This window comes from Streptomyces achromogenes (assembly GCF_030816715.1).
Taxonomy (GTDB): Bacteria; Actinomycetota; Actinomycetes; order Streptomycetales; family Streptomycetaceae; genus Streptomyces; species Streptomyces achromogenes_A.
This window is the reverse complement of sequence record NZ_JAUSYH010000001.1, coordinates 8,880,837-8,996,179: the sequence shown is the minus strand read 5'-3', so window position 1 is coordinate 8,996,179 and position 115,343 is coordinate 8,880,837. Positions and strand designations below refer to the sequence as shown.

Sequence of the window (115,343 nt, the reverse complement as noted above, 5' to 3'; positions counted from 1 at the left end):
TGAGGAGATCATGAATGGATGCCGTCGACCGAACCAGCAGCCCGCGAACTTCAGGACCGCGCCGTTCTCTGGAGCATGGGCGAGATCCGTGCAACCGACGTCGTCACCGCTGCCTGTGATGCACTCGTTGCCGGCCTCGACAGTCCTGCCCTGCGGATCCTGGCCGCGTGCACACGTTCGGAGGCGGACTACGACGTCCCCGACCTGCTTCCGCCGGCACTCGACGAAGTGGGCCTCACCTTCCACCCGGCGGACAGCGTTGCCGGACAGGAAGCCGCCGCGCGAGCACTTGCCGCCCGGATGCTGGCCGGTGAGCTGACACCACGCGAGCTGGCCTTCCGGATCCACCACCGTTTCGGCCACGAGCTCCCCTTGGTCGAACGACTCGCCAACCTGGACGACGACTACGACGTCCTTGAATACGGCGGCAGAACACAGGCTCAGGTCGACGCCGATGTCACGGCCGAAGCTCGTCGGCTTGCACAGCATCCTCGTGTTTCAACCGAACCCACGGATGCACCGACCTGAAGCAGACCGATGGACCCGTGGGTTCAGGCTGAAGTGCCTTCGGTCTCCGTGAACCCACGGGGATCATGGCCCTGTTCTCCCGAAGCTGCCGCGAAGCGACAAGTAACTCAGCGTGCCGTTAGGGCATTGGTTTCTGTGCGGGGGTCAGGTACTTCGCCGCCGGCGAGGGCGGCGAAGTCGGCGTGCGCCTGCTCGACGGCCTCGGGATACGCATGCTCGGCGAAGGCCCGGTAGACGCTCGCCACCGAGGGGTTCTGTCCCTTGCGCTTGCTGGTGGGGATGATGAGGTCCGGCTGGATCTGCTCGACGACTTCAGCAACAGCGCGAACCCCAACCGGTTCGCCCCCGACTTGTCCCGCAGCCGCTCCTGGTCCTCCTCCAACAGCGTCCAGACCTCGATCAGGTCCTCCGGCTCCCGCTCCTGCCGCACCCCGAGCTCCTTCCGGTCGTCATGACCGGACCAACGTCGCTGAGCGCGGCCCTCGATTAGCCCAGAAGATCGAAAACGCCGGCCGCGCGGGCGGCGAGCGTGCTTCTGGGCCGGCGCCTGGCCGACGATGCACAGCTGTCGTCTGAAACCCCTGCGCACGTGGTAGCCCTGCCCGGCTCCGGCTGGCATGCTCATGCAAGGGCTTGCAGTCGGGACGGTCGGATCGGCACACGGGGGGGCTCGGATGCAGCGTATGGCACGTGTCGCACGATTAGTGATGCCGGTCGGTGTCGCGCTGAGCCTGGTCGCGGCATGCGGAGGCGGCTCCGGTGACGACCACGGCCGCACCGAGAAGGGCCGGGCGACCAAGAGCAGCAGCCCCGCGCCGAAGGCCGATTCGTACGACCCGCCCCTCAAGTTCGTGAGCCAGGGCTCGACCGTCGTCCCGGGCGGCACCGGAGACGGGCCCTGGTCCTTCCGGCTCGAGGGGGTCGCGGTGTACGCGGTCTCGGACGCCGAGGTCAAGGCCGTCAGCGCGCTCGACGGCACGAGGCTGTGGAGTGTGAAGCCGCAGGGTGAGCCGACCGAGCACGTCACCTACTCCCATGGCGACAAGCCGGGGCAGCCGACTCTCGTCACACTCGACGGACGGTCCGCCGTCCTCGCCGCGTTTCCGGTGACCGTACCCGGCGCCGGCACCACACCCGACCGAAACGTCATCGAGCTCACCGCTCTGGCCGCCGACTCCGGGAAGCGGCTGTGGACGACTACGGTCGAACGGCCCGAGAGGCAGCAGGAGGGCAACGTGATCCTCGTCGGCTCCGACGGCACGACCGCTGCTCTCAAGATCGGCAAGGACACCGATGCCTTGACCCTCGGCGATCCCGTGACCCTCGGTATCGCGCTGGACACCCACAAGACCGTTTGGACGGCCAGTGGTTTCGCCGCGAAATTCATCGACGACGGCGTGGTCGTCGGGCTCGGCGACAGCAACCCGGACACGTCCGGCGACCTCAGCGTCCAGGGCCTCGGACTGGCCGACGGCAAGAAGGCCTGGACCCATGAGGCGCCGAAGCTGAACACCGCGAGGCTGGATCACGCGGGAAGCGGACTGTTCACGGCGGAGATGAACTTGGGCACTGTCAACGACGACGACAGCGCGGTGCTGCTGTCCACCGCGACAGGACGCGTCCCGGACGGTGCCGCCAGCGTTGAGCTGAAGGGATCCCTTCCCCACCTCTCCTGCTGGCTCGACGCACAAGCCACGATCATCTGCGACGCCTGGCCAGGGCTCGAAGGAGGCAGGCGCCACGTGTTCGCGCTCGACGCCAGGACCTTCAAGGAACTGTGGTCGATCGAGGAGGGTGACAGCTCACGGCTGCTGCCCAGCATCTCGAGTGCCTGGCACGGAGCCGTCTACGGCAGCACCACCAACGGCCCGGTCATTCTTGACGCCCGCACCGGTAAGGACAAGGCCACGGACCCCGGCATCACGCCTTCCCAGGTCAACGCCCACGCAGGTCTTGTGGAGGGCAGGACGGGCGTTGAGGTGTACCGCGCGACCGCCTGAGCACGTGCGGTGTACATAGGGGCGCCGGTGAGTTCAACCTTTCGCCGCGAACCTCGCGAAGTCGGACCAGACGCCGCTGCCGGGGCGAACTGAGCTCGGTCCCAGTCGTTGGAGCCGCGGACGTGGACGGTGGATTCGGGCTAACGAGCTGGTGCGTGATAGCGGATGAGGCATCGTGCCTGGCTGGTGGCGTGATCCGGCTGTGGTGATCACGGTTCATCGGGCGGTGCTGGCGCATCGGCTGTTCACGGGGATCTCTCGGCGCCATCTCGCGTTTCTGATCGACGAGTTGGCGGTGCCGTGGCAGGCCGGGGTGGAGGGGCGCCGTCATGCTGCGCGAGGTGGAGCCCGCAAGCGGGCCGCGGGTGCCGGTACCCGCCACCAGTTGGTGTTCGTCGACCGGCTGGTCGCCACGCTGATCCATCTGCGGCACGACCTGCCGCACGCAGCGCTGGGGCTGCTGTTCGGTGTCGACCGCTCCACCATCACCCGCGCGATCGCAGAAGTACGCGGGCTCCTGGCCGAGCGGGGTCTGCGGTCCCCGACCCCGACCGCCCCGGCCTGCGGCTTCGGACCCTGGCCGATGTGTTCGCCCATGCCCAGGCGGAGGGGATCGAACTACGGCCGGACGCCACCGAGGTTCAGGGCCACAGGCCGCCTGCCGGCCGCGGCGGCCGGCAGGCGTTCGTGTCCGGCAAGAAGAAGCAGAACACGATGAAGGCCACGGTCACCGCCGACCACCAGGGACGCACGCTGTGTCCTGATGCCATGCGACCAGGGCGAATGCACGAGGCGACCGCCGCACGCAACGAAGGCATCGCCGTGTTCTTCCGGCACTTCCCCGACGTGGAAGTGCTCCTGGACGACGGCTACCTCCCTCAGGCGCGACCACCCCGGCCAGGCGGTCACGCCACCAAGAAAAGCGAACCAAATCAGCCCACCCGAGGTCCACGAAGCCCGCTTACGAGCCCGCCACCAGCACTCATCCCGACGCATCAGCGTCGAACACGCCCTCGTCCGACCACAAACGCTGGAAGCAGCTGACCCGAATGGACCCACCGGCGCGAGACCCTCCCCGCCACCTACCGGGCCATCGCCGGCCTCGTCTCCGACCGCATCGCCAATGCCTGACCGCGACCCCGACCAGGAAAGAACGCCTCATCCGCTATCACGCACCAGCTCGTAACTGATCGTTTCAAAATGAGGTTCGGAGTCGTCTCTAGTGCTGTGACCGGGATGGTTCACCGTGATCGGAAGGCGGCTCGTGGGACGAGCGCACGCGTAACGGCTGGTATTACTGGGGCATGCAGGAAGAGACCGCACGCTCCGCGATCGACACGTTCATCTCCGCGTTCAACGCCTCGGACGACAGCTATGTGACTGCCCTGCTCTCCCAGGCCCTGACCTCAGACGTGGTCTTCTGGGGACCGTTGGGTCGCAGCGAAGGAATCGCGGCGGTCGAGCGGTTCATGCTGGACATCCGACGCCACCCGGCGGGGACCGGCACGATGGTGCGCTGTTCAGCGGTGGACATGCCTGACGAATGGGCCCGGTACCAGTGGGTCTTCACCACGCCTGATGGAGGCCCCCGCCTGGCAGGAACGGACGTCGTCCATCTGCGACGGAGCCTCATCGACCAGGTCATTGTCTTCGCGGGGGAGATCGAGCCGTTCGCCTCCTGAGTCATCCTTCTGTCGCTGTCCTTCTCCTGAACTTGCCCCGTCGGCGTTCGGTGGCTGCTGTTCGCGGTTGGTCAGGCTGCGGTGTTGAGGGGGCGTCCGCCCCAGCGGATGCCCTATTCGCTGCGGATGCGGGCACGTTCCTTGCGTTGGGCGGCGAGTACGTCGGAGTGGCGGGCGTTGGTGTTGCGCCAGCGCAGATAGCGGTGCAGTGCCTGGGTATGCGCGGGGTGGCTGCGGTGGTGGGAGTTGGCCAGAGTGAACTGCCGCAGCGGGCCGAAGTGGGCCTCGATCGGGTTGGCCCAGGAGGCGTAGGTCGGGGTGAAGCACAGCTCGACCTTGTTCTTCTTCGCCCAGCGGCGGATGTCCGCGCCGGTGTGAGCGGAGAGGTTGCCCAGGATGATGTAGATCGGGGCGCCGTCGGGTCGGGCGGCGCGGATCGACTTGAGCGCGGCCAGGGTGTCGGCGGTGCCCTTGCGGCGGCGGTTGACGCCCCACACGCGGTCGTCGCCCACGGAGTAGCAGCCATGGAAGTAGGTGACGCCGTGGGTGCGGCGGTAGGTCGCCGGCATCCGGTTTGGCTCGCCCTGCTTCGCCCAGCAGGAGCCTGCGGTGGGCCGGATCCCCAGGGGCCCGAACTCGTCGAAGGCGAAGACCCGGTCCGGGAAGCGTTCCAGCACGTGCTCGATCCGGTCGAGCTAGCGTCGCGATCAGGGTCGGGTGACTCCTTCCAGGTCTTGGTGCGCTGGAAGGTGATGCCGCGGCGCCGGAGCAGGCACCGTAAGGCTTCACGGCCGATGCGGATGACGCGTCCGTGCACTTTCCGCAGGTAGGCGGCGAGCTTGCGGATCGACCAGCGGGTGAAGGGCTGGCCGAGCTTGCTGGGGCGAGTGGTGGCCGTCCGGATGACGAAGTCCTCGTCGTCACGACTGAGTAGGCGGGGACGGCCTCCCGCCCGCTCAGGGTCCAGGCAGGCCAGGCCGATCTCGTTGAAGCGGTGGATCACATCGCGCACGGTGTCCTCGTCGGCCTGGACCAGCTGGGCGATCACCGGCACCCGGTTCCCACCCGCCGAGGCGAGCAGCATCATCGCGCGCCGGTAGCGCACCGAACTCGTGCTAACCCGGCGCACGAGCTGCTGCAGCTTCTGCCCCTCCTGGTCGGTCAGTCTGCGTACCCGGACAGGCGCAGCCACCGCGCCTCCAGCGATCGGATCGGACGTCACCGCCATCCAACCGTCGCGACCACCAACCCGGCGAACCTTCCCGGTCAGAGCACTAGGGTCCGTCTTCAAAGATCATCATGTGATGGATCATGGTGGGGTGATACGCCGCCATGAACTCACCGATCAGGAGTGGGAGTTACTCGCTCCACTCATACCGCGGGCCGCGACAGGTCGTCCGCGGGTGTCGGACCGGCAGGTCATCAACGGGATGGTCTACAAGATCCGGACCGGGATCTCCTGGCGTGACCTGCCGGAACGCTATGGGCCGTGGCAGACGGTCTACACCCGCTTCCGCCGCTGCGCCCTGGACAGCGTGTTCACCCGGGCTCTCCAACAGATCCAAGCGTGCGCTGACGCGGCCGGCGACATCGACTGGCTCGCCCAGATCGACTCCACCATCGTCCGGGCCCACCAGCACGCCGCCGCCACCGGCCAAAAAGGGGGATCCACAGCCCGGACGAGCCGGACGATCACGCCCTCGGCCGGTCCCGAGGCGGACTGACCACCAAAATCCACCTCGCCTGCGACGGCCGCGGCCGTCCCCTCGCCGTTCTGCTGACCCCAGGCCAACGCCGCGACAGCATCTGCGCACGCCCCCTCCTGGAACGCATCCGCGAACCGGCCAGGGCCGGCCCCGCTGCAGACCCGACCAGATCGTCGCCGATAAGGCCTGCAGTTCCCGCGGCTTCCGCGCCTACCTGCGCAAACGCGGCATCACGTGCACCATCCCGGAGAAGAACGACCAGCGGCGACACCGCCACAACCGCGGCCGTCACGGAGGCAGGCCACCGGCATTCGACCGGCAGATCTACCGCCGACGCAACGTCGTCGAACGCTGCTTCAACCAGCTCAAAGGCTTCCGTGGCATCGCCACCAGATACGACAAGACCGCCACCTCCTACGAAGCAGCGGTCAGTCTCGCGTCATTCCCGCTCTGGGCAAGATCCGTTTGAAGACGGACCCTAGCAGATGATGCTGCAGGCGAGTTGGCGCAGTCCGATGTGGAGGTCGGCACGTATCTCGTAGCGGATCCGGAGTCGCTTGAACTGGTGGAGCCAGGTGGAGGTCCGCTCGACAACCCAGCGGGTCTTCGCCGCTGGGGAGCGGGGCGTACATCGCCCCACCGCCGGCATCGAGCAGCCCCAGCTGCGCTGTCCAGGCATGCTGACGCGCTGTCCTGCGAACGGGGCGTTCCGCTGGATGCTTCTGCCGCCACCTTCGCAAGACGGCAAGCCCCTTGGTGGGCCTGCGGTGGCCTTCAGGCGTGCAGCGTGAGGAGGTTGAGCCCGGTGCTGGTGGCGGTGTGTACCGCGCTGTTGCGGTGCCGGAGGGTAGTGACCAGTCCGGCCTGTCGTAGGACGGTTGCGTGTTGGCTTGCGCCGGACGCGCCGATGCCGAGAACGCCGGCGAGTTCGGCCGTGTTGCATCCGGGATGGGTGGCGATGGCATGGAGGACTGCGGCGCGGGTCCGGCCCAGCAGCGCGGTCAGAGCCGCGGGTGCGCCTCCGGCCGTGGACCCGGTGGAGAAGGGGGTCAGGGGGGTGAGGGCCGCACCGGAGTTGGCGGGGTAGGTCAGGAACGGCTGGGGCTCGGCATCGGGGTCGATGACCGGTGACTCCGACCCGAACAGTGAAGGCATCAGCAACAGCCCCCGGCCCTCCAGCCGCAGGTCGCCTTGCATGCCGGAAGCCATGGCGACTTCCAGCGTCGGCGGTGTCCACCGGATGCGCGGCGGGTACAACCCGGTCAGCAGACGCTCGACACCACCGTGGAGCAGCTCGCGTATTCGGACGGCACGGTCGGCGGCAAGGCTGGTCACCACGTGGGGCCAGTACGGTGCCATGACTGTCGTGTGGAGGAGATGCATGCTGTCGGCCAGTTGCTGCAGCACGAGTGGGTCATCGTCCAGCCGCCGGGTCCAGGACGGCAGCGGCTGGTGTTCCGCGAGGGCTGCCAGGGTCTGACGGATCTCTTTCGGAGAGGTCGAACGGATCTGTTCCAGCAGATCCTGGGGGCTGCCCGGTTGCACGCGGGCCAGGAAGTCCGGCGTCCATCCGCGCAACGGGATCAGATCGAGGGCCAGGCGCGCTGCCGGCGGTAACCGGGCAAAGGACCGCCGTCGCCATACGTCGTAGCGGACCGGCTGATTCCGGTCCTGCAGAACCCGTACCGCATTGGCCAGTTCCAGCATCGGCCGCGGCGATTCGGCCACCCGGGTCCGGGCCAGATCCTCGGCGGTGAAATGGATCCGGTAGACCACTGCTTCCCCCATGCTCCAGTCACGCCTGGCGATCGCCAGTGATTGTGTCAGCAGGCCGTGATTCAAGCCAGGTTGAAACACCTCGGCCCTTCCTGCCCGAGTGCGACAGGCTCATCGGACAGGCACAAGGCGGGCCTGCGGAGCCCCGACGTCCAGCCTGAAAAGCGACGGCAGCGTTGAGGCCCTATGGCCCTCCCGCTCCAGATTCTCACGTCCGCGACCAAGGGGAATTCATGCGCAGGATGCTCCGAATTGTGACCGCAACGCTCGGTGCTACGGTCTCGACCGTGAGTTTGATGCTGATGCCGACCGCAGCCGTGGCGGCCCCGGCATGCACACACCCGAGCCACAACGTGAACAGCGCCGGGTACGGTTACGTGATCGGTGACGCTCTTGCTCGCCGCAGCGGCCCCTCCACATCCTGTGGCATCTACGGCTACGCGAGCCACAACGCGAAGATCTACTACCACTGCTACGTCTATGGCGAGGAAATCAACCGTGATCCCTACTGGGTGTGGGGACGGATCGCCGACACCCAGCAGGAGGGCTGGTTCAGCATGGAGTTCCTCACCGGCAGGGACACCTTCCCCTCCCACTGCTAGGGCGCGTATCGAGTCGTGATCAATGGGTGGTCCGGGCGAGGTCTTTGCGTTCAATGAGAAGGGCTTGGCCTGCCTGGACCCCCGGTGGGCGGGAGGCCGTCCCCGCCAACTCAAGCATGACGACGAAAACTTCGTCATCGCGACGGCCACTACCGCCCGGTCAAGCTCGGCCAGCCGTTCACCCTCTGGTCGCTGCGCAAGCTGGTCGCCTACCTGCGCAAAAGTGCACGGCCGGGTGATCCGCATTTGCCGTGAGGCGTTACGGTGCCTGCTCGCCCGCCGCGGCGTCACCTTCCAGCGCACCCAGACCTGGAAGGAGTCCCCGGACCCCGAACGGGAGACGAAGTTGGACCGTATCGAGCACGTCTTGGACCGCTTCCCCGACCGGGCTTTCGCCTTCGACGAGTTCGGCCCGCTCGGGATCCGGCCCACCGCGGGCGCGGGCTGGACCGAGCACGGCGTCCCGACCGGCTGCCGGCCACCTACCACCGCACCCACGGAGTCCGGTACTTCCACGGCTGCTACTCGGTGGGCGACGATCGCCTGTGGGGCGAGAATCGGCGCCAGAAGGGAGCCGTGAACACGCTGGCCGCGCTGAAATCGATCCGCGCCGCCCGCCCGGACGGTGCACCGTTCTACGTGATCCTGGACAACCTGTCCGCCCACACGGGCGCCGACATCCGTCGCTGGGCGAAGAAACACAAGGTCGAGCTGTGCTTGACTCCGACCTACGCCTCGTGGGCGAACCCGATCGAAGCGCACTTCGGACCGCTGCGGCAGTTCACGATCGCCAACTCGAACCACCCCAACCGCACCGTGCAGACCTGGGCCCTGCACGCCTACTTGCGCTGGCGCAACGCCAACGCCCGCCACCGCGACGTCCTGGCCGCCGAACGCAAGGAACGCGCCCGCATCCGCGGCGAGAAAGCCATCCGCTGGGGCGGCCGACCCGCTCTCGCCCCATGATCAGGCAACCTGGCGAAGGTTCCAGGTCACGGCACCACCTCCGCCGCGGATCTGTCTGGGCTACTTGACCAGCCGGAAGGCGGGGTGTCCAACCCAGGCCCGCAGGAACTCCGCCGTTCCGAGCGCCATCCAGTCGTCGTCCGCGATCCCCAACACCCCCGGAAGGCCGGCGACGACCGACGCCTGTCCGTCCAGCAGCTCGGCTTTGGCCACGCCTCCGATGACGTCCATGACAGCGGCGGTCAGCAGGGCCGTGGTCACGTGGTCGATCTCGCGATTGCAGCCGGCGCTGACATTGACGGCATGGGTGGGTCTGAAGCCGAGGAGGGCCTCCACCTCGGGCTCGTCCGCGTGCTCAGCCTCGAAGGTGCTCTCGTCGCCGACACCCGGCCCCATCAAGTAGACCAGGAAGGGCCGACGCCAGTCCTCGCGCTGCGGATTGAATCCCACCAGGGCTGTGAGCTCCTCGTCCGCGATGGTGTTGCCGAGGAGTGGAAGCGGGAACGGCTTTCGCCAGTCCTTCTCTCGCCTGTCCTCGACGCCCAGTCGCTCTGCGGGCACGTTGACGTCGAAGAACCCGGGCCGCTTCTCGTCGAAGTGGGAGGAGAGCCCCACCATCAACGCGCGGAACTCCCGCAGCGCAGCCGGGGAGAGCGGCTCCGCCAACTCGATCACCAACGTCGGACCAGACATGCTGGGAGCCTATGGTGGTACAGGCCCACGACGTCGACGACCTTGGCGACGAACTGCGGATCGGTGGACAGCTTGAAGGAGTCCTGCAGGTGGGGCTTGAGGTCGAACCGCTTCCAGATTCGCCCGATCGTCGATTTCGACAGTCCCGTGCGCTGGGCCATCGAGGCCCGTGACCCGTGCGTGTCCTGGCCCGGGACCGACTACAGGGTGGCCACGACGACCTCCTCGACCTGGTCGAGGGGGATCGAGGGCGGCCGGCCCGAGCGTGGCTCGTCCTGCAGACCATCGAGGCGTTTCGCGATGAACCGGGCCCGCCAGCGGCCACGGTCGACCTGTCGATGCCGAGGTCGGCCGCGGCCTGCTGGTTCGTCCCGCCCTCAGCGCAGCGCAGCACGATCTTGGCTCGCAACGCGAGGAACTGGGCGGTCCTGGCCTGCCGCGCCCACTGCTGCAGCTGCCTGCGCTCAGCATCGCCGAGGATCAGGTCGGCCTTCGGCCGGCCGATCCAACCGGCGTCCTCAAGCCCAGCCATCCGCTCTGCGGCGAAAGCCCGACGCCACTTGCCGACCGTCTTGGCCTGGACACCGACGATCCGTGCGACACCGGGCGTTTGACATGCCGTCAGCACACGACAGGATGATGCGGGCCTTCTCGGCCGAGCGCCGGTGCGGCATTTTCGTTCGGCGCACCAACTCGGCGCGCTCGGCCTCGGACAGCATGATCGCTACAACAGAAGGCCCCGAATGCGACATGACAACAGGGTACTTACTAATCCTCAGGATTTCTGGCGCAGCACACTAGTCTTCTGAGTCAGGAATTCTGTTCAGATAACTGGCGAGGCGTTCGAGGATCTATGAATGGCTTTGCGGGGCTTGGCAGTGGGGTGTTGTGTCGGCAGGATCTGTTGGGTGCCTGCTGATCTTGTGCCCCTGACCTGTGGGAGCGTGTGGCCCCGCTGTTGCCGGCTCGTCCGCCCAGGCGGCATCGGTATCCCGGGCGGTTGCCTGCGGATGACCGGGCTGCGCTGCGTGGCATCGTCTACGTTCTGTGCAAGAGCGCGAGATGGCGGGACGTTCCCGCGGAACAGGTCGGCTGCAGCGGCGTGACGGCCTGGCGGCGTCTGCGGGACTGGACCGAAGCGGGCGTCTGGGCGCAGCTGCACGAGGTGCTACTGGCAGAGCTGCGGACTGCGGGCCTGTTGGACATGGACGACGCCGCGATCGACGGCTAGCACGTCCGGGCGCTGAAAGGGGGCTCACACCGGGCCTTCGCCGGTCGACCGGGCCCGGCCCGGGAGCAAGCACCACTTGATCGTCGACAGGCATGGCACTCCCTTGGCCGTCTCGCTGACCAGCGGGAATCGTCACGATGTCACTCAACTGATGCCCCCGCTGGACGCGGTACCCCGCATCCGCGGGGTGCGCGGGCGGCCACGTCACCGGCCAGGCCGGCTGTTCGCCGACCGCGGCTACGACTACGACAAGTACCGTCGTCTTCTCCGGGCCGCGGCATCACGCCGAAGTTCGCCCGGAAAGGCACCGCACACGGCTCCGGACTGGGGAAGACCCGCTGGGTCGTCGAGCGGACCCTCGCCTGGCTCCACCAGTTCAAACGACTCCGGATCCGCTACGAGATACGCGCCGACCTCCACCTCGCACTGCTCCAACTCGCCTGCAGCATCATCTGCTTGAGACGACTCCGAACCTCATTCTGAAACGCTCAGTAAGAGGTCGTTTTCATCTGTCTTGCCTGTTTATAGACGGATTCCCGATGGGTGAGGATGCGATGCGAAGGAGGCAGCCGGTGTGGCTGGGGTCGATGAGTCCTGAGGTGTGGCTGTTGGGGCGGAGTGCTGCTTGTTCCTGTCTCATCCCAGGATGCCCGGCTTCCCAGGCTGCGTGCTTCCGTCGTCATTGCTGTGCGCCTGGGCGCACTCGTTGAGCGGCGGTACGCCGGAGGCATGCCAAGCCGACGTCCTTATCCAAGTGATCTGTCCGATGCCCGCTGGGAGTTGGTCGAGCCGGTCCTGGCGGCCTGGCGCTTCGAGCGCCGTGGCAGGGCCCTGGACTTCGGCCGGCCGCCGGAACACGACCTGCGCGACATCATGGACGCGATCTTGTATGTGGACCGCACCGGCGTCCAGTGGCGCTACCTCCCGCACGACTTCCCGCACTGGAACACGGTCTACGGCTACTTCGCCAGGTGGCAGCAGGAAGGCGTATTCGCCCAGCTCAACGGCCTGCTCAGGCAACTCTTACGACAGAAGGAAGGCCGGGAGGCCGAACCGTCGGCCTGCGTGATCGACGCGCAGAGCGTGAAAACCTCCACCAGCGTGCTCGCCACCAGCCAGGGCATCGATGCCGGCAAGAAGATCGTCGGACGGAAACGGAGCATCGTCACCGACACCATCGGCCTTGTGCTTGCCGTGCTGGTCACCGCGGCAAGGGTGCAGGACTCCATCGCCGGCACCCAGCTCCTGGACCAGGTCGCCGCCGCACATCCCAGCATCCGCAAAGCGTGGGGCGACGGCGGCTACCGCCAGCACCTCGTCGAGCACGCAGCCACCCTCGGCATCGACATGGAAATCACTCAACGCAAGCCCGGCACCAAGGGGTTCGTCCCGATCTCGAAGCGGTGGGTGGTCGAGCGGACCTACGGCTGGCTCATGCTCCACCGCCGACTGGCCCGCGACTACGAAACCCACCCGCACCGATCCGAAGCCATGATCCACATCGCCATGACCGACCTCATGGCCCGCCGCCTCACCAGCGAGAACACCATCTCCTGGCGCGACCCGGAACCGCAGACCAAACAGCAGATTCCGGGATGAAACAACGGGAGAAAACGACCTCTGAGCCGATCGGTAACCTGACCTGCTAGTATCCGCTGCGGTGGTAGTAGCCAGCGCGCCAGCCGCCGCGTCTTAGGTTTACGGCCGCGGTGCCGGACGGCCGTCGGCCCGAGGCCCGTCTACTTTGCAAGGCCGTACCGCCTCCATCGCGAGCCGCACGGCTGACCCGGACGCAACGCCAGGCCGCGCTCAAGGGGGCCCGGCCGCAAGCGCGGTATCGACGCGGAGGCCGTACAGCGCGAAGTCTTCCGCGCCGAGTGGGCCTACCAGCCGCCGCTGGTCGAGGACGCGCTCGGCAGCAGATGCTCGCCTTCCTCATCCAGATAGAAGCCGCCTCATGAATGCCGCCCGGCGATATCGCGGAAGGCCGGCATGCCAAGGTCCACGGGGCTGCCGCGGCGGTCCTGCTCTGCCTCGAGTTGCGCAAGTTTGTCTTGGGTCCCGGCGCGGCTGACTTCGAGTCCTTCGAACTCGCCCAGCCAGCCCTCGCGTTCGGCCTCGGTGATGCGGACGAGGAGGTTGTCGCGGATCTCGGTCAGACGAGTGCGCTGGGCGGGGTCAGTCCGTTCGTCTCATGGCAGGGAGGAGGGCTACGACCTCCCAGCCGTGGTTCTCGCGTGGGCCGGCGTGCAGTGTGCCGCCGAGGGCGGTGACGCGTTCGGTGAGGCCGACGATGCCGAAGCCTCCGCCGCGGGCGGCGTAGGGCATCGGGGCGCCTCCGCAGCCGTTGTCGCGCACCCTCACGTGCAAAGTGTCGTCGGCGTGCGCGAGGGCGACGGTGACTTCGGTGGCATCGGCGGCGTGGCGGCGTACGTTCGTGAGGGCTTCCTGAACGACGCGGTAGGCGGCAGCTTGCACTTCGTGGGGCAGGTTCCGGGGCACTGAGGCGTCGCGGTGCACTTCGGCCTTCGGACCCGCCGGACCACCGAACCCGTCGACAAGTTCCGCAAGGGTTGTCAGGTCGCCCACCTGGCGGTTCTCGCCCGGCTCGAGGCGGGCCGTCTCCTGTGGGCCACCGACGCGCAGGATGCCGACGGTCACGCGCAAGGAGTCGAGGGCTTGGGTCGCGGCCTGCTCGATTCCCGCCAGGACGGGGTCCAGGCGGTCGGGTTCGGTGGCGGCCATCATGCGGGCCATCTGTGTCTGGACCAGGATGCCGGTGACGTGGTGAGCGACGAAGTCGTGCAGGTCGGCCGCCATGGCGAGGCGTTCCGAGCGGCGGGTTTCGGCGACCGCGACGCCGCGCCTGTGGTCCAGGGAGCGCAGGTAGCCGGCGACGCCGGCGGTGACGCCAGACAGCAGCCCAACTGCCAGTGCAAACCCCAGGATCAGGACGTCGTCCTGGGTGCCGGTCGCGTAGAAGCGCAGCGGCACCGCGATGGCTGCCCCGCCGGTGAGGACGGCGCACGGCAACGCCCATCGCGGTGGGCAGGTACGGACGGCGATCATCAGCAGGCAGAGCAGGACCGCCACCTCACCGGGGCCGAGTGTACGCACGCGCTCGGTCGCCGTGGCCACGGCGGTCAGGGCCAGGGAAACGCCCGCTGGTACGGCGATCCGCAGTGGGGGTGTGAGCCACGCGGGCCGATGGGCGCAGGGCCAGAGAACGGCCGCGAGGCCGAGCGACAGGAGCAGGAGCACTGGCCAGAGGGTCTTGCCGTTGGCGACGGCGATGGACACGTCCGTGGCGGCCAGCAGGAGCAGCGTGGTGACCCCCACCGTGCGCAGGCAGCCTTGTCGGCGGGTCTGCGTCGTGGTGGAGACGTCTGTCGCAGGCAGGAGGTTCACATCGGTCACTGTAGGGAGGACGGTCAACTGTGCCTCGGCATGTCGGCAGGGGCGACGGCAGGCGCGGGAACCGCTTCGTCGGCGGTTCCCGCACCTGGTCATGGCACCGTGGGAGCTTTCAGTTGATCCGGGCGATCTTCCAGAGCTGGTCGTCGAGGTCGGCGCTGCCCCACTGGACGACGGCTGCCCCGTCGGCGGTGGAGGACTGGGCGACGCCGGCGACGAGGGTGCTGTTCACGTTCCGGAGCTTGTAGTACCCGCCGCCCGCGTCGGTGAGAGTCCACTTCTGGGAGCTGGCGCTGGAGGCGGTGTTCTGGACGAGGGCAGCGCCCGCGGTGCTGGAGGAGCCTTGGATGTCGAGGTTGAGGTTGCTCTTGGCGTTCTTGATGGTCCAGGCGCCGCTGCCCGCGGACTGGAAGGTGAAGAGCTGGCAGGTGCAGGCCGTGTTCTGCCACTGGCCGACGGCGGTGCCGGCGGTGGTGGAGCCGTTCGGGATGTCGAGGTACTTGCCGCTGTGCTTGTTGACGAGCGTGTACTGACCTGTGCCGAGGGGCGGCAGGTCGGTCTGGGTGAGGTTCCAGCGCTGGCAGGCGCAGCTGGTGGTGTCCCACTGCCCGGCGGTGGTGCCGACGGTGGTGGAGGCGTTCGGGATCTCCAGGTACTTGCCGGTCAGCCGGTTGGTGAGGGAGAAGCCGCCCGCGGGGTGCGGGGAAACCGCCCACTCGTGGTCAGAGGTGCCGTTGTCGTCCCACTGGAGGACCTTGGCGCCGTTGGCGGTGGACTGGTTCTCCACGCCCAAGACCTTGCCGCTGGCCACGTTGAAGATCTTGAAGTAGCCGGACGGCTGCTGGGCGAACCGCCACTTCTGGTCGCCCGCGTTGTCGGCGTTCTGCTGGGTGGCGTAGGTGCCGTTGGTGGTGGAGCCGCCCGTGATGGTGAGCAGCTGACTGCTGTTTGCGTTGGTGACGGTGTAGGTGGCGCCGTCGGAGATGCCGCCACCCAGGTCGATCGTGCTGTAGGTGACGGGGTTGGAGAGGTTGCTGCCACCGCGTCCGGCGCTGAGGATCAGCAGGCTGTGCCCGTCGGGGAGCGAGGTCATGCCGCGGCTGTAGCCGCCGGCCACGTTGGCGTTGATGCGCGTCCAGGTGTTCGCGGCGCCGTTCTGTGTGTTGATGAACAGGTCGTCGGCGCTGTTGGCGCTGACGGCGAGGGTGCCGTTGGGGCCGCCGGTGGGCAGCCAGGTCAGGTAGGGAGCGCTCTGGGGTACCACGCCGTCGGTCGTGCGCAACGGGATGCCGGTGACCGATCCGAACGCCTCGGGGTCGGAGGAGGTCTTGTAGTAGACGGAGAAGTTGCCCTCGGGAGCGCCGCCGTACTCGTACGACAGGACGTACTTGCCGTTCGGCAGCTTCGCGACGGTCGGCATGCCCGGGCGGTCGCCGGCCGTGGGCATCGCCACGTCGTCGACGACAGGGCCCCAGGTGCGGGCGTCCGTGGACACCTGGTGCACGATCTTCTGGCCGTGGGCGGGGTCGCGCTGATCCGAGTAGTAGACGATGAGCTTGTTCCCGGAGACCAGGAAGAACGGCTCCCAGACGGGAGTGTTGCCGTTCGTGTCGTGGGCGGCGCCGCCGGTGGCGATGTTTGTGACGAAGCTCCAGGTCTGCCCGCGGTCGGTGCTGGCGTACAGGTCGATCTTGGTGGCCGACCGGTCGGAGGGCACGGAGTCGCCGGCGGCCAGGATGGTCCCGGCGGGGAAGCCGCCGATCGCGGTGGGCAGCTCGAACAGCTCGGGCTGCCAGCGCATGCCCCAGCTGTTCTGGGTGTCGGCGATGTCGGAGATCTTGCTCCAGGAGTTGCCCTCGTCGGTGCTGCGGTAGATCGGGAAGACGGGTGTGCCGGACGTGTACTGCTCGAACGTGGCGAGCAGGGTGCCGTTGGCCGAGCCGTTGTGCTGCAGACGCAGCGCCCGCGGGTACAGCGAACCGGGCGAAGGCGCACCAGAAGGCGGGGTGTACATCGTCTGTGAGGGACGGGAGAGGGCCTGCGCCCGATTCGCGGCGGGCAGCGTCATCGTCGCCGCGGCGACGATGAGTGCCAGGAACAGGAACAGGACGGTGGTGGGGCGTGGACGCCGAGCGGCGTCGGGTCCGACGCCCAAGGGTGCAGGGGACATGTGCGGCTCCCGGGACAGGGAAGGGACGGGTGTTTCGGTGCCCGCCGCCCCCGGACGGCTCCGGGGTGGGGTGGCGGCGAGCCCGCAGGGCGCTCCACCGCGCGGGCAAGGCTGCGGTGGCGCGGATCGGGACCGGCCGGCCTCTCGGTGAGGCGGCCGGTGGGTGGCGCGACGATGTCCGGGCGGGCGGGGCGTGCGCCCGCTGCCGCCCGGGGGTTCTCAGGTGGTGCGCCTGCCCGCTGTGTCGGGGTGGGACGGCGGAGGCGCGGTCGAACCGCGGACGACGAGTTCGACCGGTGGGTCGCTCGCGGGCGGCAGTTCGGTGTCGGGCCGCTCGATCGCGTGCACGAGGAGGCTGATGCCTTCCCGGGCTGCGGCCTCGAAGGGCTGACGCACGGTGGTCAGGGGAGGGGAGATGTAGGCGAAGACCGGATTGCCGTCGAAGCCGACGACACTGACGTCCTCCGGTACGCGGCGCCCCGCCTCCCGCAGGGCGTGGATGAGGCCGACGGCCATCTCGTCGCCCGCCGCGAAGACGGCGGTCACGGAACGGTCCGAGGCCAGCGCCTGGCCCACGGCATGACCGGAGGCCGCCGACCAGTCCCCGTTCAGCAGCGGCGGCTCGTGCGCGCCCCGCGCCGCGAGCGCCGCCCGCCACCCCTCGATGCGGTCCTTGGTGGCGTACCACCGACGAGGGCCGGCGAGATGGTGAACGGTCGCGTGGCCCAGCTCGAGCAGATGCTCGGTCGCCGCCCGGGCGAGTGCGTGGGCGCCCACGCCCATGGTCACCGTGCGGGCGGCGACGAAGGCCGGCGGCGCCCCCAGGAAGAGGACGGGCACGTCGACGCGGACGCCGACGTCGCCCTCCACGATGGGTTCGGAGACGACGACGCCGTCCACGCCCTGCTCGAGCAGCGATTCCACGGCGCCGGCGATCCCCGCGGGGTCGCCGTCGGGGGTGTTGACCACGCGGAGCGCGTATCCCGCGTCGCGCACGGCCCGCTCGATGTGCACGAGCAGGGACGCGGTTCCGTACCCGGCGGTGCCCAGGGCGACCACGCCGATGGAGCCGGTGCGCCCGGAGGCCAGTGTCCTGGCCGCCTGGTTCAGCCGGTACCCGAGTTCCTCGGCGGCTGCGAGCACCTTGGCGCGGGCGTCCTCGGAGACGTACGGCTCGTTGTTCAGGACACGGGAGACCGTCTTGCGCGACACCCCGGCCAGCCGGGCCACGTCCGCGCTACGCGGCACAGGGGAACCCTCGCTCCGTCCCACCACTGATGCCATGAAGTCTCCTGAAGACCCGTACGTCTACGTCGATTGAGGTCACTCGGTGACCACGCGGTCTGACCGCGTGGTCTGACCGCGTGGTCATGTCTACGGAGCCAGGGGCTGTACGTCAAGGGTTTCCACGGCAACGATTCGGCGGACGGCAGTGGACCCGGCGGCGGGGCGGCTGTCCGGCCGGGGCGTCGTGACCGCCGCGACGGGACCCTTCCGGCGGAGGTATAACTGCTGATCAAGAGGCAGAAGCCGACGCCGTGGCGGGCTCGCGTGCAGGAGCTGCCGGTCTCCTCCGGCGGCACGCCGTCCGACCGGGCGGAGGGTGTGGCCGGCTCCGGGCTCTGGCCGGAGGGGGCTTGACAGTGGCTCCTCGGAGCGTTCAGTCTTCCTCGCAGTCACCGGTCGCATTTGTTCGATCGTGTTGAATCTTGGTCGCGTGGACCATCGCACCTCCGCCCCACCTCTCGGATCGACGTGCCGCCTGGCCGCGATCACCCTGTCAGGAGCCGAAATGCACTCTTCCTCCCTCGGCCGGCCCATGCCCGCGCCCAGCCGCCGCAGCGTCCTGCGCGGAATCGGCGGCGCGGCCGTCCTCGGCGCCGGCATCCCACTGCTCAGCGCCTGCGGCGGCAGCGGTACGGCTGTCGACCCGAAGACGGTCAGCCTCGGTTCGAACGCGTCGGACGCGGTGCCGAAGAAGGCGTTCGCCGAGATCTACGCCGCGTTCCAGAAGCAGTCCGGGATCACGGTCGACGTGAACACCAAGGACCACAACACGTTCCAGGAGCAGATCAACTCCTACCTCCAGGGCACCCCGGACGACGTGTTCAGCTGGTTCGCCGGCTACCGCATGCAGTTCTTCGCCGCGAAGAAGCTCGCCACGCCCATCGACGACGTGTGGCAGAAGATCGGCGGCAACTTCCCCGACGCCATGAAGGCGCTCAGCAAGGGTGAGGACGGCAAGTTCTACTTCGTGCCGATCTCCACGTCCCTCTGGGGGGTCTTCTACCGCAGAAGCGTCTTCAAGCAGTACGGCTACGAGGTCCCCACCACCTGGGACCAACTCGTCGCCCTGTGCAAGCAGATGAAGAAGGACGGCCTGGTCCCGCTCGCCTTCGGCGACAAGGACGCCTGGCCCGCGCTCGGCACCTTCGACCAGATCAACTTCCGCACCAACGGCTACGACTTCCATGTCGAGCTGATGGCCGGCAAGGCGTCGTGGACGGACGCGAAGGTCCGCAAGACCTTCGACAACTGGACCGAGATCCTCCCCTACCACCAGGACGGCGCCGTCGGCCGCACCTGGCAGGACGCCGCCCAGGCCCTGATCGCGAAGAAGGCGGGCATGTACCTGTTCGGCAGCTTCGTGGCGCAGCAGTTCACGAACAAGGCCGACCTGGACGACCTCGACTTCTTCCCCTTCCCGGAGATCGACCCCGCGTACGGCCAGGACACCGTCGAGGCCCCCACCGACGGCTTCATGCTCTCCAAGGCCCCGAAGAACACGTCCGGCGCGCACAAGCTGCTGGAGTTCCTCGGCACGCCGGAGGCCGAGCAGATCTACCTGAAGTCCGACACGAGTCTGGTCGCCGCCTCCAACAAGGCCGACACCTCGTCCTACACAGCACTGCAGAAGAAGGCGTACGCGACGATCTCCGGCGCCAAGCACCTCACACAGTTCATGGACCGCGACAGCCGGCCCGACTTCACCTCCACGGTGATGCAGCCCGCGCTGCAGAAGTTCGTTCGCGACCCCAAGGGCGTCGACAGCCTGCTGGCGTCGATCGAACGCCAGAAGAAGACGATCTTCGCGTCCGCATGACCGCTCCGACGAACGCCGGTGTCGGGACCGGTATCACCAGCACCCCGGGGGCGGCAGCCGTCCCGCCCCCGGGCTCCCCGAACGACATGACGACCCATCAGAAGAAGCGGCCGCGAGTGCCCTCGGGCCACCGACGACTGCTCACCCGGCGGGACCGCGTCACGCTCGGCCTGATGGCCGGCGTGCCGACGATCCTGCACGTGGCCCTCGTGTGGCTGACGGCCCTCGCGTCGGTCGCCCTGGCCTTCACCACCTGGGACGGCATCGGCTTCGACTCCATCAAGTGGGTCGGGCTCCACAACTTCTCGGAACTGTTCTCCAGCAACCCGCAGTTCTGGCCCGCCGTCGAGCACAACGTCATCTGGTTCGTCGTGCTCATCCTCGTCCCGACGCCCATGGGCCTGTTCCTGGCCGTGCAGCTGGACAAGAAGATCCGGTTCAGCCGGGTCTACCAGACCGCGTTCTTCCTGCCGGTCGTCGTGTCGATGGCCGTCATCGGCTTCGTCTGGCAGCTGGTCTACAACCCCGACACGGGCCTGATCAACAGCCTGATCGGCGCCAACGAGCCCGGCCACTACATCGACTGGATCGGCGACCCCGACCTCAACCTCTGGGCGATCCTCGTCGCCGCGTCCTGGCGCCACACCGGCTACATGATGATCCTCTACCTGGCCGGCCTCAAGGGCGTCGACCCGTCCCTGCGGGAAGCCACCGCGCTGGACGGCGCCAACGAGTGGCAGACGTTCCGGCACGTCATCTTCCCCACCCTGCGCCCGACCAACACCGTCGTCCTCGTCGTCACCATCATCGAGGCACTGCGCGCCTTCGACCTGGTCTTCGTCTTCAACAAGGGCGCCCAGGGCACGGAACTGCTGTCGATCCTCGTCACCAACAACATCATCGGCGAGTCCAGCCGGATCGGGTACGGCTCGGCGATCGCCGTCGTCCTCCTGGTGATCTCGCTCGCCGTGATCATCCCGTACCTGATCGCGACCTTTCGGAAGGAGCGGCGAGCATGAGCACCGTGAGCGCGCTCGGAAAGCAGCACACCCCGCTCCGGCCCGCCCGGATCCTGCTGCACACCTTCCTCACCGTCACCGCCCTCGCCTGGCTGGCCCCGCTGCTGTGGGCTCTGTTCGCCGCGCTGCGCCCGTACGCCGAGACGAGCGACAAGGGCTACGTCTCCTGGCCCGACAAGCTGAGCCTGGACAATTTCACCGACGCGTTCGAGCAGTCGGACATGCTGCACTACTTCGGCAACACGCTGATCATCGCGGTCCCGGCCGTGCTGCTCACGCTGTTCCTGTCGTCGTGCGTGGCGTTCTACCTCAGCCGCTTCGACTTCCGGGTCAACCTGTTCCTGCTGCTGGTCTTCACCGCCGGCAACCTGCTGCCCCAGCAGGTCATCATCACCCCGCTGTACCGCATGTACCTGCTCATCGACCTGCCCGGCATCACCATGAGCGGCAAGCTGTACGACTCGGCGCTGGGTCTGGTGCTGATCCATGTGGCGTTCCAGTCGGGGTTCTGCGCGTTCGTGCTGAGCAACTACATGCGTTCGCTGCCGCACGAGCTCACCGAGGCCGCGCTGGTCGACGGGGCGTCGGTGTGGCGTCTGTACTGGCAGATCGTGCTGCCCCTGTGCAAGCCCGCGATGGCCGCCCTGGCGACGCTGCTGTCCATCTGGATCTACAACGACTTCTTCTGGGCGATCGTGCTGATCTCCACCGGCGAGAACATGCCGATCACCTCCGCCTTGAACAACCTCTCCGGCCAGTACTTCACCGACCCCAACCTGGTCGCCGCCGGCGCCCTGCTCACCGCGATCCCCACCCTGATCGTGTACTTCGTGCTCCAGCGGCAGTTCGTCAGCGGACTGACCCTCGGCGCCAACAAGGGCTGAACGCCCACCTGAAATCACCCCTTCAGAAAGTTGTGAGCACCTTGCCCTCCCCGCTCTCCACGTACGTGTCGGACACCGCACCGTGGCGGGGCGCCCTGCGTCCGGCCCGCTCCTGGCTGCACTCCGACGTCCCCTCCCAGTCGCTGAACGGCCCCTGGCAGTTCCGTCTGTCGCCCACGGCGGCGGTCGCCGAGGACTTCGCCGCCGAGGACTTCGACGACCAGGGCTGGGACAGCATCCCGGTGCCCGCGCACTGGGTGCTGGAAGGCGACGGCGCCTACGGCCGGCCGATCTACACGAACGTCCAGTACCCGTTCCCCATCGACCCGCCGCACGTCCCCGACGAGAACCCCACCGGCGACTACCGCCGCCGCTTCGACCTCCCCGAGGACTGGTCGGACGCCGAGCGGCTCCTGCTGCGGTTCGACGGAGTGGAGTCGCTGTTCAGGGTCTGGGTGAACGGCGACGAGATCGGCAGCGCCAGTGGCAGCAGGCTGGCCCACGAGTTCGACGTGACGTCCGCGGTGCGACCGGGCGACAACGTCGTCGCCGTACGGGTGCACCAGTGGTCGGCCGCCAGCTACCTGGAGGACCAGGACCAGTGGTGGCTGCCGGGCATCTTCCGGGACGTCACCCTGCTCGCCCGCCCGGCCGGGGGCGTCGAGGACGTCTGGCTGCGCACCGGCTACGACCACGGAAACGGCCGTATCGACCCGGAGGTCACAGCCGACGCGGCCGCGTTCCCCGTCACCCTGCGCATCCCCGAACTCGGCGTCGAGCGGGTCTGGGCCACCCCGGCCGACGTGGCGCCCCTCGACATCGCGGGCGTGGAGCCGTGGTCGGCCGAGCAGCCCCGCCTGTACGACGCCACCGTGTCCTCGGCCGCGGAGAGCATCACCCTGCGGGTCGGCTTCCGCACCGTGGAGATCCGCGGCGACCGCTTCCTGGTCAACGGCCGCCGAGTCGTCTTCCACGGGATGAACCGGCACGAGGCCCACCCCGAGCGCGGCCGGGTCTTCGACGAAAAGCACGCCCGCGCGGACCTGGCCCGCATGAAGCGGTTCAACGTGAACGCCATCCGCACCAGCCACTACCCCCCGCACCCCCGGCTGCTCGACCTCGCCGACGAACTCGGCTTCTGGATCGTCCTCGAATGCGATCTGGAGACCCACGGCTTCGAGAACGTCGACTGGGCCGACAACCCGAGCGACGACCCGGCCTGGCGCGCGGCCTACCTGGACCGTGTCGAGCGCACCGTCGAGCGGGACAAGAACCATCCCGGCGTCGTGATCTGGTCACTCGGCAACGAGGCCGGAACCGGCGCCAACCTCGCCGCCATGTCGGCCTGGGTCCACGCCCGCGACCCCGAGCGTCCCGTGCACTACGAAGGTGACTACACCGGCGAGTACACCGACGTCTATTCGCGCATGTACGCGACGGTCCCGGAGATCGAGCAGATCGGCACGGACGGTTCCGGCGCGCCACTGCTCGGCTGCACGCCCGCGCAGGGCGCCCGGCAGCGCACCAAGCCGTTCCTGCTCTGCGAGTACGCCCACGCGATGGGCAACGGGCCGGGTGCCCTCGACCAGTACGAGGAACTGGCCCACCGGTTCCCGCGGCTGCACGGCGGCTTCGTCTGGGAGTGGCGCGACCACGGCATCCTGACCACGGCCCCGGACGGGACGCCGTACCACGCCTACGGCGGTGACTTCGGGGAGGTCGTGCACGACGGCAACTTCGTGATGGACGGGATGGTGCTCAGCGACGACGTGCCGACGCCGAGCCTGCACGAGTTCAAGGCGGTCACGCAGCCGATCCGCTTCGCCTTCGACGGCGACACGCTCGAGATCACCAACCTGCGGCACTCGGCCGACACGTCCGACCTGCGTTTCCGCTGGCGCGTCGAGCACGACGGAAACCCCGTGGACTCCGGGGAATGGGATGCCCCGCTCCTCGCGGCAGGCGAGTCGGGGCAGGTGCCGTTGCCGCCGGTCGCGGTGGCCCCGCACGGCGAGACCTGGCTGACGGTCGAGGCGGTACTGGCGGCGGCGACCGCCTGGGCGCCGCAGGGGCATGAGATCGCCACCGCCCAACTCGACCGCTCGGTACGGCGGCCGGTGCCCGCCGCCCGGCCCCGGCGCGACTGGCGACCCGGCGAGGGAACGCTCACGCTCGGCATCGCCGAATTCACCGACGGCTCCCTCACCCGCCTCGCCGGGCGCCCCGTGACCGGCCCACGCCTGGAGCTGTTCCGCGCACCCACCGACAACGACGAGAGCCGGGCCGACCGGCTGGAGGGCAGCGACAACAGCGTCCTCGGGGTGTCCAGCGCCGACACGTGGCGCCGCGACGGCCTGGACCGGCTGACCACGCGGCGCCTCGGCGTCGAGCAGGCCGCGGACGCCCTGCGCACCGTCGACCGGGTCTCCGCCGCGGACTTGGCCCTCTCGGTGACCGTGGAGTCCATCTGGTCGATCGAGGACGACGAACTCGAACTGCGCGTGGAGATCGAGCCCTCGCGCGGCTGGCGGTCGGTGTGGCCGCGGATCGGGGTGCGCTTCGAACTGCCCGACGGGACGGAACCCGTCGACGGCGCGGACTGGTTCGGCCTGGGCCCGCTGGAGTCCTACCCCGACAGTCGCCGCGCGGCCCGCACCGGCCGCTTCTCCTCCGGTGTCGGGGACCTCGCGGTCGCCTACGCGCGCCCCCAGGAGACCGGCCACCGCTCCCACCTGCGCCGCCTCACGTTGACCAGCGGCGGCACCGAGGTACTGCGGCTCGTGGCCCTCCCCGACACCCGCGGCCGGCGCCCCGGCTTCACCCTCGGCCGCCACACCCCCCAGCAGATCGCCCGGGCCGCACACCCCTTCGAGCTGCCGGAGTCGACCACGAGCCACCTGATCATCGACGCCGTCCAGCACGGACTCGGCTCCCGGTCCTGCGGACCGGACGTGTGGCCGGAGTTCGTGCTGCGCCCCGAAGCCCGCACCATCAGGCTGCGCATCACACGGGGCGCCTGAGCGACAGAGCCCCCCAGCGACGGTGCAGCCCGCCGAGGAGGACAGCGGGCCGACCGGGCGCTGCACCGGTCCGGCGAGAGCGCGGGCGCCTGCGGTTCCGGACAGTGGTTCTGGACCGCGGGCTGCCCTCGACGATGCCGAGGCCGACGCGGGGGCCTGTGCCGGACTCTCAGCGGCAACCCGCAGATCCACCGGCACCGAACGCGACGTGGACCGCTTCTTCACCGCCCTGCTCGGCGGACGCCTGCTGCCTCCCGCCCAGCTCGCGGAGATGCGCAGGACCGTGTCCGTCAGCGAGAACTTTCAAGTGGGGTTCCCCGGCCTGCGGTACGGCCTGGGACTGATGCAGCAGCCGCTGACCTGCGGCGGCGATACCTGGGGCCACGGAGGGGACCTGGAGGGATTCACGGTGCGCACCAGCTTCACCGCAGACGGGCGCCGCTCAGTCGTCGTAGTCGCCAACGGCACCGGCGGCGGCTAGCAGCTGCTCGCCGCCGAGCGGGCCGTCCGCGGGCTTGTGGACCGGGCCCTGTGCGCCAGTGCCGAATGACTCGGCCCCAGGCACGCGGTGCCCTGCCACGCCGGCCGCAGCCTGCGGGCCCGCCGCCGTCCTGACGGCACGGTGCCGCCGTCCCACACCCCGGACACCTCCGTTGCAACGGGAATCCGGGACGATCCACCGGTCCGGCGCGATCGGCGTCACCGCCGTGCTGGACACCCCGTCCGGCACCGCCGCCGCCCGCAGCGGCACAGCCGACCCGCACACCGGCCAGGCAGCAACCGACAACCTGAGCCGGCGCAAGAAAACCGAATCCGCCAGCACTGGCCGATGCGGGCGTGCTGCTGGCCGGGGTGCAGGAACTCCTCGACGCCGGCCCGGAGGAGTTCGCCGACGGTGTCCAGGAGATCGACAAGGATCTGCGCGCCGAGATCCGGCGGCTGCAGAGCACCCGCCGCCGGAGAGCACCTGGCGCTTCCGCAGGGCGTCGTGGGCTACCTCGACCGGTTGCGCGGTCTCCGCGTCGGGGAGCGGTACATGGAGCTGGAGCGGGATGCCTGGATCATGATTTCCGCGCAGGTGCCGGACCTGATCGACTCCGGATCGCCAAGAAGCACGAGGAGTTGGACGACGCCGACATGGTGAGGCTCTACAGCTACTTCACCGGGGAGCCCGACTGGCCGACAGGCGATCCACGGATCGTCGAGGTCGCCGACATCTTGGAGCGCCTGATGATTCGCGCCGTGGAGGCCGGCGAGGCTGGTGCCGACGGCTTCGACGATCAGTTCGTCGCCCTGATGGACTCAACCATGCTCGAGTCCGCACCGGGCGCCGAACTGGTGCTGGCGATTCTGAAGGAGCGCGGCTGGAGCGGCTGGACCCGCATCGAACGAGTACCTGCACACGTGACGCCACCCGCTCGCCCAGGTCAGCAGCACGGATTGACAAAGTTGATTCCGCAGAACGTCCGTTCGAGGGATACACACGCTGCGGGTTCAGAGGCCAGGGCCAATGCTGGTGGCCTTGGCTTGCAGGGTCTGCTGCGTTTGGGTAATCGTGGCCTTACCGTCGGCGAGCTTCTCCAGTTCGCTGTCGATCAGGTCGGCGATCTGCTGCCAGGTGGTGATGGCCGGCGGGGCGCCAGTGGCCTGCAGCTGGGTGTGGAAGGGTGCCAACCTGGGGTCGTCACCCTGCTCCGCCTCGTACCAGGCGCTGGCTACGGCGGGCAGGTTGCCGGAGGCGTCTGCGTAGGCGGTGATGTTGTCGACATCGATGAGGTACCTGACGAACTTCCCCGCTGCGTCCGGGTTCCGGGCGTCCTTGAAGACCGCGAGGTCGCTCCCCGTTGCCAGGCCGGCGGCCTGCTCGCCCTTCGGCAGGGGCATGGTCTGCCACTTGCTGTCCAGCGCGGGGGCGTTGAGGTGGAAGTTGCCGCCAGTGCTGGCGCCCTGCTGCACGGTGCCGATCAGCCCGTTCTGGAATTTCTGCCCGGAGTCCGTCCCGTCATCAGGCGACAGACCGCCCTTGAAAATTGCGCTGTAGTACTCCAGCGCCTTGGTCACCGCAGGTGAGTCGAAGGTGAACTTCCTGGCGGTGGCGTCGTAGATGTTCCCGCCCTGCTGCCACACCATCGGCAGCCAGAGCAGCCATGAGTCGCGGCCGGTCTGCAGCTGGGTGGCATGGCGCAGCTTGGCATTCTGCTTGCCCGCGGTGGCCTGGATGGCCTTCAGGTCCTTCAGGTAACCGGCCCAGTCCCTGGCCGGGGCTCCCTTGATGCCGGCCTTCGCCGTGATGTCGGTGCGGTAGTAGATCACCGAGGTGTCGGCGATGAACGGGACCCCGTAGGAAGTGTTCTTGTACGTCGTGGTGTCCCACGATCCTGGGAAGAACATCCACGGCCTGATCGAGGCCGGAGTGGCCCGCAAGCCGTTCGTTGCGGCCAGCTCCGTCACCCAACTCGAGTCGACCAGGGACAAGTCGGGTGTGTCGCCGTCGGCGATCGCGGTGATCAGCTTCTCGTGCGCGGCGTCCCACGGCACCGTGGTGATCCGCACCGTCACACCGGGGTTCTGCTGCTCGAACTCCTTCGCCAGGCTCTCAAGGTCCTTGTCGGCCTTGTCACCCACGTACCACATGACCAGCTTGCCCTCCCCGCTGTCGGTGGTGCTTTTCGCCGGGGCGTTGGCGTTCGTGGAGTCGTCGCTCTGGCTGCAGCTGGCGACCAGCAGAGCCACGGCGATGGGGGCGCAGGCTATCTGCAGGGTTCTGGGGGTGCGCACGGGCGGGGGCTCCTTGCTGAACGGACTGTGAGGAACGAGAGGGGGCGGAAAGCGAAAGGGGTGGGAGCGTCGGTGGTCGAGGCCGTTCTGTGGCTGCCCGTGCCTTGCTGGGAGCGGTCCTCAGCGGTCGGCTGCCACCGGCTGCGGGCGGCACCCGCCATCGACAGCGAAGGCGACCGCCGGAAGCGGTCAGGTGTGGGGAGAACCAGGTGAGCCGGTCGCCGACAGTTCTCGCGGGAACACGGGCGATCACCTGTCGCTCGCCGCATTGGGCTGTCCTGGGTGGTGACCAAGTTCGCGAACCATCCCGGATGCGGCTGGCCGCCGGGCAGGGCGTCGGTCCAGTGCGGTGACTCGTTCGCGGTCAGGGCACCACCGCGTCGGCCGCAGGCTGAAGATCGGCGGGCACTCGCGGGCGCGGACGCTGCGGTCGGACACCGAACCCTCGGCATCCCCCTCGGCCGGAGAGCCCGGATGCCACCAGCCGAGGGGGACGTTCGGGCCGGCCCGGTCTGCCCTGACTTACAGACCGGGCCAGCGGTCACGAGGATCGCGGGTCGGTTGGATCCGCGCTTGCCCTGTTCACGAGTCGCATTGCGTCGCGTCGCCTGCCGGGTGCCTGGTGGGCACCTGCAGTGACGTGCCGGGCTTGACCTTGCGTACGTCATCGCTGCCGATGCCGACCCGCACGGGAAGCGGCTTACCGGAGCGCAGGGTCAGCTTGGTCGTCTTCTGGCCGACGGACAGGTCGAATGTGCGCCCCCGCCATTTCACCCGGGTGACGTTGACGCCCGGCAGCTGCGGCGGCAGGAAGGGATCGATGGTGACGGCGTCGGTTCCCCAGCGCATCCCGGTGAACCCGTAGAGGAATTCCTGCAGGTAGCCGCCTTGGCCGGTGGTGAAGTTGAACGCTCCGCCGTTGCGGGTCTCGTACCACTGGTTGAACGGTGCGGCCTGGTATGGCTCCGCGCTGTTGCGCATGTAGTCGTAGACCTGGCAGCCCGGCGAGCCGAGGGCCGCGCCGTTGATGGCGGCGATCGCGTCCGTCATGGACGGGCCGCCCGGGTCGGTGCGCTCCTTGTAGTAGTCGAGGTCGTTCTGGGCCAGGCTCGGTGACATCGGTACAGCCCAGGGGTACTGCAGCAGGGTGACGTCGGCCTGCTTGACGGTCCGCCCGTCGTAGCCGTCGAACTCGGCGTGGATGTCGTTCTTGGTGTCGACCGGGATCTTCAGGCCGTCGGCGACCTTCTTCCACGCCGGGTCGGCGGTTCGGCCCACGAGTTGCGCGGTGCGGATGGCGATGCGCAGTGACGCCTGCGCTCCGGCGTTGGTGGTCGCGCCGTTGTCGACAGGGTAGTTGTACTCGTCCGGGCCCATGACGTCGTTGATGTCGTAGCCGCCGGAGGAATTGGGTACGGCGCGGGTGGCCCAGTAGTCGGCGATGCCCTTCAGCACCGGCCATGCCTTGTCCCGCAGCCACTCCTTGTCGCCGCTCGCCTGGTAGTACTGCCACTGCGCCAGGGCGATGTCGGAGTTGATGTGGACCTCGTACGTGCCCCAGGGGTCGGGGGCGGTCTCCTTGCCGGTCAGTGCGCTCTCCCAGGCGAACTTGGCGCCCTTGATCGGCTGGCTGGGCGTGGACAGCTTGGCGGCGTTCGCCTCGGCGGCGGACAACAGCTTCTGCCGGTAGGTGTTCGCCCCGTTGGCGATGTCGGGGTACTGGGCGAGCAGCGCCGGGTACATCCAGGTCTCCATGTCCCAGAACACGTGACCGCTGTAGCCGTCCGAGGACAGCCCGCCCGGGCTGGTGCTCCAGGTGACACCGGGGCGCATGCTCGCGAGCAGGTAGAACATGGACGCGTGAATCTGCGCGGTCATGGCGCTGTCACCGGGGATCGAGATGCTCGACTGCCACAGTCGCGACCATTCCTTGTCGTTGCGGGTGAGCAGCTGCTGGTAGCCGGCCTTGGCGGCGCGGGCCGCGGTACTCGCTGCGGCCTGCTGCGGGGTCGCGGCCTTGAGCGAACGGTCGGTGTCGACGCTGGCAGCGATGCCCACGTACTTGGTGATCCGGTACGTCTGACCGGCACGGACCGGGAATGCGGCGCTCTGTGCGGCGCTGCCGTCGGGTACGTCCATCGCCTTGGTCGGCACGGCCTTGTCGTTGACACGCAGTACCGAGTTGAGCCCGGCGGTGGCGAGCCTTCCGTCGGTGACGACCGTCTGTGAGAGGGTCGCGTTCTTGCTGTCCACCCGCGGGCTGGTGGTGGAGGCGCGGTGCAGGCCACGCCCGTCGAACTCGTCCACCACGGTGGCCGTTCCGCTCCAGTGCGGTACGGCCCGGACGCTCACCGTGCCCAGGTGGCCCTCCGCGCGGTTGGCGTTGACCTCGTAGGCGAAGCTGGTCGCGTCGCCCGCGGGCGAAGTCCAGTCGAACGACGTGCTCAGCACGCCGGTGCGCAGGTCCAGCGACTGCCGGTACTTGCTGGTGGTGCCGACCGTCCGGGGGGCGATCTCCGTGGGTGGCTGTGAGCCTTCCGGATACGCCACGAGGTAGTCGACGTTCACCCGCGCTGTGTCACCCTCCTTGACGGTGATCTCGAGTGTGTTCGCTCCTGCGGCCAGCGTCACCGGGACGGTCAGCACCGACCAGTCGTCCCAACCGCCCGTGCCGGGCAGGGTCAGTTGCTGAAGCGTGCCGTTGACGCCGAGGTGGACGGTCTGCGGGTCGCCGCTCCCGTTCGCGTACCGGATGGCAAGCGTGGCCTTGCCGGCCGACGCGTCGCGGATCGGAACGACGCCGGTGCCGCCGACCGTCGAGTTGCCTCCATTGTTCAGGCCGGCCAGGTAGCCGCCCACGATCCCGCCCGGATGGGAGTTCTCGACGAACGCGCCGCCGGAGATCTTCCCGTACGCGGCCGGGCACAGCCGGCCGAAGGCGCAGGACCAGCTCCCGATGCCATAGACACCGCCGCTGCCACTGCCGCCGAACCCGAGCGTGGTCCAGCTCGGCAGGCTGGCTCGTTCCTCGGTCCCGGGCGAGGGAGCGCCGTAGAAGCCGGCCAGCTGGGACTGGGTAACGAGGGGCGTGCTGCTGTAGCCGTGGCCCGCCTCGGGCACCCGCGTGGCGAGGTAGCCGTTGCCGACGAAGGTCGGGGCGTAGCTCTTCGAGGTGTCGGTCGTGCTCAGCACCCAACCGTCGTCCCCGCCCGTCTTACCCGGTTCGGGCGCGGCCGAGGCGGGCACCATCGCGGTGCCCAGGAGCAGGCCGGCCAGGGCCAGCCCGATGGACGCCGTCCTCCTGGTGGTGCGTGCGCGGGCACGTGGGCGGACGGTCGCCGACGGCATCGTGGACTGCGCGGTCCGGAAGCGGACCGGGGCGCCGGCTCTGGCACGGTCACCCGGACTGCTCACCACGGATACCGCTGACACGACGGATGTCACCGCGCTCGTGAAACGGGCCCAGGCCGACCTGCGGCGCGAAGTACCGAGCCTCATTCCTATGTCGCCTACGGTCTCGCCGTATTCCTGTTCCTTCATCGAAAGGCCACCTCCTCGGGGTGGTCTGCGTGGCTGGGTCACCAGGGCCTGCCGATGCGGCTCGCAGAGCGGTGTCGCGGTGTATGACCCAGACCACGAGGGGGAGTTGTGGGGGGTGAGGTTCGGGTTCAGGCCGGACGCGTGATGAAGATCGCGGCGGCGCCAACGGGTAGGCGGTAGCTGTACGTCGTGCTGCCCCACGGGACGTCGAACGTGGCGGTGCTCGGGCCTGAGTTGTAGACGGCCGTCAGCCTGGTGCCATCGGGCAGTGCCGCGCTCTTGCGCTGGACACCTTTGGTTGCGCTCGCGCTTGAGGTGGCCTGGCCGTCGGGGGTGAGGACGGAGACGTCGTGCATGGACCACCAACTGCCGGAGCTGGCCTTGTTGACCACCCGGACGTAGCGGGCTGTGGTGGTGGGCAGCTGAATGCGGGTCACGGTTCTGCCCGGTCCGGTCGCGATCGGCTTGCCCCAGGTGGTGCCGTCGCCGGAGGTGTACACCTCGTACTGGCGGACGAAGTCGCCGGACGAGGCGGTGCTGTCCAGGACGACCTGGTCGAAGGTCTGCTGCGAGCCGAGATCGAGCTGGAACCAGTCGCCGGGCTGCATGCCGTGGCCCAGGCTCCAGCGGGTGGCCGCGTCACCGTCGATGGCGTTGGAAGGCGGGGCGTCCGAGCTGCTCGCGGAGGCCGTTGCCTGCCAGCCGTCGCGGGGCAGGGCCGCCTCGCCGGTGGGCGGGGTGAGTGAGGCTCCGGTGGGCAGGGTGTAGCCGAGCCACTGGTCGCCGACGCGGACCTGGGGCTGCTGGGCGAGCAGGCCGCCGTCGTAGCTGATCAGTGCCTGGCTGCCGTCGGCGTTGCGGAAGGGGACGTCGACAGAGCCGATGGCGGCCGGATCGGTGCTGCCGTGCTGGGTGCCGGTCCAGGTGAAGGTGGCGGCCGCTCCGGCGGCGAGGGTGTAGGTGAAGGTGCGGTCGCCCCAGCGGACGGTGAAGGCGCGCTCGGTGGTGCTGGAGTTGTAGGCGATCAGCGCGGTGGAGCCGTCGGGGTTGGTGAAGGCGACGTCCTCGAGGTCGCCCTTGCCGAAGCTGTTGGAGGCGACTCGGCGGGCGCCGGGCTGGACGAACTTGCTGGCCTGGGCGAGGCCCCAGTAGTCGGCCGTCGGCTTGTACGAGTAGGTGCCGTCGGCGTTCTGGGAGACGGTCACCACCGGGCGGCAGCCCTGGCAGCCGTTGTTGGTGGGGCCGCCGGAGCCGTCGAGGGCGATGTTCCAGCGGATGATGCTCTTCGCCCAGTTCCGCGGGCCGTTGACGATGTTGTCCATCGTTCCGGCGAAGGTGGCGCCCGCGTCCGTGCCCTCCCAGCTGCCGCCTGAGCACTCGCTCTGGAAGGCGGGCTTGTTCGGGTAGTCGTTGTGGACGACGGACTGCGCCGAGACGTCGCCGGCGTAGCAGTGCCAGGCCGTACCGGCGACGTTCTTCGCGCTCGCCGCGTCCGTGTACAGGGACTCGGGGTAGCTGGTGACGTCCCAGTTGTGGTCGTAGCCCAGGATGCCGGTGGACAGGTGCTGCTTGCGCAGGGTCGGGGCGAGATAGTCGTTGATGAAGGTCTTGGCCTGGCCGGCCGTCAGGCTCGTGCTCGGGTAGGCGGACGTGTCGTGCAACGGCTCGTTCTGCGGGGTGACGTAGCGGACCGGGACCCCCGCCGCCTGGTACGCCTTGAGGAACTTCGCGAAGTAGTCGGCGAGGTGCTGGTAGGCGGCAGGCTTGATCTGGCCGCCGTTCATCGTGTCGCCGGTCTTCATCCACCCGGGCGGGCTCCATGGGGTGGCCATGAGGGTCAGCTGTGGGTTGAGCTTCCGGGCCTGCTTCAGCAGCGGGATGGTGTACGACCGGTCGTGGTCGATGGAGAAGTTGGCGAGCGTGGGGTCGCTTTCGCCGGCCGGCATGTCGTCGTAGGAGTAGTTGCCCTTGACGGTGAAGTCGGTGGCGCCCATGGGCTGGCGCAGGAAGCTCAGGCCGATGCCGTCGCTGCGGCTGAACAGGTCGCGCATCAGGGCGTTGCGCTGCTTGGCGGTGAGCTTGGTGCCGACCAGCCAGGCGGAGGAGTCGGTGAAGGAGGCCCCGAAGCCGGTCATCTGCTGGTACTTGCGGGTGGTGTCGACCGTGATGGTCGAGGGCCCCGAGGAGGCCGAGCCGGTCTTCCAGGTCACCGGCGCCTGCTTGGACAGGTAGGTGCCGGTGGAGGGGTTGGTCAGCCACACCGATGCCTTGCCGAAGGCGGTACTGGCGGAGGCCGGAGCGGCGGCCGGGAGCGCCGGGAGGGTCGCGAGCAGGGCGGCGGCGACGGTGGTGGTCCGGGCTGTCCGGCGCCGTTGCCGGGTGGTGGTTCGCATGGTGCGGCTCCTTGCGTGCATGACGGCCATGCACGGCGGCGCGCGTGCATGACAGGGGTGGTGCGAAACCGGCGCGTGGGGCCCTGGTAAGGGCGCCGGGGCTGGGGTCACTTCAGACCGGTGGTGGCGATACCGGCCACGAAGTGGCGCTGGAACAGAAGGAAGACGATCGTCACCGGCAGCAGGACGACCACGGCGCCGGCGAGCAGGACGCCGAAGCGGGTGAAGTCCTGTCCGCTGCTGGCCAGGGCGAGGCCGACGGGCAGGGTGTACTGGCTCTCGTTCTGGGCCACGACCAGCGGCCACAGGAAGTTGTTCCACGAGCCGAGGAAGGTGATGATCCCCAGCGTGGCGAGGGCCGGCCTGGTCAGCGGCAGGATGATCTTCCAGAAGATGGCCAGCTCGCGGCAGCCGTCGACACGAGCGGCGTCGATGAGTTCGTCGGGGAGGGTGGAGATGAACTGCCGCATCAGGAACACCCCGAACGGGGTGGCCAGGAACGGCAGGATCAGCCCGAGCAGGGAGCCGGTCAGCTTCATGTTGGCCACCAGCACGTACAGCGGTACGAAGGTGACCAGGCCCGGCACCATCAGCGTCGCCATGACCAGGCCGAACACCGTGCGCTGGCCGCGGAATTCGAGCTTGGCCAGGGCGTAGCCCAGCATCGAGCAGAAGATCAGGTTCCCGGCGGTGACGGCCAAAGCCACGATCACCGAGTTGGCGAACATCCTCGTGAAGTCGAGGCTGCTGAACAGCTCGCGGTAGTTCGCGAGCGTGGGGCTGGTGGGAATCAGGTCCGGCGGGATCCTGCGGATATCGCCCTCGGACTTGAACGCGCTCGACAACATCCACAGGAACGGCGTGACCATGAGCAGCAGTAGGCCGGTGAGCGGCAGGTAGAGCCAGGGGCGGCCCCACTCCTGGCGGATGCGACGGCGCCGTAGCACCTTGGCCGTGTCAATCGTGGTCGTGGTCACGGGGCATCAGTCCTTGTCCCGCAGCACGCGGAACTGCAGCACGGTCAGGGCGATGATCAGGACGAAGACGACGTAGCCGGCGGCCGAGGCGACGCCGTAGTTGCCGTTGCCGAACTGCTTGTAGGCGTACAACGTGGCGGACAGCGTGGAGTCCAGTGGGCCGCCGTCGGTCATGACGAACGGCTCGTCGAAGAACTGCAGGTAGCCGATGCCGGTAGTGACGGCGGTGAGCAGCAGGGCCGGGCGCAGGAGCGGGAAGGTGACCCGCCAGAACCGCTGCCAGGCTCCGGCGCCGTCGAGTTCGGCTGCCTCCATCAGGGACTGGGGCACCGACTGCAGACCCGCCAGCATGATGATCATGACCGTGCCGAGGTTGCGCCACACCGCCATCAGGATCATGACGGGCAGGGCGAAGCGGGTATCGGCCAGCCAGGCCGGACCGTCGATCCCGAACCAGGCGAGGACGGTGTTCACCAGGCCGGCGTGGGGTTCGAGGAGGGTCTTCCACACCACGGCGACGGCCACGATGCTGGTGATCACCGGCAGGTAGAAGCCGACCCGGAAGACGGCGCGGAAGCGTCGGATGCCGCTGTCGAGGGCGACCGCCGCGGCCAGCCCGGCGGCCAGCGTCAGGGGCAGGGCCACCAGGACGAACACCCCGGTGTTGCGTAGGGCGGTGAAGAACTGCGGGTCCTGGAAGAGCCGTACGTAGTTGTCGAAGCCGGTGAACGACACGTTCAGCGGCGTGCGCAGGTCGGCACTCTGGGTGTCGGTCAGGCTCATCAGCGTCGACCAGACGACCGGCAGCAACATGAAGGCGAGGAACAGGGCGAGGAAAGGGGCGGCGAGGACCCAGGCGGCGCGGGACTGGCGGCCTCGCGCGGTGCTGCGCCGCCGCGAAGGAGTGGCCGCCGGCCGCTTACCGGCGGTGTCTCCCTCTTGGGTGCTCTGCCCCGCGAGAGTGGTCGTGGGCATAGTGGTCATCCGTCCGTACGAGGGATGCGGGCGGCGGCGATCAGCGGCCGGTGCCGATGCTGGTGGCCTTGGACTGCAGGGCCTTCTGTACGTCGGCAACGGTGGCCTTGCCGTAGGCGAGCTTCTCCAGCTCGGAGTCGATGGCGTCGGCGACCTGCTGCCAGGTGGTGATGGCCGGCGGCGCCTTGGTGACCTTCAGCTGGGTCTCGAAGGCGGCCATCTTGGTGTTCTGGCTCAGCTCGCCCTCCGACCAGGACCCCACGGCGGCGGGCAGGTTGCCGGACGCCTCCCCGTACGCGGCCAGGTTCTCCGGCTCGGTTAGGAATTTCACGAACTTCCAGGCCGCGTCGGCGTTCTTGGCGTCCTTGAAGACCGCCAGATCGCTGCCGCCGGCCAGACCGGCCGCCTGCGTGGCTTTCGGCAGCGGCATGGTCTGCCACTTGCTGTCCAGCTCGGGGGCGTTCTTGTGGAGGTCGCCGCCGGTGCTGGCACCCTGCTGCACGGTGCCGATCAGCCCGTTCTGGATGTTCTGGCGGGCGTCGGTCTTGTCGTTCGGCGTCAGCTTGTCCTTGAAGATGCCGCTGTAGTACTCCAGGGCCTCGGCGACCGCGGGCGTGTCGAAGGTGAACTTCTTCGCGTCGGCGTCGTAGATGTCACCGCCCTGCTGCCACACCATCGGCAGCCAGAACAGCCATGAGTTGAAGCCGACCTGGAGCTGGGTGGCGTTGCGCAGCTTGGCGTTCTGCTTGCCCGCGGTGGCCTGGATGGCTTTGAGGTCCTTCAGGTAGCCGGCCCAGTCGTCGGCCGGGGCGCCCTTGATGCCGGCCTTCTCGGTGATGTCGCTGCGGTAGTAGATCACCGAGGTGTCGGCGATGAAGGGGACGCCGTAGGCGGTGTCCTTGTACTTCGTGGTGTCCCACTGGCCCGGGAAGAACGCCGACGACTTGAAGGATGCGGGAGTAGCCTGGAAGCCGTTCATCGCGGCCATCTCGGCCATCCAAGTGGAGCCGATCAGGGACAGGTCCGGGGTGTTGCCGCCGGCGATCGAGGTGGTCAGCTTCTCGTGCGCGGCATCCCACGGCACCGCGGTGATCTGAACGGTGACGTCCGGGTTCTGCTGCTCGAACTTCTTCGCCAGGCCCTGCAGGTCCTTGTCGGCCTTGTCGCCCATGGACCACATGACCAGCTTGCCCTTCGCCTTGCCGCTGCTGATCTTCGCCGGGTCCTTGTCGGCGGCCGCGGTGTCGTCGCTGCGCCCACAGCCGGTGGCCAGCAGGGCCGCCGCGACGGTCGCGCAGGCTATCTGGAGGGTTCTGGCAGTGGGACGGAGGGTGCTCATGGTTGCGGCTCCTTGCGGTCGTACTGATGAGGGTGGGGCAAAAGGGACGAGCAACCCGGGATCGCTCAGACTGCGGGGTGCAGGCGGCTGTCGTGGACGGTCACCTCGGCGGTGAGATGCGGATCACGGCTGGAGCGTCCGACGTGCAGGCGGTAGCGGCCGGGCGGAGTGCGCCACGCGCTCGCCTCGACATCCCAGATCCGGAAGGCGCGGGCGGGCACGTGCACCTCGGCGGTGACGCGTGCGCCAGGTTCCGCCTGGACCGTGGCGAAGCCGGCGAGCAGGCGCACCGGCCGGTCGACGCCGTCCCGCGGCGGCTCCAGGTACACCTGGACGACCTCACGGCCGGCCCGGGGCCCGGTGTTGGTCAGCGCCACGGTCAGATTGAGCCCGTCTCCGCCTGCGGGGCTGGTCAGGGAGGCGGCGGAGACGGGAGTCGGGGAGAGGTTGACGGACTCGTACGTCCATCGGGTCCAGCCCAGGCCGTGACCGAAAGGAAAGGCCGGGACGAGTCCGGCCCGATCCCAGGCCCGGTGACCGACGTGGACGCCCTCGGCGTAATCCACGATGCCGTCGCGGGGGCGCGCGTCGGGGACGGGGACGTCCTCGGCGCGGGCGGGCAGCGTCCAGGGCAGCCGGCCCGACGGCTCGGTACGACCCAGCAGCACATCGGCGAGCGCGTGCCCAGCCTCCTGGCCCGGCAACCATGACCACAGCACGGCGGGGACTTCGTCGGCCCAGGGCAGCAGCACCGGGGCTCCGGCGTTGACGACCACGATGGTGCGCGGGTTCGCGGCGATCACCTTGCGGACCAGGTCGTTCTGATGGCCGGGCAGGTCGAGGCCGGTGCGGTCCCAGCCCTCGGACTCGACCTCCTCGTTAGTGCCGACCACGACAACGGCCACATCGGCCGCCTGGGCCGCGGCGGCGGCTTCGGCGATCTCCTCGTACGGCGTCGGGCCGGGCGGCGCGTGCCGGATCTGAGCCGTGACGAAGCGGCCGTAGCCGCCTGCGTCCACGACGGTGAGGTCGAGGGCGAGGGCGAGCGTGCGCCCTTCCGGCCCCACCTCGACGTCGATCCCCCGCTGCGGAGGGTGGCTGTGGCTGGACTCCAGCACCAGCTCGACACCCCGGTCGTCGCCTCCGGCCAGCCTCTCCTCGCCGTCCACGCTCACGCTGAAACGCCCCGCGCAGCCGAACTCAAGGTGGTGCGTGCCGGGCTTGGTGAGGGTCAACCGCGTGCGGAACAGGACGCGTTGGGTATCCGGTGCGAAGGTGTCGTACATGGTCCAGTCGCCGGTGACGTCCACTTTGCCGCCGATGCGGTTGCCGTCGGCGTCCAGGTGGTCTGCCCGTATGCCCGTCGCGCCGGTGTCGGGGTCGGTGAGCAGTTCGGCGGAGGCATACGGCAGACGCAGGCGGGCGTCACCGCCCCGGTGCACGTTCAGCCGGACACCGTCGGGAAGGGCGGCGCGCAGTCCTTCCTCGTAAGACACGGTACGTATGGCGGGGACGTAGGCGCTGCCGCCGCCCTGGAGGTACGGCGCGACGGCGTTGGGGCCGATCAACGCGACGCTGCGGAGGCCGGTCGGCGAGAGCGGCAGCAGGTCTTCCTGGTTGCGGAGCAGCACGGTGCCCCGGGCGGCGACGTCACGCAGCAACCGAAACTCCTCCGGTGCGGGCTCTGCCGGGACGGGGGCCGCCCCCGGCTGGTCGAGCCGGCCGACATGCCGGGCCAGGCGCAGCAGCCGCAGCACCTTGTCGTCGACGAGCTCCTCGTCGACCTCGCCCGCGCGCACGGCCTCCACGAGCGGCCGGCCCCACAGGGGCTCGGGACCGGGCATCGCCAGATCCAGACCGCCGACGGCCGAGGCCACGGTGGACCGGGTCGCGGCCCAGTCACTGACCACGGGCCCGGCATACCCCCACTCCCCCTTCAGCACCTCGCGCAGCAGCCGCACGTTCTCGGTCATCGGAGCCGACTCGACCCCGTCATCCACACCCGAGTACGCGGCCATCACACTCCACGGCTCGGCCTCGGCGAGGACCTGCTCGAAGGGGGCCAGGTAGACCTCCCGCAGCGTGCGCCCGTCGAGCCGGGCGCGGTACTCGGTGCGGTCGGTCTCGGAGTCGTTGGCCACGAAGTGCTTCAGGCAGGCGCCCACACCCCGGCCCTGCAACCCGCGTACGACAGCGGCGGCCAGGGTGCCGGTGAGCAGCGGGTCCTCGGAGAAGTACTCGAAGTGCCGCCCGGCGACCGGGGTGCGCTGGAGGTTCACCAGCGGAGCCAGCACCACGTCGACGCCCTTGCGGCGGGCCTCGACGGCGAACAGCACACCCAGGCGCTCGGCGAGGTCGCTGTCCCAGGTCGCCGCCAGCGCGCTCGGTGCGGGGGCCAACAGGCCGGTCTCGTCGGGGTCGTCACCGGTACCCCGTACGCCCTGCGGGCCGTCGGACATCGTCACCGCCGACAGGCCGAGCCGGGGCTCGGCCGGAAATCTCCACAGCTCGGCGCCGGTCAGCAGGCGGATCTTGGAGTCCAGGTCCAGACCACGGATGCGGTCACGGAGCTCGGAGTCATCGGGGATGGCAGGCCGGCTCATGCTCGTCCTTCCAGGCCGCAGTGCGGCACGAAGCGGGCGGAACGTGGAGCAGAAAAGCACACTCACTAAGTACTTAGTAAGTCCTTGTGCTCAAGTTCTTTCTCAGGTTTGATCGGGACGTGACCACTGATCGACAGGCCCGTAGACTCCGCACGATGAGCGAGAGCACGCCGAACGGGGAGCGGCAGCCCCGCACAGGAAAGAGCCTCAAGGCCCAGCAGCGGCGGCAGGAAATCCTGCAGATCGCCATGGACACCTTCGCCGCCCGCGGCTACAACAACGCCTCGCTCCAGGAGATCGCCGACCGGGCCGGAATCACCCAGGCCGGCGTCCTGCACTACTTCCGCTCCAAGCCCCAACTGCTCACCAGCGTCCTGGCACTACGCGACGAAACCGACATCGAACAGCTGGGCCCGGAACGCCCCCGCGGCCTCGCATTCCTGCATCACCTCGTCGACACCGTCCGCCGCAATACCGAACGCGAAGGCATCGTCCGGCTCTACGCCGTCCTCTCGGCGGAAAGCGTCACCGAAGGCCACCCCGCCCAGAACTACTTCCGCGACCGCTACACAGGCCTGCGCACCTTCGTCACCGATGCCCTCGCCGAAGCATGCGAACTCGGCGAGACACGGCCCGACCTCAACCTCGAAGACGCGGCCAACGCGATCATCGCCGTCATGGACGGCCTCCAGATCCAGTGGCTGCTCGCCCCCGACTCCGTCGACATGGCAGCTTCCACCAACCGCGTCATCACCGCGCTCCTGGCAGACATCACCGCCAATACCAGCTGACACACCGTCCTTCGACCCGTCCTTCGACGCGAGCACGACGAAGACCAAGGTCCTGGACAGCGGCACCACTTCGCAGATCCCGTCCTACGCCGACGACTACACCTTGCGACCCACGCCCTGCTCACTTAAGTGGGAGCCAGCAACGTTCATCGGCGGTTTCGGATAGCGCTCGGGGACCGCGGATCCCGAACATGTGACTCTGTTCCCGGGCGATGGAAACACCAGCAGTCCCGCCGTCGCGCGGCCCTACAGCGGCTTCGCCGCGTTCCGGCGACAACTGGCGCAGGCTGAGGGGATACCCGTGCCCACGGGTAACAGGGAACTTCACCTTGCTCACCCTCGTCCTGCGTGTCGCCGGGCGCGGAGGGACACTGGAAGCCTCATCCGATCTTCGCTGGAGGGATGATGAGTCTTCAAGGAGAAGTCTCCGATGCCGTAAAGCAGGCATATGAGCAGAACAGGGCCGATTATGTGGATCTGAACGAGCGGCTGCAGGTCCTCCAGGAGACAGCGGCTGCGCGTTTGACACAAGCTGGCGAAGACCTGTCGCTCCATTTCTTCCCGTGCCTCCTGTGCGAGTGCCACGGCTACTCACGAGATCCCGCGATCCCCTCGACCGGTTGCATCTGCAACGATCCAGCCCACGCCCATCGCCAGATATGACGGAGCCGTGCCACGAGGCAGTACCGGGAGGCATACGTCACGTCGCTACGCCCAGGCCCACCGTGACGAAGTTTGGTGTACGCCGAGGGGTTCGCCTTCACCCATGCCGGGCTCGGGCACGGTCACGTCGGCTGACCGGTGGAATGATCTTCTGGTTGATCGTGCTGGAGGGGGCTGTCTGTAGGGGGCCGTGTCGCCGTCGCATAAGGGGCACCGGTACCCGGTCGAGGTCATCTCCCACTGTGTGGCTGTACTTCCGCTTCCCGCTGTCGTTGCGCGAGGTCGAGGAGCTGATGCTCGAGCGCGGGATGGTCGTCTCCTACGAGACGATCCGCCGCTGGTGCGGCAAGTTCGGGGAGGCCTACGGCAACGCGCTGCGCCGCCGGCAGCCCCGGCCCGGTGACAAGTGGCACCTGAACGAAGTCTTCATCAAGATCAACGGCGTGCAGCGGTACCTGTGGCGGGCCGTCGACCAGGACGGCAACGTCCTCGACATCCTCGTACAGAACCGCCGGGACAAGGCCGCGGCCAGGCGCTTCTTCCGCAGGCTGATGAAGAAGACCCGCACCGTGCCACGGGTGATCGTCACCGACAAGCTCCGCTCCTACGGCGCCGCCCACCGCGAGGTCATGCCCTCCGTCGAGCACCGCCAGTCGAAATACCTCAACAACCGGGCCGAGAACAGCCACCAGCCAACCAGGCAGCGCGAGCGCGCGATGAAAAAGGCTTCCGCTCCGTGGGCGGGGCCCAGCGGTTCCTGTCCGCGTTCAGCGGTATCTCGCCCCACTTCCGGCCCCGCCGCCACCTGATGCCTGCACACGACTACCGCGCCGAGATGACCGTCCGCTTCGCAATCTGGGAGCAGATCACCGGAGTCGCCGACCTCGCCACCGCGGCCTGAGCACAGCCCGGAACCGGGCTTCACCACGCCACGACGCACCATCAGACACCTACCCACCCAACAACACGACAGCGCCCCCAGCGGTCATGGAACAGATCGCTCGGGTATCGGCGACGTTCAGGCATGATCCGGGACTACCCTACAGACCCGGGTGCTCGTGCCGGCGCGCGAAGAGCATGGACGGTCGGCAGGACCCATTCGCCGGCCGCGCCCTGGTCAACGCCCTTCTCGGAGATCTGCACCTTGCGACCTCTTCGCCTGAACGAAGGAACCCACTCCTTGCTCCCCATACGCGCCGCCCGGCGACGCCTTGCCGCGGCCGTCACCGTCGTCCTCGCCCTCACCGCCACCGGTGCCGCGCTCCCCTCCCCCGCGACGGCCGCGCCCGCCGCCAGCCTCGCGGCCACCGCGGCCGAGGGCCAGTCGGTCGTCGCCTTTCCCAAGGGGGACGTCATCACCGGGGTCACCTCCTCGGGCTACCTGACCCACAACCCGGCCACCGGCCGAAGCTGGCTTCCCGCCGCGGGCGGCTCCCCGACGAAATGGCCTTCGAGCTCCACAGTCCTGGGTACCGGGTCCGGCGACCTCGTCGCCACGTACGCCGCCCCCGCCAACACCACCGGCATGATCACGGACATGGCGACCGGATCGGTCGTCTACTCCTACTACCCCGGCCCCTCCACCACCGGGATCACCTTCGCAGGCGCCGCCGGCGTCAGCCTCTTCACCACGCTGGACAACCCCGCGGGCGGCAAGACGCTCCGGATGCACACCAAGGACATGCCGCAGCGCACGGTGACCGGCCTGCCGGACACCGCCGCCGAGGTGAAGGTCGTGCCCGCCACCAACACCCACGCCCAGGTGACCTACGCCACCGGCGCCGGCACGGACACACGGCGTTTCCTCGGTCTCCTCGACCTCGCCGTCGGCGGCGTGACCGAGACCTACGAGCTGCCGGCCGCCGACGTGGGCACCGGCCTAGCTGTCTCGGCTAAGTACGTGGCGTGGGTCGAGTACAACCCCTCGCCGGACGCGAGACTTGACGCGGCGGTGGCCGTCACCGACCGTTCCACGGGAACGCGGCAGAACATCCCGGTGGGCAAGGTGCGGTCCAAGGGCGTGAAGCTCGGCCTGCGGGACAACTGGGTGGTCTACGGCGACACCGGCGCCCTGAACGCCGACGACAGCTACTCCTCGGACGCGCTGACCGCGTACGACCTGACGAGCGGCGCCACCCGCAAGCTCCTCGACCACCTCACCTCCGCCGCCACCGCCCCCGACGGCACCCTGTTCGCGCGCGGCGGCACGGTCGCCGGCAACGAGGGCGTGTACCGGATCGCGCCCGGCCAGGACGGCCTGCCGGCCGCGACCCTGGTCGCCGGCACGGGCGAGTCCACCCGGGTCACGCTGACCGGCTCCGACGTCCCCGCCGTGATCGACCTCGATCCGAGCGGCGGAGATGCGGCGATGGCGTGGAAGCTGTCCCGGAAGAACGTCGTCGTGACGCTCGCAGTGCGGCACGTCCGCACGGGCAAGACCGTCACCGCGTACTTCACGCGTCCCCTGCAGTCGTCCGTCACCTTCAACTGGGACGGCGAACTGGGGTGGCCGGAGCGAGGCAACGCGTACAACGGCGCCTACACCTGGACGCTCGTCGCCAAGCCCCTCAACGGCATCGGGCCCGACCTCACTTCTTCAGGCGCGTTCACGGTCGTGCGCACCGCCAAGCCGCATGACTTCGACGACAACGGCGCGCCGAACGTGCTCGCACGAGACAGCGCCGGGCGTCTGTGGAGCAGCGACACCTACTACGACCCCTACAACCCTGGGCAGTTGGCGGAGCACGAGACCAGACTCATCGGCCCGGGCTGGAGCATCTACAACCAGATCGAGGCCGTCGGCAATGTGGGCGGCTCCCAGCACGCCGATCTGGTCGCCCGTGATGCCAGCGGTGCGCTGTGGCTGTACCTCGGCACCGGCATCGGCGGCTTCTCGAGCCGCACAAGAATCAGCGGCGGCTGGCAGATCTACAACAAGATCACCGGCGGCACCGACTACACCGGGGACGGCCGGGCCGACCTGCTCGCCACCGACGCTTCCGGAGTGCTCTGGCTCTACCGGGGCACCGGCAACCACGCCGCTCCGTTCGCGACCCGGACGAAGGTCGGCGGCGGCTGGGGCGTCTACAACAAGATCACCGCTGTGGGGAACATAGGCGGCACCGCCGCGGGCGACCTCGTCACCCGGGACGGCAGCGGTGTGCTGTGGCTGTACCTCGGACACGGCAACGGCACCTTCGCCTCACGCGTCAGGATCGGCAGCGGCTGGAACGCCTACAGCGACCTCGTAGGCATCGGCGACGCCGACCACGACGGCCGACCCGATCTGCTCGCGTACGACAAGAGCCGGAACACGACGTACCTCTACCGCGGCACCGGCAACTCTTCGGCACCTTTCACGACGCGGATGTACTACTCCCCCAACAACCCCACCGTCGCGTACAACCACCTGGCATGACACATTCGTGATCGAAAGGTCCTCCTGACCGGCGATCGCCACGAACGGCTGGCACCCGTACGTGCAGCCGGGGGACCGGCCGGCGAGTTCGCTGCCTCGGGGTGTTCACCGATTCGCGTCCTGCGCCGCACGAGGCGAGGGCGGCAGGCTACCCCGCACACGGGCTACCTCACGCGCGGGTGTACAGCATCGGCGGTCACCCGGTGTGCCCGGGATGCCCCTTGGTCAGCAGTGTGCTCCAGGCCAGTGCAAAGACGGGAAAACCGAGTTCGGCGAGGCGCAGACGGGCCGTTTTGGCCTTCACGTTGCCGACGCCCGTGACCGTTTCGACGAGATCTACCACGTAGTAGAGGTGGGTGCCGACGAGGGTGTACCAGCTCCGGTTGGGCGCTGCTTTCGAGCATGGCGGGGGAACGGTCGCAGCAGCCGTTCCCCCTACGCGGGGTCGGTCAGCGCACGCCAAGCGGCGGCTTACCGTGCCGGGCTGTGAGCTGTTCTCGTCGGCTGACCCGCGGCGCCGGAGCTGGTGGTGTCTGCTTTCCAGACGGCGCGAAGACGACGGCGTACGCCTCGTACCAGTTGCTGTTCTCGTCTTGCTTCGAATCGGCCTCGAACCGGTCGCGCGAGTCGGCCCGTCCCTGGGCCCACACCTGCACGTCGTAGGTACGGGATGGATCGAGAGCGACGCATGCGTCACCCGGCTCAGACAGCCGACCGAAGGCGTCGATCGGTGCCTCGGCCGGTTTAGACCGTGTCCTACATGGTCAGTTTCCGGAGCCGTTTGTAGCAGCAGAGCGCTGCGGCCAGGCCGAGAAAGGCCAGGTAGTTGCCTGGTTTCCGCTCGTAGCGGTGGTTGAGTCGGCGGTAGCCGGTCAGCCAGGACATGGTGCGTTCGATGACCCACCTTCGGCGGCCGAGTCGCTCGCTGGACTCGACTCCTTTGCGGGCGATGCGGACGCCGAAGCGCTTACCCCATAGCCATCGCCGCAGGTGAGGCACGCCGTACGCCTTGTCCGCATGAAGGCGTTGAGGCTTGGAATCGGTCGCGTGGGATTCGTGTCCCATGTGGAAATGGGACAGCATCGGCTTCAGGGCCTGGCTGTCGTGGGTGTTGGCGGCGGAGACTCCGACGCGTAGAGGCAGTCCGTTCGCGTCGGACAGAACATGCATCTTGGAACCTGGCTTACCCCGGTCCACGGGGCTCGGACCTGCAAGTTCGCCCCCTTTTTAGCCCGCACGTGGGCAGAGTCAAGGACCGCACGGGACAGATCGACCAGGTCCCGCTCGTCCAGAGGCCGGAGAATCTTCTGATGCAGCCGTCCCCAGACCCCGGCTCGCGACCAGATGACGAACCGGCGATGGACGGTCGACTTCGACGCCCCGAAGCACGGTGGCAACGCCCGCCAAGCGCAACCGCTGACCAGCACATAGATGATCGCGGCGAAGACCGCCTCATCATTGATGTTCGCGACCCCGCCCCCTTGCGGACGCACCCGGGCCGGCGGCAACAACGGCCTCGCTATTTCCCACAGTCCGTCCGGAACGATCCATCCCCACCGTCCACTCCCCATGCCCAGGACAACTGTCAACTGACCATGTAGGACACGGTCTAAGGCCTGTCCCGTAAATGATCTTTGACTCGTTGGGGACGTAGTCGGTGGCCTGTCCAGCCGCTCGTCCATCCGGTGAGGTTGAGATTGTGCAGGCGGGCGATGCCGAGCATGGCGTGGTGGACGCCGTCGCCCTTGAGGCGGCAGTCGCGGAGGATCTTCCAGGTCTTCATGCGGGCGCAGACGTGCTCGACGCGGGCGCGGACCTGTTTATGGGAATTGTTGTGGGCGTGTTTCCAGTCGGGCAGGTCTTCGCCTTTGCGACGACGGTGGGGCATCACGAGCCCGGTGCCTGGATAGCCGCCGTCGGCGATCGTCATGGATTTGCCGACGGCGGCCTTCGCGCCCGACTCCTCCCACGCCTTGCAGTCGTTGCGGTTGCCGGGCAGGGGCCGGCCGACCACCACGACGAGCCGGTGTCGGCGTCGATGACGACCTGGTGGTTGGTGGAGTACCTGTAGTTCTTAGATTGTTCGGCGATGCTGTGGTCGCGAGTGGGAACCAGGGTGCCATCCACGATGAGCACCGTGCCCTTGCGGAAACGCTGTCGCTGCTTGAGCGCGAGCAGTGGGCCGGTGCGGGCGACGATCCAGTCGGCCGCGGACTTCGAGATGCCGAACAGCGGGGCGAGCTGCCGCAGCGTCAGGTTGGTGCGCCAGTAAGCGGCGACGAGCAACACCCGGTCCTCCATCGGTAGCGACCATGGGCGTCCCGGCCGCAGCGCTTCAGCTCCCTCGTGGCGCAGCATCGTGATCAGCTTGTGGAAAGCGCGCGGGTTCAGCCCGGTGAACGGGGCTATCCAAGACGGCTCCGACGCCGTGATCACTACTGCCACATCAAGATCATCCCATCATCCCGGAGCTGGACTCACGGAGATCCCTACGCGCCGGAATTTCACTGGGCGGTCTCGTCATCGGGCGGTACCGTGCGAAGCAGAACCAAGGGGGGATGAGCTGGTGCGCCCAGTGCTGTTGGTGGATGTGGACGGACCGCTCAATCCGTATGCCGCCAAAGCCGCACCGCCGGCCCGAGGGCTATCAGACGCACCGCCTGCTGACGCCTCGTTGGGAGGCCGCCGAGCGGCGCCGGCTGACTGAGTGGGGGCTGCCGAGCAAGCCCGTGAAGCCCCTGCGAGTGTGGCTTAACCCGGATCACGGCCCGGCGCTGGATGCCCTTCCCTTCGACCTTGTGTGGGCGACCACCTGGGAGGAAGAAGCCAACGCTTTCATCGCGCCAGTCCTGGGACTGCCCGAGCTGCCCTTCATTCCCTGGTCCTCGCCGCGGGCCCAGCCCGGCGGCGGTGTGTTCTGGAAGACGCCGGAGATCGTCGCGTGGGCGAAAGGCCGTGCGTTCGCTTGGATCGACGACGAGATCACAGAGGCCGATCGCGCCTGGCTGGAGGAACACCACGACGGTTCCGCCCTACTGCACCGAATCGACCCCCGATGCGGCCTCGCCATCGACGACTTCGCCGCGCTGACGTCATGGGCGACCGGCCTGGACTGACTTCACCATCGCTCGACAACCGACCATGACGCCGTTCCGAACGCACATTGCGGGACAGCTCTTGGCCGGGCTCCACATCGCCGGCATCTTCCTCTGGTCCGCCCGGTGATCCAAACGAAAGTGCCTAGCGCTGCGTTCCGACGTTCAGCGATCCCAACAAGGCGGGTCCAACTGTTCCCAGTGGGAGGGGCGTTCGGGGCCTTGAGCGATGTTGACGAGGGAAGTGGCCTCGGCCGGGGCTTTGCGTGGGGCTGCCTAATCGACTACAGGGGGTGAGCCGTGTGGGGTGACCGAAGAGACGGAATGCGCCTCAGACCCGTCTCGCCCCAGGAAGTCCGCTGCATGGCCCGGTAGTGACGAAGGGTCACCGCCGCCTCCAGCGCCAGCGGACCGGAGCCGATGTGTGTCTCCTGTCTTCGCGTTGCGACTCGTGCCAGCGACGACGTTCCCGGCGGAGTCGGCGCCGCGATCGGTTTCGGCTGATCCGCTTGCCGCATTCGGTTCCTGCACCGAGGATCAGCAGCGACGTGAGAAGTGCAGCCAAGACGGCCTGAGACGCGTAGGCTACCGGCAGATCAGCCCACGACAAGCCGTAACTGGTCAGCGCCAAGGAAGCCGACCCCACGCTCAGCACCAGGAAGAATCGACTTGTCTCACCTGGAACCGGCCCTCCCTTGGCCGCCCACTTCTTCATGCCTTCGACGAACCAGAAGGCGACGAGTGCGGCCACTTCGAGCCCTGACAACAGGAACGCCAGGCCAAGGTCCAGAACCCACTTCAGCATGTTCATCATGCTGAGGCGGATGGAGGGCTACACGCCTGAGTACGGCTACTCAGATGAAGCGGCCATCACGCGCGACTTCACCATGTGGACGTCACAAGTTTGCAGCAGGCGCGGTGTCCGACTAGGCAGCCTGGTTGTGCTTCCAACGCCGGGAAACACACCTGGGACGCAGCCGCCATCCCGGAGTTATTGTCAAGATCTGTGAATCGGGCCGGGCTGAGGCGGCTCGGTGGACATTCTGATCTTGATGTCGTTCTCGCCGTGCCGGGTGACTTCGTGCAGGCCGAGTCGCCGGTAGAGGGCCTGGGCCCGCTGGTTGACGACGAGAACGTCCAACGTGAGGTCCTGGCCCTGCTGGCGGGCCTGGTGCAGGAGGCTGCGGATGAGCTGGCTGCCGATGCCGCGTCCCTGGTGGTCGGGGTGGAGCTCGATCCGCGCCAGGTAGATATCCGTCGGCCGGTGCTCGACGTCGAGCATGCCGACCTCCGTGCCGTGGGCGGTGATGATCTGCCATCGGTCCGGGGTGAACGCGCGGGCGTGGAAGTCGCGTTGGATCTGTTCGTCCCAGCCCCAGATGGCCGTGATGTAAGCGCCCATGGCGGCTTTGTGCAGTTGGAAGCAGTACTCGCTGTCCGCGGAGGTGGTCGGCCGCAGGTCGATGGCGGTCATGCGGCCTGCTCCTGGGGCCGCTCGACGAGCAGGCCGCGTTCGAAGGGGGCTCCGGCGCGGACGAGGGCGGCGAGGTGAGGTGCGTTGACCGCCCGCCACCGCCGCTGGGCGGACTCGACGAGTTTGAAGACCATAGCCAGGGCGGCGGTGCGGGAGCCGGCGCCGCGGGTGACCTTGGTCCGCAGCCTCACGGTGGAGAACGTGGACTCGATGGGGTTTGTGGTGCGTAGGTCAATCCAGTGCTCGGCGGGGAAGTCGTAGAACGCCATCAATTGGTCCTGGTCGTCGGTGATCTTCTTTACGGCCTTGGGGAACTTCGCGCCGTAGAGCTTGGCGAACGTTTTGATCGCCGCCTCGGCGTGGTCGCGGTCTTCGGCTTTGTAGATGTCCTGGATCGCCTTCTTCGCGCCGGGCTGCGCGGACTTCGGCATGGAGTCGAGGACGACCGCGAGCACCGGGGCGCGCATGAACCTGTCCTCACCTTATGTGCGTGCACTCAAGGAGTTCAAAAGAGCGGCCCCGTGTTCGGCGTCGTCCACGCTCACGGCGAAATCCTTGCCCTTGGCCGTGCGAATGACCAGGCACTCGCCGCCGCGCAGCATCACCGTGGTCCCCAGACCACTCAGCCGGTATCCCCAGCCGCCGACCTGAGCGGGCGTGCGGTTCTCGGTGCGGGCCGACTCGATGTCCTCAAGAACCCAGCGGCGGCTGGGCCAGCCCAGGGGGCCGAAGGACACGTCCAAGCCGCGTTCCGTCACGCGCGCCTGAACCGAAGAGCAGGCCAGGACCAGCACACAGGCGAGCGCGAACGGCGGCGCGGCCAGCGCCACCGGGGGGTCCGCCAGACCTGCCAGCGCTCCCACCACAACCGCGATCGCGAGCAGCCCGGTCACGGCGGAGACTGCCTGAAGCCAGGGAATCGACGTACGCGCGAGCCATGCGAGCCGCTGCCCGGCGGGCAGCTCCAGCGCCGGGTCGTCAGCCGCCGACGGCACCTGCGCCGGCGCCCGCTGCGCGGCCAGGGAACCGATCACGCCGACCGTGGCCGCGACGACGAGAGTGCCCACGACCCAGCTCGTCACCGAGTCGGCGTCACGCCAGTCCGCGTGGTCGAGGTTGGCCCGCACGATCGACGCCTGCCCGCCGAGCAACATCACACCGCCGAACCCGAGGCCCGCGAGGGCCCATCCCGGTATCGCGCCGTTGTCGGTCCCCGCCCGGCGCAGCGCCAGCGCGGCGACGGCGGTCAGCACCGCCCGGACGAGCGCGGGGAAGAGCGCGCGGCCCACAGCGGCATGGAATCGTCGGGCCTGCCCGAGCCGCCGTTCCAGTGCGTCGCGAGCCGCTCGGGCAGTCGACTGCTCGCAACCGGCGGCAACGCCGCCAATAACACCAGCACACCCACGCACCAGCCGACGGTTCCCCACGCAGTCGTGCTCCTGCGTCCACGGTCGGTCACGGAATCTCCCTGATCATCTCGATGACGTCGCTCTTGCCGACGAGATCTCGGAGAGGTTCACTGATCTGTACCCCGACGTGTCGGTGCCGAAGAACGCGGGGCGCTGGATTGGCGCGGTGCAACACCGTATGGCTCAGGCTGGAGAGCATCGCGCCTCCGCTGTGGACCTCGTCATCGCCGCCACCGCGGCCCATCACGGTCTGGCTGTCCTCCATGATGACGCCGACTACCGGGCCGTTGCCCGGCACGCATCCGACTTGACCGAGCACGACATCCATGACGTGGCTTGAGGCGCTTTGGCCTGCGCATACGTAGCCTCCCACACCGTTGGGAGGGGCGGTACGGGGACCTGATCGGTCCGTTGTGGCGCTGCACCTGCACGGTGCGCTCGGCCGGTCACGCGGCTTCCGACCTGGTCATACGCATTCTTGTGCCGACTTCATCATGGGTGGCCTCGGTGGGAGTTACGGCAGAGGCAGGCCCTGGTGGACGCGTTGAAGGATGTGGTCCAAGGGGCACGTCGACTCCGCAGGCGCGGGCGAGGCCGCCGAGACCGTTCGTCCAGCCCTGGCCGAGGGCGCGCGCAGCAACCTGTACCTGTGGGCCCGCCGACCAGGTAGTCGGTGCCGGTGCGTTCGGCGAGCCGAGGCAGGACATCGTCGGGCAGGGTGTGCATGAGACGTGCGGTGCTCGCGTCCTGTGGTGAGGTCGTGGGGAAAGCGATGCCGGTGAACACGGGGCCGTCCGCGGAAGGCAGTGGTGGCGTGACGGCGGCGATGAGGCCTGTCTGCCGCCGGAACGTCCCGCATGGTCGGCCCTCCGTGACTGGTGTTCCTGGCGCAGGTCGGGTGGGCGGGCCGGGTGATCCCGGCCCGCCCCTTGTGGAGAAAGGATTCTCCTGGAGGGTCGTGTGCCGTCAGGAGAGCTTGAGCAGGGTGTAGTCGTCGCAGTAGCCGGCCGACGTACCCGTGTCCTTGTAGCAGTAGACCCCGGCCGACGTGTTGGTGCTGCCGGTGGTGAAGAAGACGGGCTGCTGGGCGTAGGCGGTGCTGGAGGTGCGCAGGTAGGTCTCGGTGCCGCCGAAGCTCTTCACACCGACGGCGACCTGCTCACTCGCGTTCGCGACCTTGGCCCAGCCGGCCAGCAGGTAGGTGCTGCCGGCGGTGAGGCCGGTGGCGGACTGCTCGACACCGCTGGTGGCGGCGCCGGTCTGCAGGGAGTAGGTGCCGGTGCGGGCGTTGGAGGCGACCACGTTGGACTGGGCGCCGCTGCCGCTGCGGGCCCAGGGGCTCAGGGAGCCGGTCTCGAAGCCCGCGTTGGTCAGCACGTTGGAGGGGGTGGAGATCCGTTCCACCGCGAGGTCGTCGCAGTTGCCGGTGCCCGTGCCGCCGACGTTCTTCCAGCAGTAGACCAGGGCCGAGGTGTTGGAGCTGCCCGTGGTGAACAGCACCGCGGCCTGGGAGTACGACGTCGTGGCCACGTTGGTGAACGTCTCCGTGCCGCCGTAGTTCTTGACGCCGATGGCGAGGGTCTCCCCGGCGTTCGCCACCTTGGCCCAACCCGTGAGCAGGTAGGTGGTGTTGGGGGTGAGGCCGGTGATGTTCTGGTTGGCGCCGCTGCCGTTGGCCTGGGTCGTGAGCGCGTAGCCGCCGGTGCGGGCGCCCGAGGAGGTGACGGAGGGGGCGGCACCGCTGTTGGTCCACGGGCTCATTGCGCCGGTCTCGAAACCGGCGTTGGAGACGAGGTTGCCGCCGGTGCCGTTGTCCGCGCCGATGTTGGGCGCGGCCGTGGCGGAGACCGGGTTGCCGAAGGCGTCCTTGCCGCCGTTGTTGCTGATGACCATTCCGGCCCGGATCACGGGAGAGGAGGCGTGGACCTGGTAGGCGTCGGTGCCGGTGTACGGGGAGGAGGTGGCCGCGTTGCCGGGGTTGCGGAACTGGGGGTCGGTCACGACCTTCGCCGCGTCGGCCGGTTCGGAGGAGGGGTGGTTGCCGTAGAAGAGGTTGTTGTTGAAGGTGGAGTTGACGCTGGCGAAGTAGCCGCCGGTGCCGTAGTTGAACACCGCGTTGTTACGGAAGGACAGGTTGCCGGTGATGCTGGTGCCCTTGCGCGAGTACAGGATCGGGGTGTTCAGGCCACTCTGGTTGATGTAGATGCTGTTGTTGTAGAACCGTGGGACGGCGACCGGACTACCGCTTCGGTTGGGGACGTTGCCGACGAAGTGGAAGACGCCGGAACCGTGAGACGGGGTTCCGGCGGCGGGGCAGCCGGCGTTGGTGCCGTCGTTCTCGCTGATGTTGTAGCGGATGACGGTGCCGTCGCTGGCGACGGTCGACGTCGGCTCGTTGGCGATCGAGAAGGGCGGCATCACCAGCATGAAGCCACCGAGGTTTTGGTGGCTGTAGTTGTACTGGAACGTGGTGTTGTGGTTGCCCCAGTCGACGTCGTAGCCGGTGCCGTCGGCGCCGTTGACGTGGCAGTACACCTCGTTGTTCTGGACCACGGTGTCGTTGCTGCCGGACATCCAGATGCCGGCCGAGGCGCCGTTGCAGTACTGGCCGGAGGGCGGGCAGTTGGCCTTCGCGCCGCCGTAGCCGGCCTTGTTGCCCTCGATGAGGGCACCGTCGTTCTTGACGACGAGGACATCGTCGGCGCCGTCGTAGGTCATGGTGTTGTTGCGGATGACCGTGCCCGTGGTCTGACCGGTGCCCTGGCCGTCCCCGTCCGGGGTGACGGCGACGGCGATGCGGTCCACGTGGTCGAAGGTGTTGTTCTCGATCACCACGTCGTCCCAGGTGGAGACGGGTGTGGTGTGGTCGGTCTGGACGCCGACGCCCGCGTTGGTGGAGTACCAGCCGCCCGAGTAGCCGCTGATGTGGTGGATGCTCATGTCGTGCACCCGGATGTGGTGCAGGGCGCCGCCCGAGCTGTTCTCGGCGAGGACGCCGGAGCGGTAGGCGGGGGAGGAAGCCGCGTTGGTAAGTTCCAGGCCGCCGATCTCCCAGTACTGCTGGTTGAGCAGGTGGATGACGGGGCCGGTGGCACCCTTCGCATCGATGATCGGCTTGGCTCCGGTGCCGTAGGAGCCCATGGTGACGGGGCTGCCGGAGGCGCCCGAGCCGCCCGGGGTGAGCTGGCCGGTGCAGGTGGTGCCGGCGGCGAAGAGGAGGCTGTCGCCGGCGCCGAAGGTGGCGCTGTTGACGCTGCTGACGGAGTTCCAGGGGCTGGCCTGGGTGCCGCTGCCGTTGGTCGCGGCCGAGCAGTTGACATAGAAGGTGCCGCCGGCCGCCATGGCGGCGGGGGCCGGGAGGAGGAGAGCGCCCGCCAGCGTGGCGAGCAGGGTGAGGACGCGGGACGCCCTGAGACCTGGGCGGTCCGATCTGCGACGCTTCATTGCGACGCTCCTTGTTTGGTGAATGTCTTCTCCGCGCCGCGGGATGCGACGTGGGGCTTCCTGCACCGGGCGGGTCGGCCGAAGCGGGCACGTCCGGAATCTGTGGCTGGGGCGGAGGCGGGGGGCAGGGGGCTTCAGCGCGGCGGGAGCGAGGCCGGGAGCGGCGTTTCGAGTACGGAGGCGTGGCGCATGCCCGGCGGCAGCGCCAGGGAGACGGGCTCCCAGTCCACGCCGTCCTTGCTGCGAGCCGCCCCGTATCGCCCTTCGAGGTAGTGATCGAAGATCATGACCAGCTCGCCTCCGCGCCGGAAGATCGACGGCCCCTCCACCACCGAGGGGGTGACCGGTCCGCTGCCGGCGGTGTACGGACCGCCGGGGGTCTCGAAGGCGGTGAGGTGGATGTCCTTGTGTGCGGTGGCGAGGTCGTTGGTGCCTCGCTCGTCCTTGAAGGCCATGAGGAACCCGCCGTCGTCCAGCTGCCGCACGGTGGCGTCGATGACCGAGTGACCGGGGTCGAAGAAGACGGTGGGGGCCGAGAACGTGCTGAAGTCCTCGGTGGTGCAGTGCCAGATGCGGTGGTCCTGGCCGACATGTTCGTAGTCGCGGCCCTCGGCCGTGCTCCCGGACTCGACGACCGACGACCAGATGAGGTGGTACAGCCCGGTCCCGCGGTCCAGGAAGAACTCCGGGGCCCAGGCGTTGTGGGCTCCGTCCACGTCGGCCATGACCGGGACGAGTTCCTGGTTCGACCAGGTGAGCAGGTCGGCCGAGGCGGCGTGGACGATGCAGGGGCTCGTCCAGCCGTCGGTGGCCAGCAGATGGAACAGGCCGTCGGGGCCCACCCCGATGAACGGATCCCGCAGTCTGCCGGTGCCGACCGTGCCCCGCAGGACGGGCCGGCCGCCGTTCACCACCGAGAACTCCTCGCCGTCGTGGCTGTAGGCGAGGTGGAGCGCCTCATCGGTGTCGGTGAAGTATGAGACCACGTACATCGGTGGATGGTCCTTCCGGGATGTTCGGGACGGCGGGGGTGCCGGGTGTCGGGGCATGGGGGTGCCTTGAACGGTGAGGTGTTCGTGTTTCAGGCCTCGGCGGCCGGGCCCGGCTCTACGACTTGACGGCGCCGGCCGACATCCCGGCGACCACGTGCCGCTGCAGGAAGACGAAGATCAGCAGCAGCGGGAGCACGCCGAGCAGGGCTGCCGGGAACAGGGTCGTCGGCTGCACGGTGTGCGGGTCGATGAAGGAGTAGGCGTTCACCATGACGGTGCGCTTGTCGGGGTCCTGCAGGAAGACCAGCGGAACCAGCAGGTCGTTCCAGACCTGGAGGGCGACGAAGGTCAGCAGCGTGCTGGTGATCGGGCGCAGCAGCGGCAGGATGATGGTGAAGAAGGTGCGGAACGCTCCGCAGCCGTCCAGGGCGGCGGCCTCCTCCAGGTCCACGGGGATCGAGCGGACGAAACTGGTGTAGAAGAACACGGCGACCGGGAGGTTGATGGCCGTGTAGATGATGACCACTCCCGCGTAGCTGTCGAGCAGGTCCAGGTCCCGCATCAGCAGGTACAGCGGCGCCACCACCACGAAGATCGGTACGGAGGTGCCCAGGATGAACAGCCGGTACACCCAGGTCGACCAGTTCTGGGTGAGGCGGGCCAGCGGGTAGCTGGCCAGGGAGCCGACGACGGTGATGCTGAGACACGACAGACCCGTGATCAGCAGTGTGTTCAACGCGCTGCGCCCGTAGTGGATCTGCCCGAAGGCCTCGGTGAAGTTGTGCAGGGTCAGGGAGTGCGGGAAGCCCAGCGGGGACCTCGCCACATCCGCCGCGGTACGCAGCGAGGTGACGACGGTGAAGAGGAACGGCAAGACGAACGTCAGCGTGCCGAGACACAGCAGCACGGTGCCGAGATTGCCGGAGGTCCGGCGCCAGAGGGTGGAGATCATGGTTGCCGTCCGTCAGATTCGTCGCTCGCGAAGCCGGAGCAGGGAGGAGGTGGCGCTGGACAGAACGACCACGGTCACGAGGAGCAGTACCGAGACGGCGATACCGAAGGCGAACTTCCCGCCGCCGAAGACATTGCGGTAGACGAGCATGGTCAGGGTGTCGGTGGCACCGGCCGGGCCGCCGTTGGTGAGCACGAGAGGAAACTCGAAGACCTTGAGCGAGCCGATGAGGCTGAGCGTGACGTTCACGGTCAGCGCGGGAGCCAGCATCGGCCACTCCACGCTGCGGAACCGCTGCCAGCCGCTCGCGCCGTCCACCGCGGCCGCGTCGAGCAGTTCGGTGGGCACGCTCATGTAGCCGGCGAGGAAGATGGCGCAGGAGTAGCCCGCGAACATCCACACGTTGACGGCGGCGACCGCGTACAGGGCGGTGGAGGTGTCCCCGAGCCAGACGTGCTGCAGCGAGTCGAGGCCGAGCACGCCGAGCAGCGCGTTGATGCCGCCTTCCGGGGCGAACAGGTACGACCAGATGAAGGCCGCCATCACCGGGGAGACGAGCGTGGGGGTCAGCAGCACCACGCTGAGCGCCTTGCGCACCTTGGGCCGGCGGAAGAGCAGGCTCGCGAAGAGCAGACCGAGGGCGTTCTGCGCGACCACGACGACTGCCGCGTACAGCACGGTGTGCCACAGGGCCGCGGTGACGGCCGGGTCGTCGGCCATGGCACGGTACTGCTCCGGGCCGACGAAGTTGGCGATGGGGCCGCCGAGGCTGTCGGTCATGCTCAGATAGACGCCGCGGGCCAGCGGATACAGCATGAACACGCCGTATATGACGATCGCTGGAAGCAGGAAGGCGGCCATGGTGGCACGCCGTCGGTGGAACACGGGGGGTCCTCCTCTTGCCCGGACGGGCCGTGGCGGGGGCGGGGCGGTGAGCCTCCGGCCACGCCCCCAGCACGGCTGACCAGGGGTGGCCGGGTTACTTGGCGGACGCCGCAGTCTGGATGTCCTTCAGGGTCTGCGCGGCAGACGCCTTGCCCAGCAGGTAGGCCTGGATCTTGGAGCCGATCGCGGTCTCGGCGGTCGCGCCGTACCAGGAGTTGGACGGGAGGATCCGGTAACGACCGTCCTTGAAGGCCGTGGTGAAGGCCGTCGTCTCGGTGGCTTCCGGCGTGGTGCCGTCCGTGAACGGGGACTCCGCGTTCTCGGCCGCCAGGTACTTGGCGAGGTTCTCGTTCTGCGACCAGAACTTGACGTACTCGCGTGCCGCGTCACCCTGCTGCGACTGGGAGTTGACGCCCCACATCGTGCCGGAGAAGAGCATTCCGTTCGGCTTGGTGTCCTCGGCGCCGCCCGGCCAGGGAGCGAAGGAGACCGGGAAGCCGGCCTTCTTGATGTTGGAGACCTGCCAGGCGCCCTGATACCAGAAGGCGCTCTTGCCGGCGCTGAAGTCCTGCGGGCCCTGCGACCACTCGTCGGTGCCGATCTCGTTCTTCCAGTTGACGTACCCCTTGTCCTCCAGGGTCTTCAACTGCTCCAGCGACGTCTTCCAGTCGGGGTTGAACGACGCCTTGCCGTCGAGGAAGTCGGCGTCCCACTGCTTGTTCTTCTGGTAGACGGTGGTCGAACCGCTCGCCTGGAAGACGGAACTGCCGGTCCAGCCGCTCTTGTCGGGCAGCGCGATGGGGTCGATGCCGGCCTTCTTGACCTTGGCAAGGTCCGCGAGGAACGCCGGCCAGTCGGCGGGGACTTCGGTGATGCCCGCCTTCTTCAGCAGGTCCATGTTGGCGTACAGGCCGATGCCGATCAGCTCCATCGGCATCGCGAGGGTCTTGCCGTCGGCCTGCGCGAACGGCTTGGCGTCCGGGGCTATTTTGCTCGCCCACGACTCCCCGGACAGGTCGGCGAGGTAGCCGGAGGCGCCCCACTTCTTCATCTTGTCCGTGTCGACCATGATCACGTCGCCGGCCTTGCCACCGAGCAGCTCGGGCTGGAGCTTCTGCACGTAGGTGTCGTTCGCGGTGATGTACTCGAAGTCGACCTTGATGTTCGGGTGGGCTTTCTCGAACGCCTTGTTGATCTCGGCAACGTTGGCGGGTTCCGCGCCGCCGCCCTTCCACGCCTGTACGTGGATGGTCACCTTGCCGTCCTTGGAGGCACCGGACGACCCGCCTCCGCACGCGGCCAGCGACATCGCCATGGCGGCGACCGTGGTGGCGACCGCGAGACGTCTCCCAGAGCGCTTCATTGCACACCTCACCCATCGTCGGTACGGACCGACTTGTCATCTCTGAAGGGGTTTGAACGGGCTGGTCGGTTTCCGCGTCGGGAAGTGCTGACACATATGGAAACGGACCGGTCGACCCGATTTTGCGGCGATCGTTCATGCCGATTGCGGGGACTGTAACGCAAAACTTAACCGACATCTATACGTAACTTTCTGTGGTTGATTGGCTCGATCAGCGTGGTCGTGATTCATGGAAGGGCAGACTAAATGCTCCGTTTTGTCTGCCTTTTCCATGCTTGAACCGTGCAGGGAGAGGCGGTTTCGTTGACGCGCCTACTGCCTTATCGTTACAGTTTCCCGCGTGTGTTCATGAGGGGAGCGCATGCGCGGCCCCCTGGCTCCGCCTGGCGGGCTTCGCACCGCGGGGCGCGGCACCGAAGGAGTGGCGTTCCGCCGGGGGATTCGACGAACGGACCCGGTTCGACCGAAGTCGGCAGACAGAAGGAGTTCGGGTGGCAGGGCGGGCGACCATCGCGCAGGTTGCGGAGGAGGCGGGCGTCTCCGCGATGACCGTGTCCAACGTCATCAACGGCAAGCCGGGTGCCTCCGAGGAGACCCGACGCCGGGTCATGGAGGTGGCCGCGCGACTCGGCTACCGGCCGAACGTCTCGGCCCGCAACCTCAAGGCCGGCCGTAGTGGGCTCATCGGCCTCATAGCGCTGGACCTGACCAGTCAGTACGGACTGGAGATCCTGCGCGGCGTCGCCGACGAACTCGCCAGTGCCGAGCAGGAACTGCTCGTCAACGCCACCTACCACGACGCGGTGCGGGAAAAGGACCGGATCGAGTTCCTGGCACGTGGCCTCGTCGACGGCGTACTCATGATCGCGCCCGTCCTGGAAGACGAGACGGTCGAACTGCTGCGCCGGCAGAAACTGCCCTGCGTCATCATCGACCCCCGGCGCCTGGATGTACCGCTGCCCCGGCTGAGCGTCGACAACTACCACGGCATGCGCCAGGGCACGCAGCACCTCATCGACCTGGGCCACACCCGGATCGCCTACCTCCGCGGTGAGGAGGATCTGGAAAGCACCTCCATCCGCTTCCAGGGCTTCGAGGACGCGATGCGGCTCGCCGGACTGGAGGTCGACGAGCGACTGGTCGCCTCGTGCGACTTCTCCTACGCCTGCGGCTTCCGCACCACTGCTCGTCTGATCGACGATCACAGTCCGACGGCGATCGTCGCCGGTGCCGACCTGATGGCGCTCGGCGCCGTCGACGCTGCCCGGGCGCGCGGCCTCAACGTGCCCACCGACTTCTCCGTCGTCGGCTTCGACGACCTCCCGCAGGCGGCGCAGAGCTTCCCCGGCCTGACCACCGTGCGTCAGCCGCTGCACGACATGGGCCAGAAGGCGGCCCGCGCGCTGCTGTCCCTCATCGAGGGACAACGGTTGCTCATGGAGCACATGGAGGTGGGCACCGAACTCGTGGTACGCAACTCGACCGCCCCGCCGCCCCGCGACGGCGCGGCGTGACCAGCGCCATGCCGCACCGACTCTTTTTCCGGCACGCCACGGGGCGCGGGACAAGTGTCCGGGCAGCAGCGAGGGCGGCTGCCCGGGAGTCGTCGAGCTGAGCGCGTCGTGCCGCCAGGGCAGGGTCGAGGAGGGAGTGACCAACTCGGTTCCGACGAAGGTGACGTCGTCGACGGCATAGGGCCCATGGGTGCTCAGCTGGTGCGGACCATGCGCTGCGCGCGCCCTCGATCCGCAGCAGGTCGACGACGTCGCAGTAGACATGCGCCGCGGCCAGTGAGCCGTTCGCCGTGGGCCCCGTGATCGGCTTTAGCGCGAACGTCCCTTCGGTGGCCGTCGTCAGGCCGCCGAACATCTCGCCGATCACGAGCGCGACGGTGGACCTCATGGTCGACCCCTCTCCTTCGGCGAGTCCTCCCTGCTGCGCCTCCATACTCACCATCGAGATCCAGTCACCTCAACGTAACCAATGGAATGACGTGATGACATCACGCGCCGTTCCGGTGTTGCCGACGCGCCGCGAGTCCGCCACTCAGGAGCAGACGCCAGCGGGGACGCGTCATGACGGCGCCAGGAGTCTGCCGCTGCGCCCGTACGGGGGACCACCGCGTCGTCCCGGACGGGCGGCGCGTAGCGGCGGTTCTGGTGCCGCCCGCGCCCGACCATCCAGAGGTGCCTCCACAAGGGCCCCAGCCATCCGATTCACCCGATGTATCGAGCTTTCCATATCCTGCACCCGGCGACTTGATCACGCGGTTCGAGTGCTCCATCAGCTGTGATCGCGAAGTTTCTGTCGACCCCCTAGACAGACTCAGCACTCAAGCCCGTTAATAGATCCGATGTCACTCCGGCGAGCCACACCGTTCAGGTGGGCTCTTTGCAGCTCGCCGTTCCGAGGGTGACTGGTCACTCCGTTCAGCCCGGTTGCCGAGCCGCAGCACGGTGTGTTGTCCCGGGGAAGTCAGGAGATCGCATTGTCAGAGCGGATCAGCCGCAGAAGGGGCACTCGCCGGCACGACGGTCCGCCGAGGGCGGGCTTCGCCCTCCGTCTGTGCCCTCTTCGTGCAGGAGTTGCTGATGGCCGGCGCGCCGCACTGCTCGTGCCGGCCGCCTTCCCGTGTGTGCTCTCACTACTCGTCACCGGATCGCGCGCGCTGCCGCTCCGTGACCGTGACCAACGCATCCCGGTTCCACCGACACCGCCGACCAAACCTGGCCATGCAGCTTCCGGCCCGTCCCAGAGCGGTACCTCGTCCCGCGACGCGCCCCTCTTGAAGGCGACGTCGGCACGACGGCCCCAGGGGCACCGAGCAGCACCGACCTGCACGTTCACCGCTCAACGCCGAGCCGATTGAGCCGCCCCACGACAGCCGGTCGCCAACCTCGGGTGGTCACCTTCCGCTTCGCATCCGCCTGGCCTGCAGGTTTCAGCGGAGCTCCGTTCCACAGCCACTTCGTCATCCGTCCGTGCCCCGGCGCCCAGGCCGTCGACTGCCACCTGGGACGTCGTCACCGCAACCATTGCCATCGATTCACCGCAACCATTGCCATCGATCCACAGGAGTGGGCCATGTCCTCACGAAGAATGACTCGTCGTACGTTTCTCGGCGCTGCGGGTGTGGCTAGCGCCGCGACCGCCCTGCCGATCGTCCCCGGCTTCTCCGGCTTTCTGTCGCAGGCGGCCGCCGCGGAAACACAGACCAACCTGACCAACATGGTCGACATGCGGTTCGGCATGTTCAACCACTTCAGCCTGGGCACGTTCACTAACCAGGAGTGGGCCGAACCCAACCAGAGCCCCACCCTTTTCGCTCCCCCGAGCGTCAACTGCGCACAGTGGGCCGACGCGGCGGCCGCCGCGAAGATGAGCTACGGCATCCTGACCACCAAGCACCATGACGGCTTCGCCCTGTGGCCGAGCGCCCACGGCACCCAGAACGTCGCGAACAGCTCCTACAAGCAGGATGTGGTGCGGGCGTACTGCGACGCATTCCGGGCGAAGGGGCTGAAGGTCGGGTTCTACTATTCGATCTGGGACCGCACCTTCGGCGTCGAGGCATGGGAGAGCCGGCACAACGTGACCGGGCTCGAAATCACCGATGCCATCCAGCCCGGCGACATGACCTTCATCCTCGGTCAGATCACCGAGTTGCTCACCAACTACGGCACCATCGACATGTTCATGACCGACGGTTACGCCTGGCAGATGGGGCAGCAGGCCGTCTCCTACCAGAGGATCCGTTCGCTGGTGAAGCAACTGCAGCCGGACTGCGTCATGATCGACATCGGTGGGCTGTCGGAGCCTTTCCTCAGCGACGCGATCTTCTTCGAGGAGCCGCTCGGGGTCACGGCGCCGGCCGGCAACACCTACGCCGGAATGCAGGGGCAGACCATCAGCAACGGCTGGTTCTGGCACCCCTCCACCCCGACCGAGGGGCTCATGAGCAAAGCCGCGGTCCTGTCGCACCTGGCCGACCTCGAACCGAAGTACACCTCGTTCATCCTCAACTGCCCGCCCAATCGCAACGGCCTGCTGGACACCAACATCGTCAACCGGCTCGCCGAAGTGGGTGCCGCCTGGAGCCCGGACACCTCCAGGCCACCGCTGCCCACCCAGCCGCTGCGCGCCGAGCACCCCCTCACCCCGGTCGCCGCGTACGCGACCGCCTTCCGCACCGGCGAGGGACCGCTCAACGCCATCGACGGACTGAGCGACGTCCGCTACGAAACCTGCTGGTCGACCTGGGGGCTCTCCTCTCCCCTGCCCAACGCCCTCACGATCGACCTGGGTGGTGTGTGGAGCAATGTCTCCACCCTGGAGTACCTGCCCAAGCAGTGGAACCGCAACGACTCCACCGACGGCGACATCACCTCGTACACCATCCACACCAGCACCGACGGCACGAACTTCACCCAGGTCGCCACCGGCACCTGGGCCGGGAATCGCAAGACCAAGGTGGTCGAGTGGCCCGCCCGAAACGTGGGCTTCGTGCGGATCCAGGCGAACGCGGCCACCGGCGGCTACGCCAACGTCGGCGGCATCCGGATCGGGGGCCGGACGGCCAAGCCCGCCCTCGTCTCCAAGGTCCTGCCGGGCGACGGCACCGTCTACCGACTGGTCAACCGCAACAGCGGCAAGGTCGCCGACGTCAGCGGGAACGGAACCGCCAACGGCACCAACATCCTCCAGTGGCCCTGGCTGAACCGCAACAACCAGAAGTGGACCTTCGCCTCCACCGGCGACGGCTACTACGAGATCAAGGGCGTCAGCAGCGCCAAGCTCATGGAAGTGGCCGGGCTCTCCCGCGACGACGGCGGCAACGTGGCCATCTACGCGGACTCCGACGTGCCCCAGCAGCACTGGGCCGTCACGCCCACCGGTGACGGGTACTACTTCCTCATCAACCGCTACAGCGGGCTCTGCCTCGGCGTGGACGAGGGCAGCACCGCCGACGGAGCCAACATCGAGCAGCAGCCGTACACGTCACAAACGCGGCAGCAATGGCAGATCGTTCCGTCCTGACCTGAAAGACCGCGGAACCCCGCGAACCACGGATCGGCGACCCACCGGACTCTGCACAGGCCCGAGTCGTGCGGGTGCCTGACCCGGCTCTCCTGCCGTGGCCCCGGCACCCGTGCGCCGGGGCCATGGCAACAGGTGCCCGACCTCGGCGCCGGCCGCATCAGCGCCCTTGTGATGTCGGCCCGCCGGCTCGAACCGCTGCTGCACGACACGATCAGCGGCAGCTCCCCGCGGAACGGCCGGAGAGAGTGGTCACATTGGGACGGCGGCGAGCGACGGGGATTGCCGCAGACCGGCCGAAAACATAGGTTGACCCGGCGAAATGAAAGCCCTTGCCCTGCGCAAGGCCCGCAGCGGGACGCCGCAGCGCCATGACAGCTCCCGCACCGCACACCCCGACCCACGCCCCCGGCACCTCACGCACTCAGGTTCCCGCATGCCCAGACGCACCCTCGCCCCTGTCCTCCTCCTACTCGGCTCGTTCGCCCTGACGGCCGCGTGCTCCACCGGCTCGCCACCGGCGGACTCCGTGCCCTCCCCGGGCGGCCCGTCCCGGACCGGAGGGAACGACACCGGCACCCAGGTCGACCTGACCAAGCTCCAGGGCGTGAACATCGTCAGCGACAGCAGCACCGATCCCTCCTGCCCCTGGGCCACGAGTTACCCGGACGTGCCCGGCGCCGACGCGATGACGGCCGCGATGAAGAAGCAAGTGGAGGGACGTCTCGCGGGCTTCCTCGGCGAGGACATCGGCGGCCCGCCGAGCTGTGGTGGCGCGGACGGGCCGGAGGGGCCCGAGCTGAACGTCAGCTTCTCGTTCCTTGTGGCCTCCGGCGACGTGCTGGGCGTCCGGCTGGCGACGGTGGACCGTACGTCGAACGCGGACGGCCTGGACACCAGGGCGTACTGGTACGACGGTGCCGCCAAGAAATACCGGCCGTCCCGCGGCCTCATCGCGGACAGCTCCCGGGACGCCTTCGTCGCGGCCCTGACGAAGCGCCTGGAGAAGCGGGAGGGGGTCACCCCCGACACCGTCGAGGCGGCGCTCGGCGACCAGGAAGGCCGCGACGCCTACCTGGACGACATGGCCTTCACCGCCGACGGCGATCTGAAGGTGGACTTCGACCGGGGCACGGTCGGCTTCCCCCCGGCCGGCCGCATCTCCGTCACCCTCCCCGGAGCGACGGTCACCCCGTGGCTGTCCGGCTTCGGCAGCCGCGCCCAGAAGCAGACCACCGCCCCGGACGACAAGCTCGACCTAGGTGCCGTACAGACACCCGCCCCGTCCGTCTCCGCGCAGCCGGACCCGGGCGAGGACAGCACGGACTGCTCCAGGATCAAGTGCATCGCCCTGACCTTCGACGACGGGCCCGCCGCCCCCGAGACGGGAACGCTGCTCAAGTACCTCGCCCAGTACAAGGCGCGGGCCACCTTCTTCGTGGTCGGCCAGAACGTCGCCGCCCACCCGGACATCGTGCGCGCCGAGATGAAGTCAGGCCACGAGGTCGCCAACCACTCCTGGAACCACCCGGTCCTCACCAACCTCACCCCCGCCCAGATCCGCTCCCAGTTGGAGCGCACAAGCGCGGCGATCAAGGCCGCCACGGGCAAGGAGCCGACGCTCTTCCGCCCGCCGTACGGCGCGATCGACGGCAACGTCCGGGCGGCCACCAGCCTCTCCCCCGTCCTGTGGGACAGGGACACCCTCGACTGGAAGACCCACGACCCGGCCGAGGTCACCAAGACAGTCATCTCCCAGGCCGAACGCAACGACGTCGTCCTGATCCACGACATCCACCCCACCTCGGTCGCCGCCGTCCCCGAGATCCTGCGCACCCTCACCGCCCGCGGCTACCACTTCGTGACGATCAGCCACTTGCGCGCGACCCTCTGAGCGGCCCGTGGGGCAGCCTCACGTTTCCGGCAGACGTACCTCGTCGACTGCCTCACAGGTCGGACAGTTTGCGAACGAGCTTCGTGTCCTCCGGGACGGGGACCGAATCGGCCCAGGTCGCCATTGCGTCGAGAACGTCGCGCAACCCCTCGCCGAGGGGGGTGAGCTGATACTCGACGCGCGGGGGGATCTCCGCGTACGTGGTGCGAGTGACGATGCCGTAGGTCTCGAACTGGCGCAGTCGGCTGGTCAGGGTGTGCGGGCTGATGCCGGGCAGGGCCTCGCGCAGCTGGTTGAACCGGTGGGAGCCATGCAGCAGTTCGCGCACGATCAGAGTGGCCCACGGCCCGTTGAGCAGCGTGAGGAACCGGGCGACACCGCACTCGGGCAGACAGGGATCAGTCACAGTTTTGACCGTACCCCATTAGTGCAGTTGATGTAACTGGTGCATCACATGCACTAATGGCGTCATGACCTACGTGATTCATGGCGCCACCGGCGCCCAGGGTGCCCCCGTCGTCGCCGCTCTCGCCGCCGCAGGCAGGACCGTCACCGCTCTGACCCGCAACCCCGACGCCGTCGTGCCCGGCGCGCAGCACGTCGTGGCCGCCGGCTACTCCTCCGCCGCCGACCTGACCGACGCCTACCGAGGTGCCGAGGGGATCTTCGTCCACCTGCCGGTGGCCCCGGAGGAGGACCGCCAGACCTACGCGCACAACATTCTCACCGCTGTCCGCGAGGCCCGGCCGGACCGCGTCGTGTTCTCCACCAGCGGCTTCCCCATCGATCCCGCCATCGGCGGTGCCGCCGCGACCCTGGCCGCCGGCCTGGCCGACAGCGGTGTATCCCACGCGGTCATCGCACCCGAGCTCTACCTCGAGAACCTGCTCATGCCGCACGTCATCGGCTCGGTCCGCGAGCGCGGCGTACTGCCCTACCCGATCCGGGCCGACTTCCCCGTCTCCTGGGCCTCCCACCTGGACATCGCCGACGCCGCTGTCGCCCTGCTCGACCGCACGGACGTCACCGGCGTGGTCTCCGTCGGCCAGTACCCGGCGATCACGGGGCCGGACCTGGCCGAAGCATTCGGCACCCGGCTCGCACGGGACGTGGCCTTCGACCAGATCACCGCCGAGGAGTTCCGTACCTCGATCGCTCCCCTGATCGGGGAGAGCGCCGCCGCGGACATCGCAGGGGCATACCGAGCGATGAGCTCCATGCCTGGCCGCTCGATCGCACCGGAGACCTCCGCCCAGAAACTGCTGGGAGTCACCCCCCGGACCACAAGCCAGTGGCTGGCCGACATCGGCCTCTGACCACAACCGCTGTAGATCCGGCCGACTTCGCCAAGGCTTGGCAGACCGCCGTGTTCGGCGGGCGGCCCTGCCAAGCCTTCAATCACCGCCGCCCGCCCGGGCCAGGACCGCCCCGACGACCAGCTCGGCGGCACTGGGGCTCCGTGGTCCCACGGAGCCACCCCGCGGGCGCGGGGAGCAACCGGAACTGCGGTCGATTCGCGAGTTGGCCGTGGGACCATCCCCGAGCGCGGGGATGGTCCCGCCACGGTGATCGAGCGGGCGACACCTCCGACTGCCCGCCGTCGCTGATGTCGGGAGTCTCACCAGGTCGTGCGCGGGGCGGCACAGCATCAACTCGCCGATCCCGTGCGCGCTGGCGGCGAGACCGTCGAGGACGCGGCGCAGCGCCGCGAGCGCGGGATCCGCCGGCGCCGGAGACGGGACGGTACGGACGTCGCGGACGGCCTGATGGACCACCGCGCGCACCGTCGGCACGTGCCGGTCCCGCGTGGGGTTGCGGATCCTGCGCGGGTCAAGGGCTGCTCGAGATCCCTGTGATGGAGGAGATGATCCGGTCCTGAGATGTGGTCGGTACATCGAAGAAACCGTTGTTGTAGCCGAGCCGCAGCACCGCGGCCCGGTCCGCGACGGCCTTGACGTCTCCCAAGTTGTGACTGATGAGGATCACCCCGATCCCCTGTTCGCGGAGCTTGTCGACCAGGTCGAGGACATGGCCTGCCTGCTGTTTGCCGAGTGCCGCGGTGGGCTCGTCGAGTAGGACGGCCTTCGGTTTGCCCAGGAGCGCCCGAGAGATCGCGACCGTCTGCCGCTGGCCTGCCGACAGCGTGGCGACGGGGGTGCGCATGTCGGGGACGCGAATGCCCAGTGCGTCCAGCTGCCGACGCGCCTCTACGCGCATGCTGCTCTTGTCCATGTGCCGGAAGAGGCGGCCCAGGGCACCGGGGCTTCTCCGCTCCCGGCCGAGAAAAAGGTTCTCGGCCACATCGAGGCCGTCGCACAGCGCCAGGTTCTGATACACGGTCGCGATGCCGAGGTGTTGGGCGACCTGAGGGGTCCTGATCTGCACCGGCCGGCCCTCCCACTCGATGGCGCCGGTATCGGCCGGTGCGACGCCCGCGATGACCCTGACGAGGGTGGACTTGCCAGCGCCGTTGTCCCCCAGAAGGGCGACGACCTCGCCCGGGTGGACTTCCAGCTCGACGTCCTTCAGGGCCTGCACGGCACCGAACCGCTTGGAGATGCCACGCAGTGCGAGCAGCGGCGAACCGGTCACGCGTACCTCGCCTCCTCCGTGCGTGCAAGGTCTCGGCGGAAATCCGCCCTGTGGTAACGGTAGGTCAAAGCTCGCTTACGTTATCTTTCGGAATAGTCTCGGCACATGAGGCAGAAGTGGGGATCGTGGGGCGTTGCGCCGGCCAGAGGAGGGCGACCATGACACACGACCCTCCGAGCCGCGAGCGCGCATGTCAGTGGCGTTGCCGACGGGGAGCGGCGCTCCTCATGGTGGGTGGCCTTCTGCTCGGGGCCGCCGGATGCGGCGAGGGGCATAGCGACAGCGGTGGCACGGGGTCGGGGAAGGTCAAGATCGGCCTCGTGACCAAGACCGAGACCAATCCGTACTTCGTGACTCTGCGCGAGGCCGCCGTGGCGGCGGCGACGGAGAACGACGCCAAGCTCATCGCCCTGGCCGGTCGGTTCGACGGGGACAACGAGGGCCAGGTCGCCGCGATGGAGAGTCTCATCTCCAGCGGTGTGAAGGGCATCCTCATCACCCCGTCGAACGGCACGGGGCTCCTGAGCACCATCGCGGAGGCCCGCCGACAGGGCATTGCGGTGATCGCGCTGGACTCCACCACCGAGCCGCCGAGCGCGACCGACGCCACCTACGCGACGGACAACGTCAAGGCGGGACGCCTCCAGGGTTCCTACCTCAGGGCTGCTCTCGCCGGCCGACCGCCCAAGGTGATCATGCTCGACGGCACGGACGACTCCACCGTCAGCAAGCAGCGTCGCGAGGGGTTCCTCAAGGGCTTCGGCATCACGAACGACTCCCCGGCGATTCGCGGACAGGCGAACACCAATGGAGAACGCAATCCGGCACAGGCTGCGACGGAGAACCTTCTGGAGCGCACGAGCGACATCAACACGGTCTACACGATCAACGAGCCGGTGGCGAGCGGCGCCTCCGCGGCCATGGCGGCTCGCGGTCTCACCCAGAAGGTGACCATCGGCTCCATCGACGGTGGGTGCGACGGCGTCCGCGACGTCCGGTCCGGCAAGTACGCGGCCACCGTCATGCAGTTCCCGGTCAGGATGGCCACGCGAGGCGTCGACTCGGTCGTCGAGTACGCCAAGAACGGGAAGAAGCCGCACGGACTGTCGGACACGGGCACCGTACTCATCACCGACAAGCCGGTGGACGGCCTGGCGTCTCAGGATACGGACTGGGGACTGAAGCATTGCTGGGGATGACGTACCGACGGCGAGCGGTCGAAGGGGACCAGGCTGACCGATGAGAACATCTGTCACCGGCCACGCCGTCGGCAGTGAACGGCACGCCCGGCTCCGGGAGAGACTCCGGTACGCCCTGCGCACGCCGGCCATCGGCCCTCTCACTGCTCTGTTCATTGCCGTGGTGGTCTTCTGGATCACCACGGATACGTTCCTGACGCCGCAGAACCTCTCGCTGGTGCTCCAGCAGTCCATCGTGATCGGCACTCTGGCACTGGGCCAGTCCCTGATCATCCTCACCGCCGGCATCGACCTCTCGAACGGCGCCATCGCGGTCCTCGGCACGATCGTCATGGCCAAACTTGCCTTCGAAGGTGGCAACCCCGGGGTGGCTCTGCTTCTCGGCTTGGCCGTGGCGACGTTCCTGGGACTGGTGAACGGCCTGCTCGTCGCCCGGCTGGGCCTGCCCCCCTTCATCGTGACCCTGGGTGCCCTGACCGTCGTTTTCGCGGTGAGCAGCCTCTACTCCGATTCGCGTAGCTATCAGGTGACCTCCGATCTGCTCCTGTTCTGGGGGTACGGCATCCAGCTCGGAGCGATGCGCCTCACCTGGGGGACATTCCTGCTCGTGGGCCTCTACGGGTTATTTTGGTACGTACTTGTCAACACCGCCTGGGGCCGGCACGTCTACGCCGTCGGCGACGCACCCGAGTCCGCCCGCCTGATCGGCATCAAGGTGTGGAGCACAGTCCTCTCGGTCTACGTCACCGCCGGATTCCTCTACGGCATCGCCGCCTGGCAGGCCCTCGGCCGGATCGCCAACGCCGACCCGAACGCCTACCAGACAGCCAACCTGGAGAGCATCACAGCCGTCGTGCTCGGGGGCACCAGCTTGTTCGGCGGCCGGGGCAGCATCATCGGCACGCTCATCGGGGCCCTCATCGTCAACGTGCTCCGCTCCGGTCTCACTCAGGCGGGCATCGACAGTCTCTACCAAGATGTCGCGACCGGGACCCTCGTCGTCGTCGCGGTCGGCGTCGACCAGGTCTTGCGGCGAAGCGGCTCACGCTGATGCCAGGGTCCAGGCCGTGCCTGCCGTGGCTCCCCGTGTCCTTCTCAGCAAGATTCGGCCGCGCCCTGGTGCCGTCACCCGAGACGGCATGCCCCCTCCGGCGCGTAGACGGTGAAGCGGACGGTCATCTCGGCTCGGTGGCGGGAAGCGGTCATCAGGTGCCGGTGGGGTCGGAAGCGGGGTGAGATGCCGCTGAACGCGGACAGGAGCCGCTGGGCTGCGCCGGTACTGCGGAAGCCTTTCATCGCGCGTTCGCGCTGTCTGGTGGGCTGGTGGCTGTTCTCGGCCCGGTTGTTCAGGCCCTTGCGGGAGCGGTGTTCGACGGAGGGCACGACCTCGCGGTGAGCGGCGCCGTATGAGCGCAGCTTGTCCGTGACGATCACCCGCGGCACCGCGCCTGCCGTCTTGAGGAGTCGGCGGAAGAAGCGCCTGGCCGCGATCTTGTCCCGCCGGTTCTGCACCAGGAGGTCCAGCACCATGCCGTCCTCGTCGACAGCCCGCCAGAGGTACGTCTGCTCGCCGTTGATCTTGATGAAGACCTCGTCCAGGTGCCACTTGTCACCAGGCCGGGGCTGGCGGCGGCGCAGCCAATTGGCGTACTGCTGCCCCGAACTTCATGCACCAGCGGCGGATGGTCTCGTAGGAGACGATGACGCCGCGCTCAAGCATCAACTCCTCGACCTCACGGAAGCTGAGCGGGAACCGGAAGTACAGCCACACGCACTGGGAGATCACCTCGACCGGATACCGGTGACCCCTGTACGACGGCGACGCGCTCCCCACGGACGATCCCCCTCCACCATGATCAACACAAAGATCATCCCGCACGCTCAGCCAACGTGACAGCGCCCTCGCCGCCGTCGCCGTCAGCGCGAAGCCCGTCCGGAACACCGACCCGAACCGTTCAGAGCGCAGCAGCGACCTGATCGACCTGACCGTCCCGGAGATCCGCCACCGCATCGCACTGGACTAGCTGCGGAGATGTGTCGTCTCCAGAGTCGCTCGGGCTGCCGTCAGCGCCGGGTGGGTCTGTTGCGCGACGCGGTGGAAGGTTTCCTGGGCGGGGCGGGCGGGCCAGGACGGGGGAAGGTGGCGGGCCGGGAGTCTCGGGTCCGTGCGGATGGTCCGGAGCCAGTCGCTCACCAGGCGGAGCCGGGTGGCGATCGGGTCGTGGTCGGTGCCGTTTCCCAGGTGGGCGCTCCAGCGCTTGTCGAAGGCGACATAGCGGGCGGCGATGGACTCCAGGTCCCAGGTGTCGCAGATCATCTGCTCGATGTCGGTCACCTCGGCGGCCTGGGCGTGGAAGATCTTGACGTGGGCCGTGAGACCGAGGTCGGTGACCACCCTGGAGACGTCCACGTGCCCGGGGGCGATCCACAGGCCGCTGTACAGCGCGCCGAATCCGGACCAGGTGAGCCGTGAGCGCAGGTCGTGGCGCTGGCGTTTCCAAGAGTCGGGCAGGGAGAAGCCGAGCAGGGTCCAGGAGCCGTCCCAGTCGTCGTTGACGGCGCCCTGCTTCCAGATGCGGGTGCGGCCGTCGATCAGGACGCGGCCGGCCTGCGGGGTCAGGCCGAAGAACATCTTGCGGCCCTCGCGCTGACGCTGGAGCAGGCCTCGGTTGACCATGCGGGTGAGGGTGGAGCGTACGGCCTGTTCGCCCACGCCCACGCGGCCCAGGACGTCGATGATGCTGCCCGAGTAGACGCCCAGGTCCCCCTCCTCCAGGACGTGGTTGCCGAAGAAGGTGAGCATGAGCGACTGCGGGCGCGGCTGAGGCCCCTCCGCGGTGTCCAGGATGTCGTCGTCCTCCACGGGGGCAAGGGTACGACCGCCCGCCGACCGTGCGGCAGGCGGTCGTACGAGGTCACCGGCGGTCGGCGGGGTGGGCAAGGTCGTAGGGGCGGAGGTAGGGGGTGGGACGGTACGTGATGTAACGGGTGGGGGTGGTGGGGTCGGCCTCGGTGGCGCGGGAGTTAAGGGACGCCGGGTCGGCGCCCTGCCAGCTGCCGGTGGTCAGGCGGTCCTCCAGGGTGTGGAGGGCGGCCAGTTGTTCGGCGGGGCTGAAGGTGCAGTGGCCGGCGTTGTCGACGTACGCCCGGCGGAGGAGGGCGGCGGCGCCGGCGGCCGTCACCGCTCGTCGCAGGGCGCTTTCCGTCTGGACGGGGACCAGAGGGTCGCCGATGGTGTGGATGGAGAGCTGGGGCTTGGCCAGCTTGCCGGTGAAGCTGCTGGTGGTGCCCATCCAGGCCACGGCGGCCGGGTCCGCGGTGACGCGCGGGGCCCGGTTGAGGGCGGCGAGGTCCTTGGTCAGGGAGAGGCCGGCCTTCTTGTACAGCGCGGTGACCTCCTTGCGGACGGAGGACTTCCCGAGCAGCCGTGCGTAGTCGACGCCGGTGTTCCAGGACATGTTGCCGCCCGCCCGCACCTCGGCCTCTTGGCGGCGGTTGAAGGCGGCGATCTTCAGCAGGCCCTTGACGGCGTCGTACTGGTTGGCCTGCTGGGCGTCCCAGTCGTTCGCGGCGGGGCGGGTCTGGGTGGGCGCGTTCCAGACCGGGATGTTGTGCAGGGCCGTGGCGAGGGCGATACGGGCCCGGCCCTCGGCCGTGGACTGGGCGGAGTCGACCTTGGCGGTGAGGGTGTTCGCCGCGTCGGTGGCCGCCTCCTGGCTGGGGAGGTTCACCAGCGGGACGTCGGAGCCCAGGAGCGTCTTGAGGGCGAACACCGGGTCGAGGGTGTTGTTCCAGTTGGCCACGCCACCATGGACCAGGCCGCACATGGAGAGCGAGCCGTCGATCTCGTCTGGGGCGCGCTCCGCTATCGCGGTGGTGACCAGGCCTCCGTACGACCGTCCCCACGCGATGGTGCGGGAGGCCTGGCCGAAGCGGATGGTGAAGGCCTTCAGGGTGGCCAGCTGGTCGGGGACCGCGTCGGTGACCGCCCAGCCGGTGCTGGCGTACGAGGAGCCGATGAGAGCGTAACCCTGCTGGAGGAGAAGAGCCTTGGTGGGGGCGTCCGGGGCGTCCTGGGCGGGGTTGGCGGGGCCGGCGTTGTAGCCGTGGCTGAAGAGAAGGACGGTGCCGTTCCAGGTGGTCGGGACGTCCATCATGTACGTGGCCCCGGAGGGGAGCCTGCCGTCCACGTGGGTGGGGTCCGCGTCCGCCGCCATGGCCGCGGGTGCGGTGGTGAGGGAGAGCAAGAGGGCTGCCGTGCAAGCGATGCGGGTGCCGTGCCTCATGCGGTGATCTCCTCGGTGTGGTGGGGGGTGGTGGGGAGTTCGGGGGTGGGCTCGTCGCCGAGTGAGGTACGGCTCGTCTCGCGGACGAACCACACCGTCAGCGCGGTGATCAGCGAGCCGCCGCACAGCAGGAGGGCGACGGGGGTGCCGTTGCCGCTGCTCGCGACCAGGCTGCCGGCGATCAACGGGGAGAATCCGGCACCCACGAGGGTCGCGCCCTGGTAGCCGAGGGAGGCGCCGGTGTAGCGGACCCGGGTGCCGAACATCTCGCTGAACAGGGCTCCCAGCGGGCCGTACATCAGCGACTGGGAGATGCCATGGCCGATGACGACGGCCAGGATCAGGGCTCCCGACGACCTGGAGTCGACCAGCGCGAGGACGGGGAAGGCGGTGGCCGCGGACAGAATCGCGCCGGATAGGACGACCGGGCGGCGGCCGACCCGGTCGGAGAGCGCGGACGCGCAGGGCAGGACCACCAGGGCGACCGCGGCCGAGACGGTGAGCGCGGTGAGCACCTGCGGGCGGGTATAGCCGATGCCGGTGGCGTACGCGATCAGGTAACTGGTCAGCAGGGACTGGGCGGTGAAGGCGCCAATGCCGACGCAGCAGGCCAGCAGCACGGGCTTCGGGCGGCGCAGGACGTCGAGGATGGGGAGCCTCGACTCGGCGCGGTCCTTCTTCACCTCGGCGAACAGCGGACTCTCGACCACCTTGAGGCGGACGAACAGGCCGACGCCGAGCAGCAACACGCTCAGCAGGAACGGCACGCGCCAGCCCCAGGCCGCGAACTGGTCCTTGGGGAGGGTGGAGACCAGGGCGACCACGGAGGCGGAGATCAGGGAGCCGAGCGGGGCTCCCATCTGGGTGAAGCTCGACCACAGGCCGCGGCGGCGCTCGCCCGCGTGCTCCACGACCATCAGGGTCGCGCCGCCCCACTCACCGCCGATGGCGATGCCCTGCACCACGCGCAGGGTGATCAGCAGGACCGGGGCCCAGACACCGGCGGTGTCGTATGTGGGCAGTACGCCGATGAGGAAGCTGGCACCGCCCATCAGGCCCATCGTGAGCAGCAGCATGTTCTTGCGGCCGAGGCGGTCGCCGAAGTGGCCGAAGACGATGCCGCCGATCGGGCGGGCCACGTATCCGGCGGCGAAGGTGCCGAACGCGGCGATCGTGCCCACGGCGGGGTCGGCGCCGGGGAAGAACAGTTCGCCGAACACGAGTGCCGCGACTGTGCCGTAGACGAGGAAGTCGTAGAACTCGACGGCGGTGCCGAGCATGCCGGAGAGGGCGACTCGGCGGAGTTGGAGGGTGCGTTCTGACGCGGTGGGGGCCGGAGGCATCGCGCTCTCCCTTGAGCGGGGGAAGGACACCATGAAATTAGGCTGCCTGCTGACTACCGTCAAGAAAGTGCACAACATTAGCGGGGGCATGCGGGGAGAATTTGATGCGCCACTGGAACTCACTGATCCTCAAAGGCAGTTGCGAGCGTGACCACAGATGTGCGAACCCGGATACGCGCCAGGGATCCGGACGCCCTTCGCGGAGCTCTACGACGAGTGCGCTCGCTCGGTGTGCAACCACGCCTTTCCAGCTGACCGACGGCGGTTCGCTGCGGCCCTGGCTGCTCGGCATCGCCATGAACCTCTCGCTCCCACGAGCGCGGCAACCGCCGGTACCGGGCTGGGAGGGGTCGTCCGTGGGGAGTGCGTCGCTGTCGTACAAGGGGCACCGGTACCCGGTCGAGGTCATCTCCCACTGTGTGTGGCTGTATCACCGTTTCCCGCTGTCGTTCCGCGAGGTCGAGGGGTTCCGCGAGGTCGAGGGGTTCCGCGAGGTCGAGGGGTTCCGCGAGGTCGAGGGGTTCCGCGAGGTCGAGGGGTTCCGCGAGGTCGAGGGGTTCCGCGAGGTCGAGGGGTTCCGCGAGGTCGAGGGGTTCCGCGAGGTCGAGGGGTTCCGCGAGGTCGAGGGGTTCCGCGAGGTCGAGGGGTTCCGCGAGGTCGAGGGGTTCCGCGAGGTCGAGGGGTTCCGCGAGGTCGAGGAGCTCATGCTCGAGCGCGGGATCGTCGTCTCCTACGAGACGATCCGCCGCTGGTGCGTCAAGTTCGGGCAGCAGTACTCGAGCGCGCTGCGCCGGCGGCAGCCCCGGCCGGGTGACGAGTGGCATCTGGACGAGGTCTTCATCAAGATCAATGGAGACCAGAAGTACCTGTGGCGTGCCGTCGACCAGAACGGCGACGTCCTGGACGTCCTCGTGCAGAACCGCCGGGACAAGGCCGCGGCCAGGCGCTTCTTGCGCCGCCTGCTGGAGAAGACCGGTGCGGTGCCGCGGGTGATCGTCACCGACAAACTCCGCTCCTACGGCGCCGCCCACCGCGACGTCATGCCCTCCGTCGAGCACCGCCAGTCGAAGTACCTCAACAACCGGGCCGAGAACAGCAACCAGCCCACAAGGAAGCGCGAACGGGCGATGAAGGGCTTCCGCTCAATAGGCGGGGCCCAGCGGTTCCTGTCCGCATTCAGCGGCATCTCGCCCCACTTCCGGCCCCACCGCCATCTGTGGCCCGCACACCACTAGCGCGCCGAGAGGACCGTCCGCTTCGCCATCTGGGAGCAGATCACCGGCGTCACCGGCCTCGCCACCGCGGCCTGAGCACAGCCCGGAACCGGACTCCACCACACCACGACGCACCATCAGACACCTACCCACCCAACAACGTGACAGCGCCCTCGTCTCAGGTCACGCGGCGCACGGGTACGCGTGCACAGCACCGCCGAAGAGGGGTTCTCAAGCAGTCGAGCCGTCAGCGCCCGCTCTGGTGCCCACCTGCGCCGGGAGGTCCTCCTCCGCCCAGATGATCTTTCCGGACCGGGTGTAACGCGTACCCCAGCGGCGGGTCAGCTGAGCAACCAGGAACAACCCCCGACCGCCCTCGTCGGTGGTCCGCGCATGGCCCATCCGGGGCGAGGTGTTGCTGGCGTCGGACACCTCACAGATCAACTTGTCATGCCGGATCATCCGTAGCCTGACGGGTCCGGTGCCGTGCCGGATGGCATTGGTGACCAACTCGCTGACCACCAGTTCCGTGGTCATCACCAGGTCGTCCAGCCGCCATCCGAGCAGCTGGCGGACAGCCAGCTCCCTGGCGCTCGCGACGATCGCCGGATCCGTCGGCAGGTCCCACGAGGCGACCCGGTCGGCGCCCAGCGCATGCGGCCGGGCCAGGAGCAGGGCGACGTCGTCGGTCTGCGGGCCGGTCAGCAGGTTGTTCACGACCGCCGAGCACAGCTCCTCCGGCGGCAGGCCGGACTGCGCGAGCACATCGCTGAGGCGGGACAGCCCGACGTCGATGTCCTGGTCACTGCTCTCGATGAGGCCGTCGGTGTAGAGGGCGATCAGGCTTCCCTCGGGGAGGGAGATCTCGGCGGATTCGAAGGGCAACGAGCCGAGGCCCAGCGGAGGGCCCGCCGGAAGGTCAGGGAAGACGACCTTGCCGCCGGGGGTGACCACGGCGGGCGGCGGATGCCCGGCCCGGGCCATGGTGCACAGCTGGGTGACCGGGTCGTAGACGGCGTAGAGGCAGGTGGCGCCCAGTACCGCGGTGGCGATGGGCTCGTCGTCGCCGCCATTCTCCTCCGTCAGGCGGATCACCAGGTCGTCCAGGTGGGCCAGCAGCTCATCGGGCGGCAGATCCATGTCAGCCAGCGTCTGTACGGCGGTACGCAGCCTGCCCATGGTCGCCGCGGCGTTGAGGCCATGCCCGACGACGTCACCGACGACCAGGGCGACCCGGGCGCCGGACAGCTGGATCACGTCGAACCAGTCGCCGCTCACTCCTTCCCGGGCACCGGCCGGCAGGTAGCGCGAAGCCACCTTCATGGCGGTTCCGCCGTTCAGCGCCTGGGGGAGCAGACTGCGCTGCAGGGCCAGCGCCGCGGCGTGCTCACGGGTGTAGCGGCGGGCGTTCTCCACCCACACCGCGGCCCGGCTGACAAGCTCCTCGGCCAGCAGCAGATCGTCCTCCTCGAACGGATGCGGATGCTCCGTACGGATGAAGGTGGCCACTCCCAGCACGGTGCCGCGCGCGACCAGCGGCACCCACATCGCCGAGGGCGTCCCGAACTCCTTGATGCTCTCGGCCCGGGCCGGGTCCTCGGCGACCCACGGAGTCGTGTCGGAGTCCAGGCACGGTTCCAGCATCGAGGTGCCGGTGACCATGCTCTGGATGTACGGCGAGGACATGGGGGCGGCGATCGGGTCGCCGGTGGCGATCACCGACTCCGGACAGCCCTCGTGGATGGACTGCTGACCGGCACGCCGCGCCGGATACGTGCCGTCGGGCGGCCGCGAATCGGGTTCCTCACCGTGCAGCACCGCTTCCAGTAGATCGACGGTCACGAAGTCGGCGAGCCTCGGCACCGAGAAGTCGGCCAGCTCCTGGGCGGTCCGCATCACGTTCAGCGTGCCCCCGATGCAGGCGCTGGCCTCGCTGAGCAGGGCGAGGCGCTCCCGGGCCCGCCACCTGTCGGTGACGTCCATGCCCATGTAGCACACGCCCAGCGGGCGGCCGTCCGGGTCGTCGAGCCTAAAGAAGGACGTGGAGTAGGCGTGTTCCTGGTGCGGATCCGCCCAGGTCCAGCCCCGGTACTCGTAGTCGATGACCGGCACGCCGGTCTCCAGCACCCGCCGCATCTGTGCTTCGAGCGCCTCGGTGTTCAGGCCCGGCAACGAGTCCGACATCCGGCGCCCGAGCCGTTCCTCGCGCGGCACACCGCCGTAGCGCTCCAGGGTGTCGTTCATCCACACGTACCGCAGGTCCGGGCTGAGGACGGCCATGCCGAGCGGTGAGCGGGTGAGAAAGGCTTCCAGCACCTCCACGCTGACCGCCCAGGTCGGGGCCTTCGACACGTCGATCGCCGTTACCAGCCAGGCCTTGCGGTCGGCCGTGTCGGACATCGCCGTCACCCGCAGCCCGACTTCGAGGCGACGGCCGTCACGGTGCCGGGCGCCCACCAGGCCGACCCAGCTCTCCCGGGCCCCGCACTCCTCGGCGACCTCGGCCGCCCGTGACGCGTCTTCGGGTTGCGCCAGCAGGGTGGCGGCGGAGCGGTCGAGGAGCTCCGCCGCGCCGTATCCCAGGAGCCGCTCAGCGGCCCCCGTCCAGCCGACGACCGTGCCCTTCGCGTCGATCACCGCGGCGGCCACATTCGCCATCTCGAACGGTCCATGCGTTCCGTCCGGTGTTACCCCCTTGGGGAACATCATGGCAGCCGTCCCATCTGACGGATGGCATATCGGTCATTCTAAGAGTTATCCACCGGTGCTGCTCCCCGTAGGACCGTTTCTGGGCCTCGCTCTACTCCTGGCCCTCGCCGGTGATGAGCCGGGCGATCATCAGCGCCACCAGGATGATCGCGCCGTAGATGGCCTGGATCCAGAACGACGACACCTGTGCCAGGGTGAGCAGGTTCTCCAGCATGCCCAGCAGCAGGACCCCGAGCAACGCCCCGGCCAGGGACCCCTTGCCGCCGTTCAAGCTGATGCCGCCGATGACGGCGGCCGCGAACACGGTGAAGATCAGGCCCTGTCCCTGATTTGCGTTGATCGCCCCGACCCGTCCGGCGATCACCAGACCGGCCAGCGCGGCCAGGGTCCCGCCGATGACCAGAACTCCCCAGGCCACCCGGTCGACCCGGATACCCGCCGCCCGCGCCGCGGGGGCGTTGCCGCCCACCGCGTACACCGCGCGTCCCAGCCGGTGGTAGCGCAGCGCCCCATCCGGCGACAGCGAAACAGGCGCCAGTCACCCACACGGAGACGGGGACGCCGAGCCAGGTGTCGGACCCGAGGGCCAAGAACGCGGCGGGAGCGTCGAACAGGGTCTTGCCGGACACCATGCCGACCAGGACTCCGCGCAGAACGATGTTCATCGCCAGGGTGACGATGAATCCGTTGAGCTGGAGCTTGACGATCAACAGACCGTTCACGGCCCCGATCAGCGCCCCGGTGAGCGGAATGATCAGCAGGCCGAGCCAGGTGGGCAGCTCGGTGCCGAAACCGGCCGAGGCGGCCGGGATCACCGCCATGAAGCCGAGGGCGGGGGCGACTCCCGCGATCGACTCCAACGAGAGGTCCATCTTGCCGCTGATCAGGATCATCGCCTCGGCGAGCACCAGCAGTCCGAGCGCCGAGGAGGCGCTGAGCACATTCAGCAGGTTGTCCCGATCGAGGAAGCTCTCGTTGCTGACCGCACCGACGAACAGCAGCAGGAGCACGGCGGGCAGCAGCGCCAGATCGCGGATACGGCCCAGGGCGATCGCGCGGACGGGACGGCGGCGCGCTCTGTCCGGGCCGCCGCCGGACGCCTTGCCGTTGGGCGCGGTGTCATTCATGTCCGGTGCCGACCCCTTCGATCGAGGCCACGAGTTCTTCGTCGGTCCAGCCGACGGTGTACTCGGCGGCGAGAGAGCCGTCGAACATCACCAGGACGCGGTCGCAGATCCGCAGGTCCGCCAGCTCGTCCGAGACGACGAGCGCCGCGCGTCCTGCGGCCCTGGCTCGGTCGACGACCGACAGCAGCGCGCGCTTGGACTGCACGTCGACGCCCGCCGTCGGATTGATGAGCACCAGTACCTCTGGGTCGGTGGCCAGCGCCCGGCCCATGACGACCTTCTGCTGGTTACCGCCCGACAGGTCCTTGACCGGCTGGCCCAGGCCGTCCGTGGTGATGTCGAGACCGGTGATCGTCCGCCGGGCGAAGGCGTCCCTGGCCCTGCGCGAGATCACGCCCAGCCGCCCCAGCCGGTCCATGATGGTCATGGAGGCGTTCTCAGCCACCGACAGTTCCGGTACCAGCCCTTCATAGTGGCGGTCGCGCGGCACACAGCCCACGCCCGCCGCGAGCGCCGAGGGGACGCTGCCCGGCCGCGTCGGACGGCCGAGAACCTCGACACGGCCGCTGTCGGGTCGGTACAGCCCGGCCAGCGCCTCGGCGACCTGATGGCTCCCGGAGCCCGCGAGGCCGGTCAGGCCCACCGTCTCGCCGGACCGGACGGCGAAGCTGACGTCCGTGAAATGCGGGCCGCTCAGCCGGTGCACCCGGACGGCCACGGCCGCGTCCGCCGGCTGCGACCGGGTCGCGCCCAGGCCGGGGGCCGCACCCGCGCCCCGCCTACCAGTCATCGCTTCGACGAGTTCGGTCCTGCCCATCTCGCCCACAGGTGCCGTGGTGATCCGGCGGGCGTCCCGCATGACGGTGACGACCTGGCAGACGGCGTAGACCTCTTCCAGGTGGTGGGAGATGTAGAGAAAGGTGATCCCGGCCCGCTGCAATCGCCGAACATGGGTGAACAGTCGGTCGATCGCCCGGCTGTCCAGCTGGGCGGTGGGCTCGTCCAGAATGATGAACCGGGTTCCGCGCGAGATCGACCTGGCGATCTCCACCATCTTGGCGTCCTCGACGGTGAGCCCGCCGGCCGGCACGCTCTCGTCGACCTCCACACCCCATGCGTCCAGCAGTTCGCGGGCCGCCGAGCGCATCCGCCGCCAGCTGATCACCTGGCCGCGAACCGTGGGTTGCCGGTTGACGTACAGGTTCTCGGCGACGGTGAGATCAGGGATGATCGTCGACTGCTGGTAGACGCAGGCGACCTGCCGCTCCCACGCCTCACGGTCCGCCAGGCCGGGCGCGGGTTCGCCGTCGAACAGGACAACGCCGCGGTCCGGCCGCTGCAGTCCGCTCAGGACGGCCACCAGGGTCGACTTGCCGGCCCCGTTGCGGCCGACCAGGGCGTGCGACTCACCGGCCCGGACGATGATCCGCACGTCGTCCAAGGCCACGGTGGGCCCGTAGCGCTTGCGGAGCCCGTGGGCCTCGACCACCGCGCGGCGACCGGCGGCACCGGCGCGGGGGTCGGTGAGTGGCGTCTGGTTCATCGCGGTCTCGCTTCCTGGGGGCCCGGAGAGACGGACTCTCGGGTATCAGGAGGTCTTGCCGATCCGGTTGCCCCACAGCGACGCGTCGTCGACGTTGTCCTCGGTCACCAGCGGTGCCGAGAGCTGGTCCTCCAGGATTCCGCTGGGCAGCCGGACGACGGTGCTGTCGTGGTCGGTCGGGCCCGGACGGAAGGTCTGGCCCTCCATCGCCCGCTTGATGTAGAAGATGCCGTACTTGGCGTACTGGTCGGCCGGTTGGGAGACGGTCGCATCGATCAGGCCCTTGCGGATCGCGTCCAGCTCCTGCGGGATGCCGTCGTTGGAGACGATCACGATGTGCCCGGGACTACCGGCTGCCACCAGCGCGTTGTGGCGCCGCAGCGTGCTCACCGTGGGGGCCAGATACACGCCTCCGGACTGCATGTAGATGCCCTTGATATCGGGGTTGGCGGTGTACAGCGCCTCGAGACCGGCCGCCGCCCTTTCCGCCTTCCAGACGGCGGGAATGTCCAGCACCTTGATGCCCGGGTAGTTCTTCTTGATGCACGCGCTGAACGCCTCCGACCGGTCCCGTCCGTTGACCGACGCCAAGTCGCCCTGGATCTGTACGACCTTGCCCGTCTTCACCGCGTCGCCGATCTGCTGACAGGCTTTCTCCCCGAAAGCCCGGTTGTCGGCCCTGACCACCATCGCGACCTTGCCGTTGTCCGGTGCCACATCGACGGCGACCACCGGCACGCCCTTGCGCTGCGCGGCATTCAGTCCGGCGACGATCGCCGCGGAGTCCAGCGGCGAGACCACCAGGCCCTTCGCGTTCTGAGCCAGCAGATTCTGGATGTCGGTGATCTGCTTACCCGGATCGGAGTCGGAGTTCACCGTCTGCAGCACGCGGACGTCCTGGGCGGCGGCCTGCTTGGGGACGTAGGAGTCGTACGACTCCCAGAACGGTGAGGTGAGCAGCGGCAGCACCACCCCCACCTTGCCCGAAGCGTTGTCGGTGGTGTTGCCCGTGCCTTCATCGCAGGCGGTGACGGCGGGCCCGCAGCCGAGTGCGAGGGCTGTTCCGACAGCGGCGATGCGTCGCTTCATGGTGCTCGGCTCCGATGGGTGGTCCGTGGTCGGTCAGGTCAGTGAAAGGAGTCCGGACGCGTGCGGATGCCTTGTATCCCTCCGTCCACGGCGAGCGCGGTCCCGGTGGTGGCACCGGCCAGCGGCCCGGCGAGATACGCGATGGCGTCCGCGACCTGCTGTGCGGTGACCAGGCGGCAGGTGGGCTGGCGGGCGATGAGAGCGGCGCGTTCGGCCTCCGGGTCGTCGGAGTGTTCGAGCAGCCGGCGCACCCAGGGGGTGTCCACGGTGCCTGGGGTGACGCAGTTGACGCGGATGCCCTCGCCGATGTGGTCGGCGGCCATGGCCAGGGTCAGCGCGAGCACCGCGCCCTTGCTGGCCGCGTACAGTGCCCGCTGCGGCAGCCCGGCCAGCGCCGCGACCGAGCAGGTGTTGACGATGGCCGCGCTGGGAGACCGGCGCAGATACGGCAGTGCCGCCCGGCTGGTGCGGACGATGCCGAGGACGTTGATGTCCAGCACGTGGTGCCATTCGTCGTCCGCGTTGTCCTCGACGGTGCCGAGCGCGCCGATGCCGGCGTTGTTGACCAGCACATCCAGGCCTCCGAACAGGTCCGCCACCCGGCTCACGGCGTCGGTTACCGATACGGCGTCCCCGACATCGGCCTTCACGGGGTGCAGCCCCGCGGGCAGGGGGTCGGGAATCCGGTCGAGTACCGCCACCCGGCACCCCCTCGCGGCCAGGGTCTCGGCGGTGGCCAGACCGATCCCGGACGCACCGCCGGTGATGACGGCGGCCAGCCCCTGGAATTCCTCCCCGGCGTTCATGCCGGGGGGCCCTCGGCCGAGGGCATGTGGTACGGGGCCTGCCAGGCGGCGCCGCCGGGGAACGCGTACGCGGTGAGTGACTCGGGCCGCATCGCGGAGCTGAAGCCGGGGGCGGTCGGGGCCGCGTAGCGCCCCCGGACGATCACGGCCGGGTCGAGGAAGTGCTCGTGCAGATGATCCACATACTCGATGACCCGGTCCTGGAAGGTGCCGGAGACCGCCAGATAGTCGAACATCGCCAGATGCTGCACGAGCTCGCACAGGCCCACGCCGCCCGCGTGTGGGCACACGGGGACGCCGAACTTGGCCGCGAGCAGGAGGATCGCCAGGTTCTCGTTGACTCCACCGACCCGGCAGGCGTCCAACTGCAGGAAGTCGATCGCGTCCGCCTGGAGCAGTTGCTTGAACATCACCCGGTTGTGCACATGTTCGCCCGTCGCCACACGCACCGGCGCGACCTCCCGGCGGATCGCCGCGAGACCGAGAACGTCATCCGGGCTGGTCGGCTCCTCGATCCAGTACGGGTCGAATTCCGCCAGCCGCCGGATCCAGCCGACCGCCTCGGCGACCCCCCAGCGCTGATTGGCGTCCAGCGCCATCCGCACCCCGGGGCCGATCGTCGCCCGCGCGGTACGGCATCGCCGCTCGTCGTCCTCCAGATCGGCGCCGACCTTGAGCTTGATCTGCCCGAACCCACTGTCCACGGCCTCCCGGGCCAACCCGGCGACCTTGGTGTCCGGGTATCCGAGCCAGCCGGGAGACGTGGCATACGCCGGATACCCCTCAGCGAGCAGCCGCGCCTCCCGTTCCTCCATCCCGCCGCGCGCCCGCTGCAGGATCCCCAGGGCCTCGTCGGGGTTCAGCGCGTCTTCGAGATAGCGGAAGTCGATCAACGCGACGACCTGCTCGGGCGCGAGGTCGGCCAGCAGCTTCCACAGCGGCTTCCCCTGCCGCTTGGCGTGCAGATCCCACACGGCGTTCACCACGGCCCCGATGGCCATGTGCACCACGCCCTTCTCCGGCCCCAGCCATCGCAGCTGGCTGTCGCCGACGAGCGAGCGACAGAACCCCCCGAGGTCGGTCAGGACCTCTTCCAGCCGCAGACCCACCACATGCGGGCGCAACGCGTTGATCGCCGTCACCTCGACCTCATTGCCCCGGCCGATGGTGAAGCAGAACCCATGTCCCTCAAGCCCGTCTCCGGCATCGGTGCGGATGATCACATAGGACGCCGAATAATCCGGATCGGGATTCATCGCGTCCGACCCTTCAAGCCGACGAGACGTGGGAAACCGGATGTCGTAGGCGTCCAGCGCCGTGATCCGCCCCTGCGTCGGGTGGGGCCTCATGGCAGGCGGCTCATCGACGTCATCGGGAGGACTCCACACAATCAGGCCTGACGGCAATGTTGGACACCCAAATGACTGTATACCGCCCAAAAGCCCCGGCTGCACTGCTGCAGGCCTGTGTCTCCGAAGGCTTGGTCAGGGCTGCCACGGAAGCTGACCGGGCCGGAGGCTGCCGAGCGAAGTTCCGGGATGGGCCTCTAGCCTGATGACCAGACCGGGGCGACCCGCGCTCCCGTGAATATTCCCGTGCAAATCCGTCGTGAAGGACCCATGTCCGCGTCCCCGTCCCGTCGCTTGGCGGCGCTGATATCCGTCGCCTCCCTGGCCCTGCTGGCAGGCTGCGGCAGCTCGTCGGACTCCGCTGGCAAAGGGAGCGCATCGGCAAGCCGGCCTCCGCGTCCGCATCCCGGTGGTCGCCTCGACGAACGTCTACGGCGACATCACCCAGCAGATAGGCGCCGACAAAGTCGACATCACCTCGATCATCAGCGACCCGGACCAATAACGTGCGGTGGCAGGACGCCCGCCAATGGTCATCAGAGGACCGAGTTGGGAGTGCCGTTGACACTGCGTGTCTACACCGTCGGTGCGGCTCTGTCCCCGACTGCCGTCGGCGTGAAGGACTGGGCGACGGACCCGGAGCAGCGGGCCCGGCTGGGGGAGCTGTCGACGCGGCTGACCGGTGTGAACGCCTTCGCGGCCTAGCCGCGCAGGCCGGCGCACCGGGAGGGTCCGGCGGGGCCGGGTACTCGGCCAGTCCCTACGAGGATCGGCGAGAGGAGCCGAGGGTGAGCAGCGCAACGGGCAGCAAGGTTGTCGTCACGGGCGCCACCGGAAATGTCGGCACGAGCGTGGTGCGGCTTCTGTCGGAGGACCCGGACGTGGCCTCGGTAAGGGGTCTGTCCCGGCGGATCCCGGAATGGTCGCCGCGGAAGACCGAGTGGACGGCCGTCGATCTGGCCTCGGACCGGGCCGATCTCGCCGCCGCCTTCGTCGACGCGGACGCGGTCGTGCACCTGGCCTGGGCGTTCCAGCCCACACACGATCCGGCGGCGACCTGGCGTACGAACGTCCTGGGCAGCATCCGGGTCTTCGAGGCCGTGGCCGCCGCGCGGGTGCCCGTCCTCGTGCACGCGTCCTCGGTGGGCGCGTACTCGCCGGGACCGAAAGACCACGCGGTGGACGAGTCCTGGCCCACGCACGGCTGGCCGGACGCCGCCTACTGCCGGGAGAAGGCCTACCTCGAACGGACCCTGGACACCTTCGAGCGGGACAATCCCGGGATCCGGGTGGTGCGGATGCGGCCGGCGTTCCTGTTCAAGCGGCAGTCGGCGAGCGAGCAGCGGCGCATCTTCGGCGGCCGGTTCCTGCCCGGCCCGGCCGCCCGCCCCGAACTACTGCCGTTCCTACCGGACATTCCGGGACTGCGCATCCAGGCACTGCACACCGACGACGCGGCCGAGGCGTACCGGCTCGCGCTGCGTACCGAGGTGCGCGGCCCCTTCAACCTGGCCGCCGAGCCGGCCCTCGACGCGGAGCTGCTCGGCGAGATGTTCGACGCCCGCCCGGTGCGCCTGCCCCGGACGGCGGCCCGATCGGCGATTGCCGCCGCCTGGGGTCTGCGCCTCCTCCCGGCCTCCCCGCACCTCTTCGACGCGGTGCTCAGGCTCCCTCTGATGGACTGCACGCGCGCCCGCGTTGAGCTGGGTTGGCATCCACAGCACACGGCACCGGAGGTGCTGGAGGAGTTCCTCCTGGGACTGCGGGCCGGTGAGGGCGAGGCCACCGAGCCGATGCGGGGGCGCAAGGTGGGCTGAGCGCCCGGCGCCCATCGACGGCCGGGGGTGCCGGTGGGCGCTGGACCGGATCAGGCCATTCCGGCGGGGCAGCCGTCCTGGGCGACGCGTTGGCGCTACCACCATCGCACACCCGAATCCTCCTCCGGTTGCTCCCATGCGACCAACGGCCTTGCCCGCCCCTGGAGTGTCGTCGCATGTCACGCCCATAGCGCCTATGCCCACGCATCCCGATTGCCGGTCGGCGGTCGGCGGTCGGCGGTCGGCTCAGAAGGCGGGTGTGGATCGCTCCGTGAGCCGGCTCTGATGCCGTGCTCCGAGCACGGCGTCTCTCAGTCGTTTCTGCGCGATCGTCAGGCACGCGTAGACCGCTCCCTGGGCCGTCGACAGACCGATCAGATGGGGACCCGTCCTGATCTCCGGCACCGCCGGAAGGATCTGGTCGAGCCGCCCGCGCACCTGGGGGAGCACGAGGTCGACGAGTGGACGCAACCGGCCCACGAAGTAGACCGACTCCGGGTCCAGCGTCACGGCGACGACACTGACAGCGGTCACGGTCGCCGTGGTGAACGCCTGAAGCACCTCGGCGTGCGGCGCGTCGGCGCGCGGTTGCAGCCAGAGGTCCTCAACGCGCTCCAGGTCGAGCCCCCGTTTGCGGGCGAACCGAAGGAGACCTCTCGTGCTCAGCAGTTCGTCGAGGATCTCATTGCCGACTCCGGAGGAGAGTGCCCCGATGTCGCCGAAGGTGGGTGTGCTCCCACGGGCGAGCTCGTGATCTGTGCATTGGGCGAAGTTCAATATGGTGCTGAGGCTGAAGAGCGCGGCGTTGGCGATGGTGGCGTCGTCGGTGAGGATCCCGAGCAGGGCCGCGTTCGCGTCGCTGTCGAGGAGCACAGGGGCGTCCACCAGGTCTTCGATGGCTCGGTGGAGATCGGAGCCCGCGAAGATCTTCATCGACTCCGCGGGGCCGAAGATCTCCGTGCCGCCCCGGACCCGCCCGGGCACTGCGACGACGATCTGCCGCAGGGGGCCCTGCGCGGACTCCGCGGCCTGCGCGATCAGGTCGACCAGCCATCGTGCGGCGTCCGCGACCTCCTGGTGATCGGCGGTGGGAACCGTTACCTGCTGGATCTCGCGGCCCCTGAGGTCAGCCACCAGCACACCGGTGGTCTGTACGCCGAAGCTGACACCGGCGACGTGGCCGGCTGTGCCGGACAGGTCCAAATAGGTGGACCGGCGGCCGCGGCCGGTGACCTCGTCGATCCCGCAGTCGACGAGGAAGCCGTCGGCCCAGAGCTCCTCCACCGCTCTGAAGACCGTGGCCCTGCTCAGGCCTGTCAGCTCGGTGAGCTTGTTACGCGTCAAGGGCGCGTGGGAGAGGACCGCGTCCAGGACTGACGCCTTGTTGTAGTCGCGGGAAGTCGGGTTGGTGGTCACGTGATGACCATAGCGAGAGCGGTACGCCGACCTTGCCGGCACCGGTTTGGGCGGCACGGCCAAGGGCGACGCGGCGACAAGAGGCCGTTTCGACGGATTTGCCGTTCCCTCCTGGCCGCCCTTGAGGCGTCCTTGCCGGAGGTTTCCGCCGTGTCGGACGGTTCTCGACTCATCTTTCATGCACTCCGACAGGGTCCCCCAAGACTTCGAGAGCGCATCGCCGCGCTGCGGCAAGGGCCTGGAAGCCGGGGTCGACGACCAACTGACTGTCGGCAGCGAGCATGGATCAGCCGGAACAACCTCGACGTCGCCGGGTCGGCACCCTGCCTTTGGGGCGACAGGACCGCATACCAGGAGCGCAGCCGGGGCCGGGGGCTGCCGAGCCGGATGCCCGTGGGCAGCAGGAGCGCGGGGTCGGCGAACGGCCTGAGCGTAACATTTTCAGTTTTGAACTGGCCCAAATAGTGCTGGGCGGCCTGAGCCCAGCATCGAGCACCCCGCGACGCGCCCGACGAATCTGCGCACCGTCGAACAGCTATCGGGACGCCCGGGTCTCGACCCAGTCCACCCAGAGCGACTGACGCCACTGGCAGAGAGCGGGGACATGGAGTTCACCCGGCACTGGCTCGACACCGCTCCCCCAGGGGCCGGACCGAGATCGGCGTGAGTGTCGACGTGGCGATCTTCGGGGCCGGCCGGACCGGCCCCTCGGCGGCACGTCACCTGGCACGGAAGAGCGCCGACGTCCATGGCGTCGTGACGGGGACGGTCGGCCTTCGCCACCTCTGGGCGCAACGGCGGCATGGCCACCCTGGGCATGTCGATCGGCTTCCGGGAAATGATCTCCCGCTACGACTTCGACACAGCGAAGGCATGCCTGCGGGCGCCCACGACGCGGTCGACGCCCTCCAGAGACTCGTCAAGGAAGAGAACGTCGACTGCGGCTTCGCCCGCACGGGCGAGCTGAACCTGGCGCCTAAGCCCGCCCACTTCGACTGGAGGGCATGGACGAGGCGATCGTGGCCACCACCGGCGCCCGCCGGGGCGGGGACTCGGTCACCGGCCTGCCTGCGGGGAGCGCCTGGCTGTAGGCCGACATGGCCAGCCTGAACACCGGCCTCACAGTACCTATCCACTCCCCGCGATGACGGCGTACTCTCCCTGGCACACGTGCCGGCTCGCGTCGGGCCGCCTCCTCCATTCGGGTACGGGCACCAAATATCGTCTGGACCTCGCCAGGCCCGGCCCACCCCAATACAACCCCCTCGCGCTGGGTCGCCCCACCAGTACCCGTCCTGCTCAACGGGACCGGCGGCGAGCCAGAGGTGTGCCCAACAGGCACTGCCCGCTCCGGGTTGGACGCGCTCCCGGGGCCGTTCGCGGCGAGATTGCGATGACGGAGACGCCCCCTCATCCCGCATGCGGGAGCCTGCCGGGATCCCGAAGGATCCGGGCGAAGGAAGTTTTTAGTCTCACGTTGAAACTGAGATAAATAATGTTATGATTTCGGCCAACGCAGCCAGCAGCCCCACGGACAAAGACTGAAGGTGTGCCTGCCGTGAATTCGACGATCAGTCGGGCTCTCGCCCACTACCCCAACAGGTTCGACCCCGGGGCTCTGAGCGAACTCCCCGAACACCTCCAGGAGACCATCCAGCGCCGCGACAAGGTATTGGGCCCTGGTTACACACTCATCTACAGGGAGCCGGTCGAGTTCGTCTCCGGTCACGGGGCCCACCTGATCGACCGGGACGGCCACGACTACCTCGACGCCTACAACAACGTCCCTTGCGTCGGGCACGCCCACCCGCACGTGGCCGAGGCGGTCGCCCGCCAGATGACTGCGGTCAACACCAACACGCGCCTACGTCCAGGAGGCCCTGGTCGGCTACGCGGAGCGGCTTCTGGCGACCTTCCCCGAGGAGCTGTCGAAGCTGAGCATCGCGTGCAGCGGGTCGGAGGCGAACGACCTGGCGGTGCGGGTGGCCCGGTTCCACACGGGCGGCGAGGGCATCATCGTCACCCGCTGGGCCTACCACGGCCTCACCCGGGAGGTGGCGAGCTTCTCGCCGACCCTGGGCGCAGGCTCACCGCTGGGCCCGAACGTCCGATTCATCGATGCTCCTGACCCGCGCCTCGTCGCGCCCGGATCCACGCTCGCCGAGCACATGCAGCAGCAGGTGCGCGCCGCGATCGACGACCTTCAGCGCCACGGCTACCGGCTGGCCGCGCTGATCACCGACTGCGCCTACTCCAGCGACGGCATCTTCACGGATCCCGTCGGATACATGCAGGCCGTAGTGGCGGAGGTACACGCGGCCGGCGGCGTCTACATCGCGGACGAGGTGCAGTCGGGGTTCGCCCGGCTCGGGGAGTCGATGTGGGGCTTCACCCGCCACGGCGTGGTGCCGGACATCGTCACCATGGGCAAGCCGATGGGCAACGGTATTCCGATCTCGGGTGTGGTCTTCCGCCCCGAGGTCAGCGACGAGTTCGGGCGCAACGTCCGCTACTTCAACACCTTCGGCGGCAGCTCGATCCCGGTGGCAGCCGGCGCCGCGGTGCTGGACGTCCTGGAGAAGGAGAATGTGCAGCAGCGTGTCCTGGAGAGCGGCAACGCTCTGCGCGCCGGGCTGAGGGAGATCACTAAAGACTCCCCCTACGTCGCCGAAGTCCGCGGTGCCGGCCTGTTCGTGGGCGTGGAGATCGTGAAGGACCGGGGGACCCTCGAGCCGGACCGCGCGCTGACCGACAAGGTCATCAACGACATGCGACACCGCCGGGTTCTCCTCAGCGGCACGGGCCCCTCGGCGAACACCCTGAAGATCCGCCCTCCGCTGGCCTTCGACTCCGCCGATGTGACCCGATTCCTGGAGACCTTTGCCGAGGTCGCGAAAAACCGTCTGTAGCAAGGCCGGCCGAAGGGACTGACCGTGAACACCTCACCAGCTACGAACTATGCACAACGGCTCCTCCAAGAGAGCGGCCTGACGTCGTCCCACGAGCCCATCGACGTGATGCTGGTGAGCATTTTCCTCCAGGAGCGCTATCGCCTCACCGGGCGCTTGGGGCGACTGGCGACCGAGAAGGACGACACGTTCAGACTCAGGACCGACTCGAGCAGCTACCTCGTGAAGGTCTCACCGCCTGACGAGGCGCAGGCGGTTGTCGCCCTCCAAACCGCAGCGATGCGCTACCTCGAAAGCACCGCTCCGCACTTGCCCGTCCAGCGGGTGAAGCTGACCACCGACGGAGACGACCATGTCACGATCAGGCTGAACGACGGCAGACCTCGGGTCCTGCGAGTGTTCGACTTCGCCGAAGGCCAGATCCTGGCCGAGGCGAACCCGGACGCCGAGCGGCTCGCCAAGGCGGGCGAGATGCTGGGGCGAGTCGACGTGGCGCTCAGGACGTTCACACATCCGGCGGACCGACGCGGTCTGGCCTGGGACATCCGGCACTTCCACCAGCTGACCGAACTGGTCGAGCACACGCCGAACCCCGAGCACCGTCAGTTGGCTGAAGCGGTGTTCCGGCTCTTCGGCGAAAACGTCGTCCCGAGGCTGAGCGATCTCGAAGCACAGGTGATCCACGGGGACTTCAGCCCCTACAACGTCGTGGTGGATCCGAAGAGCGAACACTTCATCACCGGCGTCATCGACTTCGGCGACACGGTGCGCAGTGCGGTGATCTTCGACCCCGCTGTTCCCATGGCGAACCTGCTCGCCAGGACGCCGCTTCATCCCTGGCGAGAGGCCTGCGCTTTCGTCGCCGGCTACCAACGCACGCGGCCGATCAAGGACTCGGAACTTCCGCTGCTCCCGATTGCCGCACTGGCACGACTCACACTGCGCGCGCTCCTCACCAACTGGCGAGCGGAGCGCGCACCCGAACGGCGCGAGTATCTCCTCGGCCACGCCAAGGACGACTGGATCAATGTCGAACACGCCTTGGCCGTAAGCCTAGACGACGTCATCGCCCAACTCCGGTAAGTCCGTCATGGCATGCCTGAAAAAATCGAACACCCTATCCCATTTCCGCAGAGAAGGATCGGAGCTCCTTCGTCGGGTCTCTCCTTCGTGAATACCCCTGCCTTCAGGCAGGGAGGAAACGAAGCTCCTGCGGAGCAGGGCAGGGAAAGCCGCGAGTTGAAGCGCGGGTACTTGGCGCGCTGGGCGAAGAAGTCGGCGAACGCCGTCTGAAGATGGCGCAGCGCCTGCTGGAGCGGGACGGAGGACACCTCCGTCAGGAAGGCCAGTTCCTTGGTCTTCTTCCACTCCGTGAGCGCGGCGGCCGAACTGCACGTAGGCCATGCTCGACCAGCTCGCCCCCTCCCGAGGACTTCCTGCACGTCGCCTCGCAACCCGTTACGACCACCAGTCGATGCATGACATGGGCTTCCGCAAGCCGGTCCTGCTGGACCGTGGCTACGACCCGGTGACCCACGGCTACGACTACGTGACGGTGAAGTCCCTGGACGACCTCAACACCATGCTTGGCATCTGACCCCTAAGGCAACACCAGTCCCGCGGCACATAGCCAGTTCTTTCCTACGGCTTGGCTTGTGTTCTGCCGCGCCGCAGCGGCATGGCGTTCCAGACCATGTCGTGCCACCGACTGATGGCCCGGCCGGCCGTCGAGGGCCTGCTCGAGGCGCTTCTGTCACGGCGTGACTGGTCACTTCGTTGATCGGCACGCGAGTCATCCTGGCAGTGACCACCGACAGCCCGGTCCCCAGCCGACGTTCGCCGGCCGCGTCCCTTGGCGATCGATCCGCACCCCCTACCTTTTCGCACGTTCGCGCGGTTTAGCTCTATGCTGGCCGATGCCCTGGACGCGGCCCGGCTGCTGCGGCCCGCCGACCGCCAGCATCTGGACGGCGGCGAACGCCAGCTGAAGGACCCGGCCGCCATGACGGCGGCCGCCGACCGCATCGGCCGGGCCGTCGGCGACGACCCCAGCCGGGCGGTCCGCCTCTTGGCCGAGACCGAGGACGCCGGCCAGTTCTGCACCCTCACCCCGGCCGATCTCGGGCTCGGGCGTCCCCACTTCCCCGAAACTGCCGTCGTCGGCGCCGGCCCCGAGCGCGGTTCGGCCATGCGGCTGCTGCGGCAGCGGTGTGAGACCGGGATGGTCGCCCGTGGCCTGGACACCGACGAAAGTGCCGTCCGACAGCTTCGCTACGAGCGGGACGTCATCGGCCGGTTGGGTTTCGAGGGGTTCTGCCTGACCGTGGCCCAGGTCGTGGGGACACCCGGGCGCTGGGGATCTGGGTCGCGGCGCGCGGCTCCGGCGCCGGCTCCATGGTCAACCACGCGCTGTTCGTCGCCTCTGCCAACCCGCTCGAACACCGGCTGCTGTTCGAGCGCTTTCTCAGCGAGCGGCATACGTCGCTGCCGGACATCGACCTCGACGTGGAGTCGGAGCGGCGCGGAGCGGATCGCGGTCTCCGGTATGTACAGCTCGATCACCGCAGGGGACACGCGGCTGTCGGCCAGGCTGGTAGCCAGCGTCGCGGCGGCACCACCGACGGCGGTTCGATCGGGAAACCGCTGGTGGAGAACCCTAGGCGGGTGGGCCGGGGCGCGCGGACAGCGGTGACGACTTTGCCCGCGAAGATCTGGCGGTCCTCTTCCGAGGCCAACGGCAGGTGAACGAACACTTCTTCGGCAGCCTTGAGTTGACGGAGTGATCTGGTTCTTCGCGCGAATGCACTGACGCGTCAGGTGAGCGCGCCGCATGGTCACCCTGCGCAGCATCTGGGTGCGCTCGTCCGCCAGCCACCTGCCTAACAGGAAGTCTGTGGCCAGTAGCTGGACCAGAATCTGCGCGTCGACCTTGTCGGTACGGTGGACATGGACGCTGACCGCGACGGAGCGATCCAGGCCCTTGGCGCAAGCCCTCACCGGACTCGCCCGTTCACCGCCCGCGGCCTGGACATGGCCACTCGTCACAGCATCGGCGTCACCCCGGCCAAGGCCCACAAGCGCGAAGGCGACGGCTTTGACCGGAGCAAAAGCCGGGCGGCCACGCTGCCGGGTCCGCTGCCGCGGGTCCGGGCCGCTTCTACAGCACCCTTTCGAGGAAGGCCTGGGTGCGTTTCTCGCGGGGGTTGGCCAGGACCTCGCGTGCGTCGCCGCGTTCGACTGCGATGCCGTCGTCCATGAACAGCACCTCGTCGGCGACCTCGCGGGCGAAGCCCATCTCGTGGGTGACGAGCAGCATGGTCATTCCGTTGCCGGCGAGGTCGCGCATGACGGCGAGTACTTCGCCCACGCGTTCGGGGTCCAGTGCGCTGGTGGGTTCGTCGAACAGCATGATGGTGGGATCCATCGCGAGCGCGCGGGCGATGGCCACGCGCTGCTGCTGACCGCCGGAGAGTTGGGCGGGGTACTTGTGGCCGCAGCCCTCGAGGCCGACCTTGGCCAGCAGCTCCTGTGCCCGTTCCCGGCAGGCGGCGCGGTCCTTCTTCTGCACCAGCACCGGTCCGGACATGACGTTGCTCTCGGCGGTCATGTTCGGGAACAGGTTGAACTGCTGGAACACCATGCCGATGCGGGCGCGCTGCTCGGCCAGCCGTTGCGGGCGGACGGCGTGGTAGGCGTCGTCCTTCTCGACATAGCCGAAGTCCTCTCCGTTGACCTTCAGGACTCCGCGGTCCACGGTCTCCAGCCCGTTGATGCAGCGCAGCAGTGTCGATTTGCCCGATCCGCTCGGCCCGATGATGCAGGAGATCTCCCCGGCCGCGACGGTCAGGTCGATGTCGCGCAGGACCTGGTGGCGTCCGAAGCTCTTGCACAGCTTGCGTGCGACGATCGTTCCGTCGGCGTTCACAGCAGGGACTCCCTCGTGGTGGGAACTGGCTGTCCGGCTCCGGGCTCGGCCGCGGTGGCGGCCGGGGTCAGCCGCGCCCGGGTCGAGCGGGAGAAACGGCGCTCGATCATGGACTGGGGCACGCTCAGCACCAGCGTCATGATCAGGTACCAGAGGCTGGCCACGATCAGCAGCGGAATCGTCTGGTAGTTGCGGGCGTAGATGGCCTGTGCGCTGTTCAGCAGGTCGGCGACGCCGAGCACGCTCACCAGCGAGGTCTCCTTGAGCATGCCGATCACCTGGTTGCCGGTGGCCGGAATGATCGCCGGCATGGTCTGCGGGATGATCACATGGCGGAGCTTGGTGAACCCCGACATGCCCAGGGACTCCGCGGCCTCGTGCTGTCCGCGGCTGACCGACGCGAACCCGCCGCGGATGATCTCCGACATGTACGCGGCCTGGTTCAGGGTGAGCCCCACGACGGCCGCGGTCATCGGGGTCATGATCGCGTTCACGTTCACCGGCGTGGAGACGCCGGTGAACGGGATACCGACCGACAGGTTCGGGTAGAGCGCCGCGATGTTGAACCAGAAGACCAGCTGCACCAGCACCGGGGTGCCGCGGAAGAAGGTGATGTAGAGCTGGGCCAGCCCGGAGACGGGCCGCTGCGGCGACATGCGCATCACCGCCAGCACCAGCCCCAGCAGCGTGCCCAGGGCCATACTCGCCACGGTCAGAATCAGCGTGACCAGCAGACCGTCGAGAATGGTCTGCGTGGTGAAGTAGCTGAACACCACCGGCCAGCGATAGTTCTCGTTCGTCACCGCGGTCCACACCAGACCGGCGACGATCGCGATCGCGACCACCCAGGCGACGTAGTCGCGCGGACGCTTCGGCGTGATCCGCTTCTTGTCTTCGGGCAGCAGTTCGGGCACCGGCCGGCTCCTGGTCTTCGTACCGATCAGATCCGTGCTCATGTCAGTCCTGCGGGACGGCCATGGCCGCGGTCGTGATCCCGAGATCCGGGAAGCCCCAGCGGCCCAGAGCCTCGGCGTACTCGGGGCTGTCGATGATCGACTGGACGGCAGCCTGCACCGCGGGGGTCAGCGGCGAGTCCTTCTTCAGCGCGACGGCCACGGTCTTGGCGGTCACCATGGGCTTGAGGACCTCGAACGTCTTGGGCTGCTGCTCGGCCGCCCACCCGAGCGCGGTGAAGTCGTACATCACCGCGTCGAGCCGCTTGGAGACCAGCTGGGTGAGAGCGTCGTTCACGCTGGGCAGGGTCACCGCCTCGATGGCGGGCTTGCCCTTGCTCGTACAGTCCTGCTTGGACAGCAGCGGCACCCACTGCAGCTCCTGGGTGCTGCCGGACGTGACACCGACGCGGTGCCCGCACAGCGTGTGGGTGCCCAGCTTCTGCGGGTTCCCGTAGGGGACGGAGACTCCGGTCCCGGCCTTGAAGTAGTCGACCATGTCGAGCACCTTCAGCCGGTCCTTCGTGGCGCCCATGGTGGAGGCCGTGAAGTCGTACCGACCGGCCTGCAGTCCGGTGATGATGGTGTCGAACTTGACGTTGTTGATCTGCAGCTTCAGGCCGAGCTTGGCGGCGATCAGCCGGGCCATGTCCGGGTTGAACCCGATCGGGGTCTTGTTGTCCGACGCCATGAACGTGGTGGGCGGGCTGGTCAGGTCCATGGCCACCGAGAGCTTGCCCTCGGCCTTCACCGCCGCGGGCAGCAGCTTCACGGCCTTGGCATCCGGCTTCACGCCCACCGAGATGTCGTCGGTGTGCTCGGCCGACGATCCGGAACCTCCGCCTTGCGCCGTGCCCTTGGCCCCCACGTTCTGCGGCGTGCCGCTCGCCCCGCACGCGGCGAGCGCGAGAGCCAGGGCGGCCATGACCATGGGGACGCTCAAGTGTCTTCTGATTCGCATGGGTTTGCTCCTTACAAAAGGGGAAAGCGCACTGGGAGCCACTCAGATCCCGGATGGGTGGCTGTTTGGAACCGGCTGGGGCGATCCGGAACTCGTCAGACTGGGCGTTGGGCCTCGTGGGGTGCCGAACGGCATCCGCTCATCGCTTCGACCGGACCGCGGTTCGCGACCTTCACGTACGACAAGGCAGGGGTGTTCAGAAGGCGGTGTATCCGCCGTCGACGGGGAGGACTGCTCCGGTGATGTACGACGACTCTGCTGATGCGAAGAAGAGGACCGCGTCGGCGACTTCTTCGGGGGTGGCGAGGCGTTGCAGCGGGATCTGGGTCTCGCGCTCGCGGCGGTAGGCCTCAGGGTCGGGGCTGCGCTGGATCGCTGCTTCGATGATCGGGGTGGCGGTCAGGCCTGGAGCGACGACGTTGACGCGGATGTTGCGCGGGGCCCATTCGATCGCCGCCCCCTTGGCGAGCATGATGAGGCCTCCCTTAGCGGCGGAGTACAGGACTTCCCCGGGCTTGCCGACCATGCCGAGCCGTGAACTTACGCAGACGACTGAGCCTCCTTCGGGGGGCATCAGCGGCGCGAAGTGCTTCATCACCAGGAACGCGCTGAGCAGATTGCTGTCGAGCACGTTCTTCGCGTCGTCGTAGGGCATCTCGGTGAGCGGGCTGCTGGCCTGCAGGCCGTGGTTGAGGACGACGACGTCGACGGTGCCGAGGGACTGGGCGGCCTGGTTGGCCAGGCCCTCGACGAACCCCTCGTCATTGAGGTCTCCCGGGATGTACAGGTCGTCGGGCTGGGCGGTGTCGAGTTGCTCCTTGCGGCCGGTGAGCAACAGTCGCGCGCCCTCGCGGCGGAAGTGAGAACTCACCGCCTGCCCGATGCCACTGCTGGCACCGGTCACCATGGCCGCGACGTTCTTGAGTCTCATGTCAGACATTCCTTCACGGGGGGAGAGGTCGGTGGGGTGGCGCTCAGCCAGGGGGTCTCGTCCCGGGGCCCGTCAGCTGAGGAAGCCGCGGGCGTCGACCGGCCACCGCTGCAGCGACGTGCCGGCGCTGTCGGTGACGATCAACTCCTCAAAATTGACGACAACCGGACAGACGTGGTTCGGCACCACCGGCACCACGGTGCCGACCCTGGGGCGGAACCCGCCCGCGGGCAGCGCGAGGAATCCGTGGTACTCGTTGAGCTTGGACAGAACGGCCGCCGTGCCGGCGACCCGGCCGTAGCCGCGCTCGATGCTGCCTTCGCGGCTGAGGGCCTTGGTGCCCGTGTCGAGGATGACCTGCTCGGGCACCCAGTCGCTGACCACGGTGGCGGCGACGAACAGCGCGATCTGATCGTCCGTGCAGGCGCCGAGCCGCGCGTTGTTCAGGTCCCCGAAGACGTACTCGCCGGGACGGATTTCGGTGATGACGCTGCTGGTGGAGAACTCGACGGTGGGTGTGGAGCCGGCGCTGACCACTTCGGCGGTGATCCCGACGCCGTCGAGGCTGCGTACCGCGGTGGTGAGCGCGGCATCCTGGTCCCGCGCGGCGCGCTCGCGAGCGTCCGGGCCGGAGCTGCCGTGACCTGGATAGGTGAAGACGCCCACCGGCACCAGGCCGCGCTTGCGGGCGGCGAGCGCGAGGTCGCCCGCTGCCTCGGGCGGTGCTCCGGAACGACGGGCACCACAGTCGACCTCGACCACGACCTGCAGCCGGTCCGGTTCGTCGCCTATCGCGTCGGCGAGGGCCTCGATCGCCGCGACGTTGTCCACGCCGACCCGCAGCCGCACGGACTCGGCGAGTCGGCGGATCCGGGCCCCCTTCGTTCCCGAGGGCCAGACCGGGTAGGCGAGGAAGATGTCGTCGAATCCGGCCCCGGCGAAGACCTCGGCCTCACCAACGTTGCCCGCGGTGATTCCGACCGCCCCGGCTTCGATCTGCCGCCGGCCGATTTCCACGCACTTGTGCGTCTTGACGTGAGGCCTGACATCGAGGTTGTGCCGGGCGGCGAAGCCCTGCATGCGGTCAATGTTGTCCTGCATGACATCGACCAGCACGATCGGCGCGGGGGTGTCGACCCGCTCGACCAGGGCGTCGAGTGCTCGCTGGAGCCGGTTCACGCTGCACTCCTCTTGCTGTGTCTGGGAATGAACGAGGGAGCGGATGCCGACTCCCTCGAATGCCGAATGTGCGTGGCGCGCACCATCACCCACGCTCGCGCTGCACCGCCGTCGTGCCCACCCCTACACCGCGGTGCAGACCATCTGGATCTCGACCGGACTGTTGAGCGGTAGCCCGGCGACGCCGATAGCGGTGCGGGCGTGCCGGCCGTTCTCGCCCAGTACCTCGATGAGCAGTTCACTGGCCGCGTTGGCGACCTGTGACTGCATACCGAAGTCCGGCGTGCTGGCCACGAAGACCAGCATCTGCACGATCCGGACCCGGTCCAGGTCGCCGACCGCCTGCACTGCGGCGGCGAGCGCGTTGAGCGCGGCATGGCGTGCGAGCTCCTGCGCGGTCTCCAGCTCCACGTCCCGCCCGACGACGCCCTGGCCCAGCAACCAACCTTCCTTGTAAGGAAGTTGACCCGAAACGTAGATGCTCGAATCCACACTGCGGTGGTGCGCGTAGTACGGATTCTCACGGAGCTCGGGAAGGGTCAGACCCAAGGCCTGGAGCCGACCGGAAGCCGAGCCGGTCTGTGCTACCGAGGCCACGCGCCCGCTCACCGTGCCACCGCCTTGGACGGCACAGGCCACAAACCCTCGCAGTTCGCTGCGAAGATCCGCATCTTGTGAATTGTGATTATCTGCACTCGGCCGTCCTCTCGAGCACTTGTGGCGACAAAGCGCCGCATGATGGCTTAAATCAGCCACCCTGATTGTCGTTTGTCGACCATAGGGCTGCCTGTTGAACACTGTCAACACAAACTTCAGCGCCGAGCACAAGCTGGGAGCGCCGCGTGCGGACCCATCCGCTGCTGCCGGAAACGACGGCCGACACCGCAACCGCGCTCGCCGGTCCATCCGGTTCGGCGTGGGCGAGAGCGTGCAGCGCACCTGTCCACATGACGGTCGCTGACGGCGGCGGATTCCAGGGCGATTGACGCAGAGCGCCGATCGGATCGCCGAACCACGCGCCGACGGTCGACCTCACGCCCAGGAGATCCTTAATGCCACGACTCGCCCCGCCGTACAGGCCGGGCAGTTACCTCCGGGCTCGGCGACCTCGCCGACCGCATATCCGCGCTGTCGCCCGGGGGACCGAAGCCAGGGCCCGGCCCGGTCGCTCTGGGGCGTGCTCGACGAACTCGACGGCATCGGCGCACCGGCCGGGTCACGGTGGCGTGATCGAGCCCGTCAGAGCGCGCGGGGGCACCGACCCGGACAGAGTCCGACCGATCCTGACAAACATGGGAGGCACCCAGGACTCCTCGCAGCCGTGAACGCCCCGTCGCCCCAGCCCGTCCCACCGCGCCAGCGGCCGGCGTCCTTCATACAAGATCCGCTACACGATCGCGTTGACGGTGCGAGCTTGATCCCGACCTTTCGGCACGGGTCCGCAACGTCACGGTGAGGAGCGGGCCGGACACTGCACACACGCGGCATGGCCTCATACGTGCCGGTGCGTCGGTTCCCCCGCATCTCCCGTCTGGGCTCGCAGCCCCATGGGGAAATGGGCAGCCAGTTCCTGACGGAAGGCGTCGGTGTCGCCTTCCAGGGCAACCGCGGCCAACCTCTCGTGCTCGACGACCAGTTGACGCGGGTTGTCGCTGTAAGTACGGTGATCGACGCTGAGGTAGAGGCGCAGCTTGGTCTCCCAGCCGTTCCAAAGGCCCTGCAGGATGCCGTGCCCCGAGAGCTCGTAGAAGAGCCGGTGGAAACGAAGGTGGGCGTCGATGCTGGCCGGGATGTCGTCCTTCTCCATCGCCCGACGGAGATCCTCGACAGTCTGCAGCAACTGCGGCCGCTCAGGACCACGCAGCGCTTCGGCCGAGAGCTCGGCGGCGTAGGGTTCGACATGCAGCCGGACCGAGTCGATCTCGGCGACCTCTCGAGGGCTCACCTCTACGACGAACGCCCCACGGTAGGGGATCTTTACGACGAGCCCCTCCTCCTCCAGCTTGGTCAGCGCCTCGCGCAGCGGGGACCGGCTGATCCCGAGATCCGAGGCGATGTGCGCCTCTCGTAGCTGGCCACCAGGAGGTACGGTCCCGTCGAGGATGGCCGCCCGCAGTGTGCGGTAGACGCCATCCGGCGTCGTCGTCCGCTGCTCCTGCCACTCGAACTTGTGGTCCACCCCGCCACCCTCCCTAAGCGCTTGTCGACCGCTTGGTCGTTTGTCGACTATACCTCTGTCGGGTTTTGCCCCCACACCTCAAGTCGCTTCCCCGGGCACGGAAGCCCCCTGGACCGTGGGGCGGTCGACGCCGGGGCCCGCACAAGGCACTCCTAGCTGTTCCGGGTCGTGAGGTTGTTGACAGGGTGCTGGCGGCGTCCGCTGTTGGCGACCCGCCTCTGACATGAGCGCGAGGCGGTACCGGAGAGCTACGGGGGCGGTTTCCTGTAGTCGTTACCTGTCTGCGAGCCGGGCTTTTTTGACCCTGTTGCCGCAGGTGTTCATTGAGCACCATCGGCGGTTTGTGCCGCGACTGGTGTCGAGGAAGAGGCCGGCGCAGCCGGGGCCTTCGCATGCTTTGATCCGGCTACGGTCGGGGCCTCCGAGTATTTGGATGGCGTCGGCGGCAAGCACTCCGAGCGCGTCCGGTACCGGTGCTTCCTTGCTGAGGTGCCAGACTGCGAGCCCGTTCTCGAGACCGGGCCTTGGTTGTCCTGCGGCCGCGGCCCCGTTCAGGATTGCCGCGTCACCCGGATTGGGGCGCTGGGTGGCGGCGACGGCCAGCCCGGCACGGTAGATCGCTTCTCTCAGCGTTAGCGCATCCTGGAGCTCGGTGGGCGAGACGTCAGGCACGCTGAGCCCCGCGGCATGCAACCAGATCTCCAGCCGGCCGGGGTCGGAGAGCCGCTCCTGGGGCTCCGCGCCGACCCGGTCGCTCATCGTGGCGGTGAAGCGGAACGCCAGCACCTCGTTGTCCAGCCGGAACAGTCGACGGGCCTCCACGGGCACCCCCTTTCGTATGAACCACCATGGACTACCTGAACCATCTTAGCCAGTTCGACATCGGCGTCGAATCGCGTCATAGTTGAACCGTCTTAGATAGTTCACACTATGGAGGTTGCGCGATGGGCGAGGTTGCAGTCATCGGCCTGGGCGGGATGGGGCGGGCGATCGCGCGCAATCTGGTGCGGGCAGGCCTGGAGACTGTGGTGTGGAACCGTTCAGCGGGGCCTGCGGAAGAGCTCGCGGAGGCCGGCGCCCTCCGCGCCGCATCGGTCGCGGAGGCCCTCCAGTGCCCGGTGGCGTTCTCGGTCCTGTCCGACGACACCGCCTTCGCGGAGGCCTTCCTCGACTCCGGGGTCCTCGGACAGGCCCGGCCTGGGGCGGTGCACGTCAACGTGGCTACGGTGAGCGTCGGGCTGGCCCGCCGGGCCGCAGAGGCGCACGCTGCGCACGGGATCGGATATGTGGCCGCCCCGGTGTTCGGCCGGGTCAGCGTCGCGGAGGCCGGTGCGCTGAACATCCTCGCCGCAGGAGAGCCCGGGCTCATCGACCGGGTCCAGCCGTTCTTCGACGCGATCGGATCGCGCACCTGGCGCCTGGGCGAGCGGCCCGAGCAGGCCAACACCGCCAAGGTCCTGGGCAACTACCTGATCGCCTGCGTGATTCAGTCGCTCGGCGAGGCGGTCAGCGTCGCCGACGCGGCCGGCGCCGACCCGGGTCAGTTCGTCGAACTGCTGGCCTCGACACTCTTTCCCGGACCCGTCTACTCCGGATATGGGTCAATGATCGCGCAGCGCAGGTACCAGCCGGCCGGGTTCACCACAGCACTTGGACGCAAGGACCTCCACCTCGCCCTGGATGCAGCAGCCGGTCAGGCGGTCTCCCTGCCGTTCGGTGAACTGCTCAGAGGCGTGTTCGACCAGGCGATCGCCGACGGCCGCGCAGTGGACGACTGGGCTGTGATTGCCGAGCAGCAGCCGCGGTGAACACCGCTGCCCGTACGGTCGTTGGCGGGCGGCGTCCAGCGCCGTGCAGGGCGGTCCGCGTACTGTCCGTGCCGCTGATGGTGCTCGCCGGGGGGCTCCTCGCACCCCAGTCCGAGGTCAACGGACGCCTCGCCGCCCAGCTCGGCACGGGCCCCGCACTGGCATCGCCGCAGGAGCTATCAGCATCGGCGTGAGCCTGCTGGCGCTGCTGGCCGTCAGCCTGCTCATGCCCGCACGCCGGCGCGAGGTGGCGGGAATCGCAGCAGTCTTTCGGGAGAGGCGGCTGCGGCCTTGGGAGGCCTCAGGCGCAGTGCTGGGTGCCTGCTTTGTCGCGAGCCAAGGCCTCACAGCCCCGATGATCGGGGTGGCACTGTTCAGCATCGCCGTCACCGCGGGACAAGCATGCGGCGCGCTGTTCGTCGACCACATCGGCCTCAGCCCCTCAGGACGACAGGCCGTCAGCCGCTCGCGCGTCATCGCAACCGCCCTGGCCGTCACGACCATGGGCGTCGGCGCGAGTGAGCAGCTCACAGCAGGCGTTGCCTGGGCAACGGTGCTGGCCGCCGCCACCCCGCTGGCCACCGGGGCCGGCCTGTCGGTGCAGCAGGCGCTCAACGGGCGCATCGCACGAGTTGTCGGCCCATGGGCCGCGACCGTGAACAACATGGTCGTCGGCCTGGCCACACCCATCGTGGCCTTCGCCGTCAGCCTGCTTGCCGCAGGCAGCCTGAACGGGATGCCCGGCGACGCCGACCTCTACATCGGCGGGCTGCTCGGCACCGCCTTCGTCGCTCTGACCTCCTGGCTGGCCCGCATCCACGGCGTTCTCGTCCTGGGACTCTCTGTCATCGCAGGACAGGTCCTCGCCGCCGGAGCGATCCAGCACGGTCACGCCACGCCGATGAGCCTGATACCCGTCGCGCTCACCCTCACCGGCGTACTCATAGCCCTCCGCCAACGTGCGCACCACTGAGCCCCAACCCCTTCCCACCACTCCCTCCGCCGGAAGCAAGGAACACCTCTTGTTTCACCGCAACGCCCCGCTGACCGTCGAAGGACGCCGCCGTCTCATCGAGCGCTGCAAGACCCGCCCCATCGCACACGTCGCCGCGGAGATGGGCACCCGCGTGTGCTTCCAAATGGGTCAACCGGTACCGGCGGTACGGGGAACTGGGCCTGCTCGACCGCTCCAGCGCACCGCACCGCCAACCGACAGGGACCCCTTGCCAGGTGATCACGAGGTCGGGGCGCTGCGGCGGGAGCGCAAGTGGCCCGCGGCCCGGATCGCGTTCGAGCTCGCCGCCGACGGCATACCCATCTCCCGCCGGACGGCCACCCGCCACCTCTGGGGCTGAACCGACGGAAGTTCATCGACCCCAACGGCGAGACGAACCGCGAGCCGCAGGAGATCCCCGCCCGCAGGCCCGGGCACATGGTCCACGTGGACGTGAAAAAGGTCGGCAGGATTCCCGACGGCGGCGGCTGGCGCGCCCCCGGCCGCGGCAGCGAGCAGGCGAAGGCCGCGGACCGGGCCAAGGCCAGGGGCGCCAAGGCCGGGTACGTGTACCTGCACTCGGCGTCCGAAGAGTTCCTCTACGCCCGCGTGTGGACCTCAGAAACCCAGCGCGCTGAAGCCATTTCAGTCTGGAACATCCACTACAACTACCATCGACCACGCACCGCCGTCGGAAACCAGTCCCCGACAGCGCGAGCCTGCAGCAGCGTCACCAACGTCATGGCCTCATACACCTAACCGCTGTTGACAGTCGACCTCAATTGGTCGACAATCGACTGAAGGATGGTCGACAATCGACCAGATTGCTCGGACTGCTCCGCTGAACACTAGGAGGAACCAGTGGGATTCGACGTCAAGCCCAAGTTCGTGACGTTCGACATGAACGGAACGTTGATCAAGTTCAGCATCAACGACACGATGCGTGAGGTTCTGGGCGACCGGCTGCCGCCCGAGGTCGCCGATGAGTTCCTGCGGATCTGCAAGGCGTACCGGATCGACGAGTGCACGGGCGCCTACCAGCCGTTCCACCAGGTCGTCGCCCGCTCCATGGAACGCGCCTCGCGCAAGGTCGGTCTCGAGCACCGCGAGGAAGACGCGCGGGCGGTGTACGAGACCATCCCCACCTGGGGCCCGTACCCGGGCGTCACCGAGGCGCTGAACCGCCTGGCCGAGGCGGTCCCGCTGGTCATCATCACGAACAGCGACACCGCGCATGCCGTGCGTCTCGCGGAGAACCTCAAGGCCCCGTTCGAGGTCGTCATCAGCGCCGAGGAGATGGGCGTCTACAAGCCGCGACTCGGCGCCTTCGACTACATGCTCGACAAGCTCGGCGTGACACCCGACGAGCTCGTGCACGTGTCCGCGAGCCCGATGTACGACCTGCGCTCCGCGGCGATCATGGGCATCAAGAACAAGGTGTATGTCGATCGCGGCTTCGAGCACGACGAGCACTGGCTCGGCTACGAGCGGATCACCGACATCGCCGACCTCCCGGTCCTCTTCGGCCTGCCGCGCCCCTGACACCCGAGAGGAGAACCGAAGAAATGGTGCGCAGCAAGGCGGCGGCATGAGTCTGCCCCTGCCGCAAACCGTCAAGGGCGACTCGGCTGCGGAAAGGCTCCGAGCCCTAGGACTGACGCTACCCGTCCTCGCCGACAGCACGTACCTCGTGCCCCACCGGACGGTGGGGTCCAGCATCCACCTCTCCGGCCAGCTTCCCTTCAAGGCCGGAGAACTGCTGGGCCAGGGCGTCGTCGGGCGGGACGTGGAGCTGGAGACCGCGCAGGAGCTCGCACGCCATGCCGCGCTCAACGCGCTCGCCGCCGCAGTGCAGGCGGTCGGCGACCTGGACCGGGTCCGTCTCGTGCAGATTCTGGTCTTCGTGGCCAGCACGCCGGACTTCGGTCTCCAGTCACAGGTCGCCAACGCGGCCAGTGAACTGCTCATCGAGGTACTGGGCGAGAACGGCCGGCACGCCCGCACCGCTATCGGCGTCGCCGGGCTACCGCTCAACAGTCCGGTCGAGATCCAGATGATCTGCACCGCGGTCTAGCGACGAGCCGATCGTGAGCGGCGGCGGTGAACCGGCTTCCCCAGGCACCGCGTGAGGGGCTGATCCCAGTCCGACGCGCCGCCACTGCCGAGGAGATCGCCGACGCCGTTCCGCCTCGCGTCGTCGGAGTCCTCCTACCTCAACCGGGCAACCCTCTCCGCCGACGGCAGCTGCACCGCCTTCCAGCCCCGCCCCCCGGGTCCCAGACACAGAAGAAGGACGCACCATGAACGCCCATGCGGCACCACCGCGAAACGGAGAGCTCGGCTTCTGGGTGGCCGGGCTGGCCGACAAGAGGCCGTCGTTCCCCCGCTTCACCGGCCAGGACTCCGTGGACGTGGCCATTATCGGCGGCGGCTACACCGGCCTGTGGGCGGCGTACTTCGCCAAGAAGCTCGAACCGTCGCTCTCGGTCGCCGTCTTCGAGGCCGAACAGGTGGGCTACGGCGCGTCAGGACGCAACGGTGGCTGGCTCTCGGCGATGCCCCCAGGGAACCGTGCCACCTTCGCCCGCGCCGGGGGCGGGCTGGAAGCGAGCCGGGCACTGCAGCAGGAGTTCGTCGCCGGCGTCGACGCGGTCCTGGACATCCTCCAGGCCGAGGGCATCAACGCCGATCAGCACAAGGGTGGCGCGCTCGTCGCCGCTCACACTCGGGCAGGGCTGGGCCGGCTTGTCACCAGGCGTGATGCCGACCTGAAGTACGGGTTGACCGAAGACGAAGTCCACCTGCTGGACCGGGACGAGTTCCGGAGCCGGATCGACATCTCCACCGTCCATGGCGGGCTCTTCTACAAGCACTGCGCGCGGTTCCACCCCGCGAAGCTCGTCTACGGCCTCGCCGACACCCTGACCTCCACGGGAGTAAGGATCTTCGAGGGCAGCCGAGTGGACCGTGTCGGGGACAAGACCCTCACCTTGGCCGACGGACGCGTCAGCGCGGCCAGGACGTTCATCTGCACCGAAGGCTATTCGGGACAGCTGCTCGGCAGCCGGACCCTGATTCCGGTCAACTCCTCGTTGATCGTGACCAAGCCCCTGCCGGAGGAGGCATGGCAGGAGATCGGCTGGGACGGGCTCCAATGCCTCAGCGACTCCGCTCACACCTTCATCTACGCCCAGCGGACATCGGACGGCCGCATCGCCATGGGGGGCCGCGGTGTCCCCTACCGCCTCGGGTCCGGCACAGGGGGAGCCGGTGCGACCGCCCAGTCCACCATCGACCTGATCTCGCAGAAGCTCAGTACCTTCTTCCCGAGCATCCCCTTCGAGGTGGACCACGCCTGGTCAGGGGTCCTGGGCGTCACGCGGGACTGGAACGGCGGCGTGCACTGGGACCCGGCATCGGGGATCGGCTCGTCCACCGGCTACGCCGGACACGGCGTCACGTCGGCCTATGTCGGCGGCAGGACTCTCGTGGAGCTCGCCTTCGAGAAGGAATCCGAACGGACCACCCTTCCCTGGGTCGGCTACCGGGCACGCAAGTGGGAACCGGAACCCATCCGCTGGCTGGGCGTTCACGCCATGTACCGGCTCTTCGGCGTTGCCGACCAATGGGAAGAGCGCAGGGGTTCCAGCAAGACCTCACTCCTGGCCAGATTCGGCAGCAGACTCGCCGGACTTCACGAGTAAAGAAAAGGCAACTGCTCTCATGGACGCAAAACTCGCAGTCATCGGCTTGGGCAGCATCGGAAGTATGGCCCTGTGGCAGGCCTCCCGACTGTCCGACTCGGTAGTGGGCTTCGAGGCCGCCACCCCGGCCCACGGCCGCAGTGCCGTGGGCGGGGACACCCGCTTGCTCCGCACGATCTACTTCGGGAAACCCGACTACTACCCCATCATGGAACGCTCCCGCAGCCTCTGGGCCGAGCTCGAAGCGGAAACCGGGCAGGAGATTTTCACACCTACCGGGGGTCTGACCATCGGGACGACGAACAGCAGCTTCATCAACAGCCTCCTCGAGACAGCGCGCATCACCGGAGCCGAGCACTACGTCCTCAGCCGGGAGGAGATAGCGGAACGCTACCCCCAGCACAACCTCCGCCCCGACGACTGCGCCATCTATGACCCCCACGCCGGCGTCCTGCGCACCGACCGCGCCGTCAGCGCCGCCGTCGCGGCAGCCCAGGCAGGCGGCGCCACCGTCCATCAGAACACACCCGTGGACAGCATCACCGAAACCGCACACGGCGTGGTCGTCACCTCGGGCGACAGGACCTGGACGTTCGAGAAGGTCATCGTCGCCTCCGGCGGCTGGTCCCGAAAGCTCATGCCCGACCACCTCAAGGCCGTCACGGAAACCCATCGGATCGTCCTGACCTGGTTCATCGCCCAGGACGGCACACACTTCTCGCCAGAGAACTTCCCCATCTTCAGCCGGCAGTACGACGATCGCTCCATGTACGGCGCACCCGCCCTCGATGGCGTGACGGTCAAGGCATCAGTGGACGCACCCCTGAGGGGACGCGCAAGGGCAACCCCCGACCCGGACTCCATGCCCAGAGAACTCACCCCGGAAGAAGTCGAGAAGGTCACCGAGACCGTCACCGAATTCTTCCCCGGTCTGATCCCCACCATCGTGCGCTCCGACGCTTTTCCCGACCTTTTCACCGAGGACAGGCACCCCCTCCTCGGCTGGCTGGATGAGAACAGCAGGGTCTACTGTGCCACCGGATTCTCCGGAAAGGGCTTCAAGATGGCCACCGGCTATGGCCACATCGCCGCACACGAGGCGCTAGGCAAGCAGACCATCGAAGGCCTGGACTTCGTGCGTCCGGACCGGTTCAAGACCAGGTAGCCTCCCACGTCCGCCGCCCCGGCGCAGGAGCGCCGGTATCGCCGTTCGACCGACAGTCGTTGCCGGACTCATCTGATGATGTCCCGCAACGACCGTCGGTCATCTGCTGAACTGTCCACTCGCGAAGGGACTCAGCGTCAGACGGTGTCCTATGTGGTGAGGCGGAGGAGTCGCTAGTAGCTCAGCTTCCTCGGCCTCGGTGCCCAGCCCCCTCCCCCGAATGAGGCCTGCTACTCGCCGAGAACCAGCCGTATGCCGTACGCGCCCCTGGGCCGTCCTTGCCCCGGCTGCCGTCCTGGCCCTGCTCGGGACGCTCGCGGTTACAGCAGCCGACGGGGTTCGCATCCCCAGGCTGAGGCGGCGGGCGTAGGCCCAGCCGGGAGCGCCCAAGGACCATCCCCGCAGGACGGTGCAGACAGTGCCGGAGCCACCGCGAACGCCCGTACTCACACCACCCAGAAACTGACGGACACCCTCATTGACCGATCTCATCCCCCGCGTTCTGACGCGCCGAACAGTACGGTCCGAGAAGCGTGGGCGCGAGCGGACCTGGAAGCACCTGTCACCGCTCCTGCGGCTGCTGATCCTGACGCAACTCACCTTCAACATCGGCTTCTTCGCCGTCCTGCCGGTTCCTGGCCGAGCACTCTCGGCACCGCGCTCGCCATGGCGGGGCGGATGGTCGGCTTCGTCCTGGGTCTGCGGACCTTCAGCCAGCAGGGCCTCTTCGTCGTCGGCGGCGCACTCGTCGACCGCTATGGCGTGCGCCCGATCGTGCTGGCCGGCTGCGTGCTGCGGGCCGCCGGGTTCGCCTGGCTGGGGTGTGCGGAGCAGACCTGGACGGTGATCGGCGCGGTGCTCCTCATCGGCTTCACCGCCGCGCTGTTCTCACCGGCGGTGGAGTCCGAAGTGGCCCGGCAGGCAGTGATCTGGGAGGAGGAGGGCCACGGTTCACGCACTCGGGCGTGCTGCTGCGCAACCGCCGCTTTCTCGCCCTGTGCTGCGCCTATCTGCTCGCCTGCAACCAGCTCTACCTCGCCCTGCCGGAGGAGGTGCGGCGCGCGACCGGCTCCCAGGCGGCCCTGTCCTGGCTGTTCGCCCTGTCCTCCCTGCTGGGTGTCTGCGCCCAACTGCCCGTCACGCGCTGGGCAGCTGACCGGATCGGCGTGCGCCGCTCAATGATCGCCGGGCTGCTGCTCATCGCGTCCGATTTCGCTGTCGTGGCCGCGGCTCAGCCCTCCGGCTGGACGGGTGTAGCGGGATGTTGCCCGCTGCCGCGTACGTCGTCCTGCTCACCCTCGGCCAGATGCTGGTCGTCCCCGCCGCCCGCGCCTGGGTGCCCGACCTTGCCGAAGACGGCCGCATCGGCCCCTACACCGGCGCGCTGTCCTCGGTCTCCGGCCTGATCGTTCTCGTTGGCAGCTCGGTCACCGCTCCCTGCTCGACCTGGACCTGCCACCTTCCGTGCCCTGGCTGGTCCTCGCCGCAGTGCCCGCCCTGGCGGTGGCACTGCTGCCGAGCCGCTCAGAGGCGCTGTCACGTTGTTGCGGGGGTAGGTGTCTGATGGTGTTGCGGCGTGGCGGAGCCGGGTTCCGGGCGGTGCTCAGCCGGTGGTGGAGAGGCCAGCGACGCCGGTGATGTCCTCCTGTTTCGTGGATGCGCCGAGGTTCGACAGCCCTTCGGTCGCCGACTACGGCGCACCTAACGAGCTCGTGCATGGTTGGCGGTGGCGAGGTGAAGTCGTGATCGTCGATCATGGCTTCCGTGGTGGGGACTCGAGCGCGTGCAGCCATCGTTCGGAGCCAGCGGATCACGGGCTTGTCGCCGGATGTGATCGCTGAACTCGCCGCTGAGATCGGCCCGTTGTGGCACGAGCGGCATCAGGCCGTTCTCATGTCGCACTCTCGACGCCGGGCGGTCGGGGCCGGGGCGAAGCACAAGCTGGTCTTCGTCGACAGCCTGCTGGCCACCCTCGTTCACCTGCGGCATGGCGGCACGCACGATGTGCTAGCCTGCTGGTTCGCTGTCGACCGCTCCACCATCACGCGCGCAATTGGTGAGCTACGACCCTTGCTGGCGGCGCGCGGCTGCACTGTCGCGCCCGGCAGCAGGCTGCGTACCCTCGCCGAGGTCGTCGACTGTCTCGGTGCGAGCGGGCAGACCGGGATCATCGACGGCACCGAGATCCGGGTCCGCCGACCGGCCGCCGGACGCAAGGACCGGGAGGACGCTGTCACGTTGGTTGACCGGGTGGGATGATCTTCTGGTTGATCGTGCCGGAGGGGGCTGTTCGTGGGGGTCGGGCCGCTGTCGTGCAAGGGGCACCGGTACCCGGTCGAGGTGATCTCCCACTGCGTGTGGCTGTACTTCCGGTTCCCGCTCTGCTTCCGTGAGGTCGAGGAGCTGATGTTCGAGCGCGGGATCATCGTCTCGTACGAGACCATCCGCCGCTGGTGCGCCAAGTTCGGCCAGGCCTAGGCGAACGGACTACGCCGTCGCCGGCCCCGGACCGGCGACAAGCGGCACCTTGACGAGGTCTTCATCAAGATCAACGGTGAGCTGAAGCCACCTGATGCCCGCAGACGACTACCGAGCCGAGATGACCGTCCGCTTCGCAATCCGGGAGCAGATCACCGGCGCCGCCGGCCCCTCCCCCACCGCCTGAGCACAGCCCGGAACCGGGCTCCACGGCGCCACGACGCACCATCAGACACCTCCCCGCCCAGCAACGTGACAGCGCCGTCCCACGGGCTGCCCCGCACGGTAAAGCCGTGCGGGGCAGCCCGCGAGTGAGGGAATGCGGTCAGGCCCAGGGGTTGACCGCCTGGAAGGAACTGTCGGCGCGGAAGGTGGCGTTGTCCTGGAAGGTGTCGAGGCGCAGCTCGTAGTTGTAGTGGCGGATGTAGCGGCCGGGGTAGTTGTAAGACTCCAGGCTGACCGAACCGGTGGCCGAGCCCGACCGGGCGCAGTAGGTGGCGTCCTTGTTGAAGAGCGTGGTGCCGTTGCTCGCGTCGGCGCGGATCCGGAGGTCCTTGTGGCGCAGGTAGCGGCCGGACGCGTCACGGAACGAGTAGCAGCTTCCGTCGGCCAGGCCGGGAACGATCGTGAAGGTGGCGCTCTGCTTGACCGCCGTCGTGCTGGAGGACGTCACCGGATCGAGGTAGCCGAGGCTGTCGGACCGCACGACGGCGTAGCGGCCGGGGAAGTTGACGGACTGGAGCGAGCGGGTGGTGTTCGTCGGCAGGGCGACGCCGCCGGAGACCGGGTCGATGCTGCTCAGGGTGGGGACGACCTTCTTGATCAGGCCGTCGGCGTCGAACTCCATCTTGTCGATGGTGGTTTCGCGGTGGGTGCCGTCGCCGCCGGGGATGGCGAAGCGGTGGTAGGCGATGTACCAGTCGTCGGTGCCCGGTACCTGCACCACTGAGTGGTGTCCGGGGCCCTTGATGCCGAGCGAGAGGTCCTTCTCCAGGATCACGCCGCGCTTGGTCCAGGGACCGGTGGGCGAGGAGCCGGTGGCGTAGGCGACCCGGTAGTTCTCGTCCCGGGTGTCGTTCTCCGACCACATCAAGTAGTAGGTGCCCTTGCGCTTGATGACGAAGGAGCCCTCCCTGTAGCCGCTGGGGGTGATGTTGGTGACCTTCGAGGCGTCGAAGGAGACCATGTCGGCGTTGAGGGGGGCGACGTACGCCTGGCCGTTCCCCCAGTAGAGATACGACTGCCCGTCGTCGTCGGTGAAGACGGCCGGGTCGATCATCTGGCCCGAGTAGTCACCGGCCTTCAGCAGCGGCTTGCCCAGCGCGTCCTTGAACGGGCCGGTCGGCGAGTCGGAGACCGCGACACCGATGTTGCCGTTGGCGCAGAAGTAGAAGTAGTACTTGCCGTTCTTCTCCTCGATCGTGGGCGCCCACGCCTTGTTGTCGGCCCAGCTGACGTCCGGTCCCAGGTCGAGGATGACACCGTGGTCGGTCCAGTGGACCAGGTCCTTGGACGAGTACGCCTTGAACTGCGTACCGCTCCAGTTCGCGAAGCCGTCGGTGGTCGGGTAGATGTAATACGTGTCGCCGAAGCGGACGATGTTCGGGTCGGCGGTGAGCCCCGGCAGGACCGGGCTCCTCATGACCAGCGCCTCCACCGTCCAGGTGCGCTTCGTTCCGTCGGAGCCGGTCACCTCGTACGTCACGGGCGCGGTGAAGTCGCGCGGCGTGCCGGAGGCCGGGCTGATCGACGCGCCCTGGGCGAGCGTGAACTGCGGGGCGAGCGCGGTGAGGTCCGTGCCCTCCTTCACCGGCAGCGTGATCTTGCTACGGGCGTCGTCGATGAGGGCGTCGATCTTCAGCGAGGGAAGGGTGACCGCGGCGATGTGCGTGGTGTTCCCGCTGATCTCGAGGACCTCGCCGGGCGCCAGCGCGCGGTTGTAGACCCTGAAGTCCCGCATCTTGCCCTTGAAGAGCTTGTCACCGCTGAAGAGGGACTTGCCGATGTAGTTGGCCGTCGTGATGCCGGATCCGATGGAACCGGGGGTGGTGGTGACCGACGTGTTGCGGGCCACCTCCACCCCGTCCTGGTACAGGACGCCCGTGGTGCCGGTCTGCGTGTAGGTGACGTGCTTCCAGACGGAGCGCGGCAGGTCGCTGGTGGTTCGGGTGTTCTGCTCGGTCGAAAAGGCCCCGGAGGCGATGGCGGTCCGGAACGTGTTACCGGTGCCGAACAGGTACCCGTTGCCCGCTCCGTTGGCGGAGTTGCCGAAGCCGTAGAGGAAGTACGGCGTGGCCTGGTTGGCGTCGATCTGCACGTCCATCGAGACGGTGATCGCGTTCATGCCGCTCATGATGTTGTCCGGCACCTTGATATAGGTGTCGGAGCCGTTGAACGTGAGCCCTTCCCCGGAACCCGACCAGCCGGCGGTGCCGTTCACGGTTCCGTTCCGGCCGTTGCCCGAGGCGTCCGCCGCCACGGTGCCCGAGGTGGCGTCGAGCTTGTACCAGAGAGCCAGGCCATCGGTGATCTCCGCTGCCTGGGCCGGGGTCGCTGGGCCGGCGACGCCCACCAGGAGCGAGGCGGCGGCCACGGCGGCCAGAGCGCCCTGCCGGAATCTCGGGCGGCGCTGTGCTGTCACGCCGCGCGGTCGAAAAGTATCCGGCATACCGGACAGCTCCTTTCGGTCTGGTGGAGCGATGGGTGGGTGGGGGCGCCGTGCAGGCGCCCCCCTTGTCGGCGTCGGTCAGCTCGTCGCGCGGAAGGTGGCGTCGCCGCGTCCTGTCGCGGTGGTGATGGGGTCGAGGCGGAGCTGGTAGGCATAGTGGCGGATGTAGCGGTCGGGGTGGTTGTAGGACTGGAAGGACGACCAGGTGGAGTCGGCGAGGCCGGGGACCTGGTTGAAGGTGGCGTCCGCGGCAAACTGGGCGGTGCCGTCGTTGCGGACCAGCTGGAAGTCGTAGTTGGCGTGGCGCAGGAAGTAGCCGGGGAACTTGACCGACTCGAAGGAGACGGTGCCGGTGCCGGTGAGGCCGGGCCGCATCCGGAACTGGGCGTCGTCGGCGGGGCTCACGTTGGGATCGATGCGCACGTCGAAGTTGGTCTGGCGCACGTACCGGTCCTGGAAGTTGAACGACTGCAGGCGCTGGACCGGGGTGTTGGGCCAGCGGGCGAGGACACGGCTCTCCTCGGCGGAGGTGAGGTTCATGATCCAGCCGTGGCGCTTCTTCGTCACGCCCATGTTGTAGCTGCCCGTCACCTGCTTCTGGTAGGAGGCGGGGTCTGAGGGGTTGGTCGTCAGGACCGGCATGTAGCCGCTGTTGGTGGCGTACTGGTCGAGGTAGAGACCCCACTTGTTGGTGCCGTTGAACTTCATCCACATCGGGCCCTCGACCCGCGTGCCGGTCGTGCCCTGCGTGCCGATCAGGCCGATGCCGGAGAGGTCGCCCAGCCTGGTCCACGTCCCGAGGATGGAGTTGCTGCCTTCGAGGGTGATCTGTCCGTCGGCGGAGGCCCGCACGTAGCGGTAGTTGCCGACACCGGCCGGGACCTCGATGATCTGGGTGTCGATGATCTCCTGGGCGCCGGGGCGGTCGATGTAGATCTGCGGGGTGGTGATGGTGTGGAAGTCGCTGGTGCGGGCGTAGAAGATGCGGTGCTTCGTCGCGCCGTTGAGGGGCACGTTCGTCGCCCAGTACAGGACGTAGTCGTTGGTCTCGGGGTCCCAGATCGCCTCGGGGGCCCAGGCGTTGCGGCCGTCGGGGATCGCGCCGGCGACGTTGAGCAGCCACGGATCCGACCAGGAGACCAGGTCCGTCGACTCCCACACCACCAGGTTGCGGCTGCCGTTGTTGATGGAGGCGTTCCAGTCCTGCCCGCAGCTGATGCACAGGTCGGTCGCGATGATCCAGTACTTGCTGCCGTCGGGGGACCTCACGAGTGCCGGGTCGCGCACCCCCTTGGTGCCGACCGTGGAGCGCAGCACCATGGCGCCGCCGTTGAGGTCGTTCCAGTGCAGGCCGTCGGTGCTGTGCGAGAGGTACATCTGCTGGTTGGTCGCCCCCTCACCGGTGAAGTGCACCATCAGGTAGCCGGGGTCGGCGGCGGCGGCGCGCTGAGGTGTGGTAACGACTTGGGCGGTGAAGAGCAGGCAGGCGGCGACAAATATCGCCGCCAGCCGCGAGAGAACCGCGGGCATATACGTTCGTTCCTGTCTTTTTGGGGTGCCGTGATCAGGGGCAAGTGAGGTCGAGGGTGAGGCCCGGCCTCCGTCCTGTTGGGGCAGGACCGGCCCAGCGCGACGTGGGCGCCGCGTCGCGCTGGTCAGCGGCCGACGTGCCGCGGTATCCGCGTGAGCATGGCAGCGACCGGGGACCCCGCCGTGGCGGGTCGGGTGACGAAGGCCGCGGAGAGGGCCGCCGGAGCCGGCTCACGAGTACGCCGGAGATGGGTGCGCAACACGAGCTGTCTCCTTTGACGGCCATGGTTCGAAACATCGAACATTGTTCGCAAGTTCGATCAGAAGATAGGTCTCAGCCAGAAGCGCGTCAATGAAACCGGCCAGTTCGATTTCCGCGCGGTCGCACCCGCAACCGCCCATGACGGTGAGACGTCCTCTGCTACGCCCCTTGAGCTGCGGAGACTCCCCTACGCTCTCGGGCCGCTCGTCAGAACGCCGACTGCACAACCACTGCCAGGGCGCTGCGAACAGGACAGGGATCTCGCATGCAAGCACGTAACGCCGAAACCTCCATCCGTCGGCGGCCTCGGAGAGCAGCACCGGCTCGGAAGATCGAACCTCAGCCTCCGACGCGACGCCCTCGCGTCCAGTCCGGCGAAGGCGTACTCGCG

At 68.4% G+C, this 115,343-nt stretch carries 78 protein-coding genes and 22 pseudogenes (1 of these 100 only partly in view); 47 read left to right on the top strand and 53 right to left on the bottom strand.

Annotated elements, in window-relative coordinates:
• Window positions 1-3, top strand: the end of a protein-coding gene (locus QF032_RS39560; protein ID WP_307059942.1) for a hypothetical protein. 414 nt of this gene lie to the left of the window's left edge; the window shows 3 of its 417 coding nt (coding positions 415-417); its start codon lies off the left edge, out of view; its stop codon occupies window positions 1-3.
• A gap of 15 nt (window positions 4-18) precedes the next feature.
• The gene (locus QF032_RS39555; RefSeq protein ID WP_307049628.1) at window positions 19-528 is read left to right on the top strand and encodes a hypothetical protein; all 510 of its coding nucleotides are present in this window, start codon (window positions 19-21) and stop codon (window positions 526-528) included.
• A gap of 107 nt (window positions 529-635) precedes the next feature.
• On the opposite strand, the gene QF032_RS39550 is transcribed toward QF032_RS39555, so the two are convergent.
• On the bottom strand, window positions 636-773 hold the full coding sequence (locus tag QF032_RS39550) for a hypothetical protein (protein WP_307059940.1): 138 nt from the start codon (window positions 771-773) through the stop codon (window positions 636-638).
• Window positions 774-1,211: 438 nt separating this feature from the next.
• On the opposite strand from QF032_RS39550, the gene QF032_RS39545 reads away from it, so the two are divergent.
• The 3 genes and pseudogenes from QF032_RS39545 (at window position 1,212) to QF032_RS39535 (ending at window position 4,210) form a co-directional block, all read left to right on the top strand.
• Window positions 1,212-2,528 (top strand): outer membrane protein assembly factor BamB family protein, encoded by a 1,317-nt coding sequence (locus QF032_RS39545; protein WP_307059939.1) that lies wholly within the window; start codon window positions 1,212-1,214, stop codon window positions 2,526-2,528.
• Window positions 2,529-2,730: 202 nt separating this feature from the next.
• Window positions 2,731-3,659 (top strand): annotated as a pseudogene (locus tag QF032_RS39540) (transposase family protein).
• 173 nt (window positions 3,660-3,832) lie between these two features.
• Window positions 3,833-4,210: a nuclear transport factor 2 family protein gene (locus QF032_RS39535; protein ID WP_307049624.1), complete on the top strand. Its 378-nt coding sequence runs from the start codon at window positions 3,833-3,835 to the stop codon at window positions 4,208-4,210.
• A 113-nt stretch (window positions 4,211-4,323) separates the two neighbouring features.
• Here the strand turns inward: QF032_RS39535 and QF032_RS39530 are convergent.
• A pseudogene (locus QF032_RS39530) lies at window positions 4,324-5,402 on the bottom strand (IS630 family transposase).
• Between the two features lie 112 nt (window positions 5,403-5,514).
• On the opposite strand from QF032_RS39530, the pseudogene QF032_RS39525 reads away from it, so the two are divergent.
• A pseudogene (locus QF032_RS39525) lies at window positions 5,515-6,385 on the top strand (IS5 family transposase).
• Between the two features lie 9 nt (window positions 6,386-6,394).
• Here QF032_RS39525 and QF032_RS39520 read toward each other — a convergent pair.
• A pseudogene (locus QF032_RS39520) lies at window positions 6,395-6,517 on the bottom strand (IS5/IS1182 family transposase); the annotation flags it as partial.
• A 173-nt stretch (window positions 6,518-6,690) separates the two neighbouring features.
• Complete coding sequence (locus QF032_RS39515; protein WP_307049622.1) at window positions 6,691-7,758, bottom strand: ArsR/SmtB family transcription factor; 1,068 nt, start codon at window positions 7,756-7,758, stop codon at window positions 6,691-6,693.
• Window positions 7,759-7,979: 221 nt separating this feature from the next.
• Here QF032_RS39515 and QF032_RS39510 point away from each other — a divergent pair, with 221 nt between their 5' ends.
• Window positions 7,980-8,294 (top strand): hypothetical protein, encoded by a 315-nt coding sequence (locus tag QF032_RS39510; RefSeq protein ID WP_307049620.1) that lies wholly within the window; start codon window positions 7,980-7,982, stop codon window positions 8,292-8,294.
• A gap of 40 nt (window positions 8,295-8,334) precedes the next feature.
• A pseudogene (locus QF032_RS39505) lies at window positions 8,335-9,260 on the top strand (IS630 family transposase); the annotation flags it as partial.
• A 60-nt stretch (window positions 9,261-9,320) separates the two neighbouring features.
• Here the strand turns inward: QF032_RS39505 and QF032_RS39500 are convergent.
• The 3 genes and pseudogenes from QF032_RS39500 to QF032_RS40820 all read right to left on the bottom strand — a co-directional run.
• The gene (locus QF032_RS39500) at window positions 9,321-9,953 is read right to left on the bottom strand and encodes a DUF6368 family protein (protein WP_307049617.1); all 633 of its coding nucleotides are present in this window, start codon (window positions 9,951-9,953) and stop codon (window positions 9,321-9,323) included.
• Entirely contained in the window at window positions 9,932-10,114 is a 183-nt protein-coding gene (locus tag QF032_RS39495) for a hypothetical protein (protein ID WP_307059934.1), read from the bottom strand. Before QF032_RS39495 ends, QF032_RS39500 begins: the two co-directional genes overlap by 22 nt.
• Before the next feature lie 39 nt (window positions 10,115-10,153).
• Window positions 10,154-10,261, bottom strand: a pseudogene (locus QF032_RS40820) (hypothetical protein); the annotation flags it as partial.
• A gap of 626 nt (window positions 10,262-10,887) precedes the next feature.
• On the opposite strand from QF032_RS40820, the pseudogene QF032_RS39490 reads away from it, so the two are divergent.
• Window positions 10,888-11,667: pseudogene (locus QF032_RS39490) on the top strand (IS5 family transposase).
• Between the two features lie 246 nt (window positions 11,668-11,913).
• Window positions 11,914-12,783 (top strand): IS5 family transposase, encoded by an 870-nt coding sequence (locus QF032_RS39485; protein ID WP_307059931.1) that lies wholly within the window; start codon window positions 11,914-11,916, stop codon window positions 12,781-12,783.
• A gap of 579 nt (window positions 12,784-13,362) precedes the next feature.
• Here QF032_RS39485 and QF032_RS39480 read toward each other — a convergent pair.
• The 3 genes from QF032_RS39480 to QF032_RS39470 all read right to left on the bottom strand — a co-directional run bounded on the left by QF032_RS39480 (window position 13,363) and on the right by QF032_RS39470 (window position 18,052).
• Window positions 13,363-14,601, bottom strand: coding sequence for a sensor histidine kinase (locus QF032_RS39480; protein WP_307059930.1), 1,239 nt, complete (start codon window positions 14,599-14,601; stop codon window positions 13,363-13,365).
• Window positions 14,602-14,710: 109 nt separating this feature from the next.
• Window positions 14,711-16,768 carry an RICIN domain-containing protein gene (locus QF032_RS39475; RefSeq protein ID WP_307059928.1) on the bottom strand — a complete coding sequence of 686 codons (2,058 nt, stop codon included), beginning with the start codon at window positions 16,766-16,768 and terminating at the stop codon, window positions 14,711-14,713.
• Between the two features lie 219 nt (window positions 16,769-16,987).
• Window positions 16,988-18,052: a LacI family DNA-binding transcriptional regulator gene (locus QF032_RS39470; protein WP_307059926.1), complete on the bottom strand. Its 1,065-nt coding sequence runs from the start codon at window positions 18,050-18,052 to the stop codon at window positions 16,988-16,990.
• A gap of 508 nt (window positions 18,053-18,560) precedes the next feature.
• On the opposite strand from QF032_RS39470, the gene QF032_RS39465 reads away from it, so the two are divergent.
• The 5 genes from QF032_RS39465 to QF032_RS39445 are packed head-to-tail and all read left to right on the top strand — an operon-like array spanning window position 18,561 to window position 25,275.
• Window positions 18,561-19,871: an ABC transporter substrate-binding protein gene (locus QF032_RS39465; protein WP_307059924.1), complete on the top strand. Its 1,311-nt coding sequence runs from the start codon at window positions 18,561-18,563 to the stop codon at window positions 19,869-19,871.
• Window positions 19,868-20,890, top strand: a complete 1,023-nt coding sequence (locus QF032_RS39460) for a carbohydrate ABC transporter permease (protein ID WP_307059923.1) — start codon at window positions 19,868-19,870, stop codon at window positions 20,888-20,890. The genes QF032_RS39465 and QF032_RS39460 overlap by 4 nt, the downstream gene beginning before the upstream one ends.
• On the top strand, window positions 20,887-21,774 hold the full coding sequence (locus tag QF032_RS39455) for a carbohydrate ABC transporter permease (protein ID WP_307059921.1): 888 nt from the start codon (window positions 20,887-20,889) through the stop codon (window positions 21,772-21,774). The genes QF032_RS39460 and QF032_RS39455 overlap by 4 nt, the downstream gene beginning before the upstream one ends.
• Before the next feature lie 41 nt (window positions 21,775-21,815).
• Window positions 21,816-24,794, top strand: coding sequence for a glycoside hydrolase family 2 TIM barrel-domain containing protein (locus tag QF032_RS39450; RefSeq protein ID WP_307060543.1), 2,979 nt, complete (start codon window positions 21,816-21,818; stop codon window positions 24,792-24,794).
• A 22-nt stretch (window positions 24,795-24,816) separates the two neighbouring features.
• Window positions 24,817-25,275, top strand: a complete 459-nt coding sequence (locus tag QF032_RS39445) for a serine hydrolase (RefSeq protein WP_307059919.1) — start codon at window positions 24,817-24,819, stop codon at window positions 25,273-25,275.
• Window positions 25,276-26,288: 1,013 nt separating this feature from the next.
• Here QF032_RS39445 and QF032_RS39440 read toward each other — a convergent pair.
• The 7 genes from QF032_RS39440 to QF032_RS39410 all read right to left on the bottom strand — a co-directional run bounded on the left by QF032_RS39440 (window position 26,289) and on the right by QF032_RS39410 (window position 39,399).
• Window positions 26,289-27,572 (bottom strand): extracellular solute-binding protein, encoded by a 1,284-nt coding sequence (locus QF032_RS39440; protein WP_307059917.1) that lies wholly within the window; start codon window positions 27,570-27,572, stop codon window positions 26,289-26,291.
• Between the two features lie 582 nt (window positions 27,573-28,154).
• Window positions 28,155-30,986: a glycosyl hydrolase family 65 protein gene (locus QF032_RS39435; protein WP_307059915.1), complete on the bottom strand. Its 2,832-nt coding sequence runs from the start codon at window positions 30,984-30,986 to the stop codon at window positions 28,155-28,157.
• A 254-nt stretch (window positions 30,987-31,240) separates the two neighbouring features.
• The gene (locus QF032_RS39430) at window positions 31,241-33,505 is read right to left on the bottom strand and encodes a discoidin domain-containing protein (protein ID WP_307059913.1); all 2,265 of its coding nucleotides are present in this window, start codon (window positions 33,503-33,505) and stop codon (window positions 31,241-31,243) included.
• A 107-nt stretch (window positions 33,506-33,612) separates the two neighbouring features.
• Complete coding sequence (locus QF032_RS39425; RefSeq protein ID WP_307049577.1) at window positions 33,613-34,482, bottom strand: carbohydrate ABC transporter permease; 870 nt, start codon at window positions 34,480-34,482, stop codon at window positions 33,613-33,615.
• Between the two features lie 6 nt (window positions 34,483-34,488).
• Complete coding sequence (locus tag QF032_RS39420) at window positions 34,489-35,466, bottom strand: carbohydrate ABC transporter permease (protein ID WP_373430449.1); 978 nt, start codon at window positions 35,464-35,466, stop codon at window positions 34,489-34,491.
• A 31-nt stretch (window positions 35,467-35,497) separates the two neighbouring features.
• Entirely contained in the window at window positions 35,498-36,796 is a 1,299-nt protein-coding gene (locus QF032_RS39415) for an extracellular solute-binding protein (protein ID WP_307059911.1), read from the bottom strand.
• A gap of 65 nt (window positions 36,797-36,861) precedes the next feature.
• Window positions 36,862-39,399, bottom strand: a complete 2,538-nt coding sequence (locus QF032_RS39410) for a beta-glucosidase family protein (RefSeq protein ID WP_307059909.1) — start codon at window positions 39,397-39,399, stop codon at window positions 36,862-36,864.
• 155 nt (window positions 39,400-39,554) lie between these two features.
• Between QF032_RS39410 and QF032_RS39405 the strand changes: the two genes are divergently transcribed.
• The 4 genes and pseudogenes from QF032_RS39405 (at window position 39,555) to QF032_RS39395 (ending at window position 44,271) form a co-directional block, all read left to right on the top strand.
• Entirely contained in the window at window positions 39,555-40,190 is a 636-nt protein-coding gene (locus tag QF032_RS39405; protein ID WP_373430448.1) for a TetR/AcrR family transcriptional regulator, read from the top strand.
• Window positions 40,180-40,356, top strand: a complete 177-nt coding sequence (locus tag QF032_RS40815; RefSeq protein WP_373430515.1) for a hypothetical protein — start codon at window positions 40,180-40,182, stop codon at window positions 40,354-40,356. The genes QF032_RS39405 and QF032_RS40815 overlap by 11 nt, the downstream gene beginning before the upstream one ends.
• Before the next feature lie 687 nt (window positions 40,357-41,043).
• Window positions 41,044-41,754 (top strand): annotated as a pseudogene (locus QF032_RS39400) (IS6 family transposase).
• A 279-nt stretch (window positions 41,755-42,033) separates the two neighbouring features.
• Window positions 42,034-44,271 carry an FG-GAP repeat domain-containing protein gene (locus tag QF032_RS39395; RefSeq protein WP_307059907.1) on the top strand — a complete coding sequence of 746 codons (2,238 nt, stop codon included), beginning with the start codon at window positions 42,034-42,036 and terminating at the stop codon, window positions 44,269-44,271.
• A 196-nt stretch (window positions 44,272-44,467) separates the two neighbouring features.
• Here the strand turns inward: QF032_RS39395 and QF032_RS39390 are convergent, their stop codons facing one another.
• The 3 genes and pseudogenes from QF032_RS39390 to QF032_RS39380 all read right to left on the bottom strand — a co-directional run bounded on the left by QF032_RS39390 (window position 44,468) and on the right by QF032_RS39380 (window position 46,716).
• Window positions 44,468-44,614, bottom strand: a complete 147-nt coding sequence (locus tag QF032_RS39390) for a hypothetical protein (RefSeq protein ID WP_307059905.1) — start codon at window positions 44,612-44,614, stop codon at window positions 44,468-44,470.
• A 413-nt stretch (window positions 44,615-45,027) separates the two neighbouring features.
• A protein-coding gene (locus QF032_RS39385; RefSeq protein WP_307060539.1) for an IS5 family transposase occupies window positions 45,028-45,842 on the bottom strand; the annotation gives its coding sequence in 2 pieces (ribosomal slippage) (window positions 45,028-45,500 and window positions 45,500-45,842; 816 coding nt in all).
• Between the two features lie 38 nt (window positions 45,843-45,880).
• Window positions 45,881-46,716, bottom strand: a pseudogene (locus tag QF032_RS39380) (transposase).
• 118 nt (window positions 46,717-46,834) lie between these two features.
• On the opposite strand from QF032_RS39380, the pseudogene QF032_RS39375 reads away from it, so the two are divergent.
• Window positions 46,835-47,387: pseudogene (locus tag QF032_RS39375) on the top strand (hypothetical protein).
• A 364-nt stretch (window positions 47,388-47,751) separates the two neighbouring features.
• Here the strand turns inward: QF032_RS39375 and QF032_RS39370 are convergent.
• From QF032_RS39370 to QF032_RS39355, 4 genes and pseudogenes are all read right to left on the bottom strand, one after another.
• Window positions 47,752-48,180 (bottom strand): hypothetical protein, encoded by a 429-nt coding sequence (locus tag QF032_RS39370; protein ID WP_307049552.1) that lies wholly within the window; start codon window positions 48,178-48,180, stop codon window positions 47,752-47,754.
• Window positions 48,181-48,363: 183 nt separating this feature from the next.
• Complete coding sequence (locus QF032_RS39365; RefSeq protein ID WP_307059904.1) at window positions 48,364-48,840, bottom strand: GNAT family N-acetyltransferase; 477 nt, start codon at window positions 48,838-48,840, stop codon at window positions 48,364-48,366.
• Window positions 48,837-49,289 (bottom strand): annotated as a pseudogene (locus QF032_RS39360) (transposase); the annotation flags it as partial. The pseudogene QF032_RS39360 and the gene QF032_RS39365, both read right to left, overlap by 4 nt.
• 33 nt (window positions 49,290-49,322) lie before the next feature.
• The gene (locus QF032_RS39355; protein ID WP_307059902.1) at window positions 49,323-50,129 is read right to left on the bottom strand and encodes a DUF1648 domain-containing protein; all 807 of its coding nucleotides are present in this window, start codon (window positions 50,127-50,129) and stop codon (window positions 49,323-49,325) included.
• Between the two features lie 208 nt (window positions 50,130-50,337).
• On the opposite strand from QF032_RS39355, the pseudogene QF032_RS39350 reads away from it, so the two are divergent.
• Window positions 50,338-50,589: pseudogene (locus tag QF032_RS39350) on the top strand (PIN domain-containing protein); the annotation flags it as partial.
• A gap of 626 nt (window positions 50,590-51,215) precedes the next feature.
• Here the strand turns inward: QF032_RS39350 and QF032_RS39345 are convergent.
• From QF032_RS39345 to QF032_RS39325, 5 genes are all read right to left on the bottom strand, one after another.
• Window positions 51,216-53,693: a carbohydrate binding domain-containing protein gene (locus QF032_RS39345; RefSeq protein WP_307059900.1), complete on the bottom strand. Its 2,478-nt coding sequence runs from the start codon at window positions 53,691-53,693 to the stop codon at window positions 51,216-51,218.
• 134 nt (window positions 53,694-53,827) lie between these two features.
• Window positions 53,828-54,685 carry a glycoside hydrolase family 43 protein gene (locus QF032_RS39340; RefSeq protein ID WP_307049544.1) on the bottom strand — a complete coding sequence of 286 codons (858 nt, stop codon included), beginning with the start codon at window positions 54,683-54,685 and terminating at the stop codon, window positions 53,828-53,830.
• Between the two features lie 115 nt (window positions 54,686-54,800).
• Window positions 54,801-55,637: a carbohydrate ABC transporter permease gene (locus QF032_RS39335; RefSeq protein ID WP_307049542.1), complete on the bottom strand. Its 837-nt coding sequence runs from the start codon at window positions 55,635-55,637 to the stop codon at window positions 54,801-54,803.
• A gap of 12 nt (window positions 55,638-55,649) precedes the next feature.
• Window positions 55,650-56,522, bottom strand: coding sequence for a carbohydrate ABC transporter permease (locus QF032_RS39330; RefSeq protein ID WP_307049540.1), 873 nt, complete (start codon window positions 56,520-56,522; stop codon window positions 55,650-55,652).
• 94 nt (window positions 56,523-56,616) lie between these two features.
• Window positions 56,617-57,885 carry an ABC transporter substrate-binding protein gene (locus tag QF032_RS39325; protein ID WP_307059897.1) on the bottom strand — a complete coding sequence of 423 codons (1,269 nt, stop codon included), beginning with the start codon at window positions 57,883-57,885 and terminating at the stop codon, window positions 56,617-56,619.
• Between the two features lie 491 nt (window positions 57,886-58,376).
• Here QF032_RS39325 and QF032_RS39320 point away from each other — a divergent pair, with 491 nt between their 5' ends.
• From QF032_RS39320 to QF032_RS39310, 3 genes are all read left to right on the top strand, one after another.
• Complete coding sequence (locus tag QF032_RS39320; RefSeq protein ID WP_306945256.1) at window positions 58,377-59,399, top strand: LacI family DNA-binding transcriptional regulator; 1,023 nt, start codon at window positions 58,377-58,379, stop codon at window positions 59,397-59,399.
• Between the two features lie 1,570 nt (window positions 59,400-60,969).
• On the top strand, window positions 60,970-62,922 hold the full coding sequence (locus tag QF032_RS39315; RefSeq protein ID WP_307059895.1) for an alpha-L-fucosidase: 1,953 nt from the start codon (window positions 60,970-60,972) through the stop codon (window positions 62,920-62,922).
• Between the two features lie 436 nt (window positions 62,923-63,358).
• The gene (locus tag QF032_RS39310) at window positions 63,359-64,816 is read left to right on the top strand and encodes a polysaccharide deacetylase family protein (RefSeq protein ID WP_307059893.1); all 1,458 of its coding nucleotides are present in this window, start codon (window positions 63,359-63,361) and stop codon (window positions 64,814-64,816) included.
• Between the two features lie 52 nt (window positions 64,817-64,868).
• Here QF032_RS39310 and QF032_RS39305 read toward each other — a convergent pair whose 3' ends face one another.
• Window positions 64,869-65,222: a winged helix-turn-helix transcriptional regulator gene (locus tag QF032_RS39305; RefSeq protein WP_306945248.1), complete on the bottom strand. Its 354-nt coding sequence runs from the start codon at window positions 65,220-65,222 to the stop codon at window positions 64,869-64,871.
• 64 nt (window positions 65,223-65,286) lie between these two features.
• On the opposite strand from QF032_RS39305, the gene QF032_RS39300 reads away from it, so the two are divergent.
• On the top strand, window positions 65,287-66,132 hold the full coding sequence (locus QF032_RS39300) for an SDR family oxidoreductase (protein WP_307059891.1): 846 nt from the start codon (window positions 65,287-65,289) through the stop codon (window positions 66,130-66,132).
• 514 nt (window positions 66,133-66,646) lie between these two features.
• Here QF032_RS39300 and QF032_RS39295 read toward each other — a convergent pair.
• Entirely contained in the window at window positions 66,647-67,408 is a 762-nt protein-coding gene (locus QF032_RS39295; RefSeq protein WP_306945286.1) for an ATP-binding cassette domain-containing protein, read from the bottom strand.
• A 158-nt stretch (window positions 67,409-67,566) separates the two neighbouring features.
• On the opposite strand from QF032_RS39295, the gene QF032_RS39290 reads away from it, so the two are divergent.
• Together QF032_RS39290 and QF032_RS39285 are read left to right on the top strand one after the other, a co-directional pair.
• A complete protein-coding gene (locus QF032_RS39290) occupies window positions 67,567-68,607 on the top strand; it encodes a substrate-binding domain-containing protein (RefSeq protein WP_373430447.1) in 1,041 nt (346 codons plus the stop codon).
• A gap of 40 nt (window positions 68,608-68,647) precedes the next feature.
• On the top strand, window positions 68,648-69,658 hold the full coding sequence (locus QF032_RS39285) for an ABC transporter permease (protein WP_306945243.1): 1,011 nt from the start codon (window positions 68,648-68,650) through the stop codon (window positions 69,656-69,658).
• Window positions 69,659-69,732: 74 nt separating this feature from the next.
• Here QF032_RS39285 and QF032_RS39280 read toward each other — a convergent pair.
• The 4 genes and pseudogenes from QF032_RS39280 to QF032_RS39265 all read right to left on the bottom strand — a co-directional run bounded on the left by QF032_RS39280 (window position 69,733) and on the right by QF032_RS39265 (window position 74,236).
• Window positions 69,733-70,441, bottom strand: a pseudogene (locus tag QF032_RS39280) (IS6 family transposase).
• 186 nt (window positions 70,442-70,627) lie between these two features.
• Window positions 70,628-71,470: a PaaX family transcriptional regulator gene (locus QF032_RS39275; protein ID WP_307059890.1), complete on the bottom strand. Its 843-nt coding sequence runs from the start codon at window positions 71,468-71,470 to the stop codon at window positions 70,628-70,630.
• A 52-nt stretch (window positions 71,471-71,522) separates the two neighbouring features.
• A complete protein-coding gene (locus QF032_RS39270) occupies window positions 71,523-72,893 on the bottom strand; it encodes an alpha/beta hydrolase family protein (RefSeq protein WP_307059887.1) in 1,371 nt (456 codons plus the stop codon).
• Window positions 72,890-74,236 carry an MFS transporter gene (locus QF032_RS39265; protein WP_307059885.1) on the bottom strand — a complete coding sequence of 449 codons (1,347 nt, stop codon included), beginning with the start codon at window positions 74,234-74,236 and terminating at the stop codon, window positions 72,890-72,892. Before QF032_RS39265 ends, QF032_RS39270 begins: the two co-directional genes overlap by 4 nt.
• Before the next feature lie 356 nt (window positions 74,237-74,592).
• Here QF032_RS39265 and QF032_RS40980 point away from each other — a divergent pair.
• Together QF032_RS40980 and QF032_RS39255 are read left to right on the top strand one after the other, a co-directional pair.
• Window positions 74,593-74,685: pseudogene (locus tag QF032_RS40980) on the top strand (IS6 family transposase); the annotation flags it as partial.
• Between the two features lie 216 nt (window positions 74,686-74,901).
• Window positions 74,902-75,546: pseudogene (locus tag QF032_RS39255) on the top strand (IS6 family transposase); the annotation flags it as partial.
• 135 nt (window positions 75,547-75,681) lie between these two features.
• Here QF032_RS39255 and QF032_RS39250 read toward each other — a convergent pair.
• From QF032_RS39250 to QF032_RS39225, 6 genes and pseudogenes are all read right to left on the bottom strand, one after another.
• Complete coding sequence (locus tag QF032_RS39250; RefSeq protein ID WP_307059883.1) at window positions 75,682-78,159, bottom strand: SpoIIE family protein phosphatase; 2,478 nt, start codon at window positions 78,157-78,159, stop codon at window positions 75,682-75,684.
• Window positions 78,160-78,250: 91 nt separating this feature from the next.
• A pseudogene (locus QF032_RS39245) lies at window positions 78,251-79,286 on the bottom strand (ABC transporter permease).
• Window positions 79,279-80,829 (bottom strand): sugar ABC transporter ATP-binding protein, encoded by a 1,551-nt coding sequence (locus tag QF032_RS39240; protein ID WP_307059881.1) that lies wholly within the window; start codon window positions 80,827-80,829, stop codon window positions 79,279-79,281. Before QF032_RS39240 ends, QF032_RS39245 begins: the two are co-directional and overlap by 8 nt.
• Before the next feature lie 45 nt (window positions 80,830-80,874).
• Entirely contained in the window at window positions 80,875-81,918 is a 1,044-nt protein-coding gene (locus QF032_RS39235; protein ID WP_307059879.1) for a sugar ABC transporter substrate-binding protein, read from the bottom strand.
• A 38-nt stretch (window positions 81,919-81,956) separates the two neighbouring features.
• The gene (locus QF032_RS39230; RefSeq protein WP_307049509.1) at window positions 81,957-82,724 is read right to left on the bottom strand and encodes an SDR family NAD(P)-dependent oxidoreductase; all 768 of its coding nucleotides are present in this window, start codon (window positions 82,722-82,724) and stop codon (window positions 81,957-81,959) included.
• Window positions 82,721-84,073: an L-fuconate dehydratase gene (locus QF032_RS39225; RefSeq protein ID WP_307059876.1), complete on the bottom strand. Its 1,353-nt coding sequence runs from the start codon at window positions 84,071-84,073 to the stop codon at window positions 82,721-82,723. Before QF032_RS39225 ends, QF032_RS39230 begins: the two co-directional genes overlap by 4 nt.
• 561 nt (window positions 84,074-84,634) lie before the next feature.
• Between QF032_RS39225 and QF032_RS39220 the strand changes: the two genes are divergently transcribed.
• A complete protein-coding gene (locus QF032_RS39220) occupies window positions 84,635-84,778 on the top strand; it encodes a hypothetical protein (RefSeq protein WP_307050584.1) in 144 nt (47 codons plus the stop codon).
• A gap of 83 nt (window positions 84,779-84,861) precedes the next feature.
• Complete coding sequence (locus QF032_RS39215; protein ID WP_307059874.1) at window positions 84,862-85,890, top strand: SDR family oxidoreductase; 1,029 nt, start codon at window positions 84,862-84,864, stop codon at window positions 85,888-85,890.
• 246 nt (window positions 85,891-86,136) lie between these two features.
• Here the strand turns inward: QF032_RS39215 and QF032_RS39210 are convergent, their stop codons facing one another.
• Window positions 86,137-87,306: an ROK family protein gene (locus QF032_RS39210; protein ID WP_307049502.1), complete on the bottom strand. Its 1,170-nt coding sequence runs from the start codon at window positions 87,304-87,306 to the stop codon at window positions 86,137-86,139.
• Between the two features lie 663 nt (window positions 87,307-87,969).
• Between QF032_RS39210 and QF032_RS40810 the strand changes: the two genes are divergently transcribed.
• The 3 genes from QF032_RS40810 (at window position 87,970) to QF032_RS39200 (ending at window position 91,298) form a co-directional block, all read left to right on the top strand.
• On the top strand, window positions 87,970-88,416 hold the full coding sequence (locus QF032_RS40810; protein ID WP_373430446.1) for an FAD-dependent oxidoreductase: 447 nt from the start codon (window positions 87,970-87,972) through the stop codon (window positions 88,414-88,416).
• A gap of 731 nt (window positions 88,417-89,147) precedes the next feature.
• Window positions 89,148-90,215 (top strand): aspartate aminotransferase family protein, encoded by a 1,068-nt coding sequence (locus tag QF032_RS39205; RefSeq protein WP_307060537.1) that lies wholly within the window; start codon window positions 89,148-89,150, stop codon window positions 90,213-90,215.
• 24 nt (window positions 90,216-90,239) lie between these two features.
• On the top strand, window positions 90,240-91,298 hold the full coding sequence (locus QF032_RS39200) for a phosphotransferase (RefSeq protein ID WP_307059872.1): 1,059 nt from the start codon (window positions 90,240-90,242) through the stop codon (window positions 91,296-91,298).
• 128 nt (window positions 91,299-91,426) lie between these two features.
• On the opposite strand, the pseudogene QF032_RS39195 reads toward QF032_RS39200, so the two are convergent.
• Window positions 91,427-91,603 (bottom strand): annotated as a pseudogene (locus tag QF032_RS39195) (RNA-guided endonuclease TnpB family protein); the annotation flags it as partial.
• A gap of 86 nt (window positions 91,604-91,689) precedes the next feature.
• Between QF032_RS39195 and QF032_RS39190 the strand changes: the two are divergent.
• Window positions 91,690-91,812 (top strand): hypothetical protein, encoded by a 123-nt coding sequence (locus QF032_RS39190; protein ID WP_307059870.1) that lies wholly within the window; start codon window positions 91,690-91,692, stop codon window positions 91,810-91,812.
• A 255-nt stretch (window positions 91,813-92,067) separates the two neighbouring features.
• A pseudogene (locus QF032_RS39185) lies at window positions 92,068-92,738 on the top strand (DNA polymerase III subunit alpha); the annotation flags it as partial.
• 634 nt (window positions 92,739-93,372) lie between these two features.
• On the opposite strand, the gene QF032_RS39180 reads toward QF032_RS39185, so the two are convergent.
• The 8 genes from QF032_RS39180 to QF032_RS39145 form a co-directional block, all read right to left on the bottom strand.
• Window positions 93,373-94,140 (bottom strand): amino acid ABC transporter ATP-binding protein, encoded by a 768-nt coding sequence (locus QF032_RS39180; RefSeq protein WP_307046600.1) that lies wholly within the window; start codon window positions 94,138-94,140, stop codon window positions 93,373-93,375.
• Window positions 94,137-95,096 (bottom strand): amino acid ABC transporter permease, encoded by a 960-nt coding sequence (locus tag QF032_RS39175; protein WP_307059868.1) that lies wholly within the window; start codon window positions 95,094-95,096, stop codon window positions 94,137-94,139. Before QF032_RS39175 ends, QF032_RS39180 begins: the two co-directional genes overlap by 4 nt.
• A gap of 1 nt (window position 95,097) precedes the next feature.
• Window positions 95,098-96,054 carry an ABC transporter substrate-binding protein gene (locus QF032_RS39170; RefSeq protein ID WP_307059865.1) on the bottom strand — a complete coding sequence of 319 codons (957 nt, stop codon included), beginning with the start codon at window positions 96,052-96,054 and terminating at the stop codon, window positions 95,098-95,100.
• A gap of 196 nt (window positions 96,055-96,250) precedes the next feature.
• The gene (locus tag QF032_RS39165; RefSeq protein ID WP_307049492.1) at window positions 96,251-96,985 is read right to left on the bottom strand and encodes an SDR family NAD(P)-dependent oxidoreductase; all 735 of its coding nucleotides are present in this window, start codon (window positions 96,983-96,985) and stop codon (window positions 96,251-96,253) included.
• A gap of 72 nt (window positions 96,986-97,057) precedes the next feature.
• Window positions 97,058-98,164: an alanine racemase gene (locus tag QF032_RS39160; protein WP_307049490.1), complete on the bottom strand. Its 1,107-nt coding sequence runs from the start codon at window positions 98,162-98,164 to the stop codon at window positions 97,058-97,060.
• Window positions 98,165-98,287: 123 nt separating this feature from the next.
• Window positions 98,288-98,761, bottom strand: a complete 474-nt coding sequence (locus QF032_RS39155) for a RidA family protein (protein WP_307060535.1) — start codon at window positions 98,759-98,761, stop codon at window positions 98,288-98,290.
• Window positions 98,762-99,656: 895 nt separating this feature from the next.
• The gene (locus QF032_RS39150; protein WP_307049488.1) at window positions 99,657-100,343 is read right to left on the bottom strand and encodes a GntR family transcriptional regulator; all 687 of its coding nucleotides are present in this window, start codon (window positions 100,341-100,343) and stop codon (window positions 99,657-99,659) included.
• 273 nt (window positions 100,344-100,616) lie between these two features.
• A complete protein-coding gene (locus QF032_RS39145) occupies window positions 100,617-101,165 on the bottom strand; it encodes a CGNR zinc finger domain-containing protein (RefSeq protein ID WP_307049486.1) in 549 nt (182 codons plus the stop codon).
• A gap of 122 nt (window positions 101,166-101,287) precedes the next feature.
• Here QF032_RS39145 and QF032_RS39140 point away from each other — a divergent pair, with 122 nt between their 5' ends.
• The 11 genes and pseudogenes from QF032_RS39140 to QF032_RS39090 all read left to right on the top strand — a co-directional run.
• The gene (locus tag QF032_RS39140) at window positions 101,288-102,151 is read left to right on the top strand and encodes an NAD(P)-dependent oxidoreductase (protein WP_307049484.1); all 864 of its coding nucleotides are present in this window, start codon (window positions 101,288-101,290) and stop codon (window positions 102,149-102,151) included.
• 43 nt (window positions 102,152-102,194) lie between these two features.
• Window positions 102,195-103,124 carry a DMT family transporter gene (locus QF032_RS39135; RefSeq protein WP_307059862.1) on the top strand — a complete coding sequence of 310 codons (930 nt, stop codon included), beginning with the start codon at window positions 102,195-102,197 and terminating at the stop codon, window positions 103,122-103,124.
• A gap of 49 nt (window positions 103,125-103,173) precedes the next feature.
• Window positions 103,174-103,904 (top strand): annotated as a pseudogene (locus tag QF032_RS39130) (leucine zipper domain-containing protein).
• A 102-nt stretch (window positions 103,905-104,006) separates the two neighbouring features.
• Window positions 104,007-104,687 (top strand): haloacid dehalogenase type II, encoded by a 681-nt coding sequence (locus QF032_RS39125; RefSeq protein WP_307059860.1) that lies wholly within the window; start codon window positions 104,007-104,009, stop codon window positions 104,685-104,687.
• 46 nt (window positions 104,688-104,733) lie between these two features.
• Window positions 104,734-105,219 (top strand): RidA family protein, encoded by a 486-nt coding sequence (locus tag QF032_RS39120; protein WP_307049478.1) that lies wholly within the window; start codon window positions 104,734-104,736, stop codon window positions 105,217-105,219.
• Between the two features lie 226 nt (window positions 105,220-105,445).
• Window positions 105,446-106,849, top strand: a complete 1,404-nt coding sequence (locus tag QF032_RS39115; RefSeq protein ID WP_307059858.1) for an NAD(P)/FAD-dependent oxidoreductase — start codon at window positions 105,446-105,448, stop codon at window positions 106,847-106,849.
• Window positions 106,850-106,868: 19 nt separating this feature from the next.
• Window positions 106,869-108,014 carry an N-methyl-L-tryptophan oxidase gene (gene solA / locus QF032_RS39110; RefSeq protein WP_307059856.1) on the top strand — a complete coding sequence of 382 codons (1,146 nt, stop codon included), beginning with the start codon at window positions 106,869-106,871 and terminating at the stop codon, window positions 108,012-108,014.
• Between the two features lie 180 nt (window positions 108,015-108,194).
• Window positions 108,195-108,384, top strand: a pseudogene (locus QF032_RS39105) (ABC transporter permease subunit); the annotation flags it as partial.
• A 132-nt stretch (window positions 108,385-108,516) separates the two neighbouring features.
• Window positions 108,517-109,652, top strand: a pseudogene (locus QF032_RS39100) (MFS transporter).
• Between the two features lie 117 nt (window positions 109,653-109,769).
• Complete coding sequence (locus QF032_RS39095; protein WP_307049472.1) at window positions 109,770-110,273, top strand: transposase family protein; 504 nt, start codon at window positions 109,770-109,772, stop codon at window positions 110,271-110,273.
• Between the two features lie 33 nt (window positions 110,274-110,306).
• Window positions 110,307-110,570 (top strand): annotated as a pseudogene (locus QF032_RS39090) (IS6 family transposase); the annotation flags it as partial.
• A 247-nt stretch (window positions 110,571-110,817) separates the two neighbouring features.
• Here QF032_RS39090 and QF032_RS39080 read toward each other — a convergent pair.
• Together QF032_RS39080 and QF032_RS39075 are read right to left on the bottom strand one after the other, a co-directional pair.
• The gene (locus tag QF032_RS39080; protein WP_373430445.1) at window positions 110,818-113,160 is read right to left on the bottom strand and encodes a family 43 glycosylhydrolase; all 2,343 of its coding nucleotides are present in this window, start codon (window positions 113,158-113,160) and stop codon (window positions 110,818-110,820) included.
• Between the two features lie 78 nt (window positions 113,161-113,238).
• On the bottom strand, window positions 113,239-114,690 hold the full coding sequence (locus tag QF032_RS39075) for a glycoside hydrolase family 43 protein (RefSeq protein WP_307059854.1): 1,452 nt from the start codon (window positions 114,688-114,690) through the stop codon (window positions 113,239-113,241).
• Between the last annotated feature and the right edge of the window lie 653 nt (window positions 114,691-115,343).

Bases quoted from the DNA above. Each gene is read 5' to 3' on its own strand.
- QF032_RS39555 (WP_307049628.1), top strand. From the start codon at position 19: ATGCCGTCGACCGAACCAGCAGCCCGCGAACTTCAGGACCGCGCCGTT.
- QF032_RS39545 (WP_307059939.1), top strand. From the start codon at position 1,212: ATGGCACGTGTCGCACGATTAGTGATGCCGGTCGGTGTCGCGCTGAGC.
- QF032_RS39535 (WP_307049624.1), top strand. From the start codon at position 3,833: ATGCAGGAAGAGACCGCACGCTCCGCGATCGACACGTTCATCTCCGCG.
- QF032_RS39500 (WP_307049617.1), bottom strand. From the start codon at position 9,953: ATGTCTGGTCCGACGTTGGTGATCGAGTTGGCGGAGCCGCTCTCCCCG.
- QF032_RS39495 (WP_307059934.1), bottom strand. From the start codon at position 10,114: ATGGCCCAGCGCACGGGACTGTCGAAATCGACGATCGGGCGAATCTGG.
- QF032_RS39485 (WP_307059931.1), top strand. From the start codon at position 11,914: ATGCCAAGCCGACGTCCTTATCCAAGTGATCTGTCCGATGCCCGCTGG.
- QF032_RS39475 (WP_307059928.1), bottom strand. From the start codon at position 16,768: ATGTCCCCTGCACCCTTGGGCGTCGGACCCGACGCCGCTCGGCGTCCA.
- QF032_RS39470 (WP_307059926.1), bottom strand. From the start codon at position 18,052: ATGGCATCAGTGGTGGGACGGAGCGAGGGTTCCCCTGTGCCGCGTAGC.
- QF032_RS39465 (WP_307059924.1), top strand. From the start codon at position 18,561: ATGCACTCTTCCTCCCTCGGCCGGCCCATGCCCGCGCCCAGCCGCCGC.
- QF032_RS39460 (WP_307059923.1), top strand. From the start codon at position 19,868: ATGACCGCTCCGACGAACGCCGGTGTCGGGACCGGTATCACCAGCACC.
- QF032_RS39455 (WP_307059921.1), top strand. From the start codon at position 20,887: ATGAGCACCGTGAGCGCGCTCGGAAAGCAGCACACCCCGCTCCGGCCC.
- QF032_RS39430 (WP_307059913.1), bottom strand. From the start codon at position 33,505: ATGCGAACCACCACCCGGCAACGGCGCCGGACAGCCCGGACCACCACC.
- QF032_RS39420 (WP_373430449.1), bottom strand. From the start codon at position 35,466: ATGACCACTATGCCCACGACCACTCTCGCGGGGCAGAGCACCCAAGAG.
- QF032_RS39415 (WP_307059911.1), bottom strand. From the start codon at position 36,796: ATGAGCACCCTCCGTCCCACTGCCAGAACCCTCCAGATAGCCTGCGCG.
- QF032_RS39410 (WP_307059909.1), bottom strand. From the start codon at position 39,399: ATGAGCCGGCCTGCCATCCCCGATGACTCCGAGCTCCGTGACCGCATC.
- QF032_RS39405 (WP_373430448.1), top strand. From the start codon at position 39,555: ATGAGCGAGAGCACGCCGAACGGGGAGCGGCAGCCCCGCACAGGAAAG.
- QF032_RS39370 (WP_307049552.1), bottom strand. From the start codon at position 48,180: ATGATGAACATGCTGAAGTGGGTTCTGGACCTTGGCCTGGCGTTCCTG.
- QF032_RS39365 (WP_307059904.1), bottom strand. From the start codon at position 48,840: ATGACCGCCATCGACCTGCGGCCGACCACCTCCGCGGACAGCGAGTAC.
- QF032_RS39345 (WP_307059900.1), bottom strand. From the start codon at position 53,693: ATGAAGCGTCGCAGATCGGACCGCCCAGGTCTCAGGGCGTCCCGCGTC.
- QF032_RS39340 (WP_307049544.1), bottom strand. From the start codon at position 54,685: ATGTACGTGGTCTCATACTTCACCGACACCGATGAGGCGCTCCACCTC.
- QF032_RS39335 (WP_307049542.1), bottom strand. From the start codon at position 55,637: ATGATCTCCACCCTCTGGCGCCGGACCTCCGGCAATCTCGGCACCGTG.
- QF032_RS39325 (WP_307059897.1), bottom strand. From the start codon at position 57,885: ATGAAGCGCTCTGGGAGACGTCTCGCGGTCGCCACCACGGTCGCCGCC.
- QF032_RS39315 (WP_307059895.1), top strand. From the start codon at position 60,970: ATGTCCTCACGAAGAATGACTCGTCGTACGTTTCTCGGCGCTGCGGGT.
- QF032_RS39310 (WP_307059893.1), top strand. From the start codon at position 63,359: ATGCCCAGACGCACCCTCGCCCCTGTCCTCCTCCTACTCGGCTCGTTC.
- QF032_RS39300 (WP_307059891.1), top strand. From the start codon at position 65,287: ATGACCTACGTGATTCATGGCGCCACCGGCGCCCAGGGTGCCCCCGTC.
- QF032_RS39290 (WP_373430447.1), top strand. From the start codon at position 67,567: ATGACACACGACCCTCCGAGCCGCGAGCGCGCATGTCAGTGGCGTTGC.
- QF032_RS39285 (WP_306945243.1), top strand. From the start codon at position 68,648: ATGAGAACATCTGTCACCGGCCACGCCGTCGGCAGTGAACGGCACGCC.
- QF032_RS39270 (WP_307059887.1), bottom strand. From the start codon at position 72,893: ATGAGGCACGGCACCCGCATCGCTTGCACGGCAGCCCTCTTGCTCTCC.
- QF032_RS39265 (WP_307059885.1), bottom strand. From the start codon at position 74,236: ATGCCTCCGGCCCCCACCGCGTCAGAACGCACCCTCCAACTCCGCCGA.
- QF032_RS39250 (WP_307059883.1), bottom strand. From the start codon at position 78,159: ATGATGTTCCCCAAGGGGGTAACACCGGACGGAACGCATGGACCGTTC.
- QF032_RS39240 (WP_307059881.1), bottom strand. From the start codon at position 80,829: ATGAACCAGACGCCACTCACCGACCCCCGCGCCGGTGCCGCCGGTCGC.
- QF032_RS39235 (WP_307059879.1), bottom strand. From the start codon at position 81,918: ATGAAGCGACGCATCGCCGCTGTCGGAACAGCCCTCGCACTCGGCTGC.
- QF032_RS39230 (WP_307049509.1), bottom strand. From the start codon at position 82,724: ATGAACGCCGGGGAGGAATTCCAGGGGCTGGCCGCCGTCATCACCGGC.
- QF032_RS39225 (WP_307059876.1), bottom strand. From the start codon at position 84,073: ATGAGGCCCCACCCGACGCAGGGGCGGATCACGGCGCTGGACGCCTAC.
- QF032_RS39190 (WP_307059870.1), top strand. From the start codon at position 91,690: ATGCATGACATGGGCTTCCGCAAGCCGGTCCTGCTGGACCGTGGCTAC.
- QF032_RS39175 (WP_307059868.1), bottom strand. From the start codon at position 95,096: ATGAGCACGGATCTGATCGGTACGAAGACCAGGAGCCGGCCGGTGCCC.
- QF032_RS39170 (WP_307059865.1), bottom strand. From the start codon at position 96,054: ATGCGAATCAGAAGACACTTGAGCGTCCCCATGGTCATGGCCGCCCTG.
- QF032_RS39165 (WP_307049492.1), bottom strand. From the start codon at position 96,985: ATGAGACTCAAGAACGTCGCGGCCATGGTGACCGGTGCCAGCAGTGGC.
- QF032_RS39140 (WP_307049484.1), top strand. From the start codon at position 101,288: ATGGGCGAGGTTGCAGTCATCGGCCTGGGCGGGATGGGGCGGGCGATC.
- QF032_RS39120 (WP_307049478.1), top strand. From the start codon at position 104,734: ATGAGTCTGCCCCTGCCGCAAACCGTCAAGGGCGACTCGGCTGCGGAA.
- QF032_RS39115 (WP_307059858.1), top strand. From the start codon at position 105,446: ATGAACGCCCATGCGGCACCACCGCGAAACGGAGAGCTCGGCTTCTGG.
- solA (WP_307059856.1), top strand. From the start codon at position 106,869: ATGGACGCAAAACTCGCAGTCATCGGCTTGGGCAGCATCGGAAGTATG.
- QF032_RS39095 (WP_307049472.1), top strand. From the start codon at position 109,770: ATGGCTTCCGTGGTGGGGACTCGAGCGCGTGCAGCCATCGTTCGGAGC.
- QF032_RS39080 (WP_373430445.1), bottom strand. From the start codon at position 113,160: ATGCCGGATACTTTTCGACCGCGCGGCGTGACAGCACAGCGCCGCCCG.
- QF032_RS39075 (WP_307059854.1), bottom strand. From the start codon at position 114,690: ATGCCCGCGGTTCTCTCGCGGCTGGCGGCGATATTTGTCGCCGCCTGC.